The 91522-nt window shown below is 51.9% G+C and carries 82 protein-coding genes, 1 tRNA gene and 3 rRNA genes (1 of these 86 only partly in view); 43 read left to right on the forward strand and 43 right to left on the reverse strand.

Annotated features, from left to right (window positions below):
* The 3 genes from ACUY4S_RS22825 to ACUY4S_RS22835 all read right to left on the reverse strand — a co-directional run.
* A protein-coding gene (locus ACUY4S_RS22825) for a fimbrial biogenesis chaperone (RefSeq protein ID WP_312691506.1) crosses the window boundary here: on the reverse strand, positions 1 to 109 show its start. The gene continues 608 nt to the left of window position 1, outside the view; only the first 109 of its 717 coding nucleotides appear in the window; its start codon is at positions 107 to 109; its stop codon lies off the left edge, out of view.
* Between the two features lie 50 nt (positions 110 to 159).
* Complete coding sequence (locus tag ACUY4S_RS22830) at positions 160 to 684, reverse strand: fimbrial protein (protein ID WP_458022944.1); 525 nt, start codon at positions 682 to 684, stop codon at positions 160 to 162.
* A 277-nt stretch (positions 685 to 961) separates the two neighbouring features.
* A complete protein-coding gene (locus tag ACUY4S_RS22835) occupies positions 962 to 1510 on the reverse strand; it encodes a helix-turn-helix domain-containing protein (protein WP_458022943.1) in 549 nt (182 codons plus the stop codon).
* Positions 1511 to 1611: 101 nt separating this feature from the next.
* On the opposite strand from ACUY4S_RS22835, the gene ACUY4S_RS22840 reads away from it, so the two are divergent.
* Together ACUY4S_RS22840 and ACUY4S_RS22845 are read left to right on the forward strand one after the other, a co-directional pair.
* Positions 1612 to 2274, forward strand: coding sequence for an AzlC family ABC transporter permease (locus tag ACUY4S_RS22840; protein WP_312691503.1), 663 nt, complete (start codon positions 1612 to 1614; stop codon positions 2272 to 2274).
* On the forward strand, positions 2275 to 2598 hold the full coding sequence (locus ACUY4S_RS22845; RefSeq protein ID WP_458022942.1) for an AzlD domain-containing protein: 324 nt from the start codon (positions 2275 to 2277) through the stop codon (positions 2596 to 2598).
* A 44-nt stretch (positions 2599 to 2642) separates the two neighbouring features.
* Here ACUY4S_RS22845 and ACUY4S_RS22850 read toward each other — a convergent pair whose 3' ends face one another.
* Together ACUY4S_RS22850 and fdhD are read right to left on the reverse strand one after the other, a co-directional pair.
* A complete protein-coding gene (locus ACUY4S_RS22850; protein ID WP_312691501.1) occupies positions 2643 to 2855 on the reverse strand; it encodes a YdgH/BhsA/McbA-like domain containing protein in 213 nt (70 codons plus the stop codon).
* A gap of 126 nt (positions 2856 to 2981) precedes the next feature.
* A complete protein-coding gene (gene fdhD / locus ACUY4S_RS22855) occupies positions 2982 to 3818 on the reverse strand; it encodes a formate dehydrogenase accessory sulfurtransferase FdhD (protein WP_312691500.1) in 837 nt (278 codons plus the stop codon).
* Between the two features lie 241 nt (positions 3819 to 4059).
* Between fdhD and fdnG the strand changes: the two genes are divergently transcribed.
* The 5 genes from fdnG (at position 4060) to ACUY4S_RS22880 (ending at position 10758) form a co-directional block, all read left to right on the forward strand.
* Positions 4060 to 7110, forward strand: a complete 3051-nt coding sequence (fdnG, locus tag ACUY4S_RS22860; RefSeq protein WP_312691499.1) for a formate dehydrogenase-N subunit alpha — start codon at positions 4060 to 4062, stop codon at positions 7108 to 7110.
* A gap of 12 nt (positions 7111 to 7122) precedes the next feature.
* The gene (gene fdxH, locus ACUY4S_RS22865) at positions 7123 to 8025 is read left to right on the forward strand and encodes a formate dehydrogenase subunit beta (protein WP_312691498.1); all 903 of its coding nucleotides are present in this window, start codon (positions 7123 to 7125) and stop codon (positions 8023 to 8025) included.
* Complete coding sequence (gene fdoI, locus ACUY4S_RS22870) at positions 8022 to 8657, forward strand: formate dehydrogenase cytochrome b556 subunit (protein ID WP_312691497.1); 636 nt, start codon at positions 8022 to 8024, stop codon at positions 8655 to 8657. Before fdxH ends, fdoI begins: the two co-directional genes overlap by 4 nt.
* Complete coding sequence (gene fdhE / locus ACUY4S_RS22875; protein ID WP_458022941.1) at positions 8654 to 9583, forward strand: formate dehydrogenase accessory protein FdhE; 930 nt, start codon at positions 8654 to 8656, stop codon at positions 9581 to 9583. Before fdoI ends, fdhE begins: the two co-directional genes overlap by 4 nt.
* 263 nt (positions 9584 to 9846) lie before the next feature.
* Entirely contained in the window at positions 9847 to 10758 is a 912-nt protein-coding gene (locus ACUY4S_RS22880) for an alpha/beta hydrolase (protein WP_312691495.1), read from the forward strand.
* Between the two features lie 42 nt (positions 10759 to 10800).
* Here the strand turns inward: ACUY4S_RS22880 and fabY are convergent, their stop codons facing one another.
* The 6 genes from fabY to ACUY4S_RS22910 all read right to left on the reverse strand — a co-directional run bounded on the left by fabY (position 10801) and on the right by ACUY4S_RS22910 (position 15062).
* Positions 10801 to 11742, reverse strand: a complete 942-nt coding sequence (gene fabY / locus ACUY4S_RS22885; RefSeq protein ID WP_312691494.1) for a fatty acid biosynthesis protein FabY — start codon at positions 11740 to 11742, stop codon at positions 10801 to 10803.
* Positions 11743 to 11786: 44 nt separating this feature from the next.
* Positions 11787 to 12224, reverse strand: a complete 438-nt coding sequence (dtd, locus tag ACUY4S_RS22890) for a D-aminoacyl-tRNA deacylase (protein ID WP_312691493.1) — start codon at positions 12222 to 12224, stop codon at positions 11787 to 11789.
* Positions 12221 to 13093, reverse strand: coding sequence for a virulence factor BrkB family protein (locus ACUY4S_RS22895; protein WP_312691492.1), 873 nt, complete (start codon positions 13091 to 13093; stop codon positions 12221 to 12223). The genes dtd and ACUY4S_RS22895 overlap by 4 nt, the downstream gene beginning before the upstream one ends.
* A complete protein-coding gene (gene yihX, locus ACUY4S_RS22900) occupies positions 13087 to 13686 on the reverse strand; it encodes a glucose-1-phosphatase (protein WP_312691491.1) in 600 nt (199 codons plus the stop codon). Before yihX ends, ACUY4S_RS22895 begins: the two co-directional genes overlap by 7 nt.
* A gap of 90 nt (positions 13687 to 13776) precedes the next feature.
* Complete coding sequence (locus ACUY4S_RS22905; RefSeq protein WP_458022940.1) at positions 13777 to 14076, reverse strand: YqeJ family protein; 300 nt, start codon at positions 14074 to 14076, stop codon at positions 13777 to 13779.
* Positions 14077 to 14240: 164 nt separating this feature from the next.
* A complete protein-coding gene (locus ACUY4S_RS22910) occupies positions 14241 to 15062 on the reverse strand; it encodes a transcriptional regulator (protein WP_312691489.1) in 822 nt (273 codons plus the stop codon).
* A gap of 407 nt (positions 15063 to 15469) precedes the next feature.
* On the opposite strand from ACUY4S_RS22910, the gene ACUY4S_RS22915 reads away from it, so the two are divergent.
* Complete coding sequence (locus ACUY4S_RS22915; protein WP_312691488.1) at positions 15470 to 18217, forward strand: autotransporter outer membrane beta-barrel domain-containing protein; 2748 nt, start codon at positions 15470 to 15472, stop codon at positions 18215 to 18217.
* Positions 18218 to 18283: 66 nt separating this feature from the next.
* On the opposite strand, the gene typA is transcribed toward ACUY4S_RS22915, so the two are convergent.
* Positions 18284 to 20107, reverse strand: coding sequence for a ribosome-dependent GTPase TypA (typA, locus tag ACUY4S_RS22920; protein ID WP_312691487.1), 1824 nt, complete (start codon positions 20105 to 20107; stop codon positions 18284 to 18286).
* 380 nt (positions 20108 to 20487) lie between these two features.
* On the opposite strand from typA, the gene glnA reads away from it, so the two are divergent.
* The 4 genes from glnA (at position 20488) to ACUY4S_RS22940 (ending at position 24862) form a co-directional block, all read left to right on the forward strand.
* Positions 20488 to 21897 (forward strand): glutamate--ammonia ligase, encoded by a 1410-nt coding sequence (gene glnA, locus ACUY4S_RS22925; RefSeq protein WP_312691486.1) that lies wholly within the window; start codon positions 20488 to 20490, stop codon positions 21895 to 21897.
* 264 nt (positions 21898 to 22161) lie between these two features.
* Positions 22162 to 23211 carry a nitrogen regulation protein NR(II) gene (gene glnL / locus ACUY4S_RS22930; RefSeq protein ID WP_312691485.1) on the forward strand — a complete coding sequence of 350 codons (1050 nt, stop codon included), beginning with the start codon at positions 22162 to 22164 and terminating at the stop codon, positions 23209 to 23211.
* A gap of 8 nt (positions 23212 to 23219) precedes the next feature.
* Positions 23220 to 24629 (forward strand): nitrogen regulation protein NR(I), encoded by a 1410-nt coding sequence (glnG, locus tag ACUY4S_RS22935; protein WP_312691484.1) that lies wholly within the window; start codon positions 23220 to 23222, stop codon positions 24627 to 24629.
* 110 nt (positions 24630 to 24739) lie between these two features.
* Complete coding sequence (locus tag ACUY4S_RS22940; protein ID WP_312691483.1) at positions 24740 to 24862, forward strand: YshB family small membrane protein; 123 nt, start codon at positions 24740 to 24742, stop codon at positions 24860 to 24862.
* 73 nt (positions 24863 to 24935) lie between these two features.
* On the opposite strand, the gene hemN is transcribed toward ACUY4S_RS22940, so the two are convergent.
* Both hemN and yihI read right to left on the reverse strand, forming a co-directional pair.
* A complete protein-coding gene (gene hemN, locus ACUY4S_RS22945) occupies positions 24936 to 26309 on the reverse strand; it encodes an oxygen-independent coproporphyrinogen III oxidase (protein WP_458022939.1) in 1374 nt (457 codons plus the stop codon).
* Between the two features lie 186 nt (positions 26310 to 26495).
* Positions 26496 to 27002 (reverse strand): Der GTPase-activating protein YihI, encoded by a 507-nt coding sequence (gene yihI, locus ACUY4S_RS22950; RefSeq protein ID WP_458022964.1) that lies wholly within the window; start codon positions 27000 to 27002, stop codon positions 26496 to 26498.
* Positions 27003 to 27570: 568 nt separating this feature from the next.
* Between yihI and yihA the strand changes: the two genes are divergently transcribed.
* Positions 27571 to 28197 (forward strand): ribosome biogenesis GTP-binding protein YihA/YsxC, encoded by a 627-nt coding sequence (gene yihA / locus ACUY4S_RS22955; RefSeq protein ID WP_312691565.1) that lies wholly within the window; start codon positions 27571 to 27573, stop codon positions 28195 to 28197.
* Between the two features lie 103 nt (positions 28198 to 28300).
* On the opposite strand, the gene spfP is transcribed toward yihA, so the two are convergent.
* Positions 28301 to 28348: a small protein SpfP gene (gene spfP, locus ACUY4S_RS22960; RefSeq protein WP_071892919.1), complete on the reverse strand. Its 48-nt coding sequence runs from the start codon at positions 28346 to 28348 to the stop codon at positions 28301 to 28303.
* Positions 28349 to 28513: 165 nt separating this feature from the next.
* The gene (polA, locus tag ACUY4S_RS22965; RefSeq protein ID WP_458022938.1) at positions 28514 to 31300 is read right to left on the reverse strand and encodes a DNA polymerase I; all 2787 of its coding nucleotides are present in this window, start codon (positions 31298 to 31300) and stop codon (positions 28514 to 28516) included.
* 421 nt (positions 31301 to 31721) lie between these two features.
* On the opposite strand from polA, the gene yihG reads away from it, so the two are divergent.
* A complete protein-coding gene (gene yihG / locus ACUY4S_RS22970; RefSeq protein WP_505311340.1) occupies positions 31722 to 32630 on the forward strand; it encodes a 1-acylglycerol-3-phosphate O-acyltransferase, YihG family in 909 nt (302 codons plus the stop codon).
* A gap of 14 nt (positions 32631 to 32644) precedes the next feature.
* Here yihG and dsbA read toward each other — a convergent pair whose 3' ends face one another.
* The 3 genes from dsbA to ACUY4S_RS22985 all read right to left on the reverse strand — a co-directional run bounded on the left by dsbA (position 32645) and on the right by ACUY4S_RS22985 (position 34616).
* Entirely contained in the window at positions 32645 to 33268 is a 624-nt protein-coding gene (gene dsbA / locus ACUY4S_RS22975; protein WP_458022936.1) for a thiol:disulfide interchange protein DsbA, read from the reverse strand.
* A 16-nt stretch (positions 33269 to 33284) separates the two neighbouring features.
* The gene (locus tag ACUY4S_RS22980; RefSeq protein ID WP_458022935.1) at positions 33285 to 34271 is read right to left on the reverse strand and encodes a serine/threonine protein kinase; all 987 of its coding nucleotides are present in this window, start codon (positions 34269 to 34271) and stop codon (positions 33285 to 33287) included.
* Positions 34272 to 34346: 75 nt separating this feature from the next.
* Positions 34347 to 34616, reverse strand: a complete 270-nt coding sequence (locus ACUY4S_RS22985; protein ID WP_312691476.1) for a YihD family protein — start codon at positions 34614 to 34616, stop codon at positions 34347 to 34349.
* Positions 34617 to 34742: 126 nt separating this feature from the next.
* On the opposite strand from ACUY4S_RS22985, the gene mobA reads away from it, so the two are divergent.
* Both mobA and mobB read left to right on the forward strand, forming a co-directional pair.
* Positions 34743 to 35267, forward strand: a complete 525-nt coding sequence (mobA, locus tag ACUY4S_RS22990) for a molybdenum cofactor guanylyltransferase MobA (RefSeq protein ID WP_458024275.1) — start codon at positions 34743 to 34745, stop codon at positions 35265 to 35267.
* Between the two features lie 2 nt (positions 35268 to 35269).
* Positions 35270 to 35779 (forward strand): molybdopterin-guanine dinucleotide biosynthesis protein MobB, encoded by a 510-nt coding sequence (gene mobB / locus ACUY4S_RS22995; RefSeq protein ID WP_312691474.1) that lies wholly within the window; start codon positions 35270 to 35272, stop codon positions 35777 to 35779.
* A 70-nt stretch (positions 35780 to 35849) separates the two neighbouring features.
* Here mobB and rrf read toward each other — a convergent pair.
* The 4 genes from rrf to ACUY4S_RS23015 form a co-directional block, all read right to left on the reverse strand.
* Positions 35850 to 35965 (reverse strand): 5S ribosomal RNA (rrf, locus tag ACUY4S_RS23000).
* A 91-nt stretch (positions 35966 to 36056) separates the two neighbouring features.
* A 23S ribosomal RNA gene (locus tag ACUY4S_RS23005) occupies positions 36057 to 38962 on the reverse strand.
* Positions 38963 to 39153: 191 nt separating this feature from the next.
* Positions 39154 to 39229: transfer RNA gene (locus ACUY4S_RS23010), tRNA-Glu, on the reverse strand.
* Between the two features lie 85 nt (positions 39230 to 39314).
* A 16S ribosomal RNA gene (locus ACUY4S_RS23015) occupies positions 39315 to 40854 on the reverse strand.
* Together the 16S, 23S and 5S rRNA genes with 1 tRNA gene alongside form the textbook arrangement of a ribosomal RNA operon.
* A 458-nt stretch (positions 40855 to 41312) precedes the next feature.
* On the opposite strand from ACUY4S_RS23015, the gene ACUY4S_RS23020 reads away from it, so the two are divergent.
* Positions 41313 to 42017 carry a FadR/GntR family transcriptional regulator gene (locus tag ACUY4S_RS23020; protein WP_312691839.1) on the forward strand — a complete coding sequence of 235 codons (705 nt, stop codon included), beginning with the start codon at positions 41313 to 41315 and terminating at the stop codon, positions 42015 to 42017.
* Positions 42018 to 42028: 11 nt separating this feature from the next.
* Complete coding sequence (mdtD, locus tag ACUY4S_RS23025; protein ID WP_458023049.1) at positions 42029 to 43447, forward strand: multidrug transporter subunit MdtD; 1419 nt, start codon at positions 42029 to 42031, stop codon at positions 43445 to 43447.
* Here the strand turns inward: mdtD and rbsR are convergent.
* The 7 genes from rbsR to kup all read right to left on the reverse strand — a co-directional run bounded on the left by rbsR (position 43424) and on the right by kup (position 51352).
* Positions 43424 to 44416: a ribose operon transcriptional repressor RbsR gene (gene rbsR / locus ACUY4S_RS23030; RefSeq protein ID WP_458023050.1), complete on the reverse strand. Its 993-nt coding sequence runs from the start codon at positions 44414 to 44416 to the stop codon at positions 43424 to 43426. The genes mdtD and rbsR overlap by 24 nt on opposite strands.
* A 3-nt stretch (positions 44417 to 44419) precedes the next feature.
* Entirely contained in the window at positions 44420 to 45349 is a 930-nt protein-coding gene (gene rbsK, locus ACUY4S_RS23035) for a ribokinase (protein WP_458023051.1), read from the reverse strand.
* A gap of 109 nt (positions 45350 to 45458) precedes the next feature.
* Positions 45459 to 46349 carry a ribose ABC transporter substrate-binding protein RbsB gene (gene rbsB, locus ACUY4S_RS23040; protein ID WP_131412971.1) on the reverse strand — a complete coding sequence of 297 codons (891 nt, stop codon included), beginning with the start codon at positions 46347 to 46349 and terminating at the stop codon, positions 45459 to 45461.
* A 26-nt stretch (positions 46350 to 46375) separates the two neighbouring features.
* Entirely contained in the window at positions 46376 to 47341 is a 966-nt protein-coding gene (rbsC, locus tag ACUY4S_RS23045; protein WP_312691826.1) for a ribose ABC transporter permease, read from the reverse strand.
* A gap of 5 nt (positions 47342 to 47346) precedes the next feature.
* The gene (gene rbsA / locus ACUY4S_RS23050) at positions 47347 to 48852 is read right to left on the reverse strand and encodes a ribose ABC transporter ATP-binding protein RbsA (RefSeq protein ID WP_312691824.1); all 1506 of its coding nucleotides are present in this window, start codon (positions 48850 to 48852) and stop codon (positions 47347 to 47349) included.
* Between the two features lie 7 nt (positions 48853 to 48859).
* Positions 48860 to 49279, reverse strand: a complete 420-nt coding sequence (gene rbsD, locus ACUY4S_RS23055) for a D-ribose pyranase (RefSeq protein ID WP_312691822.1) — start codon at positions 49277 to 49279, stop codon at positions 48860 to 48862.
* A 204-nt stretch (positions 49280 to 49483) separates the two neighbouring features.
* A complete protein-coding gene (kup, locus tag ACUY4S_RS23060) occupies positions 49484 to 51352 on the reverse strand; it encodes a low affinity potassium transporter Kup (protein WP_312691820.1) in 1869 nt (622 codons plus the stop codon).
* 222 nt (positions 51353 to 51574) lie between these two features.
* On the opposite strand from kup, the gene ravA reads away from it, so the two are divergent.
* Positions 51575 to 53071, forward strand: coding sequence for an ATPase RavA (gene ravA / locus ACUY4S_RS23065; protein ID WP_312691818.1), 1497 nt, complete (start codon positions 51575 to 51577; stop codon positions 53069 to 53071).
* Entirely contained in the window at positions 53065 to 54516 is a 1452-nt protein-coding gene (gene viaA, locus ACUY4S_RS23070; RefSeq protein WP_458023052.1) for an ATPase RavA stimulator ViaA, read from the forward strand. Before ravA ends, viaA begins: the two co-directional genes overlap by 7 nt.
* Here the strand turns inward: viaA and asnA are convergent.
* Positions 54513 to 55505: an aspartate--ammonia ligase gene (gene asnA / locus ACUY4S_RS23075; RefSeq protein WP_458023053.1), complete on the reverse strand. Its 993-nt coding sequence runs from the start codon at positions 55503 to 55505 to the stop codon at positions 54513 to 54515. The genes viaA and asnA overlap by 4 nt on opposite strands.
* Positions 55506 to 55655: 150 nt before the next feature.
* Here asnA and asnC point away from each other — a divergent pair, with 150 nt between their 5' ends.
* From asnC to ACUY4S_RS23140, 13 genes are all read left to right on the forward strand, one after another.
* Entirely contained in the window at positions 55656 to 56114 is a 459-nt protein-coding gene (gene asnC / locus ACUY4S_RS23080; RefSeq protein WP_312691812.1) for a transcriptional regulator AsnC, read from the forward strand.
* A 118-nt stretch (positions 56115 to 56232) separates the two neighbouring features.
* Positions 56233 to 56682, forward strand: coding sequence for an FMN-binding protein MioC (mioC, locus tag ACUY4S_RS23085; protein ID WP_312691810.1), 450 nt, complete (start codon positions 56233 to 56235; stop codon positions 56680 to 56682).
* Positions 56683 to 57053: 371 nt separating this feature from the next.
* Positions 57054 to 58943 (forward strand): tRNA uridine-5-carboxymethylaminomethyl(34) synthesis enzyme MnmG, encoded by a 1890-nt coding sequence (mnmG, locus tag ACUY4S_RS23090; protein WP_312691808.1) that lies wholly within the window; start codon positions 57054 to 57056, stop codon positions 58941 to 58943.
* Positions 58944 to 58997: 54 nt separating this feature from the next.
* Positions 58998 to 59621 (forward strand): 16S rRNA (guanine(527)-N(7))-methyltransferase RsmG, encoded by a 624-nt coding sequence (gene rsmG / locus ACUY4S_RS23095; RefSeq protein ID WP_312691806.1) that lies wholly within the window; start codon positions 58998 to 59000, stop codon positions 59619 to 59621.
* A 617-nt stretch (positions 59622 to 60238) separates the two neighbouring features.
* A complete protein-coding gene (atpI, locus tag ACUY4S_RS23100; RefSeq protein ID WP_312691841.1) occupies positions 60239 to 60619 on the forward strand; it encodes a F0F1 ATP synthase subunit I in 381 nt (126 codons plus the stop codon).
* Positions 60620 to 60627: 8 nt separating this feature from the next.
* A complete protein-coding gene (gene atpB / locus ACUY4S_RS23105; protein WP_312691804.1) occupies positions 60628 to 61446 on the forward strand; it encodes a F0F1 ATP synthase subunit A in 819 nt (272 codons plus the stop codon).
* Positions 61447 to 61494: 48 nt separating this feature from the next.
* Positions 61495 to 61734 (forward strand): F0F1 ATP synthase subunit C, encoded by a 240-nt coding sequence (gene atpE, locus ACUY4S_RS23110; RefSeq protein ID WP_000429386.1) that lies wholly within the window; start codon positions 61495 to 61497, stop codon positions 61732 to 61734.
* Between the two features lie 58 nt (positions 61735 to 61792).
* On the forward strand, positions 61793 to 62263 hold the full coding sequence (gene atpF, locus ACUY4S_RS23115; protein WP_017458044.1) for a F0F1 ATP synthase subunit B: 471 nt from the start codon (positions 61793 to 61795) through the stop codon (positions 62261 to 62263).
* Between the two features lie 13 nt (positions 62264 to 62276).
* The gene (gene atpH / locus ACUY4S_RS23120; protein ID WP_312691802.1) at positions 62277 to 62810 is read left to right on the forward strand and encodes a F0F1 ATP synthase subunit delta; all 534 of its coding nucleotides are present in this window, start codon (positions 62277 to 62279) and stop codon (positions 62808 to 62810) included.
* 12 nt (positions 62811 to 62822) lie between these two features.
* Positions 62823 to 64364, forward strand: coding sequence for a F0F1 ATP synthase subunit alpha (atpA, locus tag ACUY4S_RS23125; RefSeq protein WP_064324193.1), 1542 nt, complete (start codon positions 62823 to 62825; stop codon positions 64362 to 64364).
* 50 nt (positions 64365 to 64414) lie between these two features.
* Positions 64415 to 65278 carry a F0F1 ATP synthase subunit gamma gene (atpG, locus tag ACUY4S_RS23130; protein WP_312691797.1) on the forward strand — a complete coding sequence of 288 codons (864 nt, stop codon included), beginning with the start codon at positions 64415 to 64417 and terminating at the stop codon, positions 65276 to 65278.
* 26 nt (positions 65279 to 65304) lie between these two features.
* Positions 65305 to 66687, forward strand: a complete 1383-nt coding sequence (gene atpD, locus ACUY4S_RS23135) for a F0F1 ATP synthase subunit beta (RefSeq protein ID WP_312691795.1) — start codon at positions 65305 to 65307, stop codon at positions 66685 to 66687.
* 20 nt (positions 66688 to 66707) lie between these two features.
* Positions 66708 to 67127, forward strand: a complete 420-nt coding sequence (locus ACUY4S_RS23140; RefSeq protein WP_312691793.1) for a F0F1 ATP synthase subunit epsilon — start codon at positions 66708 to 66710, stop codon at positions 67125 to 67127.
* Between the two features lie 332 nt (positions 67128 to 67459).
* Here ACUY4S_RS23140 and ACUY4S_RS23145 read toward each other — a convergent pair whose 3' ends face one another.
* Positions 67460 to 69577, reverse strand: coding sequence for a right-handed parallel beta-helix repeat-containing protein (locus ACUY4S_RS23145; protein WP_312691791.1), 2118 nt, complete (start codon positions 69575 to 69577; stop codon positions 67460 to 67462).
* 344 nt (positions 69578 to 69921) lie between these two features.
* Here ACUY4S_RS23145 and glmU point away from each other — a divergent pair, with 344 nt between their 5' ends.
* From glmU to ACUY4S_RS23165, 4 genes are all read left to right on the forward strand, one after another.
* Positions 69922 to 71292: a bifunctional UDP-N-acetylglucosamine diphosphorylase/glucosamine-1-phosphate N-acetyltransferase GlmU gene (glmU, locus tag ACUY4S_RS23150; protein ID WP_458023054.1), complete on the forward strand. Its 1371-nt coding sequence runs from the start codon at positions 69922 to 69924 to the stop codon at positions 71290 to 71292.
* Between the two features lie 215 nt (positions 71293 to 71507).
* On the forward strand, positions 71508 to 73337 hold the full coding sequence (gene glmS, locus ACUY4S_RS23155; RefSeq protein ID WP_312691787.1) for a glutamine--fructose-6-phosphate transaminase (isomerizing): 1830 nt from the start codon (positions 71508 to 71510) through the stop codon (positions 73335 to 73337).
* A 190-nt stretch (positions 73338 to 73527) separates the two neighbouring features.
* Entirely contained in the window at positions 73528 to 75786 is a 2259-nt protein-coding gene (locus ACUY4S_RS23160) for a type VI secretion system Vgr family protein (RefSeq protein WP_458023055.1), read from the forward strand.
* 12 nt (positions 75787 to 75798) lie between these two features.
* The gene (locus ACUY4S_RS23165) at positions 75799 to 76140 is read left to right on the forward strand and encodes a hypothetical protein (RefSeq protein ID WP_312691785.1); all 342 of its coding nucleotides are present in this window, start codon (positions 75799 to 75801) and stop codon (positions 76138 to 76140) included.
* A 43-nt stretch (positions 76141 to 76183) separates the two neighbouring features.
* Here ACUY4S_RS23165 and ACUY4S_RS23170 read toward each other — a convergent pair whose 3' ends face one another.
* A complete protein-coding gene (locus ACUY4S_RS23170) occupies positions 76184 to 76570 on the reverse strand; it encodes a hypothetical protein (protein ID WP_458023056.1) in 387 nt (128 codons plus the stop codon).
* A gap of 438 nt (positions 76571 to 77008) precedes the next feature.
* Here ACUY4S_RS23170 and pstS point away from each other — a divergent pair, with 438 nt between their 5' ends.
* The 5 genes from pstS to phoU all read left to right on the forward strand — a co-directional run bounded on the left by pstS (position 77009) and on the right by phoU (position 81643).
* Positions 77009 to 78049: a phosphate ABC transporter substrate-binding protein PstS gene (gene pstS / locus ACUY4S_RS23175; protein WP_312691783.1), complete on the forward strand. Its 1041-nt coding sequence runs from the start codon at positions 77009 to 77011 to the stop codon at positions 78047 to 78049.
* A gap of 127 nt (positions 78050 to 78176) precedes the next feature.
* Entirely contained in the window at positions 78177 to 79136 is a 960-nt protein-coding gene (pstC, locus tag ACUY4S_RS23180; protein ID WP_312691782.1) for a phosphate ABC transporter permease PstC, read from the forward strand.
* Positions 79136 to 80026, forward strand: coding sequence for a phosphate ABC transporter permease PstA (gene pstA / locus ACUY4S_RS23185; protein ID WP_312691781.1), 891 nt, complete (start codon positions 79136 to 79138; stop codon positions 80024 to 80026). Before pstC ends, pstA begins: the two co-directional genes overlap by 1 nt.
* Positions 80027 to 80072: 46 nt before the next feature.
* Complete coding sequence (gene pstB, locus ACUY4S_RS23190; protein ID WP_312691780.1) at positions 80073 to 80846, forward strand: phosphate ABC transporter ATP-binding protein PstB; 774 nt, start codon at positions 80073 to 80075, stop codon at positions 80844 to 80846.
* A gap of 71 nt (positions 80847 to 80917) precedes the next feature.
* Positions 80918 to 81643 (forward strand): phosphate signaling complex protein PhoU, encoded by a 726-nt coding sequence (gene phoU, locus ACUY4S_RS23195; RefSeq protein ID WP_017458061.1) that lies wholly within the window; start codon positions 80918 to 80920, stop codon positions 81641 to 81643.
* A 55-nt stretch (positions 81644 to 81698) separates the two neighbouring features.
* On the opposite strand, the gene ACUY4S_RS23200 is transcribed toward phoU, so the two are convergent.
* Genes ACUY4S_RS23200 through yieH form a run of 3 tightly spaced genes read right to left on the reverse strand, consistent with a single transcriptional unit; the run spans position 81699 to position 83902 of the window.
* The gene (locus ACUY4S_RS23200) at positions 81699 to 82598 is read right to left on the reverse strand and encodes an ADP-ribosylglycohydrolase family protein (protein ID WP_312691779.1); all 900 of its coding nucleotides are present in this window, start codon (positions 82596 to 82598) and stop codon (positions 81699 to 81701) included.
* A 24-nt stretch (positions 82599 to 82622) separates the two neighbouring features.
* Positions 82623 to 83210: a PF03691 family colicin E2 tolerance protein CbrC gene (gene cbrC / locus ACUY4S_RS23205; RefSeq protein ID WP_312691778.1), complete on the reverse strand. Its 588-nt coding sequence runs from the start codon at positions 83208 to 83210 to the stop codon at positions 82623 to 82625.
* Positions 83211 to 83236: 26 nt separating this feature from the next.
* Complete coding sequence (yieH, locus tag ACUY4S_RS23210) at positions 83237 to 83902, reverse strand: 6-phosphogluconate phosphatase (RefSeq protein WP_312691777.1); 666 nt, start codon at positions 83900 to 83902, stop codon at positions 83237 to 83239.
* Between the two features lie 169 nt (positions 83903 to 84071).
* Here yieH and ACUY4S_RS23215 point away from each other — a divergent pair, with 169 nt between their 5' ends.
* The gene (locus ACUY4S_RS23215) at positions 84072 to 85409 is read left to right on the forward strand and encodes an NCS2 family permease (RefSeq protein ID WP_312691776.1); all 1338 of its coding nucleotides are present in this window, start codon (positions 84072 to 84074) and stop codon (positions 85407 to 85409) included.
* Between the two features lie 40 nt (positions 85410 to 85449).
* Here the strand turns inward: ACUY4S_RS23215 and ACUY4S_RS23220 are convergent, their stop codons facing one another.
* The 7 genes from ACUY4S_RS23220 to rpmH all read right to left on the reverse strand — a co-directional run bounded on the left by ACUY4S_RS23220 (position 85450) and on the right by rpmH (position 90915).
* Entirely contained in the window at positions 85450 to 86016 is a 567-nt protein-coding gene (locus ACUY4S_RS23220; RefSeq protein ID WP_409429833.1) for an NADPH-dependent FMN reductase, read from the reverse strand.
* 21 nt (positions 86017 to 86037) lie between these two features.
* Complete coding sequence (locus ACUY4S_RS23225) at positions 86038 to 86784, reverse strand: 4'-phosphopantetheinyl transferase family protein (protein ID WP_312691774.1); 747 nt, start codon at positions 86782 to 86784, stop codon at positions 86038 to 86040.
* 313 nt (positions 86785 to 87097) lie between these two features.
* On the reverse strand, positions 87098 to 88462 hold the full coding sequence (gene mnmE, locus ACUY4S_RS23230; protein WP_458023057.1) for a tRNA uridine-5-carboxymethylaminomethyl(34) synthesis GTPase MnmE: 1365 nt from the start codon (positions 88460 to 88462) through the stop codon (positions 87098 to 87100).
* A 69-nt stretch (positions 88463 to 88531) separates the two neighbouring features.
* A complete protein-coding gene (gene yidC, locus ACUY4S_RS23235) occupies positions 88532 to 90175 on the reverse strand; it encodes a membrane protein insertase YidC (RefSeq protein ID WP_312691772.1) in 1644 nt (547 codons plus the stop codon).
* Positions 90176 to 90177: 2 nt separating this feature from the next.
* Complete coding sequence (gene yidD / locus ACUY4S_RS23240) at positions 90178 to 90435, reverse strand: membrane protein insertion efficiency factor YidD (protein ID WP_071890658.1); 258 nt, start codon at positions 90433 to 90435, stop codon at positions 90178 to 90180.
* The gene (gene rnpA / locus ACUY4S_RS23245; RefSeq protein ID WP_017458071.1) at positions 90399 to 90758 is read right to left on the reverse strand and encodes a ribonuclease P protein component; all 360 of its coding nucleotides are present in this window, start codon (positions 90756 to 90758) and stop codon (positions 90399 to 90401) included. Before rnpA ends, yidD begins: the two co-directional genes overlap by 37 nt.
* Before the next feature lie 16 nt (positions 90759 to 90774).
* Positions 90775 to 90915, reverse strand: a complete 141-nt coding sequence (gene rpmH, locus ACUY4S_RS23250) for a 50S ribosomal protein L34 (protein ID WP_000831330.1) — start codon at positions 90913 to 90915, stop codon at positions 90775 to 90777.
* Positions 90916 to 91522: the final 607 nt, after the last annotated feature.

The raw sequence follows: 91522 nt of genomic DNA on the forward strand, positions 1-91522 counted from the left end.
CATAAATAACACGCGTACCCAGCAATGTTACATTAGCGCTAACACAGGCAGGTACTAAACAGAACAAGAGTAGTGCAAAAGATAGTCTTTCTGACCAATAATTAAACATTTATTAATAAGCCATCTTCGGGGCAGACGCAGAATCTGCCCCGGAACAGGTTATTGATATGTCACTGCAAACTGCGCCTGAGCCTCTACAGCCCCAACAGTAGTGACGCCCGTTGCATAATAGCGAGCAACCAAATCAAAGTTCGTAGACGTTACGCCACTGTTGATGGTCTGCATTGCAGTGGTTGCTTTATTATTATTGAACGTTAATGCCGACGCGCCCTCCACTAACTGGATAGCAACGTTGGTAGCAGGTGAGTTGGTAGCAATGTTCTTTAAATTGCCGTTATCAACATCATTCGCCACAAAGAGAATACCCGCAGATGTACTTTGGGAATTACAATTCTCTAACGTGACCGTGAAAGGCGTATCACCCGCCGTTGAACCCGAACTGCTTAATTGACCTTTACTGACAGTGGGTAAAAGGATTATTGCTGAGGTACTGCTGTTGTTGACTTTAACGGTACAGGTTTGCTCACTGACTTCACCCAGAAAGTGAACCGTGTTGTTGGCTTGTGCAACCAGTGGCAGACTTGTTAAACCAAACGCAAATAATGCTGCAAAAGAATGACTCATCCTGAGCATCTTATTCCTCCATTAATATGTATAGTAATAAAAAGAGTCAACTTATATCACACTACGAATAAGAAGATTGGATGCAAAGCATACAGCCACGGATAATTGATGTAAAGCAAGTTTCTCTAATTTTCGAAGAGGTAATACCTCTTAATATATATCAAAAAAAGCAATATATTGGGAATTAAATTTGATTCATCAATATTAATTGAACAACTCATTCATAAAGGCGATATACTATTTAAAAAATATCTGCATTTATCGCCTCCACATTATATTAGTTCTGTTCCGCAACCAGAATAGCCTGGGTTTCTGGCTCCAGGGCTTTAAAGATATGCTCCTGATCGGCCGGGTAACAGATATAGTCACCCTCGCTCAACTCTTCCGGCGCTTCAGTCAACCCGACCAGTGCACGACCTTGTGTCACAATAATATGCTCCACTGACCCGCGCGGATGAGGCTGAGAAACACGATCAGCACCCGGTTTCGTCAGTAATAAATAAATATCGCGTCGCGCACCGGGTGGACAGGCGGCAAGCAAAATAGCCTGATAATTGGCCTGCTCTGCAACTACCTTCATACCTTCTCCGCGTCGAATTACCTGGGTTTTCGGGCTTTGTGGCTCCAGCAGGCGGGCGAAAGGAATATCCAGCGCGACGCACAATGACCAGAGCGTTTCCAGACTGGGGTTGCCGTTTCCGGCTTCCAGTTGGGAAAGCGTCGATTTGGCAATACCGGCGCGGCGGGCGATTTCCGCCAGAGAAAGCCCGGTTCGCTGGCGTTCGCGCAACAGACTTTTAGCAATCACACTCATTGGTTGTGTCATCTTTGACGTCACCCTTCATTATAATGAACATATTGTTCGATTTGAAAAACGATCCAGATATGTTCATTATAATGGCTAATCGTTCGATATGGTAAACGCATATGCTTACTCAATATTTTTCAAGCCTGAAAAGCGACACCGTCAAAGCCATTTTTCTTGTTTGCCTCGCGGTCGGCGTGGTGGGGGTATCATACGGTTCGCTGGCAATGGCGTATGGCTTTCCGCTTTGGGTCCCCCTGGCGCTCTCTCTGACTGTGCTGGCGGGTGCGTCCGAATTTATGTTTATTGGCATAGTTGCCAGCGGCGGAAATCCGCTGGCCGCTGCCGTGGCCGGGCTACTGGTAAATGCCCGCCACCTCCCTTTTGGCGTGACAGTGCGCGAGCTTGTCGGTAACGGCGCATCCGGTCTGCTGGGAAGCCACATCATGAATGATGAAAGTGTGGTGTTCGGTTTATCGCAGGCCACGCCAGAGCAGCGCAAAGCCGCCTACTGGTTATGCGGACTGGGAGTGGCTTTGTTGTGGCCTGGTGGAGTGCTGCTTGGCGCGGCAGTCGGTAAGCTGTTGCCCGCCCCGGAAACTATCGGGCTCGATGCCGTCTTCCCCGCCATCTTACTGGCACTGGTGCTGCCAGCGTTGAAAAAAAGAACCACGTTTATTCGTGCGACCAGCGGGGCGGTCCTGTCTCTTATCGCTGTACCCTTTGCGCCGGTGGGGTTGCCAGTGCTGCTCTCATTGCTGGGTCTGCTGACGAGGAAGAAATAAATGGCCAGTGTTCCATTGATTATCAGCGGTATCGCTATCCTTTCAGTCGGGACCTATTTAATGCGCCTGGGCGGTGCAAAGCTGGGTAGCCGACTGGCGCTTTCTGAGCGCTCACAAGCACTGCTTTCCGATGCCGCCACAACATTGCTGTTTGCCGTCGCGCTTGCGGCCACGCTCTATGAAAGCAATCATTTTGCCGGAATAGCTCGTGTACTGGGGGTCTTATTCGCGCTGTTTCTTGCCTGGCGTAAAATGCCGCTGATTGTGGTGATCCTCTCTGCCGCCGTGGTCACGGCACTTCTGCGACTGGCGGGGATCAGTTAACGCAAAAAAGCGCCCGAAGGCGCTCTTTCAACGGTACTGTGTGCTTATTTAGTCAGTTCGGCAGTCATATGAACCTGGTTGCCGTTATACGCTTCGGTGATCTGATAAGACGCGGCACCAGCCTGCTGAGCCTGAGCAGCGATTTTCGCTTCTGCCCCTGACAGCGTGGAATCTGTTGCGCTGATGGTTTGAGCGGCGAAAGAACCGAAAGAGGTAGCCAGAGCGATAACTGCGACAAAAGTTTTGATGCTTTTCATGATATAAATCCTTACGTTAATTTGTTGGTGTGAGGCACCGCGCCTCGATGAAATAAATAGTAGACCTGTTCTCACTCAACAAAAAGCGGAAGGATTTGTTTTCATTTTTCAATTTTTTTGATGAACTTAAAAACCCATCAAACGCTGCGGATGCGTATAGACAGTTGCCCTGCCCGGTTTGCAAAAACCCACCAGCGTCAGGTTGCAGCGCTCAGCCACTTCGACTGCCAGCGTCGTTGCAGCAGAAACCGCAAACAGGATCTCAACGCCGCACATCGCCGACTTCTGCACCATTTCATAACTGGCGCGGCTGGAAACCAGTACCGCTCCCTGCGACCATCCTTCACCCGCACGGGCGCGATGGCCCAATAATTTATCCAGCGCGACATGTCGCCCCACATCTTCATGCCCGCCAGCAAGTTCGCCGGACGGTAACATCCACGCTGCAGCATGCGTGCAGCCAGTGAGCTGACCGACTGGCTGAAAATCGGTCAAATGCGCCAGGCCCGCGTCAAGCGAGGCTAAATCAAACGTCTGGGTAAACGGCAGCGGCATTATCGGCTTACCAATGTCGTTAAGTTGTTCTACCCCGCAAACACCACAGCCTGTTCGGCCCGCCAGTGCGCGACGGCGCTCTTTCAGTCCCATAAAGCGACGGCTGGACAATTCGATTTGCACCTCAAGGCCGTTGCAGGTGGAGATGACGTCCATACCGTAGATCTCAGCAGGGGTTTCTATAATCCCTTCGGATAAGGAAAAACCTACAGCAAACCATTCGAGATCTTTGGGCGATGCCATCATCACGACATGCGAAATACCGTTGTATACCAGCGCAACGGGTACCTCTTCCGCCAGCATGTCAGGTATCGCTTGCTGCAAGTCATCGCGCTTCCACAGGGAGACCTGACGCGCCCCTGTGATGGGTGTTGCATTTTTGTGCTTTATAGCCCGTAAATCATTCACTTTTCATTAACCGTTATCGAACAAGCGTATCAACATTATGGTATTCTCAGCGCCATAACCCTCAAAACTGGAGGGAATAGACACGATTCTGCAACTTCATGTCCGAATAGGCATACCTACATTGTGGTATCGTGCGTTGCTAATCCCCAGTCATTAGCGGGATTAACAGCAATATTGAACCTTTGCGAAAACCTCCGCAAAGAAAAAAAGATAAAGAGTAATGTCGAACCAGGAGATAACCATGCAGGTCAGCAGAAGACAGTTCTTTAAGATCTGTGCTGGCGGTATGGCAGGAACGACGGCTGCGGCGCTGGGTTTTGCCCCCAACATCGCCCTCGCGGAAACACGGCAGTATAAACTGCTGCGCACCCGTGAGACCCGTAATACCTGCACATATTGCTCCGTTGGCTGTGGGCTGTTGATGTACAGCCTCGGCGACGGCGCAAAAAACGCCAAAGCATCCATTTTTCACATTGAAGGTGACCCGGATCATCCGGTAAACCGTGGGGCGCTCTGCCCGAAAGGCGCAGGTCTGGTAGATTTTATTCACTCAGAAAGCCGCCTGAAATACCCGGAATATCGCGCGCCGGGTTCCAATAAATGGCAGCAAATCAGCTGGGATGAAGCCTTTACCCGCATCGCGAAACTGATGAAAGAGGATCGTGACGCTAACTACATCGCGAAAAACGCGGAAGGTACTACCGTCAACCGCTGGCTAAGCACCGGTATGCTGTGTGCTTCCGCCTCCAGCAATGAAACCGGCTATTTAACGCAAAAATTTACCCGCGCACTCGGCATGTTAGCCGTCGACAACCAGGCGCGTGTCTGACACGGACCAACGGTAGCAAGTCTTGCTCCAACATTTGGTCGCGGTGCGATGACCAACCACTGGGTCGACATGAAGAACGCCAACCTTATCATTGTGATGGGTGGGAACGCGGCAGAAGCGCATCCGGTGGGATTCCGCTGGGCGATGGAAGCCAAGATCCATAATGGCGCGAAGCTGATTGTTATTGATCCGCGCTTTACGCGTACCGCCTCTGTTGCGGATTTTTATACGCCAATTCGTTCCGGTACTGACATTGCATTCCTGTCAGGCGTACTGCTGTACCTGATTACCAACGAAAAATACAACCGCGAATATACCGAAGCCTATACCAACGCCAGCCTGATCGTGCGTGAGGATTTTGGCTTTGAAGAGGGCCTGTTTACCGGCTATGACGCGGAAAAACGGAAATATGACAAAACCAGCTGGAGCTATGAGCTGGATGAGAAAGGTTTCGCCAAACGCGATACCACGCTCACCCATCCACGCTGCGTATGGAACCTGCTGAAAGAGCATGTTTCCCGCTACACGCCGGAAGTCGTGGAAAACATCTGCGGCACGCCAAAAGCGGACTTCCTTAAAGTCTGTGAATACATTGCCGAAACCAGCGTGCACGATAAAACCGCTTCATTCCTGTATGCGCTCGGCTGGACACAACACTCTATCGGTGCTCAGAACATCCGTACCATGGCGATGATCCAACTGCTGCTGGGCAACATGGGCATGGCGGGCGGCGGCGTGAACGCCCTGCGCGGTCACTCCAACATTCAGGGACTGACAGACCTGGGTCTGCTGTCACAGAGCCTGACTGGCTATCTGACGCTACCGAGCGAAAAACATACCGACCTCCAGACTTACCTTACTGCCAACACGCCAAAACCGCTGCTGGAAGGCCAGGTGAACTACTGGAGCAACTACCCGAAATTCTTCGTTTCGATGATGAAAGCCTTCTTCGGCGATAAAGCGACAGCGGAAAACAGCTGGGGCTTTGACTGGCTGCCGAAATGGGACAAAGGCTATGACGTCCTGCAGTACTTCGAAATGATGAGCCAGGGTAAAGTGAACGGCTACCTCTGCCAGGGCTTTAACCCGGTGGCGTCGTTCCCGAACAAAAATAAAGTGGTTGCCTCACTGTCGAAGCTGAAGTTCCTGGTGACGATTGATCCGCTCAATACAGAAACCGCTAACTTCTGGCAAAACCATGGCGAGTTTAACGACGTCGATCCGGCTAAAATCCAGACCGAAGTATTCCGTCTGCCTTCTACCTGCTTTGCGGAAGAGAACGGCTCTATTGTCAACTCCAGTCGCTGGCTGCAATGGCACTGGAAAGGCGCTGATGCGCCGGGCGATGCGCTGAACGACGGCGAAATCCTGGCGGGCATCTTCCTGCGTATGCGTCAAATGTACGCCGCAGAGGGCGGAGCCAACCCGGAACAGGTGCTGAATATGACCTGGAATTATTCGACGCCGGAAAACCCCGCGCCGGAAGAGGTCGCCATGGAAAGTAACGGTAAAGCGCTGGCGGACATTATCGATCCGGCAACCGGTACAGTACTGGCGAAAAAAGGCGAGCAGTTAAGCACCTTCGCCCATTTGCGCGACGACGGCACCACTTCCAGCGGTTGCTGGATTTTCGCCGGCAGCTGGACACCGAAAGGCAACCAAATGGCCAACCGCGATAACTCAGACCCGTCAGGTCTTGGCAATACGCTGGGCTGGGCATGGTCGTGGCCGCTTAACCGCCGCATTCTCTACAACCGTGCTTCCGCTGATCCACAGGGCAACCCGTGGGATCCGAAGCGCCAGTTGCTGAAATGGGACGGTGCGAAATGGGGCGGCTTTGATATTCCGGATTACAGCGCTGCCGCACCAGGCAGTAATGTCGGGCCGTTTATCATGCAGCAAGAAGGGATGGGCCGTTTGTTTGCCCTCGATAAGATGGCCGAAGGACCGTTCCCGGAACATTACGAACCGTTTGAGACGCCGCTGGGTACTAACCCGCTGCATCCAAAGGTTATCTCTAACCCGGCAGCCCGCGTCTTCAAAGACGACATGGCCGCGATGGGTAAAAAAGAGGCGTTCCCGTATGTCGGTACGACCTACCGTCTGACCGAGCATTTCCACTACTGGACCAAGCACGCGCGGCTTAATGCCATCGCGCAGCCGGAACAATTTGTAGAAATCGGCGAGAAACTGGCGGGCAAATTGGGCATCACACAGGGCGATACTGTGAAGGTTTCCTCCAATCGCGGCTATATCAAAGCCAAAGCGGTGGTGACCAAACGTATTCGCACGCTGAAAGTGAACGGTCAGGATGTCGATACTATCGGTATTCCTATTCACTGGGGTTATGAGGGTGTGGCGAAGAAAGGCTTTATCGCCAATACGTTAACGCCGTTCGTCGGCGATGCGAACACCCAGACGCCGGAATTCAAGGCGTTCCTGGTGAATGTGGAAAAGGTATAACGGAGACGACTTATGGCTTATCAATCGCAAGACATCATCCGTCGTTCCGCGACTAATGGCTTTACCCCCGCGCCGCAGGCGCGGGATCACCAGCAGGAAGTGGCGAAGCTTATTGACGTCACTACCTGTATCGGCTGTAAAGCCTGCCAGGTGGCCTGTTCCGAGTGGAACGATATTCGTGACGAAGTGGGGCATAACGTCGGGGTGTATGACAACCCGGCGGATCTGACCGCCAAATCATGGACCGTTATGCGCTTCTCAGAAGTGGAACAAAACGACAAGCTGGAGTGGCTGATCCGTAAAGATGGCTGCATGCACTGTGCCGATCCAGGCTGCCTGAAAGCCTGTCCTTCGGAAGGGGCTATCATTCAGTATGCTAACGGCATTGTCGACTTCCAGTCTGAGCAGTGCATTGGCTGCGGTTACTGCATTGCCGGTTGCCCGTTCGATGTACCGCGTTTAAACCCGGAAGATAACCGCGTTTATAAATGTACGCTGTGCGTTGATCGTGTGACCGTCGGCCAGGAACCGGCTTGTGTGAAAACGTGCCCGACCGGCGCTATCCACTTTGGCTCCAAAGAGGATATGAAAACCCTGGCTGGCGAGCGTGTTGAAGAACTGAAAACCCGTGGTTACGAGAACGCGGGTCTGTACGATCCTGCAGGCGTTGGCGGTACACACGTTATGTATGTGTTGCACCACGCCGATAAACCGAACCTGTATCACGGTCTGCCGGAAAACCCGGAAATCAGTGCGACGGTTAAATTCTGGAAAGGGATCTGGAAGCCTCTGGCGGCGGTCGGCTTTGCCGCGACCTTCGCAGCCAGCATCTTCCACTATGTCGGTGTCGGTCCGAACCGGGCAGAAGAGGAAGATGACAACCTGCATGAAGAGAAAGACGAGGTGCGCAAATGAGAAAACGTGACACCATCGTGCGCTACACGGCGCCAGAACGAATCAACCACTGGGTCACTGCCTTCTGCTTTGTACTGGCGGCGGTGAGCGGGCTGGGGTTTTTCTTCCCCTCCTTCAACTGGTTGATGGGTATTCTGGGCACGCCGCAACTGGCGCGCATTCTCCATCCGTTCGTCGGCGTGGTGATGTTTGCGTCGTTTATAATCATGTTTTTCCGCTACTGGCACCATAACCTCATCAATAGGGATGATATCTTTTGGGCGAAGAATATTCGTAAGATCGTCGTCAATGAGGAAGTGGGTGACACCGGGCGCTATAATTTCGGTCAGAAGTGTGTGTTCTGGGCGGCGATTATTTTCCTGGTGTTACTACTGGTAAGCGGCGTGGTTATCTGGCGCCCTTACTTCGCGCCAGCGTTCCCGATTCCGGTGATACGAATCGCCCTGATGGCGCATTCATTTGCCGCAGTCGCGTTAATTGTGGTTATTATGGTGCATATTTATGCCGCCCTGTGGGTGAAAGGCACCATAACCGCAATGGTGGAAGGCTGGGTTACCAGCACGTGGGCGAAGAAACATCACCCGCGCTGGTACCGGGAAGTTCGCAAGACAACGGAAAAATCAACTGAATGAGTATTCGCATAATCCCGCAAGATGCGCTGGAGAAGAGCGATAAACGCACGGCGGAAGTGATTCCGCCGTTATTATTCCCCAGACTGAAAAATCTCTATAACCGCCGCGCAGAGCGTCTGCGCGAGCTGGCGGAGAGTAACCCGCTGGGTGATTACCTGCGCTTTGCCGCACTGATCGCCCATGCTCAGGAAGTGGTGCTGTACGATCATCCCCTGCAGATGGATCTGACTGCGCGCATTAAAGAAGCCGCTGAACAGGGTAAACCGCCGCTGGATATCAACGTGCTGCCGCGCGATCCGCACTGGCACAAATTGCTGCACTCTCTGATTGCCGAGCTGAAGCCAGAAATGAGTGGCCCGGCGCTGGCAGTGATTGAGAACCTGGAAAAAGCGTCCGCCCTGGAACTGGAAGCAATGGCCAGCGCGCTGTTCGCTGCTGACTTCGCCTCGGTGAGCAGCGATAAGGCCCCCTTTATCTGGGCGGCGTTGTCGCTTTACTGGTCGCAAATGGCGAGCCTGATCCCCGGCAAGGCACGCGCTGAATATGGTGAACAGCGCCAGTTCTGCCCGGTATGCGGTTCGATGCCGGTTTCCAGCGTCGTACATATTGGCACCACTCAGGGGCTGCGTTACCTGCACTGCAACCTGTGCGAAACTGAATGGCATGTGGTACGGGTGAAATGCAGTAACTGCGAGCAAACCCGCGATTTACACTACTGGTCGCTGGATAACGAACAGGCACCCATCAAAGCTGAAAGCTGCGGTGATTGCGGCACCTACCTGAAGATCCTCTATCAGGAAAAAGACCCAAATGTTGAACCCGTGGCGGATGATCTAGCCTCGCTGGTGCTGGATGCCCGCATGGAGCAGGAAGGTTTTGCCCGTAGCTCCATCAACCCGTTCTTGTTCCCCGGCGAAGGGGAGTAAATCACGCAGGTCGTGGTAAGCGCCACTTACCCGGCCTGTCATTTATTCGGTGTTATGTCACCTCTCTGTGGTCAGACCCCACCTGTTTTCGGCTACCGGACAGCCGCTCTGTTTTTGCCGCTCCTATGCAAGCAAATTGAAACACGAAAATCACGCTCACGCGTCGGATTCCATAATCGTGCTGTCACAGTAATCAGCCATTCCCATTTCGCGCAAACCAGGCTATAAAAACTGGATATTTATACAGATAAAAGGATGTCGGAATGGCACTGGAAAAGGGTATTGCTGGCCTTGTCAGCGACTTTATCGCCGCCGGGCGCCCGTCGGCACGGACGAAGAGTATTGATGAACGGCGGGCGGAGTATGTCGCCAGTACCGCGCTTGCCGGAGAGAAAGAAACCCGCGTACACGTTGAAGACATCACGCTTGATGGCATCACGTTACGTCTCTTTTCCCCGTGCAACGCCAGTGGCGTATTACCTGCGCTCATCTATTACCATGGCGGCTGTTTCATTAGTGGTGGTTTCGCCACTCATGACAATCAACTGCGCCAGCTCGCTTATTACAGCGGCTGTCGGGTTATTGCCGTTCAGTATCGCCTCGCGCCGGAACATGTCTGGCCTGCCGCGCACGACGATGCGCAAAAAGGTGCTGAAGTAGCATGGAAAAACGCCGAAAAGCTGGGCATTAACCGCGAGAAGATCACCCTGGCGGGCGATAGCGCAGGCGGACACCTGGCGTTGGTCACGGCTCTGCGATTAAAAAACGAGGCGGCCTGGCAACCTGCCCAGTTGATCCTTATCTACCCCATGCTCGATGCCACCGCTTACTTCGATAGCTATACCTTCAATGGCATTGACTACGTGGTAACGCGTGACGCTTTACTCTCAGGTTACGAAATGTACCTTGGTGATACTGACCGACTGCAATCCGATGTCAGCCCATTATGGCGCGATGATTTTTATGGCCTGCCGCCTGTACACATTCTCACCGCAGAGTTTGATCCGCTGTGTGATGAAGGCGAAGCACTGTATAAACATTTAACGGAACAGGGTGTCACCTGTACCGGCTCCCGTTACCAGGGTGTAATCCACGGTTTCTTCCAGTTGGCAGGTATCAGTCAGGCAGCCAGAGAGGCTATAAGAGATGTGGCGGCCAGGGTGGCCAGAGTGTAGCGGTAAAACAGTGCGCCAGGGCGAATTCAGGCGCACTGCCGGTTACTCTTCTTCGTTTCCGCCTTCAATATACGAGCCGAAGGGCCTGGCTGGCAGCACAATGTAAATGCCTTCGAAAATCGCGCCCTGCTTGTCCTCCCCAAACAGTTCGACCTGCAACTGAACGCGCGCTTTACGCCCGCGCGCCAGCCTGTCGAGATCGCCGCTTAACGAGCCCAGATCGGCAATCGCGCTCGGTTTACCGGTAATTGGCGTGCTGTAACGAATATGCGCATCCGCGAGAATAATGGTGCCGCCAAGGTGGCGTTCGCGTAGCATCAGCCAGATTAATCCCCAGCCCGTCAGCGTCGCCAGCGAGAAGAGGCTGCCGGCAAATAACGTATGGTGAGGGTTCTGATTACCCGTTTCCGGCATGGTGGTAATAAATTTCTGCCCGGTGTACTGCTGAATGCGCACCCCCATTTTTTCACTCAATGGAATATGCTCATACCAGGCTTGCTGTAACTGCCCGCACCAGTCGCCACGGTGCAGAATGTCATCCAGCGTCGCCACCGGTTTTATCATCAGAAAGTGGCGCAACGGTGTGGTTTGTGGCGCGGTGATCTCGCCTTCATTTACAAACCCCAGTTTCGCGAAAAATGCCACTGCATCTTCGCGGGCGCTACAGGTCACTCGTTTCACCCCTTCCTGGCGGGCAACGGACTCTAGCGTCATCGCCATTAACGTTCCCAGCCCTTTATCCTGCACGGAGGGGTGCACGGCCATAAAGCGGATCGAACCTTCGTTATCCGCATTGATGTAGAGCCGCCCTACCGCCACGAGATTGCCTTCTTCATCAACGACCATCTGGTGATGCGCCATGGCATCCCATGCGTCACGCTCGGAGCCTTTCGGCTGATGCAACGGCTTACGCAGCATTTCCCAGCGAAAGGCATAATAGCGCTCTAACTCTTCTTCAGTTTGCGGTACGCGAAGATGATACATAGCTGTATTCTCTCTTGTTACCCGGGGCCACTCCGCTAGCTGGCTCATACTTGCAACCAGAACGTTACGGGGCCGTCATTGACCAGTGAGACCTGCATATCCGCAGCAAATCGTCCCGTTTGCGTCACCATCTCCTGGCTACGGCAACGCTCAACAAAATAGTCGTACAAGGCTTCGGCTTTTTCCGGTGCCGCACCTTTAGAAAACCCCGGGCGCATACCACGTTCCGTATCTGCCGCCAGGGTAAACTGGGAAACCACCAGCACGCTACCCCCCGCCTGCTGGACATTAAGATTCATCTTCCCTTCGGCGTCGCCAAAAATACGATATCCCAGTACACGCTCGCACAGGCGATTCGCTTTTTGTTCGTCGTCATCCCTTTCGACCCCTAACAACACCAAAAGTCCCGGGCCAATTTCCCCCGTCACCTCACCCGCCACGCTAACGCTTGCACGGGAAACGCGTTGTATTAATGCAATCATGGTTGGTTTGCTTCTTCTTGTTGTGCTGCTTTTTTGAGTTTTCGGTATTCACCGAGAGTGACAGTAATTTCAGCGCCAAGCAAGACGATACACCAGGTCCAGTAGACCCACAGGAACAAAATAGGGATCACCGCCAGCACACCATAAATAAGCTGGTAAGAGGGAAACATGGTGATATAGAGGCCAAAAAGCTTTTTACCCAGTTCAAAAAATAGCGCCGCCACAAAAGCGCCGACGATAGCATCGCGGTTTGGTACACGCGTTGTTGGCACAATACTGTAGAGCAACCAGAACGAGATCCACGACAATACCAGCGGGAAAATTCGCAGCAGATAGTCAATTTCGCTGTTTAACTGACTGGCCCAACGCAACGACAGCAAGTAGGAACTGATCACCAGGCTTGCTCCCGCCAGCAGCGGCCCAAGCGTGAGGATCATCCAGTACACAGCAAACGAATAGATATGTGGGCGCACGCGCGTACTGCGCCAGATGGCGTTCAGCGCAGAGTCTATGGAGTACATCAATAGCAGTGAGGTTACTATCAGCCCGCATGCCCCCACTGCCGTCATCTTGCTGGAGTTGGCGACAAACTGCTCAATGTAGTTCTGAATAACGTCGCCAGTGGTGGGGATAAAATTGGCAAAGACGAAGTTCCGCAACTGAATGCTGACTTCAGAAAACATGGGGAAAGCGGCAAACAGGGCAAAAACCACCGCTATAAAGGGTACCAACGAGAGCAATGAGACGTAGGCGAGATTGCCCGCCAACGTCGTCATATGATCTTCATCAATACGCCGCCATAGCAGTTTTAACCAGGACCACAGCGGCCGCGTATGATGTTTTGCCCGGTGCCGGACATGTTTCAGCATAACTGTTTCGCGAAATAGTCGGGGATTGTCGCCTTATCCGTTACCAAAATGCTGGTAATCCCAAGCTGGCTTGCACCGGCGATATTGTCGCTATTGTCGTCAAAAAATACGGCATCTTCCGCAGACACACCTTCCAGTGCTAACACCTGCTGATAAATACGCGCTTCTGGTTTGCGCATTCCCATCTCCTGGGAGAGATAGATGTGATCCGCTGCGGCACGGATTTCCGGATATTGTTCCGGCCAGTATGTCGTATGCAGCCGATTGGTATTGGACAACACCACAACCCGGTGCCCTTGCGCGCGCAGTGTATGCATGATCGTAATGACTTCCGGACGCAGGGCGACAAACACCGCCTGCCAGCCGGTAGAGAATTGTTCATAACTTAATGGAAGCGCCATCTCTTCGCACATCGCTTTGGCGAAATCCTCATCGCTTATTTCCCCACGTTCATGCTGATGAAACGGCTCTCCCATCGTAAAACTCTGTTTTAACGTTGCCAGCGGTACGCGGCTGAAATCGCTCCAGGCACCCAATACCCGGTTAAAGTCGATATCGACAATCACATTACCTAAATCAAAGATATAGAGCATTTCTCTCTCCTTGCCAGCCGTGGAGAATTAACTGTAGCGGGAAAGGCCAGCTTTGACTATGCGCGCATCCAACCACCTGGCGCATCTTGATTATTTTGGTTTTCGGCAGTAGAGGGAGGGCACGTTCGATGTTGAGATAAGATACGCGCCTTCGTATTCCTCAATGGTCATACTCAGCTCTCTGTTCGGCGTGCGGTAAAACCCCGGCAATGTGGCTTTGATGTCCACCTCATCGGCGGTATCGGCAAAGGTTTTAGCGATCTTGTCATTGGATAACACCCGTGTCTGGTGATCACCATTATAGTGAAAATAGATACTGCGATTGATATCCGAGACAGTTTGCCCGGTCAGTTTGCCTGTTATCACCGCAACGCCTTTGCCGTTTCCCATTTGGTATGAAACCGTTCCGTCAAAACGTTTATTACCTACGTTCCACTCAACAACACCAACACACTTTAACGCGTGCCGTAAGGAGTGAGAATAATATAACCAGCCGCTGGTAAGTATTGCCAGGGTAAAAGAGAGAAGCAGTAATATTAAGCCGCCCGACCTGTTCATGGCTTGCGCATCCAGTAAAAATAGGTTGAACAAAACGCCGCTTTTTCTTTTCGCGCATCTTTATCGCAAACAAAAGCCACGATGCGTTCCGCTTTACTATAACCCGACAAAAAAATCGTATGATTGCTCAGGCAGAGTTCAGGATTTTGACTAATCAGCCCAAAATAATTATCAAGAAAGAGTTCATTGGGGGCGTAAAAAATTTTGCATGGTTTATCTGCCTGGATACGAAGCGAAACCGGAACATAATCGTTAAAAGGTAACGTCAGCCGCGCCTGGTAGAGCAGGCCACAATTTATTACCGTTACCAGGCTGAAGATAAACACACCAGCCCATATCCACCGCGAGTTACCTTTCCTGGGATACGAAGCCAGAATAACCTCACCGGTTTGCACTGGCTCTGATGCAACCATCGTAGCAGGAGCAACCGCAGATGATGTGGCCGAGTCCACCGCAGAAGCAGTAATGGTTTCAACCGTAGTTAACTCTTCGAGCATTAAACCCCGGCGCGAGATAGTTTTCACTGTGTTACGCGGTAATCCCACTTCCTCTAACGCATTCCTCAGTGTCAGTATCGTCTGATAAAACGTATTCGGCGTGGTGACATCATTCCTTTCTCCCCAACCCGCTTTCATCAAAACATTCTGTGAAACAACCTCGCCCGGATGGGTAATTAGGTAAAGAAAACAAAGAGTAGCGGGCAATTGCAAAAAAAGAACCTGGCCTGTCTGACGGTTAGCCAGGCTTTTCTTATCGGGATTGAACTCGACCAGTTCGTTAATGAGAAACAATTTTCTCGCCCTCAGTAATTTCTGCATCTTCAAAATAATAGCCCAATTTTATCTAAATGATATTAACACACATCAAAGATCATGTAGTCGAATGAGATAAGAGAATAAGACTCATTAAAATCTTAAAAAATACAGAGAGTTACAAGCCATAAATCTTAGTCAAATATCAACTAATACTGTTGATGTTAATTGATTATAAAACTGCACTGTTTGTATTTATATTTGGATAAAAATCTTAGCAGCAATACAACCGGAGTTGAATGAAGTCAAAGTGAAACTACCTTATCACGCTAAAAGTGTTTAGCAAGCACTTCAATTAAATAAATACCTTACCGTCTAAAAAAATAAAGGCGGTGAAGCCCGCTATTAATAAATGAAATTAACGCGCTTTTGAAAAGCGTGGTGGACATTATTTCCCCCAAAGGAGGAGGAAAATGACAAGCTCATTAAAACATTCACAATTAGCCATGGCTATTTCTGCCATATTAGCGTCTACATTATTCTCTGCTAACGCAGCAATTATTGATTTCGATAATTTACCTGCAAGTGGTTTGGTGACCGATTTGCCTGCGGAAATCCAGGCGTTGATTCCTTCAACTGCGAGTGCAAATTACACCAAAAACACCTCTGATCCTAATTATGTCTATCAGTGGAATGCCGGAAGCATTCCTGTATTTGGTAATGGTATTACGCTGAATGGGCCCGGCGCTGAAGCATTTGAGCACTCTGTAACGGTTATACAGAACTCTACGACTGGAAGTCCGGGTGTGATTTTTGGCGATGACCTGACCATCTATACGCAATCCAAAGTTGCCGCAAATAACGGCAAAGATGTGGACGGCATTCGAACCCACGGTACCAATAACCCAAATAACCCGGTATTTGTGATCACCGGCGACCGCACCAAAATTTACGTTAACGGGGAAAGCGGTGACGGCATTAATGCCGGTTACAGCTCATTCAGTCAGGGGTTTCTCGGTTCCGCCAACATTTATGTTGGCAACGATGCGTATATTGAAACGACTGGCAGCACCGGTCGCGGCGTTACGGCGTATGCAATCATGGATGCCAGCGCAGCAAAAAATAACATCATTCTTGGTGATCGCGCACATATCGTTACCCGGGGCAACTACGCCGAAGGTATTCGTACCAACCAAAGCGGTTCTTACGTACGCCTGGGTCAGGATGCTGTAATTGAAACGTTCGGTAAATCTGCGTACGGCGCTTATGCCGGATCCTCCTCGAAAATTGAACTGGGGAAAAACGCGGATATTACAACCAGCCAGGACGGTGCAAGCGGTGTTTACTCTGCGAGTTCTTCGATCGTCTCTTTAGCTGAAGGCGCTTCTATTACCACCAGCGGTGCCGGAGCTTTCGGGGTGTACTCAACGAATGCGATCGTCAATCTCGGTAATAACGCATCAATCGCGGTAAATAACGCCAGCGGCACCGCATCTTCCGGTTTGCACGCGTTGTCGAAGGGGAAAATCAATCTGGCGGGAGGTGCGGCTATTACCATGGCCGGCGACAATGCCAGCAAGAACTACGCAATGTCGACGGTCAGCGGTGGGGTGATTGATGCTTCGGCGGGCGGAAAATTCATCATTGACGGCGATCTTTCTTCTTCGGGTGATAACAGCGCTATTTCACTCAACATGAAGGATAGCTCACAGTGGGAGGGGGCATCCTATATTACAGGCGCCGGAACAACATCCGTCACAATGAGCGATGCCGTATGGAATATGACAGACAGTTCCACGCTGACCAGCCTGACGCTGAATTCAGGTGCGGTGGTCAACGTTCTGCACGATAACGACGGATTGTGGAAAACTCTGACGGTAAACGGTGATTACACCGGTAACGGCGGTACGCTCACCTTTAATACTGTGCTGGCTGATGACACCTCCGAAACAGACAAAATGATTGTCAAAGGCAATACCGCCGGTAACACCTTTGTCGCCATTAATAATATTGGCGGAACGGGGGCACAGACTGTTGAAGGTATTGAAATTATCGAAGTCGAGGGCAACTCCGACGGTACCTTTGAAAAGGCAGGCCGTATTGTTGCAGGTGGTTATGACTATAACGTGGTGAAGAAAGAGAGCAACTGGTACCTGACCAGCGAAGTGGAACCTGAACCCACTGAACCGGAAGGCCCGGAACGTCCTGTAGGGCCAGTGGACCCGCTGAAACCGCAACCCGGAGGAAAACACCAGTATCGCCCTGAGTTCGGCAGCTACCTGGCCAACAATTATGCAGCGAATACGCTGTTCCTGACCCGTCTGCATGACCGCCTGGGCGAGACACAGTACACCGATATTTTCACTGGCGAAGCGAAAACCACCAGCTTGTGGCTGCGCAATGTCGGCGGACATAATCGCTTCAAAGATGGCAGCGGTCAGTTAAAAACCAGCGGCAATCGGTATGTGATGCAAGTGGGTGGAGATCTGGCGCAATGGAGTACAGACGGCCTTGACCGCTGGCATATTGGCGCAATGGCAGGCTATGCCAACAGCCAGAGCCGGACAAAATCGAACCTCACAGGTTATCACTCACGCAGCCACATCAACGGTTACAGTGTAGGTTTGTACGGCACCTGGTATGCCAACGAGGCCGATAAAACCGGTACCTACGTTGACAGTTGGGCACTGTATAACTGGTTTAATAACAGCGTGATGGGCCAGGAACAGGCGACGGAGAAGTATAAATCTAATGGCATTACTGCCTCTGTTGAAGCAGGTTACAGCTTCAAAGTGGGTGAAAATGAACAGCACAGCTTCTGGGTGCAGCCTAAAGCCCAACTGGTATGGATGGGAGTCAAAGCGGGTGAACACCGTGAACAAAACGGCACCCGTGTGAAAGACCAAAGCAGTGGCAATGTGATGACGCGTCTTGGCGTGAAAGCCTACCTTAGCGATCGCGACCCGATAGATGCTGGCAAAGCACGTCAATTTCAGCCATTCGTTGAAGCTAACTGGATCCACAACACGCGGAGCACCCAAGTGAAAATGGATGATGTGAGCAATCACATGAGCGGCACCAGTAATATCGCCGAGCTGAAAATGGGTGTAGAAAGCCGCATTACGCCACGCCTGACAATGTGGGGCAACGTTGCTCAGCAGGTGGGTTCCAAAGGTTACAGCGATACTCAAGGTATGCTGGGCGTGAAATATAACTTCTGACAGAGAGCGTTATAAAAAAAGCCGCTGATATTCAGCGGCTTTTTCATTTACAGAAACGGGAACGAATTACTCTTCTTTCGCACCGCGCATAGCGCGTTTACGATCGTTCTCGGTCAGGTGACGTTTACGAATACGGATAGACTGCGGCGTTACTTCTACCAGTTCGTCGTCATCAATGAATTCCAGCGCCTGCTCGAGGGTCATCTTAACCGGCGGAACCAGAACCGTCGCTTCGTCTGTACCAGACGCACGCATGTTGGTCAGTTTTTTACCGGTCAGGCAGTTCACCGTCAGGTCGTTAGAACGGCTGTGAATACCGATGATCTGGCCTTCATAAACTTCAGCGCCGTGGCCCAGGAACAGCTTACCGCGATCCTGCAGACCAAACAGTGCAAACGCCACCGCTTTACCCTGACCGTTAGAGATCAGTACGCCGTTGTTACGCTGACCCACTTCACCCGGACGCACATCGTCATAGTGGCTGAAGGTGGAGTACAGCAGGCCGGTACCGGAAGTCATGGTCATGAACTCAGAACGGAAGCCAATCAGACCACGGCTTGGGATCACGTAGTCGAGACGTACGCGGCCTTTGCCGTCCGGATTCATGTTTTTCAGATCGCCTTTACGCTCACCGAGTGCCTGCATGACTGCGCCCTGGTGCTGCTCTTCAACGTCCAGCGTTACGTTCTCGAACGGCTCTTGTTTACGGCCGTCGATTTCGCGGAAGATAACTTTCGGACGGGAAACCGCCATTTCGAAACCTTCACGACGCATGTTCTCAATAAGAACAGACAGGTGCAGTTCACCACGACCGGAGACACGGAACGCGTCCGCATCTTCAGTTTCTTCAACACGCAGTGCAACGTTGTGCACCAGCTCTTTATTCAGGCGGTCGAGGATCTGACGTGAAGTCACGTACTTACCTTCTTTACCACAGAACGGAGAGGTGTTGACGTTGAAGAACATGGTAACGGTCGGCTCATCAACAGACAGTGCAGGCAGCGCTTCAACATTCTGCGGATCGCAGATGGTGTCGGAGATGTTCAGCTCGCCCAGACCGGTGATAGCAATGATATCGCCCGCTTCTGCGATGTCACTTTCAATACGCTCCAGCCCCAGGTGGGTCAGTACTTTACCGACTTTACCGTTACGGGTTTTGCCTTCGCTATCAATGATAGTGACTTGCTGGTTCGGCTTCACTTTACCGCGCTTGATACGACCAATGCCGATAACACCAACGTAGTTGTTGTAGTCGAGCTGAGAGATCTGCATCTGCAGGGTACCGTCGAGATCGACATTCGGAGCCGGTACATGGTCAACAATCGCCTGATACAGCGGGGTCATGTCGTCAGCCATGTCTTCGTGGTCCATACCCGCGATACCGTTCAGCGCAGAAGCGTAAACGATCGGGAAGTCCAGCTGTTCGTCGGTTGCATCCAGGTTAACGAACAGGTCGAAGACCTGATCAACAACCCAGTCAGGACGCGCGCCAGGGCGGTCCACTTTGTTGATTACCACGATTGGTTTCAGGCCATGGGCAAATGCTTTTTTGGTCACGAAGCGCGTTTGCGGCATCGGGCCGTCAAATGCGTCAACCACCAGCAGCACGGAATCGACCATGGACATCACACGCTCAACTTCACCACCGAAGTCGGCGTGCCCTGGGGTATCAACGATGTTGATACGGTAATCATTCCATTTGATAGCGGTGTTTTTCGCGAGGATAGTAATCCCACGCTCTTTCTCCAAATCGTTGGAGTCCATCACACGCTCTTGAGTTTCAGCACGTTCGTCGAACGTACCGGATTGCTGCAGCAGCTTGTCAACCAGGGTCGTTTTACCGTGGTCAACGTGAGCAATGATGGCGATGTTACGCAGATTTTCGATCACAACTTTGCCTCAGGCATTAGAAATAGCGCGTTATTGTACACGTATTAATCGAAGGACTAAACAGGATCACAAACATCCTCCGCAAACAAGTATTGCAGAGTTGCTTTGTGATCGCTTTCACGGAGCGTTAAAAGGGGCAATTAACGAAAATTGCACCAATATGGTGCTCAATGTTCACATAGAAGCACTATATTGGTGCAGCTTAACCATCATGGTGCAGCCCTTTTGCACTATACCGTGCATGATAACGCCTTTTAGGGGGCATTTAAAAGTTGGCATAGATTTCGCTTTATCAATAACACGGCAACAACGCCAGGTTTACGCAGTAATAGAAGACCTCGTTACCACGACGACAATGACAAATCCGGGAGAGTTTAAGTATGTCCGCTGAACACGTTTTGACGATGCTGAATGAGCACGAAGTGAAGTTTGTTGATCTGCGCTTCACCGACACGAAAGGTAAAGAACAGCACGTCACGATCCCAGCCCATCAGGTTAATGCTGACTTCTTCGAAGAAGGTAAAATGTTTGATGGTTCTTCGATCGGTGGCTGGAAAGGCATCAACGAATCTGACATGGTGCTGATGCCGGACGCGACTACCGCTGTCATTGACCCGTTCTACGAAGAATCTACGCTGATTATCCGTTGCGATATTCTGGAACCAGGCACCATGCAGGGCTACGATCGTGACCCGCGCTCCATCGCGAAACGCGCTGAAGAGTATCTGCGTTCTACCGGTCTGGCAGACACGGTTCTGTTTGGGCCAGAGCCGGAGTTCTTCCTGTTTGACGACGTTCGCTTCGGCAGCTCCATTTCCGGTTCCAGCGTGGCTATCGACGATATCGAAGGCGCATGGAACACCACCACTAAATACGAAGGTGGTAACAAAGGTCACCGTCCGGCCGTGAAAGGCGGTTACTTCCCGGTTCCGCCGGTGGATTCATCACAGGATCTGCGTTCCACCATGTGTCTGGTGATGGAAGAGATGGGTCTGGTCGTTGAAGCGCACCACCACGAAGTGGCAACGGCGGGTCAGAACGAAGTGGCCACCCGTTTCAACACCATGACCAAAAAAGCGGACGAAATTCAGATCTACAAATACGTTGTGCACAACGTTGCGCACCGTTTCGGTAAAACCGCGACCTTTATGCCAAAACCGATGTTCGGTGATAACGGTTCCGGTATGCACTGCCATATGTCCCTCTCCAAGAACGGTACCAACCTGTTCTCTGGTGACAAATATGCCGGTCTGTCAGAAATGGCGCTGTACTACATTGGCGGCGTAATCAAACACGCTAAAGCCATTAACGCCCTGTCTAACCCGACCACCAACTCCTACAAACGTCTGGTCCCGGGTTATGAAGCACCGGTTATGCTGGCTTACTCTGCCCGTAACCGTTCTGCGTCTATCCGTATTCCGGTTGTCGCTTCCCCGAAAGCGCGTCGTATCGAAGTACGCTTCCCGGACCCGGCTGCAAACCCGTACCTGTGCTTCGCAGCACTGCTGATGGCCGGTCTGGATGGCATCAAGAACAAAATCCACCCGGGCGAAGCAATGGACAAAAACCTGTACGATCTGCCGGCTGAAGAAGCCAAAGAAATTCCGCAGGTTGCAGGCTCCCTGGAAGAAGCGCTCAATGCACTGAACGCTGACCGTGAGTTCCTGACTGCAGGCGGTGTATTCACTGACGATGCTATCGATGCTTACATCGCGCTGCGTCTGGAAGAAAACGACCGCGTTCGCATGACGCCGCACCCGGTAGAGTTCGAACTGTACTACAGCGTTTAAGAAATTTAATACTCAGCGGATTTCTTGTCGTAGTAAGGCGGCAGCTGAACGAATCCCCGGGAGCATAGATAACGATGTGACCGGGATGAGTGAAGGCAGCCAACGCAGTTACGGCGAGAAAGACGCCAGAGGATTTGTTGCCGTGGAACTTTTAGCCCATCCCAGGATGGGCTTTTTTCTCCACCAACAATCTGATCTGACGCGCTTTTTCCAATAAAAAGCTATACTGCACTAAATTAGTGCAACTCTCTGGGAGACTGCTGAATGGCAAGTGGCGTGCTGCCTGATGCTGGGCAGATCCTCAATTCTTTAATCAACAGCATTTTGTTGGTTGATGACACTCTGGCGGTACATTACGCCAACCCGGCAGCGCAACAACTGCTGGCGCAGAGCTCGCGTAAATTATTCGGCACTCCGTTGCCTGAACTGCTGAGCTACTTTTCCTTGAATATCGATCTGTTACGGGAAAGTTTGCATGCTGGCCAGGGATTTACCGATAACGAAGTGACCCTGGTGATTGACGGTCGCTCGCACATTCTTTCACTGACGGCGCAACGTTTGCCGGAGGGCCTGATCTTGCTGGAGATGGCGCCAATGGATAATCAGCGACGTCTTAGCCAGGAACAACTCCAGCATGCCCAGCAAGTTGCGGCGCGTGATCTGGTCCGCGGCCTGGCCCATGAAATTAAAAACCCCTTGGGTGGATTACGTGGCGCGGCACAATTGCTGAGTAAAGCGCTGCCCGATCCGGCGTTACTGGAATACACCAAAGTCATCATTGAGCAGGCCGACCGCCTGCGTAACCTGGTAGATCGCCTGTTGGGCCCGCAACAACCCGGAATGCACGTTACAGAAAGTATTCATAAAGTGGCCGAACGCGTAGTGAATTTGGTGTCGATGGAGCTACCGGAGAACGTCACGCTGGTACGCGATTATGATCCCAGCCTGCCGGAGCTGGCGCACGATCCCGACCAAATCGAGCAGGTATTACTGAATATCGTACGTAATGCGCTCCAGGCATTGGGGCCGGAAGGGGGCGAGATCATTCTCCGTACCCGTACCGCCTTCCAGTTAACGTTACACGGCGTGCGCTATCGTCTGACGGCAAGAATAGATGTGGAAGATAACGGTCCGGGCATCCCGTCGCATCTCCAGGATACCTTGTTCTATCCGATGGTAAGCGGTCGCGAGGGCGGAACCGGGCTTGGGTTATCTATCGCACGGAATTTGATCGATCAACATTCTGGCAAAATTGAATTTACCAGTTGGCCAGGCCATACCGAATTCTCGGTATACCTGCCTATTCGGAAGTAGAGGTGTTTATGCAACGAGGGATAGTCTGGATCGTTGATGACGATAGCTCCATCCGCTGGGTGCTTGAACGCGCGCTCACCGGGGCAGGCTTGAGTTGTACAACGTTTGAAAGTGCCAATGAAGTGCTAGATGCGCTAACCACCAAAACCCCTGATGTACTGCTTTCGGATATTCGTATGCCAGGGATGGATGGGCTCGCATTATTAAAACAGATCAAGCAGCGCCATCCGATGCTTCCGGTCATCATTATGACGGCGCACTCCGATCTGGATGCGGCAGTTAGCGCCTATCAACAAGGGGCATTTGATTATCTGCCCAAACCTTTTGATATTGACGAAGCGGTAGCACTGGTTGAGCGTGCTATCAGTCACTATCAAGAACAACAGCAGCCGCGTAATATTCCAGCCAATGGCCCCACCACAGACATCATTGGTGAAGCGCCGGCCATGCAGGACGTGTTCCGTATTATTGGCCGTCTGTCGCGCTCATCAATAAGCGTGCTGATTAACGGTGAATCAGGAACCGGTAAAGAGCTGGTGGCACATGCACTGCATCGCCATAGTCCGCGTGTGAAAGCGCCTTTTATTGCGCTGAACATGGCTGCCATCCCCAAAGATTTGATTGAATCAGAGCTCTTTGGCCATGAAAAAGGCGCCTTTACCGGGGCGAATACGGTTCGCCAGGGACGCTTCGAGCAGGCCGATGGTGGAACATTATTCCTGGACGAAATTGGCGATATGCCACTGGATGTGCAAACCCGTTTATTGCGTGTGCTGGCTGATGGCCAGTTCTACCGGGTGGGTGGCTATGCGCCCGTCAAAGTCGATGTCCGCATTATTGCTGCCACGCATCAGAATCTTGAGTTACGGGTTCAGGAGGGGAAATTCCGTGAGGATTTATTCCACCGCCTCAATGTGATCCGTGTGCATTTGCCGCCGCTGCGTGAGCGTCGGGAAGATATTCCACGTCTGGCACGGCACTTCTTACAGGTTGCCGCACGGGAACTGGGGGTAGAAACCAAGCAGTTGCATCCGGAAACAGAAGCCGCATTAACGCGTCTGCCGTGGGCCGGTAACGTTCGCCAGCTGGAAAACACCTGTCGCTGGCTGACCGTAATGGCAGCAGGCCAGGAAGTGCTGATTCAGGATCTCCCTGCAGAATTGTTCGAAACGACCGTACCGGAAAGTACGTCGCAGAGCCTGCCCGACAGTTGGGCGACACTGCTGGCGCAGTGGGCGGATCGCGCGCTGCGTTCCGGTCATCAAAATCTGCTTTCGGAAGCGCAACCGGAGATGGAGCGGACATTATTGACTACCGCACTGCGTCATACGCAGGGCCATAAACAGGAAGCAGCGCGCCTGCTGGGATGGGGTCGTAATACTCTGACGCGTAAGCTGAAAGAACTGGGAATGGAATGAACAGCAGGAGAAGTGTAAAGATTGAATTGTTGGCGCAAATTGCGCCTATTTCACGCTTTACTGTTATCCGTAGTTAAGTATGATCTTGCCCGTTCACGGGGGAGTTCATCATGCTGGAATCATTGTTTAACATGGTTACGACAGGCGTCGAAGTCGGCGCATCTGCAAGCCATACACCGCAAACAGCCATTGCGGCTGTGCTTTGTGCCGCGCTGGTTGGTCTGTTTAGCTAATTAGCTTGCGACTGCCTGCGGCACTTCGCGTATCAGGCCTACAACAGGGTATGTAGGCCTGGTCACGCCACCGCTAAATCACTCTTGAAAACTGCTGTAAACGCGCTTTCTGCCGCAAATAAGCGTCAAAGCACATGCAAATATTACGGATCAATAAGCGCCCTTTCGCTGTGACCTGCAACCCGGTGTCATTAATTGCCACCAGCCCGTCATCCACCAGCGGCGCTAATAAGCGCAAGTCCTCGGCAAAGTAGTCGCGGAACTGAATATCCCACGCATCCTCCACTGCCGCGAAGGCCAGACGGAAATTACAGATCAGCGCTTTGATCACATCACGGCGGATACAGTCATCGCGAGTCAACGCAATCCCGCGCCATAACGCGTTGCCGCTCTCATCGACTTGCTGATAGTAGAGCTTGAGCTCTTTCTGGTTTTGCGCGTAGCTGTCGCCAATCATGCTGATTGCAGAAACCCCCAGCCCCAGCAGATCGCTATCGCCTTGTGTCGTGTAGCCCTGGAAATTACGGTGCAGTACACCGTTACGCTGCGCCACAGCAAGTTCATCATCCGGGCGCGCAAAATGATCCATACCGATAAACTGATAACCTGACGTGGTCAGAGAGGTGATGGTTTGCTGCAAAATATCCAGTTTCTGTTGCGCAGAAGGTAAATCGGCATCTTTAATCTTGCGCTGTGCTGCAAATAGCGTCGGTAAATGGGCATAATTGAACACGCTCAGGCGATCCGGGTTCAACGCAGCGACGCGCTGCAGGGTGAAGGCAAAGCTTTCCGGTGTCTGTTTCGGCAAGCCATAAATCAGGTCGATATTCGTCGATGTAAAACCAATTTCGCGGGCATGATTGAGCAGCGCGAAAATAAACTCTTCATCCTGTTCGCGGTTAACCAGACGCTGAACCTCTTTATTGAAGTCCTGCACGCCCATACTCAGACGATTAAAACCTTCGCTACGCAGATGATCGAGAACATCCAGTTCAATTTCACGTGGATCGACTTCAATCGAAATTTCGGCATCATCATCAAAAGCAAAATGCCCGCGCAGCAGCGCCATCAGGCGGCTAATTTGCGTTTTATTCAGGTAAGTTGGCGTCCCGCCGCCCCAGTGAAGCTGGCTAACGCGGCGGGCTTTAAACAACGAAGCGCGGTGGAGTATTTCCTGCTCGAGCGCGTCCAGGTATTGATCGGCCTTATGCTGCTGGCGAGTGACAATCTTGTTGCAGCCGCAGAAATAGCACAGCTTGTGGCAAAAAGGGATGTGCACATACAGCGAAAGCGGGCGTTCAGGATAGCGCGCAACCGCCTGGCGAAAATCAGCTTCGCCGTAAGTGTCGGAAAACTCCAGCGCTGTGGGATACGAAGTATAACGCGGCCCGGAATAGTTATATTTCTGGATAAGGGCCAGATCCCAGTCAATCACATGCTCTGACATTGCTTACTCCTTCCGATGACGCCGCTGGCGGGTCCGGCGGCCCGGCCTGACCGCATGACGGGTCATAAGCCGGTTGCGCAGCCACACTTTGCGCTGCGACAACCGCTGTAGTTTAACGAATAACCACACCAGATAACATATAACCGGAAGGGTTATAAGCAGGACGGGAAGGCCCATAGCAAAGGATTAGTTGCCGCCTTTCAGCAGACGCATCATATCTTCCTTACGCTCTTCTTCTTCTTCGTCTTCTTCATCATCATAAGAGAGGCCGAGTTTCTGCATCAGTTCATCAATGCGATCCAGTTTGGCATCCACCCACGCTTGATCTTCAGCGCTCAGTGTTTCGCCCTCTTCCAGGCGTTCCAGCAGCGCATCCAGGCGCTCGTCCGTTTCCAGCATCTCCAACTCATCCTGCGGTGAAAGCATAGGTTTCTCGCTCTTAGGTTTGTGGTGCTTTTTAACCTGGGGTTCGGTCACGCCCAGTGGGATCGGTGTTTTGCTGCCAATGCGTGGATCTTTCTGCGACTTCCCTTTGCCGGAGCCCGAAGCGTCAGCGCCGCCGTTAGCACGGCTGCCGGAAACATTACCACGATGCTTTTTCTCACGCTTGCGATCGCGCCCTTCCTGATTCAATTCTTCACGTGTTTTACGGCGTACTTTGCCGCGCTGAGGGGTGGACGTTTTTTTCATGATAGTCGTCTTAAGTCGTTTTCTTCAGTATAGAATTGCGGCGGAATCTAGCAGAAAGCAAGCAAAGAAAAAAGGCGACAGAGTAAACTGTCGCCTTTTTTCTTGACCCTCAACCCATAACGGGTTCTACATTCCCTGTTCGCCGTCAACCAGCCCTGTTTTTCCGTTAGCGTGAAACGCTCCTTGTTGGGGTTCCTTTTCCTTTTAAAACGCCTCCTGCGTCTTGTCCTGTCTTCGCCTCCTGGCGCTCCCGACCCTCACTCCGTGAGTTATCCTTCCTTCTTTGGCTTCCAAGCCTGCGCATTACTTTACCCTTATGAAAAAAACTCACAAGCAGTTCAGTGCCTGACACCCGCAATTTAGGAAAATTCTTTAAAACCAACTTGTTGATTTAAAATGTATTACCCGTTTGAACACTCTGCAACTTCTCCGAAAATTCGCATAAAAAGAATGGCTAATCTCTTACATTGCGCGTAGTTATCACCTACAGCCGGGTTTCTGGCGAGAAAAACAGCCTTTTGCCGCAGTTCAGGTATAATCGCGGCATGCTTTGAAGATGGAGACGACCATTTTGACTAACTGGAATTACCAACAGACGCACTTTGTCACCAGTGCGCCTGATATTCGCCACTTACCCGCCGACACCGGCATTGAAGTGGCTTTTGCTGGCCGCTCCAATGCTGGTAAATCGAGTGCGCTTAATACTCTGACAAACCAGAAAAACCTGGCGCGTACCTCAAAGACCCCGGGACGCACGCAGCTTATTAACTTGTTCGAAGTCGCTGATGGCAAACGCCTGGTCGACTTACCAGGTTATGGTTATGCAGAAGTGCCAGAAGAGATGAAAATCAAATGGCAGCGCGCGCTGGGAGAGTACCTGGAAAAACGTCAGTGCCTGCAGGGTCTGGTGGTATTGATGGATATTCGCCATCCGCTGAAGGATCTCGATCAGCAGATGATCCAGTGGGCCGTTGAGAGCAACCTTCAGGTGCTTGTGCTATTGACGAAGGCCGATAAACTCGCCAGCGGCGCGCGAAAAGCGCAGTTGAATATGGTGCGCGAAGCAGTGCTTGCGTTCCAGGGCGATGTGCAGGTTGAAGCGTTCTCTTCCCTGAAGAAACAGGGCGTGGACAAACTGCGAGAAAAACTGGATAGCTGGTTCAGTTCCTTGCCACCGGTTGAAGAAACCGACAATTAATCCCTTCCATAGCGCGGCTCAGGCCGCGTTTTTTTATGCTGATTGCTTTTCTTACGCCCAATAAAAAACGCCCCAGTCATTACTGACTGGGGCGGCTAAATATTCAGCCAAATCCGATTACGTGAAGTAAAAGGTCTGAAAGATAGAACATCTTACCTCTGTACCCTACGCAAATAACTCTACTCTCTTTTTGGATCCGGAAAAAGCATTTTTTGTAATTTCTTTTCAAAATTTACATAGGGAATTCTAATGATTGTCACAAAACTCCCGGTGATTTGTTGCTTACTTACAAAAAAGCCCCTTATCCATCGCGCACTTAGTGCGCTTGATCCCAGTTTTGCCCGCTACCAACTTCCACCAGCAACGGTACGTCAAGGGTCGTGCTGCTTTCCATCAACTCATGGATCTTTTTCGACACCGCATCCACGTCATCTTTGTGCACTTCGAACACCAATTCATCGTGAACCTGCATGATCATACGCACGCGGGGCTTTTCTGTTTCCAGCCAGTGATCAACAGCGATCATCGCACGTTTAATGATATCCGCTGCAGTCCCCTGCATCGGCGCATTGATTGCCGCGCGTTCTGCCCCTGCGCGTCGCGCCGCATTGCTGGATTTAATGTCCGGCAAATAGAGGCGACGCCCTTCGAGCGTTTCAACATAGCCGCGATCTTTCGCCTGCGCGCGCGTACGCTCCATGTAATCCAGCACACCAGGATAGCGCTCAAAGTAGAGATCCATATACTTCTGCGACTCTTTACGTGGGATATTGAGCTGCCGCGATAAGCCAAAAGCACTCATCCCGTAAATCAGACCAAAGTTGATCGCTTTCGCACTGCGGCGCTGCTCATTGGTGACGCTTTCCAGCGGCAGACCAAAGACTTCCGCAGCCGTCGCACGGTGAATGTCTTTGCCTTCAGCAAAAGCAGACAGCAGGCCTTTATCCCGCGACAAATGGGCCATGATACGCAACTCAATCTGCGAGTAGTCCGCAGAGACAATCACAAAATCTTTCGGGGCGATAAATGCCTGGCGAATACGGCGACCTTCATCATTACGCACCGGAATGTTTTGCAGGTTGGGATCGGTAGAAGATAAACGCCCAGTCGCGGTGACAGCCTGGTGATACGAGGTATGGACCCGCCCGGTTTTTGGGTTGATCATGAGCGGCAGCTTATCAGTGTAAGTTGATTTGAGCTTGGCCAACCCACGATATTCCAGGATCACTTTTGGCAGGGGATAGTCCAGTGCCAGTTCTTCAAGCACTTCTTCGGACGTAGAAGGCGCCCCGCCAGGCGTTTTCTTCAACGGCTTAATGCCCTGCTTCTCAAACAAAATGGTCTGCAACTGTTTAGTCGATGAGAGGTTGAATGGCTCTTCAGCAATCTCATGGGCTTTTTTCTCCAGCTCTGCCAGGCGCAGGGTAAGCTCTTCAGAGTGCTTATGCAGCACAGCAGGATCAATGTTGACCCCGTTGCGTTCAATGCGCGAAATTACCGGCACCAATGGCATTTCAATACTCTGGAAAACGTTTAGCGGACCGGCGTGTTTTTGCAGTTCAGGCCACATCTTCAGATGCAGTTGCAACGTGACGTCTGCGTCTTCCGCCGCGTATCGACCTGCCTGTTCCAGATCGATCTGGTTAAAGGTGAGTTGGTTCTTGCCTTTGCCCGCGATCTCTTCAAACGTAATGGTTTTATGTTTCAGCCAGCGTTCAGAAAGACTGTCCATATCATGACGGCCTACTACGCTATCCAGCGTGTAAGACTCGAGCATGGTATCGAAAGCGATTCCACGCAGTTCGATGCCGTAGTTTTGCAACACACCGCGGTCATACTTCAGGTTCTGGCCTACTTTGATGGCTTTTTCATCTTCTAACAGTGGCTTGAGTAGCTCCAGCACGCGCTCACGGGCGATTTGATCCGGCGCATCGAGATAGTCATGCGCCACCGGCACGTAAGCCGCGATCCCCGGCTCGATGGCAAAAGAGAGCCCGACTAGGTTAGCATTCAGGTTGTCCAGACTGTCGGTTTCGGTATCGAAAGCAAACAGTGGCGCACTTTTCAACTTGCTGATCCACTGCTGCAACGTCTCCTCATCCAGAATGGTGACGTAACCCTCTGCCGACAGCACAGTCGCAGGAATATCGGCTTCGGCATCAATTTCGATAGTGTCCTGCGGTTTTGCCGCCGGTTTGGCTCCTTTTGCCTGCAACCATTTACCGGCTTCAACATCTACAATCCAGCGTTTGAACTCGTATTGCTTAAATAAGTTAAGTAGCGTGTCTGCTGCAGGTTGTTGAACTTCAAGCCGATCGCAAGTTAACTCCAGTTCAACATCCGTTTTAATGGTAGCCAGTTGATAGGAGAGGTAAGCCACCTCTTTGTTTTGCTCCAGCTTCGCTGCCATCGTTTTGGCACCGCGGAAAGTCAGACCGGCAATTTTATCCGACTGCGCATACAGCGTATCCAGGCCGCCAAGACCTTGCAGCAGCGCCTGCGCCGTTTTCTCGCCAACGCCCGGCACGCCAGGAATGTTATCTGAGGAATCCCCCATTAATGCGAGGAAATCGATAATCAATTCTGGCGGCACACCGTATTTAGTGACAACTTCATCAGGACCAAGAATGGTGTTAGTCATGGTATTGATGAGCGTAATATTTGGCGTTACCAGTTGCGCCATGTCTTTATCGCCGGTACTGATGAGCACCGGACGACCAAGTTTCTCCGCTTCGCGCGCTAACGTGCCGATCACGTCGTCAGCTTCTACGCCAGAAACTGCCAACAGCGGCAGCCCCATCGCTTTCACCATCGCGTGCAGGGGTTCAATTTGTGCGCGAAGATCGTCTGGCATTGGCGGACGATGAGATTTGTAATGCTCGAATAACTCGTCACGGAAAGTTTTTCCCTTCGCATCAAACACCACTGCAGCATGTGTCGGCTGATACTGCAAAATCAGGCTACGCAGCATATTCAGTACGCCGTACATTGCCCCTGTTGGTTCGCCTGAGCTGTTCGTCAACGGTGGGAACGCATGATACGCGCGATAAAGGTAAGACGAGCCGTCAACAAGGATGAGGGGGTTTTCGGGGATCTGCACCATGATGTCCATGCCTGTTAATCAATTTATGGTTAAAGGATGCCACAGACCGGGGCAAAACATGAATTTTTCACGGTATTTGCCGGAAAAGATTTCGCGATCGTCAGGATCGCTCGCACAATCATCCTGTGGATAACTTTGTGAATATTTTCTGGCTGACTGGATTTTTGTGCCTTCCTGAGGATCGGAAAATTATACAAATCATTTAAATTCAACAACATAAAAAGATTAGAAGGATCGTTATTGCTTTCTGAGGAAAATTTGCTCTATGTGGATATAAGAAAAGATGATTTGCTTTTCCCCCTCCTTCTTAACCCGATTGTGCCAGCAAGGTTTACGCATTCGTGGCTGCTGATTTCTGCTAAAATCGCGCCCCGCACTCACTTTGATGCGCGTTTCCGTTAACTGCCTGAATATATTAATTATGTCGAGATTGTTTGCCATACTCACGCTGATATTGAGTGTCTTGCTGGCCATATTGGTTACGATTGCGTGTTCCGTGCCCATTATCCTTGCCGGTATGCTTAAAATCGTATTACCGGTCCCGACGCTTTGGCGGGTAATCTCGACTTTCTGCAATTTTATGATGTATTGCTGGTGTGAAGGTCTTTCATGGCTGATGTACCTTAACCCACATCTCACATGGGATGTCGAAGGACTGGAAGGCCTGAATAAGAAGAACTGGTATTTACTGATCTGCAATCATCATAGCTGGGCGGATATCGTGGTGTTATGCGTGCTGTTCCGCAAACATATCCCGATGAATAAGTACTTCCTGAAACAGCAATTAGCGTGGGTACCGTTTATTGGCCTCGCTTGCTGGGCACTGGATATGCCTTTTATGCGCCGCTACTCCAGAAGCTATCTGCTACGTCATCCGGAACGGCGTGGAAAAGACGTGGAAACAACCCGTCGCTCCTGTGAAAAGTTTCGCCACCACCCCACCACGATAGTGAATTTTGTTGAAGGCTCCCGTTTTACCGAAGCGAAACGCAGTGAGTCACGCTCTTCATTTATCAACTTACTGCCACCCAAAGCCGCCGGGATCGCCATGGCGTTGAATGTACTGGGCACGCAGTTCGATAAGTTGCTGGACGTAACGTTATGCTATCCGGAAAACGACCGGAAACCGTTTAAGGATATGCTCAGCGGTAAACTGACCCGTATCGTAGTGCGTGTCAATTTGCTGCCGGTGAGTGAGGAACTGCACGGGGACTACGTGAATGATAAGAATTTTAAACGCGGTTTCCAGCAGTGGCTGAATAAACTCTGGGTGGAAAAAGACGAACTTATCGGGGCAATCAAGTCGCAATATAGAAACGCCGGTCACTGACCGGCGTTCTGTCTTTATTTTTTCTCGACCAGGTATTTCACCGTGTCTGCATATTGCTGGACGAAGATATCCATGCTGCTGGCATCCATACCTTGCGGGTTCAGCTGGTATTTGCCGTTAACAAACATAGCCGGCACGCCCTGCAGTTGCAGATCTGCTGCCGCTTTTTCCTGCTGTGCAACAAGCGATTTCACCACGAAGCTGTTCCAGGCTGCATCATACTCTTCACCCTTCACACCCGCGCTGATAAACACATCACGGATATCTTTAACGGATTGAACAGTCTGCGTTTTTTGAACAGCTTCAAACATGGGAGTTGTGATTTTATCTTCAACGCCCAGCGCCATCGCGACAGCCCAGGCCTGCGTCATTTCTTTACCCAGGGGCCCCAGGAATTCAACGTGATATTTGGTCATTTTGGTGCCTTCCGGCAGCTTTTGCTTCACCGTATCAGCCACATGCCATACGCGTTCGAAGTCGTAACAATGCGGGCAATAAAACGAGAAGAACTCAAGAACTTGCGGCTCGCCAGCGACGGGTTTCTCCAGAGCCACAAATTGCTTACCTTCGGTAAACTGAGCTGCTGAGGCGCTAAATGCCAGAATCATTCCTGCCAGCGCCAGCCAAATCTTCTTCATGGTTAACTCTCTCCATTTAATACATTGGGGTTAATGCTAAAGGTGGTTCTTGCAGAACATTCACCTGTTCAAGAAATATCAACGTCTGTCTGCGCCAGTGATCCTCACTGTTCAGCCACGGGAAGTTTTTTGGAAACGCAGGATCGTCCCAGCGACGAATAAGCCAGGCGAGATAGTACACCAGCCGCATAGCGCGCAGTGGCTCAATAAGCCCCAACTCGGCGGTGTTAAATTCGCTGAACTCTTCATAGGCCTCAACGATCATCTCTAACTGCATCCGCTGTTCAGCTTTATCGCCATGCAACAGCATCCACAGGTCCTGAACCGCTGGCCCTGTTCGGGCATCGTCCAGGTCGACAAACATCGGTCCATCACGCCAGAGGATATTCCCTGCATGGCAGTCGCCATGCAGGCGCAACAGGTTAAACCGGTTATGCCATTGTGCCATGACCGCATCGATAAGCTTATCGACCGCTCGCAGGAAGTCAGCTTTTAACGCAGCAGGGATAAGCGGGGTCGTTTCGAACAGCTGACGTGGCTCAATCAAATACTCCTTTACGCCAATGTCCGGGCGGTGGGAAAACGATTTTTTGGCGCCGGTTTGATGCAAACGGCCCAGGTATCGCCCAACCCACTCCATCTGGTCGAGATTATCGGCTTCGAACTGACGGCCACCGACACTGGGAAAGACGGCGAAATAAAAGTCCTGATACGTAAGCAAAGTGCGATGATGAAAGGCAAGCGGCGCGGCAACAGGCACATCGTCCCGCTGTAAATCTAATGCAAACTCATGCTCTTCAAGGATCTGTTCAGCCGCCCAGCGTTGAGGACGATAAAACTTCACGACATAACGGCAACGATCTTCATCCTGGAATTGGTAAACACGGTTTTCGTAACTGTTGAGTGCGGTTAGGCCGGAATCCACCCGGATCCCTTGCTCAAACAGCGCATCCATGATGGTATCCGGGTGTAGTGTCTGGAAAGTAAAGGCGTTGCAGGTCATCCTGGCATCCGAAAATACGACGAATGATTCAGGATATCATTTCGCAGCGTTTTCGGTGGCGCCGCTTACAAGCTTTTACTCTTTAATTACGCCACGCGCGCGCAGCAGCGCGGTCTTAAAATCTTCTTCGTAATCTTTCTGAATGCCGGGGATCACAGCATCTTTTGAGGAATCGCGCATTTTCAGGTGATAGATCAGAATGTCATCACTTAAATCCGCCAGTTCGCCGTCATAACCTGACTCTTGTGCCAGTTTCTGCAAAAATTGCAATAAATTCAGCTCAGGTTCTTTTTGCCATGCAGGCTGGAGAAGTTCGATAACTTCGTTCAGGCGTTTACATTTCATGGTCGTGCTCCTTACTCTTGGTACAGACACGTTAGCAGGGTCAATCCCACAATAAAAGAGGCGATACGGGTGACGGACAGTGGTGCGATAACCGGGGTGGTACTGGCGGGAGGGAAAGCTTCTCGTATGGGTGGGCAAGATAAAGGGTTATTGGACCTTAACGGTAAACCCTTGTGGCAGCATGTCGCGCAGCGACTGGCTCCGCAGGTGACCAGTATGGTGATCAGCGCGAATCGTAATCTGGATCTCTATGGTGCGAGTGGTTTGCCGGTCGTTAGCGACAGTCTGCGCGATTTTCCCGGGCCGCTGGCAGGGATCCTTTCTGTAATGCAGCAAACGGCGAGTGAGTGGTATCTGTTTTGCCCCTGCGATACACCTTATGTTCCTGATAACCTGGTGTCGCGCTTTCTGAAACAGCGTCGGCAAGCGCCAGTGGTATGGGTCCATGATGGCGAGCGCGATCATCCTGCTGTTGCCTTGATGCACAGAAGCATTTTACCTTTTCTCTATGATTATCTGACGCGTGGTGAACGCAGGGTTATGGTGTTTATGAAGGAGGCTGGCGGGCACTCTGTAGACTTCAGTGATGAGAAAACCGCATTTGCCAATGTGAACACCCCGGAAGACCTCGCCCGATGGCAGGAGAAATAACGATGATTCCCTTGCTCGCGATAGCCGCCTGGAGCGGTACAGGTAAAACAACGTTGCTTAAAAAGCTTATTCCGGCACTTTGTGAACATGGGATCCGGCCGGGTTTGATCAAACATACTCATCACGATATGGATGTCGATAAGCCAGGAAAAGACAGTTATGAATTGCGTAAAGCAGGTGCAGCGCAAACACTGGTGGCCAGTTCGCAGCGCTGGGCATTGATGACAGAAACACCTGATAATACGGAACTGGATCTGGCTTATCTGGTAAGCCGGATGGATACCTCAACGCTGGATATCATTCTGGTGGAAGGCTTTAAGCATGAAGCTGTAGCAAAGATCCTGCTTTGGCGAAAAAACTGCGGGCACAATCTGCAAGAACTCATATTGGATGAACATGTTATCGCCGTGGCCAGCGATGAACCTCTGGACCCGGGTGTTCCATTGCTTGATTTGAATGATATCGATCAGATTGCTGATTTTATCATGCGCTGGCTGCGACATGCCGGTTAGATTCATCGTTTACGGCGAGCAAATAGCAAAAAGGCCCGGTCTTGCGACCGGGCCTTCTGCTTTGTCTGATGCCTGGCAGTTCCCTACTCTCGCATGGGGAGACCCCACACTACCATCGGCGCTACGGCGTTTCACTTCTGAGTTCGGCATGGGGTCAGGTGGGACCACCGCGCTAGTGCCGCCAGGCAAATTCTGTCATCAACACACCTTCCGGTCTGTCAATCTAATCTGTATCAGCTGAAAATCTCTCTCACCGCCAAAACATCTTCGGCGTTGTAAGGTTAAGCCTCACGGTTCATTAGTACCGGTTAGCTCAACGCATCGCTGCGCTTACACACCCGGCCTATCAACGTCGTCGTCTTCAACGTTCCTTCAGGAGACTTAAAGTCTCAGGGAGAACTCATCTCGGGGCAAGTTTCGTGCTTAGATGCTTTCAGCACTTATCTCTTCCGCATTTAGCTACCGGGCAGTGCCATTGGCATGACAACCCGAACACCAGTGATGCGTCCACTCCGGTCCTCTCGTACTAGGAGCAGCCCCCCTCAATTCTCCAGCGCCCACGGCAGATAGGGACCGAACTGTCTCACGACGTTCTAAACCCAGCTCGCGTACCACTTTAAATGGCGAACAGCCATACCCTTGGGACCTACTTCAGCCCCAGGATGTGATGAGCCGACATCGAGGTGCCAAACACCGCCGTCGATATGAACTCTTGGGCGGTATCAGCCTGTTATCCCCGGAGTACCTTTTATCCGTTGAGCGATGGCCCTTCCATTCAGAACCACCGGATCACTATGACCTGCTTTCGCACCTGCTCGAGCCGTCACTCTCGCAGTCAAGCCAGCTTATGCCATTGCACTAACCTCCTGATGTCCGACCAGGATTAGCTGACCTTCGTGCTCCTCCGTTACGCTTTAGGAGGAGACCGCCCCAGTCAAACTACCCACCAGACACTGTCCGCAACCCGGTTTACGGGTCCACGTTAGAACATCAAACATTAAAGGGTGGTATTTCAAGGTTGGCTCCACGCAGACTGGCGTCCACGCTTCAAAGCCTCCCACCTATCCTACACATCAAGGCTCAATGTTCAGTGTCAAGCTATAGTAAAGGTTCACGGGGTCTTTCCGTCTTGCCGCGGGTACACTGCATCTTCACAGCGAGTTCAATTTCACTGAGTCTCGGGTGGAGACAGCCTGGCCATCATTACGCCATTCGTGCAGGTCGGAACTTACCCGACAAGGAATTTCGCTACCTTAGGACCGTTATAGTTACGGCCGCCGTTTACCGGGGCTTCGATCAAGAGCTTCTCCTTACGGATAACCCCATCAATTAACCTTCCGGCACCGGGCAGGCGTCACACCGTATACGTCCACTTTCGTGTTTGCACAGTGCTGTGTTTTTAATAAACAGTTGCAGCCAGCTGGTATCTTCGACTGGTTTCAGCTCCGTGAGCAAGTCACTTCACCTACGCACCAGCGTGCCTTCTCCCGAAGTTACGGCACCATTTTGCCTAGTTCCTTCACCCGAGTTCTCTCAAGCGCCTTGGTATTCTCTACCTGACCACCTGTGTCGGTTTGGGGTACGATTTGATGTTACCTGATGCTTAGAGGCTTTTCCTGGAAGCAGGGCATTTGTTGCTTCAGCACCGTAGTGCCTCGTCATCACGCCTCAGTGTTAAAGTGAACCGGATTTACCTGGAACACACACCTACACGCTTAAACCGGGACAACCGTCGCCCGGCCAACATAGCCTTCTCCGTCCCCCCTTCGCAGTAACACCAAGTACAGGAATATTAACCTGTTTCCCATCGACTACGCCTTTCGGCCTCGCCTTAGGGGTCGACTCACCCTGCCCCGATTAACGTTGGACAGGAACCCTTGGTCTTCCGGCGAGCGGGCTTTTCACCCGCTTTATCGTTACTTATGTCAGCATTCGCACTTCTGATACCTCCAGCATGCCTCACAGCACACCTTCGCAGGCTTACAGAACGCTCCCCTACCCAACAACACATAGTGTCGCTGCCGCAGCTTCGGTGCATGGTTTAGCCCCGTTACATCTTCCGCGCAGGCCGACTCGACCAGTGAGCTATTACGCTTTCTTTAAATGATGGCTGCTTCTAAGCCAACATCCTGGCTGTCTGGGCCTTCCCACATCGTTTCCCACTTAACCATGACTTTGGGACCTTAGCTGGCGGTCTGGGTTGTTTCCCTCTTCACGACGGACGTTAGCACCCGCCGTGTGTCTCCCGTGATAACATTCTCCGGTATTCGTAGTTTGCATCGGGTTGGTAAGCCGGGATGGCCCCCTAGCCGAAACAGTGCTCTACCCCCGGAGATGAATTCACGAGGCGCTACCTAAATAGCTTTCGGGGAGAACCAGCTATCTCCCGGTTTGATTGGCCTTTCACCCCCAGCCACAAGTCATCCGCTAATTTTTCAACATTAGTCGGTTCGGTCCTCCAGTTAGTGTTACCCAACCTTCAACCTGCCCATGGCTAGATCACCGGGTTTCGGGTCTATACCCTGCAACTTAACGCCCAGTTAAGACTCGGTTTCCCTTCGGCTCCCCTATTCGGTTAACCTTGCTACAGAATATAAGTCGCTGACCCATTATACAAAAGGTACGCAGTCACCCCATAAAGAGGCTCCCACTGCTTGTACGTACACGGTTTCAGGTTCTTTTTCACTCCCCTCGCCGGGGTTCTTTTCGCCTTTCCCTCACGGTACTGGTTCACTATCGGTCAGTCAGGAGTATTTAGCCTTGGAGGATGGTCCCCCCATATTCAGACAGGATACCACGTGTCCCGCCCTACTCTTCGAGCTCACAGCCTGTGTGCTTTTGTGTACGGGGCTGTCACCCTGTATCGCGCGACTTTCCAGACGCTTCCACTAACACACATGCTGATTCAGACTCTGGGCTGCTCCCCGTTCGCTCGCCGCTACTGGGGGAATCTCGGTTGATTTCTTTTCCTCGGGGTACTTAGATGTTTCAGTTCCCCCGGTTCGCCTCATTAACCTATGGATTCAGTTAATGATAGTGTGACGAGTCACACTGGGTTTCCCCATTCGGACATCGCCGGTTATAACGGTTCATATCACCTTACCGGCGCTTTTCGCAGATTAGCACGTCCTTCATCGCCTCTGACTGCCAGGGCATCCACCGTGTACGCTTAGTCGCTTAACCTCACAACCCGAAGATGTTTCGTAAAACATCATCAGTTGCGAAAATTTGAGAGACTCACAGAACAGTTCGCACTGTTCAGTGTTTCAATTTTCAGCTTGATCCAGATTTTTAAAGAGCAAATATCTCAAACATGACTCGCAAGCCAGTTTTGAGATATATCGGCAGGTGACTTTCACTCACAGACCAGCAAGTGGCGTCCCCTAGGGGATTCGAACCCCTGTTACCGCCGTGAAAGGGCGGTGTCCTGGGCCTCTAGACGAAGGGGACACTGAAGTCTCAATCGCAAGACGCCTTGCTTCTTACTTTTCATCAGACAATCTGTGTGAGCACTACAAAGGCAGGTTCTTTAAGGTAAGGAGGTGATCCAACCGCAGGTTCCCCTACGGTTACCTTGTTACGACTTCACCCCAGTCATGAATCACAAAGTGGTAAGCGCCCTCCCGAAGGTTAAGCTACCTACTTCTTTTGCAACCCACTCCCATGGTGTGACGGGCGGTGTGTACAAGGCCCGGGAACGTATTCACCGTAGCATTCTGATCTACGATTACTAGCGATTCCGACTTCATGGAGTCGAGTTGCAGACTCCAATCCGGACTACGACGCACTTTATGAGGTCCGCTTGCTCTCGCGAGGTCGCTTCTCTTTGTATGCGCCATTGTAGCACGTGTGTAGCCCTGGTCGTAAGGGCCATGATGACTTGACGTCATCCCCACCTTCCTCCAGTTTATCACTGGCAGTCTCCTTTGAGTTCCCGGCCGGACCGCTGGCAACAAAGGATAAGGGTTGCGCTCGTTGCGGGACTTAACCCAACATTTCACAACACGAGCTGACGACAGCCATGCAGCACCTGTCTCACAGTTCCCGAAGGCACCACTCCATCTCTGAAGTGTTCTGTGGATGTCAAGACCAGGTAAGGTTCTTCGCGTTGCATCGAATTAAACCACATGCTCCACCGCTTGTGCGGGCCCCCGTCAATTCATTTGAGTTTTAACCTTGCGGCCGTACTCCCCAGGCGGTCGATTTAACGCGTTAGCTCCGGAAGCCACGCCTCAAGGGCACAACCTCCAAATCGACATCGTTTACGGCGTGGACTACCAGGGTATCTAATCCTGTTTGCTCCCCACGCTTTCGCACCTGAGCGTCAGTCTTCGTCCAGGAGGCCGCCTTCGCCACCGGTATTCCTCCAGATCTCTACGCATTTCACCGCTACACCTGGAATTCTACCTCCCTCTACGAGACTCTAGCCTGCCAGTTTCGAATGCAGTTCCCAGGTTGAGCCCGGGGATTTCACATCCGACTTGACAGACCGCCTGCGTGCGCTTTACGCCCAGTAATTCCGATTAACGCTTGCACCCTCCGTATTACCGCGGCTGCTGGCACGGAGTTAGCCGGTGCTTCTTCTGCGGGTAACGTCAATGAATAAGGTTATTAACCTTACTCCCTTCCTCCCCGCTGAAAGTACTTTACAACCCGAAGGCCTTCTTCATACACGCGGCATGGCTGCATCAGGCTTGCGCCCATTGTGCAATATTCCCCACTGCTGCCTCCCGTAGGAGTCTGGACCGTGTCTCAGTTCCAGTGTGGCTGGTCATCCTCTCAGACCAGCTAGGGATCGTCGCCTAGGTGAGCCGTTACCCCACCTACTAGCTAATCCCATCTGGGCACATCTGATGGCAAGAGGCCCGAAGGTCCCCCTCTTTGGTCTTGCGACGTTATGCGGTATTAGCTACCGTTTCCAGTAGTTATCCCCCTCCATCAGGCAGTTTCCCAGACATTACTCACCCGTCCGCCACTCGTCACCCGAGAGCAAGCTCTCTGTGCTACCGTTCGACTTGCATGTGTTAGGCCTGCCGCCAGCGTTCAATCTGAGCCATGATCAAACTCTTCAATTTAAAAGTTTGATGCTCATCGAATTAAACTTCGTAATGAATTACGTGTTCACTCGTGAGACTTGGTATTCATTTAGCGTCCGGAGACGTTAAGAATCCATGTCACTTTGAGTGCCCACACAGATTGTCTGATAAATTGTTAAAGAGCAGTGCCGCTGTGTTTTCGCTGCGGCGCGGGGTGTGCATATTACGCTTTCCCGCTGTGAAGTCAACTGAATATTTTCAGATTTCTTCACCTGACAGGCCGGTGTGTTTGCCGTTGTGCCGTGTCAGTGGAGGCGCATTATAGGGAGTTAATTCCGGCTGACAACCCCTAATTTGAAAAAAGTTTCCAACCGCGTTTTTTTTCAACAAAGCGGGGGTAAAAACACCAGAAATCGTCCTTTTCGCTGTTTTTACCACCATCGGTATATATCGAATGGCATACTAGCGCGTGATAATGAGAAAGAAGGAAGTGATAAATGTCGTTAAATGCACAACAACTTGCCGCGCAGAAAAACATCTCCTGGGTACTGGCAGAGAAGCTGGCGCGACAAATCCTGCAAGGCGAGTATGCGCCGGGTTCGATTCTGCCGGGCGAGATGGAGCTGGGTGAGCAATTTGGTGTAAGCCGCACCGCCATCAGAGAAGCGGTAAAGACATTGACAGCAAAAGGAATGGTTTTGCCTCGCCCGCGCATCGGCACCCGCGTTATGCCCAGAGGCAACTGGAACTTTCTCGATAAGGAATTATTAGTCTGGTGGATGAGTGAAGAGAATGTTGAGAAAGTCATCCAACACTTTCTGGTAATGCGTAGCAGCCTCGAGCCTCAGGCATGCTTGCTGGCAGCAACACTTGGCAGCGCAGAACAGAAAGCTCATCTCAATACATTAATGGAAGAGATGGTCGTGCTAAAAAAGCATTTTAACCGCGAACGCTGGATAGAAGTGGATATGGCCTGGCACGAACATATTTATGCGATGAGTGCTAATCCCTTCCTGATCTCTTTCTCTACTCTTTTTCATTCTATTTACCACACTTACTTTACCTCTGTGACGCACAACGAAGTGGTCAAACTTGATATGCACCAGTCCATTGCGGATGCGATTCTGGACAGCGACGGTGAACGCGCATTCCAGGCCTGCCAGACGCTGCTAACCACGCCTTATGCCCCAGTGGCGAAATAACGGGATATTGCATGACAGAGAAGAAAACACGGAGTATGGCTGGCCTGCCGTGGATTGCGGCAATGGCCTTTTTTATGCAGGCGCTGGATGCCACCATACTCAACACCGCCCTGCCCGCTATTGCGCAAAGCCTTAATCGCTCTCCCTTAGCAATGCAGTCCGCCATCATCAGCTATACCTTAACCGTCGCCATGCTGATCCCGATGAGCGGCTGGCTGGCGGATCGCTTCGGCACGCGGCGTGTTTTTATGGTGGCGGTCACTTTGTTCACTCTTGGATCGCTGGCCTGCGCGCTCTCCAACTCTTTATCCATGCTGGTTATCTTTCGCGTGATTCAGGGTATTGGCGGCGCGATGATGATGCCGGTAGCACGCCTGGCGTTACTGCGGGCCTATCCACGCAGCGAGCTGTTGCCGGTCCTTAATTTTGTTACCATGCCGGGCTTAGTCGGCCCGATTCTAGGCCCCGTAATGGGAGGTGTGCTGGTCACCTGGGCAAGCTGGCACTGGATCTTCCTCATTAATATTCCCATTGGTCTCGCCGGGCTGTTTTACGCCCGCAAATATATGCCCAATTTTACCACCCCACGGCGCAGTTTCGACATGAGCGGCTTTTTCCTCTTTGGTTTAAGCCTGGTGCTTTTTTCCAGCGGGATGGAACTGATTGGCGAAAAACTGGTTGCGACCTGGATTGCGCTTGCCATCATTCTCAGCGGTATTTTGCTATTGCTGATCTATATTCGCCATGCACGTCGCCATCCTTCACCACTGATTCCCCTCGGCTTGTTCAACACGCGGACATTTTCCGTTGGCATCGCGGGGAATATTGCCTCGAGGCTGGGTACTGGGTGCGTGCCTTTTCTGATGCCGCTAATGCTTCAGGTCGGTTTTGGTTATCCGGCACTGATTGCCGGTTGCATGATGGCCCCCACTGCGGTGGGTTCGATTCTCGCAAAATCTGCTGTCACGCAAATACTGCGCAAGCTGGGATATCGCAAGACACTGGTGGGCGTGACGCTGTTTATTGGCGTAATGATTGCGCAGTTCGCGCTTCAGTCACCATCAATGCCGTTCTGGATGCTTGTACTGCCACTCTTTATTCTCGGGATGGCGATGTCCACGCAATTCACGTCGATGAATACCATTACGCTGGCGGATTTAACCGATGATAATGCCAGCAGTGGTAATAGCGTGCTGGCGGTAACGCAACAATTGTCGATAAGCCTGGGTGTCGCGGTCAGCGCGGCGGTATTGCGCTTTTATGAAGGGTGGGACAGCGCTAATACAGTGGAACAGTTCCACTATACCTTTATTACGATGGGCATCATTACACTGGTTTCCGCGCTGGTCTTTATGCTGCTGAAAGCGAAAGATGGCCGCAATCTTATAAAAGAACGCAGTAAAAAATCAGGCGGAACCGCGCGCCATTAATACCGGTGTCAGCTGTAAACGTTGCTGTTGCAGGCCGGGTTCAGCAATACGGTGAATCAACACATCAATTGCCAGTTCACCCAATTCATCTTTTGGCTGATGAATTGTGGTGAGAGGCGGCGTCATATAGCGCGCCAGTTCGATGTCATCGTAGCCGACAATTGCCATATCCTGTGGGATCTTCAGTCCCGCCTGGTATAACGCCTGATACGCGCCAACCGCCATCGCATCATTGCCGACAAACGCCGCCTGTGGCCGCTCACTCATTGCCAGTAACGACTGCATGGCGTCAAAGCCGCCGCCGAACTCAAAATCGCTCTCAATTTCATCGCCGTCACGGATGGTCAGCCCGGCGCGGGTCATCGCTTCACGATAGCCTTCCAGGCGCAAACGCGCGGGTGTTTTATCCAACGGGCCGGTAATACAGGCTATACGCGTGTACCCTTTATCAATCAGGTACTGCGTTGCCACGTCGCCGCCGAATAAGGAGTTGTCCTGAATCAGATCGCTGTCGCCATCGAACGGCGCCCAGTCCATCATCACGGTAGGAATAGAAGGATAACGCTGCATGATCTCTTTCGAAGGCTGGTGCGTTTCGGTGCACAGCAGCAACAGCCCATCGACGCGTTTTTGCATTAACGTTTCGAGGTTACGGTTCATTCGCTGCTCATCACCTTCTGTATTGCACAACACCAGACTGTAGCCACGTTCAAAACAGCTGCGCTCGACACCCCGCACCAGCTCTGAATAAAAAGGATTGGTACTGGCGGTGATCAGCATCCCGATAGTGCGGGTCTGATTGATCTTGAGGCTACGCGCAATGGCTGAGGGCGCGTAGTTCAGCGTTTTAATCGCCGCTTCCACCTTCTCCCTGATCGCCTCACTGACAAAGCGATCGTTGTTAATAACATGGGAGACCGTTGAGGTGGAAACGCCCGCCAGGCGGGCTACATCCTTCATCGTGGCCAAGCGTTACCCCTGCTGATGTAGAAAATCATCAATTTCATTGCGCCACGGAACAGACGGTTGCGCGCCTTTACGTGTCACCGCGATGGCTGCCGCAGCATGCGCAAAGCGGATCGCCTCATCCAGCGGTTTATCTTCCAGTAGCGCGGTCATTAACGCACCGTTAAAGGTGTCGCCCGCCGCAATGGTATCAATCGCCTTCACTTTAAACCCCGGAACACGTTTGCCTGCGCCATTCACGCTGGCCCATACTCCCCGACTACCAAGGGTGATAATGACCGTGTTAATGCCCTTATCGTGCAGCACCTGCGCGGCACGGGCTGCATCTTCATCACTGGCAACGCTCACGCCGGTGAGTTTTTCGGCTTCGGTTTCATTGGGGGTGATAATGTCCACCAGCGACAGAAGCTCATCGGAGAGCGCCCGCGCGGGTGCCGGGTTCAGCGCTACGGTAGTGTTATGTTGATGCGCAATGCGGGCAGCCGCCAGTACGCTCTCAACCGGAGATTCCAGTTGCATTAGCAGTGCAGAGGCCTGTGCGATGCGTTCACGCTGCGCCTCAACACGTTCAACGGAGAGCGCCGCATTCGCCCCCGCGTGAATACCGATGACATTCTCACCTTCGCCGTTAACAAAAATCAGTGCCACACCGGTCGATTCGCCCGCAACAACGCTGACTGGCGCAACATCAATGTTGTCGCTCTCCAGTTGCTTGCGTACCCGCACACCGGTGTCGTCATCGCCCGTACAGGCAATAAACGCGATATCCGCGCCGCTGCGCCCGGCGGCGACCGCCTGGTTTGCACCTTTGCCGCCAAAAGCAACCTGATAATGATTACCCGTTACGGTTTCGCCCGGCGTAGGGAAGGATTCAAGGTTAAGAATATGATCGGCATTGATACTGCCAAGGACGACGAGTTTGCCTGCGGTTTTCATGATGAGCTTGTCCGTAAAATGCGCCACCCCTGAAGGTGGCGCGTGCCATGCTTTTCTTTTTTTATGTGGTCCCCCGGCCGCAGGATGTCACTACGAACCGAACGCCCTATTACTGCTTGATGACCAGTTTCAGATCAACCGGGTTTTTGGCATAGACTTTTTCGCCTTTCAGGACTTTGTCTGCCGTATCGACGCCTTTCGCGCCAATTTGTTCCGGCAACTGGGCAATCGTCGCCGCCAGTTTACCGTCATTTACCGCTTTCACACCGTCCGGCGTACCGTCAAAGCCCACTACCATCACATCGGATTTACCGGCAGTTTGCAGCGCACGCAGCGCGCCCAGCGCCATTTCATCGTTCTGTGCAAACACAGCCTGTACGTCCGGGTGCGCGGTAAGCAGGTTCTGCATGACGTTCAGGCCCTTAGTACGGTCGAAATCTGCCGGCTGGCTGGCCAGGACATTGAATTTATGCGCAGCAACTGCCTGCTGGAAACCTTCGCCACGCTCACGCGCTGCAGAGGTACCGGCAATACCCGCCAGTTCGATAACTTTCGCGCCTTCACCGGCTTTTCTGGCAATGTAATCACCAGCAATTTTACCGCCCAGTACGTTATCAGACGCGATATGGCTCACCACTTCGCCGCTGGATGCGACACGGTCAAGGGTGATCACCGGGATTTTCGCCTGGTTAGCCATTTTCACAGCGTTACCTACAGCATCGGAATCGGTTGGGTTGATCAGCAACAGTTTAGTACCGCGCACTGTCAAATCCTGCACGTTAGCCAGTTCTTTAGCCGGGTTGTTTTGCGAGTCCAGAACCACCAGGTCGTAACCCAGTTTGTCTGCTTCTTTCTGCGCGCCATCCTTCAGAGAGACAAAGAACGGGTTGTTCAGCGTGGAAATCACCAGAGCAATAGAGTCTTTCGCCATCGCGTTTGCGCTTACGGTGGCGCTCAGTGCAACAGCAGAAACCAGAGTGGCCAGTTTTTTCATGTTCATTTTCATGAGTCCTGTTGTGTAGGTAATTACTGCTTTTTGTTGTCTACCAGCACCGCGAGCAGAATCACCACTGCTTTAACGATCATCTGGTAATAGGAAGAAACGCTCAGCAAATTCAATCCATTATTGAGGAAGCCAAGGATCAGTGCACCGATTAACGTCCCAACGATACGCCCTTTACCCCCGGCAAGGCTGGTTCCGCCCAGCACAACCGCAGCGATTGCATCCAGCTCATAGCCCGCTCCCGCTGTGGGTTGCGCCGAAGAGAGACGCGCCACTTCAATAATGCCTGCCAGTGAAGCCAGAAGGCCGCACAGGGAATAAACGATAACTTTCACTTTATCTACGCTGATACCGGATAAGCGCGTTGCTGCTTCGTTACCGCCTAATGCATAGATATAACGACCCAGACGGGTGTGATGCAACAGATACCAGGCAGCAATAAAGACAATTGCCATGATCCACACTGGCGTCGGGATGCCGAAAGGACGACCAATCCCGAACCAGCCAAACACGTCGGCATTATCCGTAAAACCGGTATTAACCGGGCTACCGTTGGTATAAACCAGTGTCACGCCGCGCAACAGCAACATCATGACCAGCGTAGCGATAAATGCCTGCACCCGGCCTTTAGCAACAATTGTCCCGGTGATAGCTCCCACGGCGGCACCTAAAGCCAGCGCACCTGCGACCGCCACCAGCGCATTCACTTCCATGCCGATTAAAGACGCAGCCACAGCGCCGGTCAGCGCTAAGAGGGATCCGACGGACAGATCGATACCCGATGTCAGGATCACCAACGTCATGCCAACGGCCATAATTGCGTTGACCGAGGTCTGCTGCAGGATATTTAACAGGTTATTGACGGTAAAAAAGTTTGGGCTCATGGTCGAAACGATCGCAATCAGCACCAGCAGGGCGATCAGCGATTTTTGTTCCATCAACCATGCTTTCGTGAAATAACGGCGACCAGAAACAGCCTGGGTAGTCATCTTTTTTACTCCTGATTCACACGATTAAGCTTGCCCACAGCGGCAGCCATCAATACTTCCTGAGTGGCCTGCTCGCGCGTGAATTCACCGCCGAGATGCCCTTCATGCATTACCATAATGCGATCGCTCATTCCCAAAACTTCCGGCATCTCTGACGAGACGAGAATAATGCTCAGGCCATCGGCCTTAAACTGATTAATTAACTGGTAGATCTCTTTTTTTGCTCCCACATCTACACCGCGGGTTGGCTCATCGAGGATCAGGACTTTCGGGCGGGTCATCAGACCGCGCGCAATTGCCACTTTTTGCTGATTCCCCCCGGAAAGCAGCCCAATAGGCTGTTCCATCGACGGGGTTTTCACATTAAACAGACGAATAAAATCACTCACCGCCTGCTGTTCATCTTTATGTTTCAGGTTGCCGCCAGCGCGACTGAAGTAACGCAGCGCCGTCAGTGACATATTTTCTTTGACCGACATGCCAAGCACTAACCCGTCACGCTTACGATCCTCAGAAATATAGACGATGCCGTTTGCCAGACCATCTTGTGGCGAGCGGGTAATCACCTCATGGCCGTCGAGCGTGACATAACCGCTGGTACGGGGTAGCGCGCCATACAGCACTTTCATCAGTTCGGTACGCCCCGCGCCCATCAGTCCGGCAACACCGAGGATCTCTCCCTGACGCAGCGTAAAGGTGACATTTTCAACACCCGGCCCGCACACATTATCGACGCTGAGCCGTACTTCACCTGGCGCTTTATCCAGCCGCGGATATTGATCTTCAAGCTTACGGCCGACCATCATTTCGATCAGCGTATCTTCGGTCAGCGTGGCGACTTCGCGCTCGGCAATAAACTGCCCGTCGCGAAAGACCGTCACGTCATCACAAATCTCGAAAATCTCTTTCATACGGTGAGAGATGTAAACAATCCCACGCCCTTGCGCTTTTAGTTCCCGAATAACGCGAAACAGCGATTCGGTTTCGGTATCCGTTAAGGCATCGGTCGGCTCATCCATAATGATGACTTGCGACTCGTAGCTCATCACTTTGGCAATTTCGACCATCTGCTGGTCGCCAATAGAGAGTTCGCCCACCAGGCGATCGCTTTTAAAGCGTAAATTGAGCTTCGCCAGTAGCTTATCGGCATCAGCAAACATCTTCTTCCAGTCGATTTTGCCAAAGCGATTAACGAATTCCCGGCCCAGAAAAATATTCTCGGCAATCGTCAACTGCGGGATCAGGTTCAGTTCCTGGTGGATAATGCCGATGCCGGCTTCCTGCGAGGATTTGGGGCCGTTAAAGGTCGTCTCTTTACCCAGCCACAGCAATGAACCGGCGTCACGGGTATAAATCCCGGTCAGCACTTTCATCATGGTGGATTTGCCAGCGCCATTTTCCCCGACCAGCGCCATTACACGACCGGAGTAAACATTCAGCGCTGCGCCAGAGAGCGCTTTTACGCCGGGGAACGCTTTATCGATCCCCTTCAGTTGCAATAACGCGTCCATGAGGGCCTCAGAAGGTGACGCCAGCACAGAGAATGATATTCGCATACGGGGAACACTCCCCGCTGCGAATAACCGCATGACTGTCCGCGGTGTGTTTTTTAAACTGCTCGTGCGTAACGTACCGCACGTCTATGGTATTTCCCTGGTGTTGTTGCAGTTGCTCAATATGGTTGAGCAACGTCGCGTGGAGCTGCGGATTATGGTGTTTAATTTCCGACGCTAAGATAGCGGCCTCAACCTGCATTTCTGTTGTCACCACTTCCAGTACTTGCATAAAGGAAGGAACGCCCTGAGTTAATGCCATATCGATCCGTTGCGTGTTACGCGGCACCGGTAATCCGGCATCACATACCACAACTGAATCGGTATGCCCAAGACGGGAGATGACTGACGAAATGTCAGCGTTCAGTACACGACCTTTTTTCATATATTATGCTCCACTAGCGAAACGTTTCGCTGACTGCAGTTTAGTCTCAAAAATGGGCAAAAAACTATCGCGGCGTTACAGAAGTGTGATCGATATCGAAACGTTTCGCTTGCCAAAACGTATAAAAAAACAGCTTTCGCTACCTAACAAAAATTAGCAGGAATTAATAACAAAAACCCCTCACTGAGAGGGGTTTTAAAAGCATTAAATTTCGACCTGGGTACCCAGCTCAATCACCCTGTTAGGCGGGATCTCAAACTGGTCTGGCGCGCGCAATGCGTTTCGCTGCAATACCAGATAGAGTTTGCCGCGCAAACGCAGATACCACGGGCGTTTGCCAACGATGAGCGACTCATGAGACATAAAGAAAGAGGTTTCCATCATGCGACAATTCAGTCCTTCCAGCCCGCAGCGGTGGAACACCTCTTCAACGTTTGGCGTTTCTCGCCAGCCATAACTCGCTACCACCCGCCAGAAAGTCGGTGATAGCTGCTCAATTTGCACACGACGAACGTTATGCACATAAGGCGCATCTTCAGTGCGCAGCGTCAGCAGAATGACTCTCTCATGCAGCACCTTGTTGTGCTTCAGGTTGTGCATCATGGCGAACGGGATAACGTTAAGCGCACGGGACATATAAACGGCCGTCCCCGGGACACGCACCGGCGGCGATTTTTCCAGTGATGCGATCATCGCTTCCAGTGAGTTACCGTGCTCGTGCATACGGCGCAGCAGACGGAAACGCTCACTCTTCCAGGTGGTCATCACCAGGAACATCACCAGACCCAGCGTTAATGGCAACCAGCCGCCGGAGACGATTTTATCAAGGTTAGCCGAGAATAACGGCACATCGATGCTCAGGAAGAAGATCAGGATCAGGCCAACCAGCACCTTATTCCAGTGCCAGTTTTTACGTGCCACAGTCGTCGAAAGAATCGAGGTCAGCACCATTGTCCCGGTCACCGCAATACCGTATGCCGCCGCCAGATTACTGGAGTGTTCGAAGCTGACGATCACCAATACCACAGCAAAGTAGAGCAGCCAGTTAATGAACGGGATATAAATCTGCCCGGACTCCATTTCCGAAGTATGAATAATGCGCATCGGGGCCAAATAGCCAAGACGAACCGCCTGGCGGGTCAGCGAAAAGACCCCGGAGATCACCGCCTGAGAGGCAATCACAGTCGCGAGCGTGGCGATAATCAACATCGGGATCAATGCCCATTCCGGCGCCAGCAGGAAGAAGGGGTTTTTAATGGCTTCCGGCGTTTTCAGCAGCAACGCGCCCTGGCCGAAGTAGTTCAGCACCAGTGACGGGAGCACCACAATAAACCACGCGACGCGAATCGGCAGTTTGCCAAAGTGGCCCATATCCGCATACAGCGCTTCAACACCGGTAATTGAAAGCACCACCGCGCCCAGCGCAACAAAGGAGATCGCTTTGTACTGCAGGAAGAAATTCACCGCCCAGATCGGGTTCAGCGCCTGTAACACTTCCGGGTTCGACAGAATACCTCGCGCACCCAGCACCGCCAGAATCAAGAACCACGCCAGCATGATCGGGGCGAAGAGCTTCCCCACCAGCCCGGTGCCATGTTTTTGAATCGCAAACAGCAGCGTTAAGACGACGATAGAGAGCGGAACTATCCACGTATCCAGCGAGGGCGCGACAATCTCCAGCCCTTCAATGGCCGACATCACCGAAATTGCCGGAGTGATCACCACTTCGCCATAGAAGAAGCTGCCACCTATTAGCCCCATAATGACCAGCACAGACGTCATCCTGGCGGAGGTATTACGACCAGCCAGCGACATCAGCGTTAAAATCCCCCCTTCACCGGCGTTATCAGCACGCATGACGAAGGTCAGATACTTAATGGAGACAACAAACACCAGCAACCAGAAGATCAGCGACAGGAAGCCAAAGACAGCATCACGTTCAACGCCGAAACCAAACTGACCAGACAAACATTCACGAAGTGTATAAAGCGGGCTGGTACCGATATCACCGTAGACAACCCCAATAGCCGCGAGTGTGACGGCGGGCAACGACTGTTTATTATCAGTGCTCATAGACTAATCTTTTGTTGAAATGACAAATGTGTGCTTAGTCCCTTGGCCCACAAAAAGCGCACAGTATGCACGATTATTTGCGAAATCGTACCCCTAAATGCGGCCACATTAATCTGGCGCAAAGAAAATAAAGCCGTTCTTCAGTCTATTACAAGCCCCATCAGGAACGTCTATACTCGCTTTTGGAAGCCGGATAACACGGCGAAAGGACGCAAATCTATTATGGCTCACTCGCATTTATTAGCTGAAAGAATTTCCCGCCTGAGCAGCGCGCTGGAAAAAGGCCTTTTTGAGCGTAGCCATGCAATAAGGCTCTGCTTGCTGGCTGCCCTGAGTGGCGAGAGCGTGTTTTTGTTAGGCCCGCCGGGTATTGCCAAAAGCCTTATTGCCCGTCGCCTGAAGTTTGCCTTTAAAAATGCGCGCGCGTTCGAATACCTGATGACCCGCTTCTCCACCCCGGAAGAGGTGTTTGGCCCGCTCTCTATTCAGGCGTTGAAAGACGAAGGACGCTATGAACGCCTGACCCAGGGTTATTTACCCGAAGCAGAAATTGTTTTTCTCGACGAGATCTGGAAAGCTGGCCCGGCGATCCTCAACACCCTGCTAACGGCGATTAACGAACGGCGTTTTCGGAATGGTGCCAGCGAAGAAAAAATCCCCATGCGACTGCTGGTGGCGGCTTCGAACGAACTGCCAGAAACCGATAGCAGCCTGGAAGCGTTGTATGACCGCATGCTGATCCGCCTGTGGCTGGACAAGGTTCAGGAGAAGGGTAACTTCCGTTCGATGCTGGTAAGCCAACAGGATGAGAACGATAATCCGGTTGCGAAAGAACTCCAGATAACCGATGAAGAGTACCTTGAATGGCAGCAAGAGATTGGCAAAGTAAAACTGCCGGACAATGTTTTTGAGCTGATTTATACGCTGCGCCAACAGTTAGATAGCCTGCCCAATGCGCCCTATGTTTCCGACAGGCGCTGGAAAAAAGCCATCCGCCTGTTGCAATCCAGCGCATTTTTCAGCGGGCGGGATGCCGTTGCGCCTGTCGATTTGATCCTGCTAAAAGATTGTTTATGGCACGATGCAGAAAGCCTGCGTCTGCTGCAACAACAACTGGACATATTGATGACCGGGCACGCCTGGCAGCAGCAATCAATGCTGACACAATTGAGCGCCATCTCGCAGCGGCATATGCAGCTTCAGCAGCAGCAAAGCGATAAAACCGCGCTTAAAGTGAGTCGCCAGGGGGGGATGTTCAGTCGCCGGCCGCATTATGATTTACCGGAAGAGCTGGATGAGCCAGTACTGACATTATTACTCCAGCAACCGCTGAAACTGCACGATATGCAGGTCATTCACGTCACTATTGAGCGTGATGCACTGGCGCAATGGCTGGCGAAGGGCGGCGAAATCCGCGGCAAGCTGAACGGCATTGGCTTTGCGCAACCGCTGGATCTGGAAGTAGATCCGACACTGCATTTGTTAATCCGCGATGTCAGCCTGCAGGGATCGCGACTCGCTTTGCCAGGCGCAACGCAGGAAAACGTGCCGGAAGAGATCAAACAACAACTGGAAGCGCTGGATAACAACTGGCACCAGCAGCACACCCGTTTTAGCGAACAGCAGAAATGCTTGTTTATTTCTGGCGACTGGTTAGGTCGCATTGAAGCCAGCTTGCAGGATGTCAGAGCGCAGATCCAACAGGCTCGTCAATGCTGACGCTGGATACGTTAAATGTCATGATGACCGTCAGCGAGGAGGCAATGATTGAAGAATTGATCATTGCTCTGCTGGCCTCGCCGCAACTGGCGCTATTTTTTGAGAAATTTCCCCGCCTTAAACATGCCATCACCGAAGATGTGCCCCGCTGGCGCGAAGCGCTTAAAAAACATCTCAAAGAGACAGAAGTTCCGCCAGAACTGGCAAAAGAAGTGTTGAGTTATCAACAGAGCCAGTTGCTGTCGACATCGCAATTTATTGTTCAGTTACCGCAAATCCTGGTATTGCTGGATACGTTGCACTCTCCGTATGCGGCCCAGGCCAGACAGATGGTGGAGAACAATGCCGTCTTCACACCAGCATTACATACCCTCTTTTTGCAACGCTGGCGTCTGAGCCTGGTGGTCCAGACCACCACCTTTAACCAGCAATTACTGGATGAAGAGCGCGACAGATTACTCAGCGAAGTGCAGGAGCGCATGACCCTGAGTGGCCAGCTGGAACCCGTACTGATTGAGAATGAAAATGCCGCCGGCCGGCTCTGGGATATGAGCACCGGGCAACTTAGGCGCGGCGACTACCAGTTGATCATTAAATACGGTGATTTTCTCAGCCAACAGCCGGAACTCCAGCAACTGGCCGAACAGTTGGGACGCTCGCGGGAAGCAAAATCCGTTCCGCGCAAAGATGCGCCGATGGAAACATTCCGGACGCTGGTACGCGAACCGGCGACAGTGCCGGAACAGGTCGATGGTCTGCATCAGAGCGATGATATTTTGCGCCTGCTGCCACCGGAACTGGCTACGCTGGGCATTACCGAGCTGGAATATGAATTTTATCGCCGGCTGGTGGAGAAGCAGCTGTTAACGTACCGCCTGCATGGCGACGCCTGGCGGGAAAAAGTGACAGAGCGGCCGGTAACACACCAGGATTTTGACGAGCAACCGCGCGGGCCGTTTATCGTCTGTGTTGACACCTCTGGCTCTATGGGCGGTTTTAATGAGCAGTGCGCAAAAGCTTTCTGCCTGGCATTGATGCGTGTGGCGCTGGCAGACAAGCGCCGCTGCTACATCATGTTGTTCTCAAGTGAAGTGGTGCGGTACGAACTCACCAGCCCGCAAGGGCTTGAACAGGCGATCCGCTTTCTCAGCCAGCGCTTTCGTGGCGGAACGGATCTGGCGAGCTGTTTTCGCGCAGTCATCGAACGCATGCAGGGCGGTGAATGGTATGACGCCGACGCCGTGGTGATCTCTGACTTTATCGCCCAGCGTTTGCCGGATGACGTGGTTAATAAAGTGAAGGAACTGCAACATATTCATCAGCACCGGTTTCATGCTGTGGCCATGTCGGTACATGGCAAGCCCGGCATCATGCGCATTTTCGATCATATCTGGCGCTTTGATACCGGGATGCGAAGCCGACTGTTGCGACGCTGGCGGCGTTAAAGCAGGCCCGGCACTTGTTCACGTACCTGCGCTGGCCACACACCACACTGCACCTGACCGATATGCGATAACTGCAGCAACAGCATGGTCAGACGCGACTGGCCAATACCACCGCCAATGGTTTGCGGCATTTCGCCACGCAGCAGCGCCTGGTGCCACTCCAGATGCAGACGGTCTTCATCTCCGGTCAGTTTGAGTTGATGTTGCAAAGCGTCGGCATCAACACGGATCCCCATAGAAGAGAGTTCCAGCGCGTCTTCCAAAACCGGGTTCCAGACCAGGATATCGCCGTTCAGCCCCTTAAACCCCTCCTCAGCCGCAGTGCTCCAGTCATCGTAGTCCGGTGCTCGCACATCATGGCGCTGACCATCGCTGAGCTTACCGCCAATGCCCATCAGGAACACGGCTCCCAGCTCTTTGGCAATCGCACGTTCGCGGCCTTTGGCATCCAGGCCAGGGTAACGGCTGAGCAATGTTTCGCTGTGCACAAAGTGGATCTGCTCTGGCAGGAACGGTGCCAGGCCAAAACGTACTGCGATCTCCGCCTCGGTGGCTTTGATCCCGGCCCAGATCGCTTCAACCGTGGTTTTTAAGGTGGCGGTATGGCGCTCACCATCGCCCAACACGCGCTCCCAGTCCCACTGATCCACATAGACAGAATGGATAGAAGAAAGGCGATCTTCGTCAGGACGCAGCGCTTTCATATGCGTGTACAGCCCCTCACCAGCGCTGAAGTCATGCTGCCCCAGCGTTTGTCGTTTCCATTTAGCCAGCGAATGCACTACTTCGAAACTTGCTTCTGGTAATGTTTTTACTTTTACCTGCACCGCTTTTTCGCACCCCGACAGGTTATCCTGCGTGCCATCCCCTACGCGGCTAAGAATAGGTGCCTGCACTTCAACCAGGCCCAGTTTTTCTTCAAGCTGGCGGGAAAAAAAGGATTTCACGAAGGCGATTTGACGTTGTTTTGCGAGATAAGCGGTTTTCATTATATTGCTCCTGTCTGCTAATGCTTTTAATTAAGCAACAAAAGCGCGTCGAGATTCAATAATCCGTAATTAAAAAGCCCATTGCGCTTTTGAATCGATAAAATAACAGGTTAAAATAGAGTGGTTCTCTATTCTTCATAAGAAAATCGTATGGAAAATTATCAAATCGACAATCTGGACCGCGGCATCCTCGAGGCTCTAATGGCCAATGCACGCACCGCCTATGCCGAACTGGCTAAGCAATTTAGCGTCAGCCCCGGCACCATCCATGTCCGCGTAGAAAAGATGAAACAGGCCGGGATCATCACTGGCGCACGGATCGATGTCAGCCCTAAGCAGCTCGGATATGATGTCTGCTGCTTTATAGGCATCATTCTGAAGAGTGCAAAAGATTACCCGTCCGCGCTGGCAAAGCTTAACAGTCTGGAAGAGGTCACTGAGGCGTACTACACCACCGGCCACTACAGCATCTTTATTAAAGTGATGTGTCGATCCATCGACGCGCTCCAGCAGGTACTTATCAACAAGATCCAAACAATTGATGAAATTCAGTCCACTGAAACGCTGATCTCTTTGCAAAACCCTATCATGCGTACGATCCGCCCTTAACTGGGCGTTTTCATCCCTCATTAATACCCGTATTGTCCACAGGTAGATCCCAGCTCGTTCACAGCGTACAATGCCCCCCACTTGTCGCCGAATGGCGAGTAAAACGGAGCAGGGTTTCATGGCAGACATCACTCTTATTAGCGGTAGCACTCTTGGCGGCGCGGAATACGTTGCGGAACATCTGGCAGAAAAGCTGGAAGACGCAGGTTTCAGCACAGAAACGCTGCATGGCCCGTTATTAGAGGATTTGACGCCGCAGGGCATCTGGCTGGTGGTCAGTTCCACCCATGGTGCGGGCGACTTACCCGAAAATCTGCAGCCGTTTTTAGATGATCTGCATGAACAAAAACCCGATCTGTCGCATGTCCGTTTCGGTGCGATCGGCATTGGCAGTCGTGAATATGACACCTTCTGTCAGGCGATCGAAAAACTGGAAGCCGCGCTAAAGGCAAATGGGGCAAAACAGATCGGTGAAACACTGAAGATCAACATCCTCGATCACGATATTCCCGAGGATCCTGCAGAAGAATGGCTGGGATCCTGGAAAATTTTACTCAATAATGATTAAAGATCGTGCGATCGAGTGTGGATAACTATGCTTAAAACGGCTTATTAACCGGTAGTTATCCCAAGAATAACTGCAGTTCAGTTTTTGAGTTGTGCATAACATTGCATTCTGATCCCAGCTTATACGGTTCAGGATCACCGATCATTCACAGCTAATGATCCTGCCTAATGGATTGATCTTTAAGTGATGATCCGGCTTATCCACAAGCAAGTGCGATCCTAATAAGAGATCACAATAGAACAGATCTCTCTATATAAAAGATCTTCTTTTTAATACCCAGGATCCGATCCTTTCTCACTGGACTAAAGTTGAGTAGAATCCACGACCCTGGCTTCATCCAATTTCTAACCGCTCAGGCGAGGCATACCACCATGTTTTATCCGGATCCTTTTGACGTCATTATCATTGGCGGGGGTCATGCAGGCACTGAGGCCGCAATGGCAGCAGCGCGTATGGGTCAACAGACTCTGCTTTTGACACACAATATCGACACGCTGGGGCAGATGAGCTGCAACCCGGCGATCGGCGGTATTGGGAAAGGACACCTGGTGAAAGAAGTGGATGCGCTTGGCGGGCTGATGGCGAAAGCGATCGATCAGGCTGGCATTCAGTTTAGGATACTAAACGCAAGCAAAGGTCCAGCAGTTCGGGCGACCCGAGCACAAGCGGATCGCGTGCTCTACCGTCAGGCAGTTCGTACCGCACTGGAAAATCAACCGAACCTGATGATCTTCCAGCAGGCGGTGGAAGATCTGATCGTTGAAAACGATCGTGTGGTTGGTGCTGTTACCCAGATGGGGCTGAAATTCCGCGCCAAAGCGGTTGTGCTGACGGTCGGTACCTTCCTTGACGGCAAGATTCATATCGGGCTGGATAATTACAGCGGTGGACGTGCAGGCGATCCGCCGTCGATCCCTCTGTCACGCCGTCTGCGTGAATTACCGCTGCGCGTAAGCCGTCTGAAAACCGGTACACCACCGCGTATTGATGCGCGCACCATCGATTTCAGCGTACTGGCGCAGCAGCACGGCGACAACCCGATGCCAGTCTTCTCGTTTATGGGCAATGCGGCCCAGCACCCGCGCCAGGTGCCGTGCTATGTAACGCATACCAACGAAAAAACCCATGACGTCATTCGCAATAACCTCGATCGTAGCCCCATGTATGCTGGCGTAATCGAAGGGATCGGTCCGCGTTACTGCCCGTCGATCGAAGACAAAGTGATGCGTTTTGCCGATCGCAACCAGCATCAAATCTTCCTCGAACCGGAAGGACTGACGTCAAACGAAATCTATCCGAATGGCATCTCCACCAGTCTGCCGTTCGACGTGCAGATGCAAATCGTGCGCTCAATGCAGGGGATGGAAAACGCCAGGATCGTGCGTCCTGGTTATGCCATTGAGTATGATTTTTTCGATCCGCGCGATCTGAAGCCGACGCTGGAAAGCAAATTCATTCACGGTCTGTTCTTTGCGGGGCAAATCAACGGTACCACCGGTTACGAAGAAGCTGCTGCGCAAGGTCTGCTGGCGGGTCTGAACGCTGCTCGTGCGGCTGCAGACAAAGAAGGCTGGGCACCGCGTCGCGATCAGGCTTATCTCGGTGTTCTGGTGGATGATCTGTGCACTCTGGGTACGAAAGAGCCGTACCGTATGTTTACCTCGCGTGCGGAATACCGTCTGATGCTGCGTGAAGATAACGCTGACCTGCGTCTGACCGAAGCAGGCCGTGAGCTGGGTCTGGTCGATGATGAACGCTGGGCTCGTTTTAACGAGAAACTGGAAAGCATTGAGCGTGAGCGCCAACGCCTGAAGTCACAATGGGTGTCGCCGGCTTCAGAACATGCGCCGGCGGTTAACACATTGCTGACTGCGCCACTGTCGCGTGAAGCGAGTGGTGAAGATCTGTTGCGCCGTCCTGAAATGACCTATGAGCAACTGGTGCAGCTGGCACCTTTCGCACCGGGTCTTTCGGATCAGCAGGCTGCTGAGCAGGTCGAAATCCAGGTTAAATACGAGGGGTATATCGCCCGTCAGCAGGATGAAATCGAAAAACAACAGCGCAATGAAAACACCTTGTTGCCAGCCTCGCTGGATTATCGCCAGGTGAATGGATTATCTAACGAGGTGATCGCTAAACTGAACGATCATAAACCGTCCTCTATCGGTCAGGCGTCACGTATCTCCGGGATCACACCTGCAGCTATCTCCATTCTTCTGGTCTGGCTGAAAAAACAAGGTATGCTGCGCCGCAGCGCATAATCTTAAGTCTGTGCCCGGGGGTTCCCGGGCATATCAATTCCACAGGTATCAACCGTGCTTAACAAACTCTCTCGTCTGCTGGATGAAGCTGGCATTTCGTTGTCCGATCATCAGCAGCAACAGCTGGTGGGTTACGTCGAACTGCTCCACAAATGGAACAAAGCGTACAACCTCACGTCGGTACGCGATCCAAACGAGATGCTGATCCGCCATATTCTCGATAGCATTGTGGTCGCGCCTTATCTGCAAGGCTCGCGCTTTATCGATGTTGGCACCGGCCCGGGTTTACCCGGTATCCCGCTGTCGATAGTGCAGCCAGAAGCGCATTTCACACTGCTGGATAGTCTGGGTAAGCGAGTGCGGTTTTTACGTCAGGTACAGCATGAACTGCATTTGAGCAATATCGAACCGGTACAAAGCCGTGTGGAAGATTTTCCTGCAGAGCCGCCGTTTGATGGCGTCATCAGCCGCGCGTTTGCCTCGCTGAATGATATGGTGAGCTGGTGCCATCATTTGCCGGGAGAGCAGGGCCGTTTCTATGCGCTTAAAGGACTGGTGCCGGACGATGAGATTGCGCTGTTGCCTGCTGAATTTACAGTAGAAAGTATTGAGAAGCTGCACGTTCCGCATCTTGAAGGCGAACGCCATCTGGTGATTGTTAAGGCAAACAAAGTTTAACTTTTATCAAAAAATGTAGAATTCGTGCTGTTCCCGGGATGTTAAAAGTCAGCATAAAAAACGGTGATACGTTCAGTTACATTTAACAAAACTTTTACCAGGATTTTTCTGACTTTTAACGCAAGATATTTGATTCACCGTAAGAATAGTTAACCACGAAAATATCAGTCCGCTAAAAATCGGCATCAAGAACCAAACTGAGATGTTAAATAATTATTATAAATGTCAATGAAAGGTTTTTGTTGTATTTGCGGCTGTTTTAAAAAGAGTTGTGATAATTCATCTTAAATATCAGAAAGATGAAAAGCGACAATTTACCGGTATGATTAATACGGCAGACGCATAAATGTTTATTTTGTGACCGAGTGCACGCTTTGGTAGCAGGTTTTTCGCGTTATTTGCAGTTTTGCCCGAAGGTTCACAGTTTCCCTAAAAGTTGAAAAATAGCCGTCGGGAAAATTATTTAAACATTTATTCACCTTTTCGCTACTTATTGTTTGAAATCACGAGGCCGCACCGTATAATTTGACCGCTTTTTGCTGCTTGACTCCGGGCCTTAAAGAACGTTTTATACGACACGCGGCATACCTCAAAGGGAGCAGGAGTGAAGAAACGTGATGTTTGTGTCGCTCTTTAGTCAAAACGTTGCACGCAAGCTTCTGCTTATTCAGTTTCTGGCAGTGATGGCAAGTGGATTGCTGTTTAGCCTCAAAGACCCCTTCTGGGGCATTTCCGCCGCGTGCGGAGGTATGGCAGTCTTATTGCCAAATATGTTGTTTATGATTTTTGCCTGGCGTCATCAGGCGCATACACCTGCAAAAGGCCGAGTGGCCTGGACCTTCGCCCTTGGCGAAGTGCTTAAGGTGTTGGCAACCTTCGTGTTGCTGGTGGTGGCGCTGGCGGTTTTCAAGGTGGCTTTTATGCCGCTGATAGTCACGTGGGTTTCGGTGCTGGTAGTTCAGATACTGGCACCCGCTGTAATTAACAACAAAGGGTAAGAGGCATCATGTCTGCAGGAGAAATCTCAACACCGCAGGAGTACATAGGTCACCATCTGAATAACCTTCAGATTGACTTGCGTACCTTCTCGCTGGTGGATCCGCATAACCCCCCGGCCACCTTCTGGACGCTCAATATCGACTCCATGTTTTTCTCGGTGGTACTGGGTCTGTTGTTCCTGATGATGTTCCGTAGCGTAGCGAAAAAGGCCACCAGCGGCGTCCCGGGAAAATTCCAGACTGCAATTGAGCTGGTGATTGGTTTTGTTCATGGTAGCGTCAAAGACATGTACCACGGCAAAAGCAAAGTTATCGCTCCGTTGGCCCTGACGATTTTCGTCTGGGTATTCCTGATGAACCTGATGGATTTGCTGCCTATCGATTTCCTTCCGCTTATCGGCGAGAAGGTTCTGGGTCTGCCTGCGCTGCGTGTGGTACCGTCTGCCGACGTTAACATCACCCTGTCGATGGCGCTGGGCGTGTTTATCCTGATTCTGTTCTACAGCATCAAAATGAAGGGTATTGGCGGTTTCGCTAAAGAGCTGACTCTCCAGCCGTTCAACCATCCGGTATTTATTCCGGTAAACCTTATCCTTGAGGGCGTGAGCCTGCTGTCCAAACCGGTTTCACTCGGTCTGCGACTGTTCGGCAACATGTACGCGGGTGAGTTGATTTTCATTCTGATCGCGGGTCTTCTGCCGTGGTGGTCACAGTGGGTTCTGAATGTGCCGTGGGCCATTTTCCACATCCTGATCATTACGCTGCAAGCCTTTATTTTCATGGTTCTGACGATCGTCTATCTGTCGATGGCATCTGAAGAGCATTGATTTTTAACAACACTACTACGTTTTAACTGAAACAAACTGGAGACTGTCATGGAAAACCTGAATATGGATCTGCTGTACATGGCTGCCGCTGTGATGATGGGTCTGGCGGCAATCGGTGCTGCGATCGGTATCGGCATCCTCGGGGGCAAATTCCTGGAAGGCGCAGCGCGTCAACCTGATCTGATTCCTCTGCTGCGTACTCAGTTCTTTATCGTTATGGGTCTGGTGGATGCTATCCCAATGATCGCTGTGGGTCTGGGTCTGTACGTGATGTTTGCTGTCGCGTAGTAAGAGTTGCTTACCAAGCAATTGTTTAGAACGTTAACCAGATAAGAGGCATTGTGCTGTGAATCTAAACGCAACAATCCTCGGCCAGGCCATCGCGTTTGTCCTGTTCGTTCTGTTCTGCATGAAGTATGTATGGCCGCCGTTAATGGCTGCCATCGAAAAACGTCAGAAAGAAATTGCTGACGGTCTCGCTTCCGCAGAACGAGCTAAAAAGGACCTTGACCTTGCACAGGCCAATGCGACCGACCAGCTGAAAAAAGCGAAAGCAGAAGCTCAGGTAATCATCGAACAGGCGAACAAACGCCGTTCCCAGATCCTGGACGAAGCGAAAGCAGAAGCCGAGCAGGAACGTACCAAAATCGTGGCGCAAGCGCAGGCGGAAATTGACGCCGAGCGTAAACGTGCTCGCGAAGAGCTGCGTAAACAAGTGGCTCTGCTGGCTGTTGCCGGCGCCGAGAAAATCATTGAGCGTTCCGTGGATGAAGCTGCTAACAGCGACATCGTGAATAAACTGGTCGCTGAACTGTAAGGAGGAGGGGCTGATGTCTGAATTTGTAACGGTAGCTCGCCCCTACGCCAAAGCAGCTTTTGACTTTGCCGTTGAAAACCAGAGCGTCGATCGCTGGCAGGATATGCTGGTGTTTGCCGCCGAGGTAACTAAAAACGAGCAAATGGCCGAGCTTCTTTCCGGTGCACTGGCACCGGAAACGCTCGCTGAGTCGTTTATCGCCATCTGTGGCGAGCAACTGGACGCCAATGGTCAGAACCTGATTCGGGTGATGGCTGAAAATGGGCGTCTGAAGGTGCTCCCTGATGTTCTTGAGCAGTTTGTTCTGTTGCGTGCAGCCAGCGAGGCTACAGCAGACGTTGAAGTCACGTCTGCAACCGCACTGAGTGAAGAACAGCTCACGAAAATCGGCGCAGCGATGGAAAAACGACTGTCACGTAAAGTGAAGCTGAATTGCAAAATCGATAAGTCTGTAATGGCAGGCGTGATCATCCGAGCGGGTGATACTGTGATTGATGGCAGCGTTCGCGGCCGTCTTGAACGCCTTGCAGACGTCTTGCAGTCTTAAGGGGACTGGAGCATGCAACTGAATTCCACCGAAATCAGCGAACTGATCAAGCAGCGCATTGCTCAGTTCAGTGTTGTGAGTGAAGCTCACAACGAAGGTACAATTGTTTCTGTAAGTGACGGTGTTATCCGCATCCACGGCCTGGCCGATTGTATGCAGGGTGAGATGATCTCCCTGCCGGGTAACCGTTACGCTATCGCACTGAACCTGGAGCGTGACTCCGTGGGTGCAGTTGTGATGGGTCCGTACGCTGACCTTGCCGAAGGCATGAAGGTTAAATGTACTGGCCGTATTCTTGAAGTACCGGTTGGCCGTGGCCTGCTGGGTCGCGTGGTTAACACGCTGGGTGCGCCGATTGACGGTAAAGGTCCTGTTGATAACGATGGCTTCTCGCCAATCGAAGTTATCGCCCCGGGCGTTATCGATCGTCAGTCTGTCGATCAGCCTGTACAGACGGGTTATAAATCCGTTGACGCCATGATCCCAATCGGACGTGGACAGCGTGAGTTGATCATCGGTGACCGTCAGACCGGTAAAACGGCGATGGCAATCGACGCAATCATCAACCAGCGTGATTCCGGCATCAAATGTGTGTACGTGGCTATTGGCCAGAAAGCATCCACCATTTCCAACGTAGTCCGTAAACTGGAAGAACATGGTGCGCTGTCCAACACTATCGTTGTTGTGGCAACAGCTTCTGAATCTGCTGCTCTGCAATACCTGGCACCCTATGCCGGTTGCGCAATGGGCGAATACTTCCGTGACCGCGGTGAAGATGCGTTGATCGTTTACGATGACCTGTCTAAACAGGCTGTCGCTTACCGTCAGGTGTCCCTGCTGCTCCGTCGTCCGCCAGGACGTGAAGCATTCCCGGGCGACGTATTCTACCTCCACTCTCGTCTGCTGGAGCGCGCATCTCGCGTAAATGCTGAATACGTTGAGAACTTCACCAAAGGTGAAGTGAAAGGTAAAACCGGTTCCCTGACTGCACTGCCGATCATCGAAACCCAGGCGGGTGACGTTTCTGCGTTCGTTCCGACCAACGTAATTTCTATTACTGATGGTCAGATCTTCCTGGAAACTAACCTGTTTAACTCCGGTATTCGTCCGGCGGTTAACCCGGGTATTTCTGTATCGCGTGTGGGTGGTGCAGCACAGACCAAGATCATCAAGAAACTGTCCGGTGGTATTCGTACCGCGCTGGCGCAGTATCGTGAACTGGCAGCGTTCTCTCAGTTCGCTTCCGATCTTGACGAAGCAACCCGTAAACAGCTGAGCCACGGTCAGAAAGTGACCGAGCTGCTGAAGCAGAAACAGTATGCACCTATGTCTGTTGCTCAGCAGGGCCTGGTGCTGTTCGCGGCTGAACGCGGTTACCTCGAAGATGTGGAACTGGCGAAAATCGGTAGCTTCGAAGCCGCGCTGCTGGCTTACGTCGACCGTGATCACGCTCCGCTGATGCAAGAGATCAACCAGTCCGGTGGCTATAACGACGAAATCGAAGGCAAGCTGAAAAGCATCCTCGATTCCTTCAAAGCAACCCAGTCCTGGTAACGTCCGGCGGCTTGCCTTAGGGCAGGCCGCAAGGCATTGAGGAGAAGCTCATGGCCGGCGCAAAAGAGATACGTAGTAAGATCGCAAGCGTCCAGAACACGCAAAAGATCACTAAAGCGATGGAGATGGTCGCCGCTTCCAAAATGCGTAAATCGCAGGACAGAATGGCGGCCAGCCGTCCTTATGCAGATACTATGCGCAAAGTAATTGGTCACCTTGCGAACGGTAATCTGGAATATAAGCACCCCTACCTGGAAGAACGCGACGTTAAACGCGTGGGCTACCTGGTAGTGTCGACCGACCGTGGTCTGTGTGGTGGTTTGAACATTAACCTGTTCAAAAAACTGCTGGCGGATATGAAAGCGTGGTCCGATAAAGGCGTTCAAAGCGAACTCGCGATGATCGGCTCTAAAGGCGTCTCTTTCTTTAATTCCGTAGGTGGCAACGTTGTCGCTCAGGTAACCGGCATGGGAGATAACCCTTCCCTGTCCGAACTGATCGGCCCGGTAAAAGTCATGTTGCAAGCCTACGACGAAGGTCGTCTCGACAAGCTTTATATTGTTAGCAACAAATTTATCAACACCATGTCTCAGGCGCCGACTATCACTCAGCTGCTGCCGTTACCGGCTGCAGAAGATGAAGAGTTGAAGCGTAAATCCTGGGATTATCTGTATGAACCTGATCCGAAAGCGCTGCTGGATACACTTCTGCGTCGTTACGTTGAATCTCAGGTTTATCAGGGTGTTGTGGAAAACCTGGCCAGCGAGCAGGCCGCACGTATGGTGGCGATGAAAGCCGCGACCGACAATGGCGGCAGCCTGATTAAAGAGCTGCAGTTGGTATACAACAAAGCTCGTCAGGCCAGCATTACTCAGGAACTCACCGAAATCGTCGGTGGTGCATCCGCGGTATAACCAGGTTAATTCGTAGAGGATTCAAGATGGCTACTGGAAAAATTGTCCAGGTAATCGGCGCCGTAGTTGACGTCGAATTCCCTCAGGATGCCGTACCGCGCGTGTACGATGCTCTTGAGGTTAAAAACGGTAACGAGACTCTGGTGCTGGAAGTTCAGCAGCAGCTCGGCGGCGGTATCGTGCGTACCATCGCCATGGGTTCTTCAGACGGTCTGCGTCGTGGTCTGGAAGTGAATGACCTTGCGCACCCGATCGAAGTCCCGGTAGGTAAAGCAACACTGGGCCGTATCATGAACGTGCTCGGTCAGCCGATCGATATGAAAGGCGACATTGGTGAAGAAGAGCGTTGGGCTATTCACCGCTCTGCACCGACTTATGAAGAGCTGTCCAGCTCTCAGGAACTGCTGGAAACCGGCATCAAAGTTATCGACCTGATGTGTCCGTTCGCGAAGGGCGGTAAAGTTGGTCTGTTTGGTGGTGCGGGCGTAGGTAAAACCGTAAACATGATGGAGCTGATCCGTAACATCGCGATCGAGCACTCCGGTTACTCTGTGTTTGCGGGCGTGGGTGAACGTACTCGTGAGGGTAACGACTTCTACCACGAAATGACCGACTCCAACGTTCTGGATAAAGTATCCCTGGTTTACGGCCAGATGAACGAGCCGCCGGGAAACCGTCTGCGCGTCGCACTGACCGGTCTGACCATGGCAGAGAAGTTCCGTGACGAAGGTCGTGACGTTCTGCTGTTCGTCGACAACATCTACCGTTATACCCTCGCCGGTACTGAAGTATCCGCACTGCTGGGCCGTATGCCTTCAGCGGTAGGTTACCAGCCGACGCTGGCGGAAGAGATGGGTGTTCTGCAGGAACGTATCACCTCGACCAAAACCGGTTCTATTACCTCTGTTCAGGCGGTATACGTACCTGCAGATGACTTGACTGACCCGTCTCCGGCAACCACCTTTGCGCACCTTGATGCAACCGTGGTACTGAGCCGTCAGATCGCTTCTCTGGGTATCTACCCGGCTGTTGACCCGCTGGACTCCACCAGCCGTCAGCTGGATCCGCTGGTTGTAGGTCAGGAACACTACGACACCGCGCGTGGCGTACAGTCTCTGCTGCAACGTTATCAGGAACTGAAAGACATTATCGCCATCCTGGGTATGGATGAACTGTCAGAAGACGACAAACTGGTGGTAGCTCGCGCTCGTAAGATCCAGCGCTTCCTGTCCCAGCCGTTCTTCGTTGCGGAAGTATTCACCGGTTCTCCGGGTAAATACGTTTCCCTGAAAGACACCATCCGTGGCTTTAAAGGCATCATGGAAGGCGAATACGATCACCTGCCAGAGCAGGCGTTCTACATGGTTGGTTCCATCGAAGAAGCAGTGGAAAAAGCCAAAAAACTTTAACGCCTTAATCGGAGGGTGATATGGCAATGACTTACCACCTGGACGTCGTCAGCGCAGAGCAACAAATGTTCTCTGGTCTGGTCGAAAAAATCCAGGTAACGGGTAGTGAAGGTGAACTGGGTATCTTCCCGGGTCACGCACCGCTGCTCACCGCCATTAAGCCTGGTATGATCCGCATCGTAAAACAGTTCGGTCATGAAGAGTTTATCTATCTGTCCGGCGGCATTCTTGAAGTGCAGCCGAGCAGCGTGACCGTACTGGCTGATACCGCTATTCGTGGCCAGGATCTCGACGAAGCGCGAGCCCTGGAGTCGAAACGCAAAGCCGAAGAGCACATTAAGGGCTCTCACGGCGATGTCGACTACGCTCAGGCGTCTGCGGAGCTGGCGAAAGCTATTGCGAAACTGCGTGTTATCGAGTTGACCAAAAAAGCGATGTAACACCGGCTTAAAGTCAAAAAGCCAGTCTGGTTTCCAGGCTGGCTTTTTTTATGGTTGCGTTTCAGTAAAGTTAAAACTGAAAAGGTATTTTATTATTTTGTGATGAGTATCACAAAAATGTTGATCGGTTAAATAATGAGGCGTAGACTTCTTTTTGTGAAGTTCATCACAGAAAATTATCTCCGGTAAACCAGGAAACCATTATGAAACTGATCAACAAAATCATCGCTCTCTTCAGCAACATGAACATCTCTTTCGGTACGTTCAATCATTAATGCTGATATGCTGAGTGGCGCCGCGCTTACCGTTGTGTGATAAGCGAGCGCCATCTGCTACATCTTCAACTCTGCCAGCACTTTTTTACTGTCCAGTTCCTGCTGTAACGAATTCACACTCTTGCCGTTGACGATAAAGTAATTCGTCGCGTCAATATTCCCCACCACCGCATCATCATATTTCCCCGGCTGACTGCGTACAGAAACATTGCCCTTAAAGACTCCTTGTGTAGACGCATTGCCATAAGGACTAGGGCGGAAAATGAAGTTAAATCGTTGATTATCTAAAGCGATGTTATTTTCAACCACCAGCTTACCTGGGTTAAAGTTATCGGTAAAACCGTCCAGATGATTGCCCAAAGCCTTACTGTTACGCACCTGGTGCGCGACAGGCTGCCCTTCTCCCCCGAGCTTGAAGCCGTTGCTGGTGTTATTGCTGGCAATGGAATTCTCGATAACTACAACACCATTGCCGCCATCTTCAATTTTATTAAACAGATCGAAACCATCGTCAATATTGTCATGAGAGTAGCAGCGCTCCAGCCTGTTTCCCTCGCCAACGCGCATTTTGACCGCAAAACCATCTGCATTAATTTTCCCGGGATCTTCATTTCCCCAGGACTCTGAGTCGATGACGCGGTTGTAACTCGCCCATAAGGGGCGGCCGATTTTTTCAGGTGATGAAATCTGGATCCCGGTGTCGTCATTACGCCAGGCGACCACTTTTTCGACCAGATTGTGGCTCCCCTGGATGCGCAGACTTTTATCCGTTACTTCTATGCCTTTGATATGCCAGTAGTTGGCATCTACTAATAGCCCATGGATCACCACTTTTCCCTCGGCTTGTAACGTCTTAGGCTTGCCCTTCAGGCCGCTGGCGGTTAACGGAATCTGTGATTGCGGGTAATCTCCGGCTTTCAAGGCGAGCGTACCCCCTGGCGGCAACAGGGTAACGGCGGTCGCCAGATCCATGGGTGATGACGTTGTTCCTTCTCCGTCCGCTTTCCCGTCCACTGCAACATGAAGTGTTGTGGCGGTTGTCGCCGCCACTCTTTCTACGTGGATCGTCTGCGTAACGGGGGCAATCTTGTCGGCATTGGTAGGAGTAAAGGTCACAACAAAGGTGCTGTCCGTGGCAAGGGTTGCAGGCAATGAATACATCTCTCCTGCTTTTACCGCTTTATCATTACCGATCACCACTTCGTTTTGCCGCACATTAAACAGGCCATCGTAATTGGCACGTGCCTGTACGGTATATTTTTCGCTGATACTCCGCGCGGGCGAGGCCATTTGAACGATAAGGGGCAACGGTTGTGCCTGCCAGGAAGGAGAAGCGACGGTTTGCGCTTTGCTGGTGGTAAGCGAAGCATCAGTCACCACAATTTTCGCATTACGCGAAGCAAAGAAACCGACGTAATAACTGGTTTTGTTCTGAACGGAAATCAAATCGGCGTGGGGGATTTTTTTGCTCACCCACTGATCACTACCCAGTGGCGCCCAGGCGCTGATAAAACCGTCATTAGTGCGCTCCAGTTTGAGTTTGAAGGTCGGCGTCTGACGCAGATCCACCTCTTCCCGGTACGTTTGTTTGGTAATGGTTGCGCCGGCATTGCCCCAGGGTTTACTGATTCCTTCACGAGAAATCGCTTGCATCTTCACGCGAAAGTGATCCTTTTTATCCTGCGTCATGATCGCATTCATCACCATGTTCGAGGCTGCAGGAAACTCTTCATATCCCTCTTTGAGCGGTTGCTGTCGCGGGTTGCCGAGAATATCACGCACCATCAGCCCGGCACCTTCTTGTGCGGCGGGGTTGGCGCTATTCTCCGGGCCAAATTGTTCAACGGTGATCGTCGCCTGTAAGACAAAATTCTCATTGCCGGACAACGGGGTATAGAAGAAGGTCAGGCCATCGTGGGCGTTGGCAATCTTCCCACCCCGGCTTTCAATTGTTACAGGGCGGGAAAGCGTGGTGGTGTCCGCTTCGGTGAGGGTTTTTCCGTCTATGGTGACATTGTTAGTGCCGATTTTTTCAGGCAATACGTTGGAGGAAAAATTGAGGTCGGTCGACTGCCCAAAGGCAATGGCTTTCCACACAGGCGCGGATGCAGCCAGTGCAGAAGCGGGAATAAGGGCACTGCAAAGCGTTAAAGCCAGAGGTATTTTATAATTCATTTTATTCTCCTGATTAATGATTGCCCGCCATTATCATCAAGATGAAACACTGTTTCTTTTTTGTGCGTCACACTCTTTGATGATCGAAACACTGTTTTGTTTTTGCGTAATCTTTATTCAGGGTGAAAAAAAACAGCTAACTCTTTGTATAAATTAGCGACGATGTCGAAAGGGGCTGATTTTCAGTGTCAAACACATTTACTCTGCCGCTAAAATAGCCCTCAAATGTGCCGTAATGGTGGATGTTGCACATTTCAACAGCATCCCATTTCATGCTACAAAATATGTAGAATTTTCAACGTGAAAGAGTTTAACTTCTCACTCAAATGACAGTCAGGACGCGTATGTTGAACACAAAAATGAGTGTGGTGATCCTTGCCGCGGGCAAAGGCACACGCATGTATTCCGATCTTCCAAAAGTGCTGCATACCCTTGCAGGGAAGTCGATGGTCCAGCATGTCATTGATGCTGCTACAAATCTTGGCGCAAATAACGTTCATCTGGTTTATGGTCATGGCGGCGATCTGCTTAAAGACGCGTTACAGGACAATAAACTCAACTGGGTCCTGCAAGCTGAACAGCTGGGCACGGGTCATGCCATGCAGCAGGCCGTACCGTTCTTCGCGGATGATGAAGACATTCTCATGCTTTACGGCGACGTACCGCTGATTTCGGTTGAAACGCTGCAGCGCCTGCGCGACGCGAAACCGCAAGGTGGCATCGGTTTACTGACGGTAAAACTGGATGATCCAACCGGTTATGGGCGTATTACCCGCGAAAAGGGGATTATCACCGGCATTGTTGAGCAAAAAGATGCCACTGACGCGCAACGGCAGATTCAGGAAATCAATACCGGTATTCTGGTCGCCAATGGTGCTGATCTGAAGCGCTGGCTCGGCACTCTTACCAACAATAATGCACAGGGTGAATACTACATCACCGACATCATCAGCGTCGCTTACCACGAAGGGCGTGAAATTGTGGCGGTTCATCCGCAGCGCCTGAGTGAAGTGGAAGGGGTGAATAACCGTCTGCAATTGTCGCGTCTGGAGCGCGCTTACCAGTCTGAACAAGCTGAGCGGCTGCTGCTGGCGGGCGTGATGCTGCGCGATCCGTCCCGCTTTGACCTGCGCGGCGTGCTGGAGCACGGGCGGGACATTGAGATTGATGCTAACGTGATTATTGAAGGCCACGTCAGGCTGGGCAACCGCGTTAAAATTGGCGCGGGCTGCATCATTAAAAACAGTGACATTGGCGATGACTGCGAAATCAGTCCGTACAGTGTGGTTGAAGATGCCCGTCTGGAGACGGCCTGCACCATTGGCCCGTTTGCGCGTTTACGTCCCGGCGCGGAACTGCTGGCTGGCGCGCATGTCGGCAATTTTGTCGAAATGAAAAAAGCGCGCCTGGGGAAAGGCTCTAAAGCAGGCCATCTGACCTATCTTGGCGATGCAGAGATTGGCGATAACGTGAATATCGGCGCGGGTACTATCACCTGCAACTATGATGGCGCCAACAAGCACAAGACCGTAATTGGCGATGATGTTTTCGTCGGCTCCGATAGCCAACTGGTCGCTCCGGTCACGGTGGCAAAAGGCGCAACCATTGCTGCCGGCACGACAGTAACGCGCAACGTCGGCGAAAATGAACTGGTGATAAGCCGTGTACCGCAGGTGCAAAAAGCGGGCTGGCGCCGCCCGGTGAAGAAAAAATAATGTCTCGCTTCAGGCCGGATAAGCCTTATGCCATCCGGCCCTCTTTTCAGGGTTGAGGGGAAAGATAATTCCCCCGCCCGCAAAGCAGTACCTATAAAAATAACCCCACTCTCTACAAGGCTCGGGGCGTCCGGAAACGGATACAACACGGAATACTTCGTGTAAACAGGTTGGCGACAACACAAGGCATAATGCCAAAATCGGAATCTTAAAATATGTGTGGAATTGTTGGCGCAGTCGCGCAGCGTGATGTTGCAGAAATCCTTCTCGAAGGTTTACGTCGTCTGGAATACCGTGGATACGACTCTGCCGGTCTGGCAGTGGTTGATGCAGAAGGGCATATGACCCGCTTGCGCCGCCTGGGTAAAGTTCAGATGCTCTCTCAGGCAGCGGAAGAACACCCGTTGCATGGAGGAACCGGTATCGCCCATACACGTTGGGCTACGCACGGTGAGCCTTCCGAAGGCAATGCGCATCCCCATGTTTCTGACCATATTGTTGTGGTGCATAACGGCATCATTGAAAACCACGAGCCATTGCGTGAAATGCTGCAGACGCGCGGTTATGTGTTTGTTTCTGAAACAGACACCGAAGTCATTGCGCACCTGGTTCACTGGGAGCTGGAGCAGGGCGGTACGCTGCGCGAAGCCGTACTGCGCACCATTCCCCAACTGCGTGGCGCATACGGCACGGTGATTATGGATACTCGCGATCCGGGCACGCTGCTGGCGGCCCGTTCCGGTAGCCCGCTGGTTATCGGTCTGGGTATGGGCGAAAACTTTATCGCCTCTGATCAGCTGGCATTACTGCCGGTCACCCGCCGCTTTATTTTCCTCGAAGAGGGCGATATCGCCGAAGTGACCCGCCGTTCTGTTACCGTATTTGATAAATCTGGCGCGCAAGTTAAACGCCCGGATATTGAATCCAATTTGCAATACGACGCGGGTGATAAAGGCATTTACCGCCATTACATGCAAAAAGAGATCTATGAACAGCCGAACGCCATCAAAAACACGCTGACCGGCCGCATCAGCCACGGTGAAGTGGATCTGAGCGAACTGGGGCCTAAAGCGAACGAGCTGTTGTCCAAAGTTGAACATATTCAAATTGTTGCCTGCGGCACTTCCTATAACTCAGGTATGGTTTCACGCTACTGGTTCGAAGCTCTGGCGGGCGTACCCTGTGATGTCGAAATTGCCTCTGAGTTCCGTTATCGTAAATCTGCGGTACGCCGTAACAGTCTGATGATCACGCTCTCCCAGTCCGGTGAAACCGCCGATACGCTGGCGGCGCTGCGTCTGTCAAAAGAGCTTGGGTATCTGGGGTCGCTGGCGATTTGCAACGTACCTGGGTCATCACTGGTGCGCGAATCCGATTTGGCCATGATGACCAATGCCGGTACTGAAATCGGTGTCGCCTCAACCAAAGCGTTCACCACGCAGTTAACGGTGTTATTGATGCTGGTGGCGAAGCTGAGCCGTCTGAAAGGACAGGATGCGTCTATTGAGCATGACATCGTTCACGGTCTGCAGGCGCTGCCGAGCCGCATTGAGCAAATGCTGTCGCAGGATAAGCGCATTGAAGCGCTGGCCGAGGACTTCTCTGATAAACATCACGCGCTGTTCCTCGGCCGTGGCGATCAGTATCCGATTGCGCTGGAAGGCGCATTGAAACTGAAAGAGATCTCCTACATTCATGCGGAAGCTTACGCTGCTGGTGAGCTGAAACACGGCCCGCTGGCCTTGATCGACGCCGATATGCCAGTGATCGTGGTAGCGCCAAACAACGAACTGCTGGAAAAACTGAAGTCTAATATCGAAGAGGTTCGCGCCCGTGGCGGCGTACTGTATGTCTTTGCCGATCAGGATGCCGGTTTTAGCAGTAGCGACAATCTGCACATCATTGAGATGCCGCATGTTGAAGAGACAATTGCTCCTATCTTCTATACCGTGCCGCTGCAATTGCTGGCCTACCACGTCGCGCTGATCAAAGGCACTGACGTTGACCAGCCGCGTAACCTGGCGAAATCGGTGACAGTAGAATAATCCGATAATACGGTTCTGCGGCCTTTGTGGCCGCTGTTTTAACCGTAATGTAAACAAATCCGGTCATGCTCCTGAAAAAAGCATACCGGATTTTTTTTATGTTAAGCCCAACACATGTACTCCGTCGACCTGACCGTGCCCTGGGGGAATCTCAGCTTCTCCTGCTCATAATTTTACCAGGGGAGTACGCATGATTACCCGTATTACCGCCAGCGTGGCGGCCGCTCCCGATCTGCTTTTCTGGAAAATGGCCGGCAGCGAATCCCTGTGCGAGCCGTTTGAATACGCGCTTACGTTGCTTGGCGAAGACGCGCGCATTGATCGTAGCCAGATCCTTGGAAAGTCCGTCAGCGTTGAGATCCCCGCGAAGGGAGCGAATGCAACACGCTTTATTAATGGTAAGGCGACAAGCGTGGCCGTTTCATCAATAGAGCTTGCCGGAACGCGATATGCGGCTTATCAACTGACCGTTGAGCCCGATCTCTGGCCAATGCGACTGGAGCGTAATATGCGCATTTTTCAGGCGCAGACGGTTCCGCAAATTGTCCAGACCATGCTGTCGGAACACCACGTTAAAGTGGATAACCAACTCGCAGAAAGTTATCGGGTTTGGGAATATTGCGTTCAATATCAGGAAAGTAGCCTGGATTTTATTCGCAGACTAATGGAGCTGGAAGGGATTAGCTGGTACTTTCGCCACGAAGCGGAGAGCCATACGCTGGTGCTGGCGGATTCTGGTTCCGTTTTCCCCACTGCGGCGGGTTATGACGTCATACCTTATATTCAGACGCCGGCTGGCGGCGTGGCGGATTATGAAGGCATCAGTCAATGGTCTATGGAAGATCGCGTGACCCCGGGCATTTTCAGCACGGAAGATTACGACTTTCGCAAGCCCAACGCCTGGCTCTTTCAGGCGCGGCAAAATCCGGCATCACCTTCACCTGGGCGCATTGATGTCTATGAGTGGCCTGGCCGTTTTGTGGAGCAGAGCGATGGCGAATATTACGCCCGTATCAAGCAGGAGCGCTGGCAGGTTGATCACCAGCAGACAACCGGTACCGCTACCGCCATCGGGATTGCGCCCGGCCATACGTTCCAGCTGATCCATGCCCCTTTTGCGCAAGATAATGGCGATTATCTGGTAACAAAAACCTGGCTTCAGATTGAAGAGAACCGCTACGCCAGCGGCGATGAAGGTGACAGTTCAAGGCTGATAAGCTTCAGTGTGATCCCCGCCTCGCTGGTGTACAGACCTGAGCAAAAAACAGCATGGCCACGGACATATGGCCCGCAAACTGCTCGCGTCGTGGGGCCTGCAGGGGAAACCATCTGGACGGATAAATACGGGCGCGTGAAGGTAAAGTTTCACTGGGACCGGCTGGGAAGCAGTGATGAAAACAGTTCCTGCTGGGTGCGCGTATCCAGTGCGTGGGCTGGCCAGGGGTTTGGTGGTGTGCAGATCCCGCGTGTTGGCGATGAAGTGGTGATTGATTTTATTAATGGCGATCCCGATCGCCCCATCGTCACTGGGCGCGTTTATAACGAGGCTAATATGCCGCCCTGGACGCTGCCCGCCGCAGCAACGGTGATGGGCTTCATGACACGCTCAAAAACCGGCAACTGCGACAATGCCAGTTACCTGTTGTTTGAAGATAAACTCGGTGCTGAACGTATCGATTTGCACGCCGAAAAGGACATGAACGTCACGGTCGAAAATGACCAGATGATCACCGTTGACGGTAACCGTAGCCTGACGGTGCAAGGCGAATTAAAGGATGAAATAACCAAAAAGGCGGATTTCAAATATCACGCTACCCGCACCACAGACGTCGACGATAAAGAGACGCGCACTGTGGGAAATGGCGAAGAAACGACTATCGCCAATGGCCGTATCCTGAACGTCACCAGCGGCGGAGAAACCATTACCGTAAAAGGCAATCATAGTGAAGATATTGATGGCACACTGTCGCAGCACGCTACTGGCCTGGTGAGCTATACCTTTGATAATGGCGTAAAGGCGTTTATCACTGGCGATCGTGCAGAGCATATCTCGCAGAACCTGACACAAACCCTGCAGGGAAATCAGGTCACGACCATTGAAGGATCGTGGACGCAGAAAATCGCGCAGGGGGCGACAATCTCCTCGCCAAAATTAATTACCATCCAAAGTGATGAAAAGGTGCATATCAAAACACCACATGCGCTTGAATACAAAGATCATAAAGAAACGGTGTCATTGTTTTCTTTTGATTTCACTGCGCTCAAGGTGGTGACAGAAGGCGCGTCATTTACCGCCACGGCCATAAGTAAGGTGGGGTTAACCAATTTGAAGTTCGACAAATCGGCGTTTGATTTGGCGTCCAGCGAAGGTCGGGTGGCGTTTACCAATGCCATGATGCAATACGGCCAGGTTATGGCCTCGGTGCATGGTATCACGATGTTTATGTAAGGGATTGAAAGCATGAAAGTTACGATTATTTTTTCCGTGATATTTATTGTCGGCATGGTGGCTTACATCGTGTATCTCTTTAATCGCGATCATAAAATCCAGACACTGGGCCGGGAGATGCAGGCTACGGTTGAAGATGTCAGTTATATCAGTTCAAACGATAACGGCACGATTAATATAAAATACCGGCTGGCGCTCAACGAGGGTGAAACGCCGAGGTCTGTAGAAGGAAAAGAGACAATTTCCGCCTTTAATGCCGCAAAGATACAGAAAGGCAATAAAGTGGATATAAAGTACCTTGATGATCAACACATTCTGTTTGTTTTTGATAAACAGCAGATGCCGGGAAGTTAGCTGCTAAAGGAAGCGAGGCTACTCTTCGGCAGCCTCATCTGGCTTATTTAATTTTACGGCTGAGATCGTCAAGCTTACTTTCCAGCGATCGGACGCTGCGCGCTAATTCATCAACGTTGCGGCTTAATTCATCATTTCGCTTTTCCAGTTTCTGGTTGTCGCGTGTAATGTCCGACAGCATTTTTTTCATCTCTTCGATGTCTCTTTTCTGCTTCGGCGCATCTTCCTGAATATCTCTCAGTTTGCTGACTCTCAGTTCGGACGAGGGGCCGATGGTTTCGTTACCCGCGCTGTCTCTGGCCCCAAAAATGGCGACAGAGTTTGATTCATTACCGTTCGTGTTCAGATAAACCGCTTTGCTGGCGGCATGTCCATATGTTGCAGGCAAAAACGTAAGCAGCCCGATAGCGACAGTTACTGATTTGATCATTCTCATTCCTTAATATTCAATATTTTGCGTCAAAAAGGGGGCCACATCACCGCTATATAAATACGAAACATAGGGTCTTGTCTGCTACCTCTTCCCGGTAGTCTTGATGCACTAAAAATCGGCGGTGGATGATGGCAAAATCCACAGGAAAGGGATTGCAGGAGGCAAAAAAAGCGGCTTTAGTTCGACAAATGCCTTATGACAAATTCTGATTTTCAACTATTTTTTGAATGTCATAAAAACAAAATATTTCGGTAACAATGCCGTGGTAGGTGCTGTTTAATTTATTGATTTTATTAATTTTTAAATGAGCTGGTGACGATATTTTTCCGTTGTCATTAAACAGTAACATTCATTGCATATAACTGTCATCAAAGTGTCCTATTTTGCTCCGAGTAGCAACTCAAACAACGATTTACGACCCTTGCAGGAGACATTATGAACGTTATGCGTACCACTGTCGCAACTGTTGTCGCCGCGACCTTTTCTCTGAGCGCTTTCGCCGCCAGCGCAGCTGCAAGCCTGACAGGTGCGGGTGCAACTTTCCCGGCGCCGGTGTATGCCAAATGGGCGGATACCTATCAAAAAGAAACCGGTAACAAGATTAACTACCAGGGTATCGGTTCTTCCGGTGGCGTGAAACAAATTACCGCTAAAACAGTGGATTTCGGTGCCTCTGATGCTCCGCTGGCTGACGATAAACTGGCTCAGGAAGGTCTGTTCCAGTTCCCGACCGTTATCGGTGGGATTGTACTGGCTATCAACGTTCCGGGCATCAAATCCGGTGAGCTGGTGCTGGACGGTAAAACGCTGGGTGATATCTACCTGGGCAATATCAAAAAATGGGATGACGCAGCCATTGCGAAACTCAACCCAGGCCTGAAACTGCCTTCACAGAACATTGCTGTCGTTCGTCGTGCCGATGGTTCCGGTACCTCTTTCGTGTTCACCAACTACCTGGCGAAAGTGAACGAAGAGTGGAAATCAAAAGTGGGTTCCGGCTCTACGGTTAACTGGCCGACCGGCCTGGGTGGTAAAGGTAACGACGGTATCGCGGCATTTGTACAACGTCTGCCGGGTTCCATTGGTTATGTTGAATATGCTTATGCTAAGCAAAACAACCTGACCTACACCAAACTGATGTCCGCTGATGGTAAAGCGGTGAGCCCGACGGAGACTAGCTTCTCTAACGCGGCGAAAGATATCGACTGGAGCAAATCTTTTGCTCAGGATCTGACGAACCAGAAAGGCGCAGATGTGTGGCCAATCACCTCTACCACTTTCATCCTGGTACATAAAGAGCAGGCTAAACCGGAACAAGGCGCTGAAGTCCTGAAATTCTTCGACTGGGCGTACAAAAACGGCGGCAAACAAGCGAATGAACTCGACTATGCCACCCTGCCGGAAAGCGTAGTAACCCAGGTTCGCGCAGCTTGGAAAGCCAACGTGAAAGACAGCAGCGGTAAGGCACTGTACTAATAGCAGATTTTTGAAGAATATGGCGGGTGGCGCTTACACCACTCGCCTTACAGATTCTCTGTAGGCCCGTAAGCGTGCACACGCGCCGACGGGCGAATTCGTAAGACGTTAAACTAAAGAGTAATTTATGGCTGCAACCAAGCCGGCATTTAACCCACCGGGTAAAAAAGGCGACATGATCTTCAGCGCACTGGTAAGACTGGCTGCGCTGATTGTGCTATTGCTGCTCAGTGGCATTATCGTTTCTCTGATTTTCTCCGCCTGGCCAAGCATACAGAAGTTTGGTTTCGCGTTTTTATGGACCAAAGAGTGGGATGCGCCGAACGATATCTATGGTGCGCTGGTACCGATTTACGGCACCATCGTGACCTCAGTTATCGCCCTGCTGATCGCGGTTCCTGTTAGTTTTGGTATTGCCCTGTTTCTGACCGAGCTGGCGCCGAACTGGCTGAAACGTCCGCTGGGTATCGCCATTGAACTGCTGGCGGCCATTCCAAGTATAGTTTATGGCATGTGGGGCCTGTTTATCTTCGCTCCGCTGTTCGCCACCTATTTCCAGGAGCCGGTGGGCAATGTGCTCTCCAATATTCCATTTGTGGGGGCGCTGTTTGAAGGCCCGGCGTTTGGTATTGGCATTCTGGCGGCCGGGGTGATCCTCGCTATTATGATTATTCCGTACATTGCGGCAGTGATGCGCGATGTCTTTGAACAAACGCCGGTGATGATGAAAGAGTCGGCTTATGGCATTGGCTGCACCACGTGGGAAGTGATATGGCGCATCGTGTTGCCGTTCACCAAAAACGGGGTCATAGGCGGCGTTATGCTGGGGCTTGGCCGCGCACTGGGTGAAACCATGGCGGTGACCTTTATCATCGGTAACACCTATCAGCTCGACAGCGCTTCGCTGTTTATGCCGGGCAACAGCATTACCTCCGCGCTGGCGAATGAGTTTGCCGAAGCCGAATCTGGATTGCATGTAGCGGCACTGATGGAGCTGGGCCTGATCCTGTTCGTGATCACCTTTATTGTGCTGGCCATCTCGAAAGTGATGATCCTGCGTCTGGCAAAAAATGAGGGGGCACGCTGATGGCTACGCTTGAAATGCAAAGCACGGCAGAGCTGGCCGAATCACGTCGTAAAATGCAGGCGCGTCGCCGTCTGAAAAACCGGATTGCATTGACATTGTCGATGGCGACCATGGCATTTGGTTTGTTCTGGCTGGTGTGGATCCTGCTGTCTACCGTCTCACGGGGTTTCGACGGCATGTCTTTGGCACTGTTCACCGAAATGACACCGCCGCCGAATACGGCTGGGGGCGGGCTGGCGAATGCGCTGGCGGGCAGTGGTCTGCTGATCCTTTGGGCGACGGTTATCGGTACACCGCTGGGCATTCTGGCGGGGATTTATCTGGCGGAGTATGGCCGTAAGTCTCTACTGGCGGAAGTGATCCGCTTTATCAATGATATTCTGCTTTCCGCACCGTCGATTGTGGTTGGCCTGTTCGTCTACACCATTGTGGTCGCGCAGATGCAGCACTTCTCCGGCTGGGCTGGCGTGATTGCGCTGGCGCTGTTGCAGGTGCCGATTGTTATCCGTACCACGGAAAACATGCTGAAACTGGTGCCGGACAGTCTGCGTGAAGCGGCGTATGCGCTGGGCACCCCGAAGTGGAAGATGATTGCCTCTATTACCCTGAAAGCCTCTGTCTCGGGGATCATGACCGGTGTACTGCTGGCGGTTGCGCGTATTGCGGGTGAAACTGCCCCGCTGCTGTTTACGGCACTCTCTAACCAGTTCTGGAGCACCGATATGATGCAGCCTATTGCGAACTTGCCGGTGACGATTTTCAAATTTGCCATGAGCCCGTTTGCCGAATGGCAACAGCTGGCCTGGGCCGGGGTTCTGATTATTACACTCTGTGTACTGTTGCTGAATATTCTGGCGCGCGTGATTTTCGCGAAGAGTAAACACGGTTAATTTTTGCGACGCGGCGACAGCGGCGTCGAGTTGAGGAACGAAATAAATGAGTATGGTTGAGACGACGCCGGGCAAAATTCAGGTTCGTGATTTGAACTTCTATTACGGCAAATTCCATGCACTGAAAAACATCAGCCTGGATATTGCCAAAAATCAGGTGACGGCGTTTATCGGGCCTTCAGGCTGTGGTAAATCAACGCTGCTGCGTACTTTCAATAAAATGTTCGAACTCTATCCGGAGCAGCGCGCCGAAGGCGAGATCCTGCTGGATGGTGACAACATCCTTACCAATACGCAGGATATCGCGCTGTTGCGTGCGAAAGTCGGCATGGTTTTCCAGAAGCCGACGCCGTTCCCGATGTCGATTTACGACAACATCGCTTTTGGTGTGCGTCTGTTTGAAAAGCTCTCCCGTGCCGATATGGACGAACGTGTGCAATGGGCTTTGACCAAGGCCGCATTATGGAATGAAACCAAGGATAAACTTCATCAGAGCGGGTACTCTCTCTCCGGTGGTCAGCAGCAGCGCCTGTGTATTGCTCGTGGGATCGCTATCCGCCCGGAAGTGCTGTTGTTGGATGAGCCGTGTTCGGCACTTGACCCGATTTCAACCGGTCGCATTGAAGAACTGATCACTGAACTGAAACAGGATTACACCGTGGTTATCGTTACCCACAACATGCAGCAGGCTGCGCGTTGTTCCGATCACACGGCATTTATGTACCTCGGTGAACTGATTGAGTTTAGCAATACGGATGATCTGTTCACCAAGCCGAAAAAGAAACAAACCGAAGACTACATTACCGGGCGCTACGGTTGATATGCCCGAGCCGCAAAGGTTTAAGCAACCTTGTATTCACGAGAATTTTGTCGGGCATTTGGAGTTGAACCATGGACAACCTCAACCTTAATAAACATATTTCCGGGCAGTTCAACGCTGAGCTGGAAAGCATTCGCACTCAGGTAATGACCATGGGTGGGATGGTGGAGCAGCAGCTTTCTGATGCGATCACCGCCATGCACAACCAGGACAGCGAGCTGGCAAAGCGCGTTGTTGAAGGCGACAAACAGGTGAATATGATGGAAGTCGCCATCGATGAAGCCTGTGTGCGTATCATTGCTAAACGCCAGCCGACAGCGAGCGATTTGCGTCTGGTGATGGCCATTATCAAGACCATTGCCGAGCTGGAACGTATTGGCGACGTGGCGGATAAAATTTGCCGTACGGCGCTGGAGAAATTTTCTCAACAGCACCAGCCACTGCTGGTGAGCCTGGAGTCGCTGGGTCGCCACACCGTGCAGATGCTGCATGATGTGCTGGATGCATTCGCCCGCATGGATCTGGACGAAGCCGTGCGCATTTACCGCGAAGATAAAAAAGTGGATCAGGAATACGAAGGCATCGTGCGTCAGTTAATGACCTATATGATGGAAGATTCCCGTACTATTCCCAGTGTTCTGACTGCGCTGTTCTGCGCCCGATCTATCGAGCGTATCGGCGACCGTTGCCAGAATATTTGCGAATACATTTTCTACTTCGTGAAGGGACAGGATTTCCGTCACGTGGGTGGTGACGAGCTGGATAAGTTGCTGGCCGGGAAAGACCCAAAGGAATAAAGACTCACGCGTTATCGCTAAAAAGAACCCCCTCGTTGCTGAGGGGGTTTTTGTTTCAGGCTTTCTCCAGCATCCTGGAGGCCATGCTTTCAATATCTTCGCACTGCCACAGCTTCTCACGCCACGGTTGCGGGATGCCCTTCACGCCGTAATAAGCACCAGCAAGCTGGCCGACAATGGCGGCAGTGGTATCTGCATCATCGCCAAGGTTAGTGGCCAGCAGGATCGTCTCTTCAAAATCATGACCCTGCATGAAACACCACAGCGCGGCTTCCAGGCTCTGGACGCAGTAGCCAGTGCCGAAGATGTCCGCCCGTGATTTTTGCAGATAGCGACCTTCTGCAATGTGGCGAAGTTTTTCGGGCTCCGGTAACTGCGGAATAGCCGTCACTATGTCGTGCTTGTTTTTTCCGTTCAGCGCATTTATCAACATTTGAGCAAAAAGGCGGCAACTGGCGACAGCTTCCGGCGCGGCATGCGTGGTGCGTGAGGAGGCTTCGGCATACTCCAGCGCTTGCGTCACATCCGGGTAATACCACAACACCACAGGAGCAAGACGCATCAGCGAGCCGTTACCCGCGGTTCGCGGATCGCTGGAACCGGCAAACGGTTCGCCATCATTGGCGAATTTTTGCAGCGCGCCCGCCACGGTCATGCCGATGTCAAAGCAGTGACCCGTTGAGCTTAAATAACCCCACTTCCACCAGTTCAGATAACGGTTCATCTGATCTTTGGCATCAAAACCGTGGCAAGAAAGCAGGCTCTCAGCCAGACACAGCGCCATCGAGGTATCGTCTGTCCATTGCCCTGCCTGTAAATGAAACGGGCCGCCGCCCACCATATCGCTGACAGGTGGGAAAGAGTCTTTCGGGCTGAACTCCACCGTGGTGCCCACGGCATCGCCAGCGGCGAGCCCAAGAAGGCAACCCTGATAGCGTTCGATCAACTCAGGCATCGGTGTACTCCTTTTGCGTTGTCATCAGGAAAAATCGGCCCACAGCCGCAGTTTTCCGCAGTGTAAACAACGGAATAAATACCCCTGGCAGTCTCCACCATCCCGCAAATATTGCGCTAATTTATCGTATTCAATACCGATCGCGTGGCAGTCAGCATGCAGATCGACAAACTGATCCAGTTTATCGGCAATTTCTTCCCAGCCGACATAACCGACAAAGGCGCAAAAATCGTTGCAGTGTGCCAGCCAGTGCTCTTGTTGCCACCCGCAGTACCCGGGAGTTCGTTCAGTAAGCTCAATCAGGCTGGCCTCAGGCCAGGGGTTTTTGAAACCGGTGAATTCACCTTCATAGTCAAATTCACCTTCTACGCCATCAATGCTGGCTTCATCCTGAAAGCTGCCATCGAATTTTTGCGCAGCAGAGCCGTCTGCAATACACCACGGGCAGAGGTAATCAATCTCTTCTCTGCTATAGAACGGATTGGTGTAATACACCCCGGTCGATTGCTGACAGCAGGCGCATGTGACGATTTTGTCGTCGAAAAAGACCCCCGTTTCAAGGGGTTGAGGGTGATATTTAAATACCGGTAAAGGGCGATTTGCCTGAGCCATAAAAACATCCTGTTTAGTGGTTGGGTTTAACGCGTAAGAGTCCACCCGCGTGCGCGCCACAGCGCTGGCAACTGCGCTAACTCCGTGAATGTCGTCACTCTCGGGTGGTCGATAGGCTTGTTATGCGGATCGGCGCAGAAGTAAAACACTTCCATTCCCGCCGCAATGCCTGACTGGGCACCGGCGGTGGAGTCATCCACCAGAATGCAGTTTACCGGATCAACCTTCAGGGCCTCAGCCGCATGGTACATTAACGCCGGATCGGGCTTCCAGCGTTGGATGTCATAACCACTGAACAGTTTGTCAGGAAAGTGATGTAGCAAACCTAATTTGCCCAGCGAGTGTTGCATTTTGCTGACCGGTCCGTTAGAAACCACGCACATGGGTACGCTTACCGCATCCAGCAGCGCCCCGGCACCAGCAATGACGTCCAGTTCTGTATCAAACAGCCGTGCCACTTCCGCGCGGTAGAGGGGCTCCAGCGCTTCTTTCGCCAGCGTTACCCCATGCTCTTGTGCAATCACATCAATAATTTCGTACAGCTTCATGCCCTTAAAGCGTTTAAAGACGGTATCCAGATCCAGGGTGATGCCAAATTCCTTAAACATATGCACGTAAGCGCGGGAACAAATTACCTCACTGTCGACCAGGGTGCCGTCACAGTCGAAAAATACTGCTTCAATTTGGGACATGCCGTTTCCTGTTTTGTGTTTAGTTTAACGTTTACTTAACGCAGATGGCGGGACGCAATCGTTGCCGTATAAGTAAATTCAATGAAAAAAAGTGTGTGATAACCGTCAACATTGTCTCATTTTGGTATAGGATAGCGACGAATTTTCCCTCCTATTCCGGAAATTGATAATGAGCCAACAACACACTACCCAGCCGTCGGGCCAGGGGATGCTTGAGCGCGTCTTTAAATTGCGCGAGCATGGCACATCGGCACGCACCGAAGTGATCGCCGGTTTTACGACGTTTTTGACAATGGTGTATATCGTTTTTGTTAACCCCCAAATTTTGGGCGTCGCCGGAATGGATACCAGCGCAGTATTTGTGACCACCTGTCTGATTGCTGCCTTCGGCAGTATTCTGATGGGGCTTGTGGCCAACTTACCCGTCGCACTGGCTCCGGCCATGGGACTGAATGCGTTCTTCGCCTTTGTCGTGGTTGGCGCAATGGGCCTGCCATGGCAAATCGGAATGGGCGCTATTTTCTGGGGTGCTGTTGGCCTGCTGCTGCTGACCGTATTCCGTGTGCGTTACTGGATGATTGCCAACATTCCGGTCAGCCTGCGTGTTGGGATCACCAGTGGTATCGGTTTGTTTATCGGTATGATGGGGCTGAAAAACGCCGGTGTTATCGTGCCGAATAAAGAGACGCTGGTGAGCATTGGTAACCTGACGTCCCACAGCGTTCTGCTCGGTGTTCTCGGTTTCTTCATTATCGCTATTCTTGCCTCCCGCAGCATTCACGCAGCCGTACTGGTGTCGATCGTGGTGACCACGTTGTTGGGCTGGATGCTGGGTGATGTGCAGTATCACGGCATCGTTTCTGCGCCGCCGAGCGTGGCGACGGTCGTGGGTAATGTCGATCTTGCCGGTTCCTTTAATATCGGCCTCGCTGGCGTTATTTTCTCCTTCATGCTGGTCAACCTGTTTGACTCTTCTGGTACGTTGATTGGCGTAACGGATAAAGCCGGGCTGGTGGATGAGAACGGTAAATTCCCGCGCATGAAGCAAGCGCTGTTTGTTGACAGTATCTCGTCGGTTGCCGGTTCTTTTATCGGCACCTCTTCGGTAACGGCCTATATTGAGTCATCCTCCGGCGTGTCGGTGGGTGGGCGTACTGGCCTGACGGCTGTCGTCGTGGGGCTGCTGTTCCTGCTGGTCATTTTCCTGTCACCGCTGGCGGGCATGGTGCCTGGCTATGCCGCTGCGGGCGCGTTGATCTACGTTGGCGTACTGATGACGTCCAGCCTGGCGCGTGTGAAGTGGGAAGACCTGACTGAAGCGGTACCGGCGTTTATCACAGCGGTGATGATGCCATTTAGCTTCTCTATTACCGAAGGTATCGCGCTTGGCTTTATCTCTTACTGCGTGATGAAGATCGGTACCGGACGTTTTCGCGATCTCAGCCCGTGCGTGATTGTGGTTGCGTTACTGTTCCTGCTGAAAATCATCTTTATTGACGCGCATTGATGCGTCATTCCCCTCTCCCGGCCGGGAGAGGGGAAACCCATTACCGTTTAACGCGCTGGATATAGTCGGCAAAGGCCGTTAACTGGCCTGTCAGATGGTCAAGCGTGCTTTGATCGATCACTTCCCCCATCTGTTGATCCACTTTGTTCTGGATCACGCCGCCCATGAATTCCGGTTTGTTCATTACCATTGCATCAAGGAAAACGAGGATCTGACGCAGGTGATACTGGCAGCGCGCGCCGCCAATCGCACCCATTGAGCTGGTCTGAATCAATACCGGTTTCCCGGCCAGCGGCTGTTCCGGCAGGCGCGACAGCCAGTCAATTGCGTTCTTCAGCCCGCCCGGTACGGAGTAGTTATATTCCGGCGTGACAATAACCACGCCATCGGCCGCATGAATTTGCGCGGCAATGGCCTGAACACTGTCTGGAAACCCTTCTTCCTGTTGAATGTCCGCGTCGTATAGCGGAATACCCCCGATAGACGGCAGAGGCGTGACGTCCATACCTGCAGGGGCGAGTTTCGGCAGCGTGCGGGCAACCATAGCGTTAAATGAGCCTTTACGCAGGCTCCCGAGTAGTGTCACAACTTTGAGTTCAGCAGACATTGATGACTCCTTGCTCACGGATCAGTGAGGGATCAGGGATTTTTCGGCAGGTAAGCTGGTAAATCGCATCAAGCGGGAGGCTGGATCATTGGCGCGTGTTTGCACATCGGTGAGGTAACGCCACCCTTTTTGACTGTCAAATTCCCAGATTTTCAGACTTTCGATCGCAGGTGCAACGGCGACCGACCAGATTAAAACATCTTCAGCATCACACATGACTTCAACTTGCGCCAGTTCAGCCACGCGCAGTCGCCCGGAGCCCGGCAACAATTGCAGCAGACCCGGATCATCCTGCATTTGGTGGATAAGTTTCATCACGCTCTGGCGCAACGTCAGTAGTTGAATTTGTGCCTCGTTGGGATCGTTTTGGTTATTGATCCACAGTTGCTCGTTACCGGTGAAGGTATATTGCTTTTGCCCATGAGGACTGTGAAAGCCGCGGGTGGCACGCTGAAGCTCCATATCCAGACCGCATTCGCCTTCGGTGGTAAGTGCGACCCCTACCATGTTTCCGGCATAGGCCAGCGAAAAGTGCGGCAGGCTGCTATCGGCAAACACGGGCTTGCCACCCGGCAGGATGACGATCTCCGGCAGCTCGCCGATGCCGTAAAGCATAAACATCATTTCGGCGAGCAACGCACGTGAAGCCAGGTAACGCGAGCGGCGATGCTCAGGAAGCTGACGGGCGCTGTCATGGCAGGAGAGCGGCAATCGTGTGGAAACGAGGTGCCCCTCTGAAAGAATCCCTCTTGCAAAATGCGTAGCCATTTTTCGCTCCGTGATAATGGTCTGAGTTAGTCGAATCGGTGACCAATATTATCGCCGATAGTAAATAGGTTTTAATGCGGAAATTCGCATCTGAAAAGTCCTAACGGGTGATATTTACACTTTCTTTAGATAATCCTAAATCTGACCACCACACCACACTCATTCATCGTTCCACAAGGGTTTGAGGGCAAAACTGGCAGGGTGATAAGGTTAATCGTGTGTGTGCTGTATAATATACCCGAGCCGGAGGGGTCGCTCATCTGAAGCCAGGGCGGGCAGCCGAAAACCGGTCCTGCCCGCTGTTTTACCCGGTTTATTTGCCAATACAGAAGCTGGAGAAAATACGTCCCAGTAAATCATCGGAAGTGAACTCGCCGGTGATTTCGCTTAAGTTTTGCTGAGCCAGGCGCAGTTCCTCGGCCAGTAACTCTCCCGCCCAGGCTCCTAGCAGTTGTGCTTTACCCTGCTGCAGATGCTCTGCTGCTGCTTCCAGCGCTTGCAAATGGCGACGACGTGCGAGGAAGCCGCCTTCCATGCTGGTATCAAAACCCATGCTCTGTTTAAGGTGCTGGCGCAGGATCTCAACGCCCTCGCCGGTGCGCGCAGAAAGACGAACAAGTGAGTGACTACCCACCTCGCTGATACCCAGCGTCTCGCCTGTCACATCCGCTTTGTTGCGCACAACCGTGATCGGCAACCTGGCGGGCAATCGGGCAATAAAGTCCGGCCAGATTTCTGCGGGATCTATGGCGTCAGTCGTGGTGCCATCGACCATAAACAGCACGCGATCCGCTTGCTCAATTTCCTGCCACGCACGCTCAATACCGATGCGCTCAACCTCATCGCTGGCCTCGCGCAGACCTGCTGTATCGATAATATGCAACGGCATACCATCAATATGAATGTGTTCGCGTAGCACGTCGCGGGTGGTGCCGGCAATGTCGGTAACGATGGCGGCTTCACGACCTGCCAGTGCATTCAGCAGGCTGGATTTACCAGCGTTTGGTCGACCTGCGATCACCACCTTCATTCCTTCTCGCAGCAGGCTCCCCTGGCGCGCTTCGGCACGTACTGCGTCGAGATCGGCAATCACACCATTCAATTGCGCTTCGATTTTGCCATCAGAAAGAAAGTCGATTTCTTCGTCCGGGAAATCAATGGCCGCTTCGACATAGATGCGCAAGTGAGTAAGTGCTTCCACAAGGTGATTGACCCGGGCGGAAAATGCCCCTTGCAGCGAGTTCAGCGCTGAGCGGGCGGCCTGCTCTGAACTGGCATCAATCAAATCGGCAATGGCTTCTGCCTGCGCCAGGTCAAGCTTATCGTTGAGAAATGCGCGCTCAGAAAACTCCCCTGGTCTGGCGATGCGCAGCCCTGGCAGTGTCAGGATGCGTTTTAACAGCAGATCGAGGATCACTGGGCCGCCATGCCCCTGCAGTTCCAGCACATCTTCACCGGTGAAAGAATTCGGCCCTGGGAACCACAGGGCGATGCCCTGATCCAGTGCTGTACCGTCTGCATCCTGAAACGGCAGATAGTCGGCATAACGCGGTTTTGGCAGCTTGCCCAACACTGCCTGAGCAACATCGCGCGCCTGGCGGCCGGAAATACGCAGGATGCCCACACCACCGCGACCCGGAGGGGTGGCCTGGGCGACAATCGTGTCGTTATGGCTCATGGTTTGTTTTCCAAAATCTCAAAATAAAAAAGGCGGTCAGTTGACCGCCTTGTCTGAATTTTACTCGTATCAGGAGCTTTTCTTCTCGCGGCTATGCAAACCACGTTTCTCCAGACCACGATAAATCAGTTGCTGCTGAAGAATGGTTACCAGGTTGCTGACGATATAGTACAGCACCAGACCTGACGGGAACCACAGGAAGAACACCGTGAAGATGACCGGCATAAAGGTCATGATTTTCTGCTGCATCGGGTCGGTCACGGTGGTCGGCGACATCTTCTGAATGAAGAACATCGTTACGCCCATCAGGATCGGCAGGATGTAGTACGGGTCTTGCGCAGACAGGTCATGGATCCACAGGGCGAACGGCGCATGACGCAGTTCAATGGAGCCCATCAACATGTAATACAGCGCCAGGAAGATTGGCATCTGAATGAGCAGCGGGAAGCAACCGCCCAGCGGGTTTACTTTCTCCGCTTTGTACAGCGCCATCATCTCCTGACTCATACGCTGTTTATCGTCACCCAAACGTTCACGCATAGCCTGAATTTTCGGCTGCAGCATGCGCATTTTCGCCATTGAGGTGTACTGCGCTTTAGTCAGCGGGTACATGATGCCACGGACGATAAAGGTGATAGCGATGATTGAGAAGCCCCAGTTACCCAGGAAGCTGTGGATCCATTTCAGCAGTTTGAACAGCGGCTGAGAGATAAACCACAACCAACCGTAATCCACGGTCAGATCCAGGTGCGGTGCAGCTGCAGCCATTTTGTCCTGAATTTCCGGACCCACCCACAGGGTGCTGTTCAGCAGACCTGTCTGGCCAGGCTGAACCGTTATCGGCTGAGATTTATAGCCGATAGCCGCAACGCCATTGCCCAGGTTGCTGGTGTAGAAGTTGTTTGCACCATCGTTACGCGGGATCCAGGCTGTCGCAAAATACTGTTGCAACATCGCCACCCAACCGCCATTAGAGCTGACGTTCAGGTTTTCGTTATCGGCGATGTTATCGAACTTGTATTTCTCATACTTCGCATCAGGTGTGGAGTAGGCTGCGCCGCGGAAGGTATGCAGCGCAAAGTTGCTGCTGCCTGTGTCACGGTGAGCCGGCAGATTAATGGATTGTTTCAGCTGGCCGAAGGTTGCCACTTCCAGCGGTTTTTCGCTGGTGTTCTGCACGCTATAACCAACGTTCACCGCATATTCACCGCGTTTCAGGGTGAAGGTTTTGGTGAAGGTGTTGCCTGCGGCATCAGTATAGGTCAGCGGGATTGCCAGTTCGTTCTGGCCATCCGCCAGCACAAACGCATCTTTTTCCACGTTATACAGCGGACGCGGACCATTTGCCGGGTTATCCGGGCCATTCGGACCGGTCAGGCCGCTTTGCGCCTGGTAGATAAATTCCGGGGTGGTTTCCAGCAGTTGGAACGGCTCGCTGGAGCCCAACTCTTTCGGGTAACCCGGAAGTTGCGCCTGCTCAACATCACCACCACGGGTGTTGATGGTCAGATCAAGCACATCGGTCTTAACCGTTATCAGTTTCCCCTGGCCACTGGCCGGCACGCCCTGGTTGGCTGCGCTACCCGCTGCGGTGGTCGTAGTCTGCGTGGTCTGTTGCGCCGGAGGAGGATTTTTATCCTTCTCCCACGTCTGCCAGATCATGAAAGACACGAACAACAAAGCGATGATAAAAAGATTGCGTTGCGAATCCATCGTTAGTGTTCTCTGGTTTTAGAAGGCCCTGGCGGGACGGGATCGTCTCCACCCGGGTGTAAAGGGTGGCATTTTAATACGCGTTTCACTGTCAACCAACTGCCTTTTATCACTCCAAACCTGCGCAATGCCTCAATTCCATAGTGAGAGCAAGTCGGCGTGAAACGGCAGTGCGGCCCAAGTAGCGGACTAATCAGGCGCTGATAGACCCTGATCAGGCCTATCAGGACCCTTGAGCCAGGCGACAATGGCGGCGCCATAATTTTTCCAACGCTTCCGAGAGAGCACGGTTATCGAGGTCGGCAACCCCTTTCTTCGCCACCACCACAAAATCCATTGCCGGCAATTCATGCTGGCGTAAACGGAAACTTTCACGCGTCAGACGTTTAATCCGATTGCGTTCATGGGCACGTTTGACGTTTTTTTTGGCGACGGTAAGACCGATACGGGGATGCCCCAGCGAATTCAGGCGGCCGAGGATGGTAATTTGCGGCGTGCCAGCCCGTTGTGGCTGCTGGAAGACGAAAGTGAAATGAGTGGGAGTTAACAAACGTAACTCCCTGGGAAAAGCGAGCTTAACCACTCAGGGGTTAGCTTTATTACTTGGAAACGGTCAGACGTGCGCGGCCTTTAGCGCGACGACGAGCCAGAACCTGGCGACCATTTTTAGTAGCCATACGAGCACGGAAGCCGTGAGAACGGTTGCGCTTCAGTACAGACGGTTGAAAAGTGCGTTTCATGGCGATTTCTACCTAAACTTGAATAAATTCACTGACTTTTGCGTATGCCTGAACGGATATCGAACGACTGGCGCGCAAGCCATGGGTAATTAAAGAGGCCGGATTGTAATAATTGTACACTCCGGAGTCAATTCTCTTTCCTTATAGCGCACGTATTTTCGCACATAATCGCGCGAAAAATAAGCAGCATTCGACGACAGAATAAGAGCATAACGCGCCGGGGGCAGGATTATACGGAGCTCGTTACAAAGCGCAAGGATCCTCGAGGATCTTCATTAGATCGTTTAAGCCATAAATCGGCATTACTCATTAAATTTTCCAATATGCGGCCTAAATCGTCCCGCGGCTGGCCCTGGATCGTTTACACTTACCCGGTTCCAAATCGCCCTGTGGATAAATCGTGAAGAATCTGTGAGAAACACAAGATCTCTGACGCGGTTTACGCTATGATCCGCGGTCCCGATCGCGATCCAGGATCGTGAGCAGGGCAAAAAAACCGTAAATAGCGGTTCGCACGTCACCCGGTTGGGTCTTATCGACGTGTGTCAAAAAACATTAATGTTTCTGTCTTTACTATTTATCGATTTTCGTTCGAGTGGAGTCCGCC

Source organism: Kosakonia beeri, assembly GCF_054165705.1.

Coding starts and splice junctions, on each gene's coding strand:
- glnA (WP_312691486.1), top strand. CDS start 20,488: ATGTCCGCTGAACACGTTTTGACGATGCTGAATGAGCACGAAGTGAAG.
- ravA (WP_312691818.1), top strand. CDS start 51,575: ATGGCTCACTCGCATTTATTAGCTGAAAGAATTTCCCGCCTGAGCAGC.
- atpG (WP_312691797.1), top strand. CDS start 64,415: ATGGCCGGCGCAAAAGAGATACGTAGTAAGATCGCAAGCGTCCAGAAC.
- atpI (WP_312691841.1), top strand. CDS start 60,239: ATGTTTGTGTCGCTCTTTAGTCAAAACGTTGCACGCAAGCTTCTGCTT.
- ACUY4S_RS22980 (WP_458022935.1), bottom strand. CDS start 34,271: ATGACCTGCAACGCCTTTACTTTCCAGACACTACACCCGGATACCATC.
- asnC (WP_312691812.1), top strand. CDS start 55,656: ATGGAAAATTATCAAATCGACAATCTGGACCGCGGCATCCTCGAGGCT.
- ACUY4S_RS23200 (WP_312691779.1), bottom strand. CDS start 82,598: ATGCCTGAGTTGATCGAACGCTATCAGGGTTGCCTTCTTGGGCTCGCC.
- ACUY4S_RS23165 (WP_312691785.1), top strand. CDS start 75,799: ATGAAAGTTACGATTATTTTTTCCGTGATATTTATTGTCGGCATGGTG.
- dsbA (WP_458022936.1), bottom strand. CDS start 33,268: ATGAAGAAGATTTGGCTGGCGCTGGCAGGAATGATTCTGGCATTTAGC.
- rbsK (WP_458023051.1), bottom strand. CDS start 45,349: ATGAAAACCGCAGGCAAACTCGTCGTCCTTGGCAGTATCAATGCCGAT.
- viaA (WP_458023052.1), top strand. CDS start 53,065: ATGCTGACGCTGGATACGTTAAATGTCATGATGACCGTCAGCGAGGAG.
- yihG (WP_505311340.1), top strand. CDS start 31,722: ATGTCGAGATTGTTTGCCATACTCACGCTGATATTGAGTGTCTTGCTG.
- ACUY4S_RS23215 (WP_312691776.1), top strand. CDS start 84,072: ATGAGCCAACAACACACTACCCAGCCGTCGGGCCAGGGGATGCTTGAG.
- rbsB (WP_131412971.1), bottom strand. CDS start 46,349: ATGAACATGAAAAAACTGGCCACTCTGGTTTCTGCTGTTGCACTGAGC.
- kup (WP_312691820.1), bottom strand. CDS start 51,352: ATGAGCACTGATAATAAACAGTCGTTGCCCGCCGTCACACTCGCGGCT.
- yieH (WP_312691777.1), bottom strand. CDS start 83,902: ATGTCCCAAATTGAAGCAGTATTTTTCGACTGTGACGGCACCCTGGTC.
- fdxH (WP_312691498.1), top strand. CDS start 7,123: ATGGCTTATCAATCGCAAGACATCATCCGTCGTTCCGCGACTAATGGC.
- ACUY4S_RS22910 (WP_312691489.1), bottom strand. CDS start 15,062: ATGCAGAAATTACTGAGGGCGAGAAAATTGTTTCTCATTAACGAACTG.
- pstS (WP_312691783.1), top strand. CDS start 77,009: ATGAACGTTATGCGTACCACTGTCGCAACTGTTGTCGCCGCGACCTTT.
- yihX (WP_312691491.1), bottom strand. CDS start 13,686: ATGCTCTATATCTTTGATTTAGGTAATGTGATTGTCGATATCGACTTT.
- fdhE (WP_458022941.1), top strand. CDS start 8,654: ATGAGTATTCGCATAATCCCGCAAGATGCGCTGGAGAAGAGCGATAAA.
- ACUY4S_RS22915 (WP_312691488.1), top strand. CDS start 15,470: ATGACAAGCTCATTAAAACATTCACAATTAGCCATGGCTATTTCTGCC.
- glmU (WP_458023054.1), top strand. CDS start 69,922: ATGTTGAACACAAAAATGAGTGTGGTGATCCTTGCCGCGGGCAAAGGC.
- rbsD (WP_312691822.1), bottom strand. CDS start 49,279: ATGAAAAAAGGTCGTGTACTGAACGCTGACATTTCGTCAGTCATCTCC.
- atpB (WP_312691804.1), top strand. CDS start 60,628: ATGTCTGCAGGAGAAATCTCAACACCGCAGGAGTACATAGGTCACCAT.
- yidC (WP_312691772.1), bottom strand. CDS start 90,175: ATGGATTCGCAACGCAATCTTTTTATCATCGCTTTGTTGTTCGTGTCT.
- ACUY4S_RS22905 (WP_458022940.1), bottom strand. CDS start 14,076: ATGGGAAACGGCAAAGGCGTTGCGGTGATAACAGGCAAACTGACCGGG.
- cbrC (WP_312691778.1), bottom strand. CDS start 83,210: ATGGCTCAGGCAAATCGCCCTTTACCGGTATTTAAATATCACCCTCAA.
- ACUY4S_RS23160 (WP_458023055.1), top strand. CDS start 73,528: ATGATTACCCGTATTACCGCCAGCGTGGCGGCCGCTCCCGATCTGCTT.
- pstB (WP_312691780.1), top strand. CDS start 80,073: ATGAGTATGGTTGAGACGACGCCGGGCAAAATTCAGGTTCGTGATTTG.
- ACUY4S_RS22880 (WP_312691495.1), top strand. CDS start 9,847: ATGGCACTGGAAAAGGGTATTGCTGGCCTTGTCAGCGACTTTATCGCC.
- polA (WP_458022938.1), bottom strand. CDS start 31,300: ATGGTGCAGATCCCCGAAAACCCCCTCATCCTTGTTGACGGCTCGTCT.
- phoU (WP_017458061.1), top strand. CDS start 80,918: ATGGACAACCTCAACCTTAATAAACATATTTCCGGGCAGTTCAACGCT.
- ACUY4S_RS22850 (WP_312691501.1), bottom strand. CDS start 2,855: ATGAAAAGCATCAAAACTTTTGTCGCAGTTATCGCTCTGGCTACCTCT.
- yidD (WP_071890658.1), bottom strand. CDS start 90,435: ATGGCGCCGCCATTGTCGCCTGGCTCAAGGGTCCTGATAGGCCTGATC.
- ACUY4S_RS22985 (WP_312691476.1), bottom strand. CDS start 34,616: ATGAAATGTAAACGCCTGAACGAAGTTATCGAACTTCTCCAGCCTGCA.
- ACUY4S_RS23140 (WP_312691793.1), top strand. CDS start 66,708: ATGGCAATGACTTACCACCTGGACGTCGTCAGCGCAGAGCAACAAATG.
- ACUY4S_RS22845 (WP_458022942.1), top strand. CDS start 2,275: ATGGCCAGTGTTCCATTGATTATCAGCGGTATCGCTATCCTTTCAGTC.
- glnL (WP_312691485.1), top strand. CDS start 22,162: ATGGCAAGTGGCGTGCTGCCTGATGCTGGGCAGATCCTCAATTCTTTA.
- atpD (WP_312691795.1), top strand. CDS start 65,305: ATGGCTACTGGAAAAATTGTCCAGGTAATCGGCGCCGTAGTTGACGTC.
- rbsA (WP_312691824.1), bottom strand. CDS start 48,852: ATGGACGCGTTATTGCAACTGAAGGGGATCGATAAAGCGTTCCCCGGC.
- ACUY4S_RS23145 (WP_312691791.1), bottom strand. CDS start 69,577: ATGAATTATAAAATACCTCTGGCTTTAACGCTTTGCAGTGCCCTTATT.
- glmS (WP_312691787.1), top strand. CDS start 71,508: ATGTGTGGAATTGTTGGCGCAGTCGCGCAGCGTGATGTTGCAGAAATC.
- fdoI (WP_312691497.1), top strand. CDS start 8,022: ATGAGAAAACGTGACACCATCGTGCGCTACACGGCGCCAGAACGAATC.
- ACUY4S_RS23220 (WP_409429833.1), bottom strand. CDS start 86,016: ATGTCTGCTGAACTCAAAGTTGTGACACTACTCGGGAGCCTGCGTAAA.
- mioC (WP_312691810.1), top strand. CDS start 56,233: ATGGCAGACATCACTCTTATTAGCGGTAGCACTCTTGGCGGCGCGGAA.
- hemN (WP_458022939.1), bottom strand. CDS start 26,309: ATGTCAGAGCATGTGATTGACTGGGATCTGGCCCTTATCCAGAAATAT.
- rpmH (WP_000831330.1), bottom strand. CDS start 90,915: ATGAAACGCACTTTTCAACCGTCTGTACTGAAGCGCAACCGTTCTCAC.
- mnmE (WP_458023057.1), bottom strand. CDS start 88,462: ATGAGCCATAACGACACGATTGTCGCCCAGGCCACCCCTCCGGGTCGC.
- pstA (WP_312691781.1), top strand. CDS start 79,136: ATGGCTACGCTTGAAATGCAAAGCACGGCAGAGCTGGCCGAATCACGT.
- ACUY4S_RS23020 (WP_312691839.1), top strand. CDS start 41,313: ATGTCGTTAAATGCACAACAACTTGCCGCGCAGAAAAACATCTCCTGG.
- asnA (WP_458023053.1), bottom strand. CDS start 55,505: ATGAAAACCGCTTATCTCGCAAAACAACGTCAAATCGCCTTCGTGAAA.
- mnmG (WP_312691808.1), top strand. CDS start 57,054: ATGTTTTATCCGGATCCTTTTGACGTCATTATCATTGGCGGGGGTCAT.
- ACUY4S_RS22940 (WP_312691483.1), top strand. CDS start 24,740: ATGCTGGAATCATTGTTTAACATGGTTACGACAGGCGTCGAAGTCGGC.
- ACUY4S_RS23225 (WP_312691774.1), bottom strand. CDS start 86,784: ATGGCTACGCATTTTGCAAGAGGGATTCTTTCAGAGGGGCACCTCGTT.
- ACUY4S_RS23170 (WP_458023056.1), bottom strand. CDS start 76,570: ATGATCAAATCAGTAACTGTCGCTATCGGGCTGCTTACGTTTTTGCCT.
- mobA (WP_458024275.1), top strand. CDS start 34,743: ATGGGTGGGCAAGATAAAGGGTTATTGGACCTTAACGGTAAACCCTTG.
- pstC (WP_312691782.1), top strand. CDS start 78,177: ATGGCTGCAACCAAGCCGGCATTTAACCCACCGGGTAAAAAAGGCGAC.
- atpA (WP_064324193.1), top strand. CDS start 62,823: ATGCAACTGAATTCCACCGAAATCAGCGAACTGATCAAGCAGCGCATT.
- mdtD (WP_458023049.1), top strand. CDS start 42,029: ATGACAGAGAAGAAAACACGGAGTATGGCTGGCCTGCCGTGGATTGCG.
- rbsC (WP_312691826.1), bottom strand. CDS start 47,341: ATGACTACCCAGGCTGTTTCTGGTCGCCGTTATTTCACGAAAGCATGG.
- atpE (WP_000429386.1), top strand. CDS start 61,495: ATGGAAAACCTGAATATGGATCTGCTGTACATGGCTGCCGCTGTGATG.
- atpH (WP_312691802.1), top strand. CDS start 62,277: ATGTCTGAATTTGTAACGGTAGCTCGCCCCTACGCCAAAGCAGCTTTT.
- mobB (WP_312691474.1), top strand. CDS start 35,270: ATGATTCCCTTGCTCGCGATAGCCGCCTGGAGCGGTACAGGTAAAACA.
- dtd (WP_312691493.1), bottom strand. CDS start 12,224: ATGATTGCATTAATACAACGCGTTTCCCGTGCAAGCGTTAGCGTGGCG.
- ACUY4S_RS22830 (WP_458022944.1), bottom strand. CDS start 684: ATGAGTCATTCTTTTGCAGCATTATTTGCGTTTGGTTTAACAAGTCTG.
- fabY (WP_312691494.1), bottom strand. CDS start 11,742: ATGTATCATCTTCGCGTACCGCAAACTGAAGAAGAGTTAGAGCGCTAT.
- ACUY4S_RS22835 (WP_458022943.1), bottom strand. CDS start 1,510: ATGACACAACCAATGAGTGTGATTGCTAAAAGTCTGTTGCGCGAACGC.
- ACUY4S_RS22895 (WP_312691492.1), bottom strand. CDS start 13,093: ATGCTGAAACATGTCCGGCACCGGGCAAAACATCATACGCGGCCGCTG.
- ACUY4S_RS22840 (WP_312691503.1), top strand. CDS start 1,612: ATGCTTACTCAATATTTTTCAAGCCTGAAAAGCGACACCGTCAAAGCC.
- glnG (WP_312691484.1), top strand. CDS start 23,220: ATGCAACGAGGGATAGTCTGGATCGTTGATGACGATAGCTCCATCCGC.